Raw genomic sequence first — 81,760 nt, 5'->3', positions numbered from 1 at the left:
GGTTGATAGGCCAGATATGGAAGCGCCGTAAGGTGTGGAGTTGACTGGTACTAATAGGCCGAGGGCTTGTCCTCAGTTGCTCGCGTCCACTGTGTAGGTTCTGAAGTAACGACCGTTGAGTCATGATTCCGGTTGGTTATCTTCATAGTGTTTCGGTGGTCATAGCGTTAGGGAAACGCCCGGTTACATTTCGAACCCGGAAGCTAAGCCTTTCAGCGCCGATGGTACTGCAGGGGGGACCCTGTGGGAGAGTAGGACGCCGCCGAACAATTCTTCAGCTCCGGTCCCTGAACCCTCGTGGTTCAGGGACCGGAGCTTTTTTGTTCTGATTTTCGGGTGGTGGGCGTAACTCGACGTTCACCTCATCTGACCAGGATCCCCGTCATGCGGACAGTGGGAACGCTCAAGTCGGCCGGGGTGCGTGCCGGGGACGAGGTCGTGGTGCCGGCGTACGGCAACGTCGAAGTGGCCCGGGCCGTCGCGGAGTTGGGCGCGGTGCCGGTGTTCGCGGAGGTGGATGCGGACAGCTACTGCCTGGATCCGGCCTCGGTGGCCGACGTGGTGTCCAGCCAGACGGTGGCGGTCGTCGCGGTCCACAAGTTCGGGCGACCGGCGGACGTCGGACGGCTGCGTGAAGTCGGGCAGCGGCACGGGCTGTTGGTCCTGGTGGAGGACGAGGCCGGGGCGGATCCGGCGGGTTCGGAGCAGCGCCGGGCACATGCGGCATATCTGGACGACCGGCTGAACGGGGTCCGGACGCCGGCGCCGGCGTCGGGGCACCTCTACGCGCAGTACGTGGTGCGGGTGCCGGGGAACGGCCGGCCGGACCGGGACGCGTTCGCGCGGACCTTGCGGGCCAAGGGAGTTGGCTGCCGGGTGCCCGTGCAGGCGCCGGTGTACCGGCTGCCGGGGCTGCGGCGGGACGTGTTCCTGCCGGAGACCGAGCGGGCGGTGGACGAGACCCTGGCGCTGCCGGTGCACGCCGGGATGTCGCGGCGGGAGCTGCAGAAGATGGTCAGTGCCTGCAATGCGCTCGGTGGATTGCTGCAGCCGGCGTTTTAGGAGCGGCCGGGCCGGTTCGTGAACGCCGCGGAGTTGGGGTAATATTCTTTCTGTTGCCGGCCCCAATAGCTCAGTCGGCAGAGCGTCTCCATGGTAAGGAGAAGGTCTACGGTTCGATTCCGTATTGGGGCTCAAGGGACAAAGGCCCCCGCCGAATGGCGGGGGCCTTTGGCGTATCTGACGGCGGGTGAGAGGGCCTCAGTTCGTCAGTTCTCCTCAGTTCTGTGCGGCCTCGATATAGGCCAGGCCGTGTGCGCCGGAAATTCCGGTGCGCTCGGGACTGAGGGTGGCCACGGTCTGCAGGGTGTGGAGGTCGATGACGGTGACGGTGCCGCAGGCGTTTCCGGAGACGTAGGCCCGGCGGCCGTCGGGGGAGGAGGTCACGGTGAGGGGGAAGCGACCCACCTCGACCTCGCCGATCGGGGTGAAGGTTTCCGGGGCGTGGACGGTCAGGACGCCGGGCTCGGGGTCCGGGCGCAGGGCGCCGGTGAGGAGCGTGCCGTCGGTGGTGAGGTGGACGGGCATGACGTGGCCCTTGGTGGGCAGGGTGCGGACGGTCTCGTCGGTGGTGGTGTCGATGATGTGCAGGGCCGGTTCGGCTTGGTTGCGGGAGACGGGGTCGGCCTTGGGGGTGGCGACGATGAGTCGGCGGCCGTCGGGGGTGAGGGCCAGGCCCTCGCTGCCGGGGACCGGGATGCGGTCGGTGAAGACGCCGTGGTCGAGGTCGAGGACGGAGACGAACGGGGCCTCCTTGTTGGTGGTGTAGCCGCGCCTGCCGTCGGGGGTGACGACGAGCCAGTGCGGGCCGGGTGCCATGGCGGGGATGCGGCCGAGGCGGGCGTGGGTGCGGCTGTCGAGGACCAGCACACCGCCGGGCTCGGTGTCGGTGGCTTCGACGCTGACGTAGAGGCGGGACCGGCGGCGGTCCAGGGCCAGGCCGTGCGGGCCGTGGTCGGGACGGAGGTCGAGGGTCGTGACGACGGTGTGGGTGTCGACGTCGATGACGGTGAGCTCGTGGGAGCGGCCTTCGTTGGCGTCGTAGTAGCCCGAGCGGTAGGTGCTGGAGCAGTACAACAGCCGGTGGTCCGGGTCGAAGCAGAGTTCGTGGGGCTGTGGGGGCGCGTCGACGACGGCGAGCAGTTCGTGGCCGGTGGCGTCGAGGAAGGTGACGGTGGAGCCGGTCTGGCTGATGACGGCGAGCTGATCGCCGGTGGTGGTGGTCATGGGCCGATCGTGCGCGGGCGTGGAGGTTGACTCCAGTGCAGGGCGGTCAGAGGTGCCTTGCACGGCGCGCAAGGTTGCTGGTGGCCCAGGGCGGGCGACCGTGGGGGTGTGGGGCGGGTCACAGGAGGGTGGCCCGCCCCGGGGTCAGCCGGCCTGGCGCTGGGGCTCCGGAACGCGCATGGCGAGGATGGCCATGTCGTCGGAGGCCGGTTCGGCGGCGAAGCGTTCCACGGCGCGCAGCACACGGGCGGCGACGGCGCCGGCGGTCAGGCCCGTGCAGGTGGTCAGGACGTCGGTGAGGCCGTCGTCGCCGAGCATGCGGGAGCCCTCGCGGCGCTCCGTGACGCCGTCGGTGACGCACAGCAGGACGTCGCCCGGGTCGAGGGTGACGGTCTGCTCGTAGAGTTCGAGGTCGTCCATCACGCCCAGCAGGGGCTGGGGTTCGGCGGCCGGTTCGACCGTGCCGTCCTGGCGCAGCCGGAGCGGCAGGGGGTGGCCGGCGCAGACGACCTTGAGGAGGGCGCTGCCGTCGTCCTGCGGCCAGAGCTCGCCGTAGAGGAGGGTCAGGAAGCGGCTGCGGGCGCCCTCGTCGAGGATGGCGGCGTTGAGGCGTTCCAGGACGGCGGGGCCGCCGAAGCCCTCGCGGGCGAGCAGGCGGAGGGCGTGCCGGGCGAGGCCGGTGACGGCGGCGGCCTCCGGGCCGGTGCCGCAGACGTCGCCGATGGCGAAGCCGTAGGCGCCGTCACGGATCGGGAAGAGGTCGTAGAAGTCGCCGCCGACCTCGTTGCCCTCGCCGGCCGCGCGGTAGATGACCTCGACCTCGACGCCGGCGATGTCGGGCAGCTCCGGCGGCAGCAGGCTGCGCTGGAGGGACTGGCTGATGGCCGTGCGCTCGGAGTAGAGGCGGGCGTTGTCCAGGGCGAGGGCGGCCCGGCGAGAGAGGTCCTCGGCGAGTTCGAGGATCTCCTGGCGGAAGTGCTCCTCGGTGGGCTTGCCGAGGGTGAGCATGCCGATCACGCGGTTACGGGCGACGAGGGGGAGCACGACGGTCTCGCCGCCGACCGCGGCGGCGGTGGCGAGGGTGGCGCCGGGGCCGCTGGAGGGCCGTGCGGCGTGGCCCAGGCCCAGGCTGCGCATGGAGGTGCGCAGCGCGGCGTCATGGGCGGCGTCGCTGGGGGCGGTCCAGACGCGGGCGCCGGGGGTGGGGACCGGCTCGGGCGGGTCGACCTTCATCAGGAGGGTCTTCAGGCCGTCGATGCGGTCCTCGTCCTCGTGCAGGACGTACGACAGCTCCGGTTCGGAGGCCTGGTCGGCGACGGTGTAGACCGCGCACCAGGTGGCGAGGGTGGGGACCGTCATCTGGGCCATCAGGGCCAGCGTCTGGTCGCGATCGAGGGTGCCGGCGAGCAGGTCGGACGCCTCGACGAGGAACGACAGCGAGCCGCGGCGGAGCTTTTCGAGTTCGGTCAGCCGGGCGCGTTCGACGGCGAGGGCGATGCGGTCGGCGGCGAACTGGAGGCGGAGGGCCTCTTCGTTGGTGTAGCGGCCGGGGCTTTCGGCGGCCACGCCGAGGGAGCCGGTCAGCCGTCCTTCGACCTTGAGGGGGACGGTGACGACGGAGCGCATGCCGGTGCCGCTGAGCAGCGGGACGGCGCCGGGGACGGCGGTGAGGTCTTCGTGGACGGCGGGCATCCGGGCGGAGCCGTAGCGTCCGGAGCCGGCCTCGACGGGGACGCGGGCGAAGCGCTGGCGGGCGGAGGGCAGACCGGTGGAGGCACGGACCTCGAGTTCGGTCTCGTCGTCGGTGGCGAGCAGGAGGTAGGCGGCGTCGCCGTCGAGCATGTCGCGGGCGCGTTCGACGGTGCGCTGGAGCAGGCCGTCGAGGTCATCGGGGGCAGGGGAGCCGATGAAGACCTCGAACGGGTCGGAGGGGTGGGCCGTCGACCGGGCGGTCTGGGCGGTCTGCGTCGCGCTGTCGCCGGCGGGGGTGCGCTGGGGGCTCTGGAGGATCGCGCGTTCGTGGTCGCGGACCAGCAGGCAGACCGTGGAGGCCTCGCCGTCGGCGTCGCGGACGCGCAGGTGGGAGGCGTAGACGGGGACGACCCGGCCGTCGGCGCCGCGCATGCCGTAGGAGCCCTCCCAGCGGGAGAGCTGGAGCGCCTCGGCGATGCCGGTGCCGGTGCCGGGGGTGTGCGGCCAGGCGGCGAAGTCGGTGAGGGGTTTGCCGATGACCAGTTCGGGGTCGTAGCCGAAGAGGTCCTGGGCGTCCTCGTTCCAGAAGCTGATGCAGCCGCCGCGGTCGATCTGGATCACCGCGACGCGGACCCGGGCGTCGGTGACCGGGAGGGCGTCGACGGGGAGGGCGGGGCCGGCGGAGCGGGTGCCGGCGGGGCGCTCGGGGAGGTCGAGCTGGAACCAGACGTGTTTCTGGGCGGCGGTGTATTCGACGCCCCAGCGGGCGGCCAGGGCGCCGCAGAGGAGCAGTCCGCGGCCGCCCTCGCGGTCCGGGTGGACGATGACCTGGCCGGCGTTCTGGAGCGGAATTTCCCGTTCGGGGTAACGGTCGGCGACGGAGATCTTGACGCCGACGTCGTTGCGCTGACACAGGACGTCCGCGGCGGTGCCGGCGTGCACGACGGCGTTGGTGACCAGCTCGCTGGTGAGGACGACGGCGTCGTCGACGATGTCGGCGCAACCCCAGCCCTGGAGGGTGTCACGGACGAACGCACGGGCGGTGGCGACCGAGCGCCCGACCGGTTCGAAGGTTGCGGCGGCCCGCGCGGTGATCACTGGTCTCCTCATGCGTGTGTCGGTGATCTGCTCCCCCATGGTCGCGGCGCCCCTCCGGAATTACCTGGTGTGCTCGTGCCACCGCCCGTACGCGAGGTCACGCGGGCCGGGTGGACAGCCGTATGCCAGGTTACTTACCTTCGCCGCGGCCGAGGATGCCGGTCACGTGTGTTTCCGCCCCAATCGTGCCGTGGGACGGTGTGCGATGCTGCCGAACTGTTATGGCCTGGTTGGGCCATGGTGAAACACTGGGCAAGTATCAAGAGAAAGCCCGGGTAGAACGGTCGACCCTGCGGGAGGGACACGGTGGAGTCTGGCGCAGCGGCGCGGGGCGCAAGCACGCGCGCGAAAGGCGGACGATCCCGGAACAACGGGACGACCGAGGTGGATACGGCTGCGCTGAATCGGCTGTTGGTCGCTCTGGTCGCCATGCGGGACGGGAACTTCCGCAAGCGGCTCACGGTTTCCGGCGATGGCGTCATGTCGGAGATCGCGGCGGTCTTCAACGAGGTTGCGGATCGCAATCTGCATCTGACGGGCGAGCTGGCGCGCGTGCGCCGGGTCGTCGGACGTGAGGGAAAACTCACCGAGCGGCTGGAGGTCGGCGCCGCCGAAGGCTCCTGGGCCGCGGCCATCGACGCCTCGAATGCGCTGGTCGACGACCTGGTGCGGCCGGTTTCCGAGGTCGGCCGGGTGCTCTCGGCGGTGTCCGAAGGCGATCTGGAACAGCGCATGGATCTGCGCTCGCGCAGTTCGGACAGCTCTTCGGAGCATCCCCTGCGCGGTGAATTCCTGAAGGTCGGCCGGACGGTCAACGGCCTGGTGGACCAGCTCTCCGCGTTCACCGACGAGGTCACGCGGGTGGCCAGTGAGGTCGGCACGGAGGGCAAGCTCGGCGGCCAGGCGCGGGTGCGCGGTATGTCGGGTTCGTGGAAGGACCTCACGGATTCCGTCAACACCATGGCGTCCCGGCTGACCGCCCAGGTGCGGGACATCGCGCTGGTCACCACGGCCGTCGCCAAGGGTGATCTGTCGCGCAAGGTGACGGTCCATGTCGCCGGCGAGATGCTGGAGCTGAAGAACACCGTCAACACGATGGTGGACCAGCTGTCCTCGTTCGCCTCCGAGGTGACCCGGGTCGCCCGTGAGGTCGGTACGGAGGGCGAGCTCGGCGGTCAGGCCCAGGTCCCCGGTGTGGCCGGGGTGTGGAAGGACCTGACGGATTCGGTCAACCTCATGGCCGGCAACCTCACCGCCCAGGTGCGCGGGATCGCGCAGGTCACCACGGCCGTGGCCAACGGTGACCTGTCGCAGAAGGTGACGGTCAGCGCACGCGGCGAGGTCGCTCAGCTCGCCGACACGATCAACACCATGACCGAAACGCTGCGTACCTTCGCGGACGAAGTGACGCGGGTGGCGAACGAGGTCGGGGCCGAGGGGCAGCTCGGCGGGCAGGCGCAGGTTCCGGGTGCGGCGGGCACGTGGAAGGACCTCACCGATTCGGTGAACAACGCCTTCCGGAACCTGACGGCCCAGGTGCGGGACATCGCACAGGTGACGACGGCGGTCGCCAACGGCGATCTGTCGCAGAAGGTCACCGTCGATGTGGCCGGGGAAATGCTGGAGTTGAAGAACACCGTCAACACGATGGTGGACCAGCTCTCCTCCTTCGGTGCCGAAGTGACGCGGGTGGCACGGGAGATCGGCGTCGAGGGTGAGCTGGGCGGCCAGGCCGCGGTGCCCGGCGCGGCGGGGACGTGGAAGGACCTCACGGACTCCGTCAACACCGCGTTCCGCAACCTCACCGGTCAGGTGCGCAACATCGCGCAGGTGACCACCGCGGTCGCCAACGGCGATCTGTCGCAGAAGGTCACCGTCGACGTCTCCGGCGAGATGCTCCAGCTGAAGAACACCGTGAACACCATGGTGGACCAGCTGTCGTCGTTCGCCGACCAGGTGACGCGGATGGCCAGGGACGTCGGTACGGAGGGCCGGCTGGGCGGTCAGGCCCGGGTGGACGGCGTCAGCGGCACCTGGAAGGAGCTCACCGACTCCGTCAACTTCATGGCGGGCAACCTCACCTCGCAGGTGCGGCAGATCGCCCAGGTGACGACGGCGGTGGCGCGCGGTGACCTGTCGCAGAAGATCGACGTCGATGCGCGCGGCGAGATCCTGGAGCTGAAGAGCACCATCAACACGATGGTCGACCAGCTCTCCGCGTTCGCCGAGCAGGTCACCCGGGTCGCCCGGGAGGTCGGTACGGACGGCCGGCTGGGCGGTCAGGCACAGGTGCCCGGTGTGGCCGGTGTCTGGCGCGATCTGACCGACTCCGTGAACGGCATGGCCGGCAACCTCACGGCCCAGGTGCGCAACATCGCGCAGGTCGCCACGGCCGTCGCGCGCGGTGATCTGTCGCAGAAGATCGACGTGGACGCCCGGGGCGAGATCCTGGAGCTGAAGAACACCCTGAACACCATGGTCGACCAGCTCTCGTCCTTCGCGGAGCAGGTCACCCGGGTCGCCCGCGAGGTGGGCACCGAGGGCATCCTGGGCGGCCAGGCCGAGGTGCAGGGCGTCAGCGGTACGTGGAAGGACCTCACCCAGTCCGTCAACTTCATGGCGAACAACCTGACGTCGCAGGTGCGCAACATCGGTGAGGTGACGACCGCGGTCGCCCGCGGTGACCTGTCGAAGAAGATCACCGTCGACGCCAAGGGCGAGATCCTCGAACTGGTCACGACCGTCAACACGATGGTCGACCAGCTGTCGCTGTTCGCGGAGCAGGTGACCCGGGTCGCCCGTGAGGTCGGTACGGAAGGCCAACTGGGCGGCCAGGCAAGGGTTCCGGGCGTCACCGGCATCTGGAAGGACCTCAGCGACAACGTCAACCTGATGGCCAACAACCTGACCATCCAGGTGCGGAACATCTCGCAGGTCTCCGCGGCGGTCGCCAACGGTGACCTGACGAAGAAGGTCACGGTCGAGGCGCGCGGCGAGGTCGCTCAGCTCGCCGACACGGTCAACACGATGGTCACGACGCTGTCGTCGTTCGCCGACGAGGTCACGCGGGTGGCCCGTGAGGTGGGCACCGACGGCATCCTGGGCGGTCAGGCCCGGGTCCCCGGCGTCGCCGGGACGTGGAAGGACCTCACCGAGTCCGTGAACTCGATGGCCAACAACCTGACCGGCCAGGTCCGCAACATCGCGATGGTCACCACCGCCATCGCCAAGGGCGATCTGACCAAGAAGATCGACATCGATGCGCGCGGCGAGATCCTCGCGCTGAAGACCACCATCAACACCATGGTCGACCAGCTGTCGTCCTTCGCCGAGCAGGTCACCAGGGTGGCCCGCGAAGTGGGTACGGAGGGCCAGCTGGGCGGTCAGGCGCAGGTGCGGGGCGTGGCCGGCACCTGGCGGGACCTGACCGAGTCGGTGAACGAGATGGCCGGCAACCTGACCCGGCAGGTGCGCGCCATCGCCGCGGTCGCCGCGGCGGTCACCCTCGGCGACCACAACGTCCGGATCGACGTGGACGCGGCCGGCGAGATCCTGGAGCTCCAGGACAACGTCAACACCATGATCGCCACGCTCCGCGAGACCACCCTCGCCAACGAGGAGCAGGACTGGCTCAAGGGCAACCTCGCCCGGATCTCCGCTCTGATGCAGGGCCGGCGCGACCTCAAGGACGTCGCCACGCTCATCATGAGCGAGCTGTCGCCCGCGGTCTCCGCCCAGCACGGCGCGTTCTTCCTGGCGGCGCAGCCGGACAGCCAGGAGATCGGCGCGGACGGCGGTGAGTCGGGCGAGTACGAGCTGCGGCTGATGGGCTCGTACGGCTACACCGGGGGCAACATGCCCACCACCTTCAAGCCCGGCGAGACGCTGATCGGCACGGCCGCGGAGGAGAAGCGCACGATCCTGGTGGAGAACGTGCCCTCCGGCTACCTCAAGATCGCCTCGGGGCTGGGCGAGGCGCCGCCGGCGAATGTGATCGTGCTGCCGGTGCTGTTCGAGGACAAGGTGCTCGGCGTGATCGAGCTGGCGTCGTTCCAGCCGTTCACCCAGATCCAGAAGGACTTCCTCAACCAGATCGCGGAGATGATCGCGACCAGCGTCAACACCATCTCCGTCAACACCAAGACCGAGGTGCTGCTCAAGCAGTCGCAGGAGCTGACCGAGCAACTCCGCGAACGTTCGGCGGAGTTGGAGAGCCGGCAGAAGGCGCTGGAGCTGTCCAACACCGAACTGGAGGAGAAGGCCGAGCAGCTGCGGGCGCAGAACCGCGACATCGAGGTGAAGAACACCGAGATCGAGGAGGCCCGGCAGGTCCTGGAGGAGCGCGCCGAGCAGCTCGCGGTCTCGATGCGCTACAAGTCGGAATTCCTGGCCAACATGTCGCACGAGCTGCGCACGCCGCTCAACTCGCTGCTGATCCTGGCCAAGTTGCTGGCCGACAACGCCGAGGGGAACCTCTCCCCGAAGCAGGTCGAGTTCGCCGAGACGATCCACGGCGCGGGCAGCGACCTGCTCCAGCTGATCAACGACATCCTGGACCTGTCGAAGGTCGAGGCCGGCAAGATGGACGTCAGCCCGACGCGGATCGCGCTGGTCCAGCTCGTCGACTACGTCGAGGCCACCTTCCGGCCGCTGACCGCGGAGAAGGGACTCGACTTCTCCGTACGGGTCTCGCCGGAGCTGCCGGCCACGCTGCACACCGACGAGCAGCGGCTGCTGCAGGTGCTGCGCAACCTGCTGTCCAACGCGGTGAAGTTCACCGACACCGGCGCGGTCGAGCTGGTGATCCGGCCGGCCGGCGCGGACGTCCCGGTGGCCATCCGCGAACAGCTGCTGGAGCACGGTTCGTTGCGTGACCCGGACGCCGAGATGATCGCGTTCTCCGTGACCGACACCGGCATCGGCATCGCGTCCAGCAAGATGCGGGTCATCTTCGAGGCGTTCAAGCAGGCGGACGGCACGACCAGCCGCAAGTACGGCGGTACCGGTCTGGGCCTGTCCATCAGCCGGGAGATCGCCCGCCTGCTGGGCGGCGAGATCCACGCCCAGAGCGAGCCCAACCGCGGCTCCACCTTCACGCTCTACCTGCCGCACAACCCGGGCGGGCTGCCGCCGCAGGGCTACCCGCAGCTGGTCGCCGGCGGGCTGGCGATGGACGCGGAGGCGCGCGAGACGGAGGCCGGGAGGCAGGAGGCGGAGGAGCTGCCGCGCCGGGAGGCGACCGGCGGCAGCCTCAACCGGCGCCGCCGGCGGGCGATTTCCGGGTCGCAGCGGCGGTTCGCGCTGCCGGGCCAGCAGCCGTCCGGGCCGCCGCAGCCCCTCACGCAGGCGCCCGCCCAGCCGGAGCGGCCGGCCGCCGAGGAGCCCTGGCTGGGCAACGGCCAGGACCTCGTCGAGCAGGGCTTCGAGGGCGGCTTCCACGGCGAGAAGGTGCTGATCGTCGACGACGACATCCGCAACGTCTTCGCGCTCACCAGCGTCCTGGAACAGCACGGGCTGTCGGTGCTGTACGCGGAGAACGGCCGGGAGGGCATCGAGGTCCTGGAGCAGCACGACGACATCGTGCTGGTGCTGATGGACATCATGATGCCGGAGATGGACGGCTATGCGACCACCGCGGCGATCCGCCGGATGCCGCAGTTCGCCGGGCTGCCCATCATCGCGCTGACCGCGAAGGCCATGAAGGGCGACCGGGAGAAGAGCATCGACTCCGGGGCCTCCGACTATGTGACGAAGCCGGTGGACACCGACCATCTGCTGTTGGTCATGGAGCAATGGATGCGCGCGGAGTGAGCGGGCGTCCAATATGGAGCCGGAATGAGGATCATCGCGTGCTGACGGAGTGTGGCAGCGGACGTGTGGAGGACCCGGATCCGGGGAACCTTCTCGTCTCTGTCTGCGTTTCTGCTACGTGCACAGTGACATCGCGGTGACAGGGTGTGGCGACAGGCGGGGTGCAGCTACCATGACCGGCACAAGGACGGGCGGCATGACGGAGTCGTCCCCTGGGGCGGCGTCCGGTTCACTGCCGGGGCGAGGAGGACGGGCCATGGTGCAGAAGGCCAAGATCCTCCTGGTCGATGACCGGCCGGAGAATCTGCTGGCGCTGGAGGCGATCCTCTCTGCGCTCGATCAGACACTGGTGCGGGCATCGTCCGGGGAGGAAGCGCTCAAAGCACTGCTCACGGACGACTTCGCGGTGATTCTGCTCGATGTGCAGATGCCGGGCATGGACGGTTTCGAGACCGCCGCGCACATCAAGCGGCGTGAGCGCACCCGTGACATCCCGATCATCTTCCTCACGGCCATCAACCACGGCCCGCACCACACCTTCCGCGGCTACGCGGCCGGCGCGGTGGACTACATCTCCAAGCCGTTCGACCCGTGGGTGCTGCGCGCGAAGGTCTCGGTCTTCGTCGAGCTGTACATGAAGAACTGCCAACTGCGGGAGCAGGCCTCCCTGCTGAGGCTGCAGCTGGAGGGCGGCCGGCCCAGCGCCGACGAGGCGAAGGAGTCCGCGGGGCTGCTCGCCGAGCTGTCCGCGCGGCTGGCCGCGGTCGAGGAGCAGGCGGAGGCGCTGTCCAAGCAGCTGGACGAGACCGCGGACGCCGCCGCGGTGGCCACCGCGGCCCATCTGGAGCGCAAACTGACCGGGCTGCGCCGGGCACTGGACGCCCTGGAACCGGGAGCCGGAGCCACCACGGCGTGACCGCGGGGCGGCTGCCGGGCGGCTGACGCCCCTTCATGAGGCGGGCGCGCGACACGGATGGGTGAAGGGCCGTGCGCTCGTGTCATGCCCGCGATCGCCTGTAATCTCGTCGCCATGGCCTCACGTACGTCCGGCAAGGGAACCCAGAGCACGGCGGGCCCCTCGAAGCAGCGCGCCGGACGGTCCGGGGGCGCGGCCAAGAAGACCGCAGCGAAGAAGGCGCCCGCGAAACCGCCCGCCAAGAAGGCCGCGGCGAAGAAGGCCCCGGCCAAGAAGGCGCCCGCAAAGAAGGCCCCGCCCAGACCGGCACCGTCCCCGACCGGCGGGGTGTACCGCCTCGTCCGCGCCTGCTGGCTGGGGATCGCGCACGCCATCGGGGCGGTCTTCCGCGGGATGGGCCGCGGCGCGAAGAACCTCGACCCGGCGCACCGCAAGGACGGTCTGGCCCTCGGCCTGCTCGGTCTGGCGCTGGTGATCGCGGCCGGCACCTGGTCGAACCTCTCCGGCCCGGTCGGTGACCTCGTCGAGCTGCTGGTGACCGGCGCGTTCGGCCGTCTCGACCTGGTCGTCCCGATACTGCTCGGCGGCATCGCGGTGCGGCTCATCCGGCACCCGGAGCAGCCGGAGGCCAACGGACGGATCGTCATCGGGCTGTCGGCGCTGGTCGTCGGCGTCCTCGGGCAGGTCGCGATGGCCTGTGGCTCGCCGGGCCGCGGCGACGGCTTCGCGGCCATACAGGACGCCGGCGGCTACCTCGGATGGGTCGCCTCCAAGCCGCTGATCTTCACCGTCGGCCAGACCCTGGCCGTGGCGCTGCTGGCGCTGCTGACCGTCTTCGGGCTGCTGGTGGTCACCGCGACCCCGGTCAACGCCATCCCGCAGCGGCTGCGGGCGCTCGGTGTGCGGCTGGGCGTGGTGCACCCCGTCGAGGACGGCGCGGACTTCGACGAGGACGAGGAGTACGCCGAGGACTGGCGCGCGCAGCCCGCGCGCAGCCCGCGCCGCCGTACCTCCGCGGCGCCCGCCCCGGCCGACCCGGAGGCCCTGGAGGAAGCCGCGCTGGCCAAGCGGCGCCGGCCGCGCCGGAGCTCGGTGCAGCCCGCCGCGGACCGGCAGATGGACGCGGTGGACGTGGCCGCCGCGGCCGCCGCGGCGCTGGACGGCGCGGTGCTGCACGGCGTCCAGCCCTCCCCGCTGGTGGCCGGGCTCAGCAGCGGCATCTCGACCGAGCACCGCGAGCACGACGGCCCGGACACCGCGGAGGAGAGCGGTACGGTCCCGCCGGCCCGCGGCGCCGAGCCGGAGCCGGAGCGGTCGCCGGCCGCCGAGCCGCCCCTCGCGGCCGTACCGGACTTCACCAAGGCCCCGCCCGAGCCGTCCGGCGAGCTGCCGCCGCGCGCCGAGCAGCTCCAGCTGTCCGGGGACATCACCTATGCGCTGCCGTCGCTGGACCTGCTCGAGCGGGGTGGGCCGGGCAAGACCCGCAGTGCCGCCAACGACGCCATAGTGACCGCGCTGACCACGGTCTTCCAGGAGTTCAAGGTCGACGCCGCGGTCACCGGTTTCACCCGCGGCCCGACGGTCACCCGCTACGAGATCGAGCTGGGCCCCGCCGTCAAGGTCGAGAAGATCACCGCGCTGGCGAAGAACATCGCGTACGCGGTGGCCAGTCCCGACGTCCGGATCATCAGCCCGATCCCGGGCAAGTCCGCGGTCGGCATCGAGATCCCCAACACCGACCGCGAGATGGTCAACCTCGGCGACGTGCTGCGGCTGGCGGAGTCCGCCGAGGACGACGACCCGATGCTGGTGGCCTTCGGCAAGGACGTCGAGGGCGGGTACGTCATGCACTCGCTGGCGAAGATGCCGCACATGCTGGTCGCCGGCGCCACCGGCTCCGGCAAGTCGTCCTGCATCAACTGTCTGATCACCTCGGTGATGATGCGCGCCACCCCGGAGGACGTCCGGATGGTGCTGGTCGACCCCAAGCGGGTCGAGCTGACCGCCTACGAGGGCATCCCGCACCTGATCACGCCGATCATCACCAACCCCAAGCGGGCCGCCGAGGCGCTGCAGTGGGTGGTGCGGGAGATGGACCTGCGCTACGACGACCTGGCGGCCTACGGCTTCCGGCACATCGACGACTTCAACGAGGCGGTGCGGCACGGCCGGATCAGCGCGCCCGAGGGCAGCGAGCGGGAGCTGGCGCCCTACCCGTACCTGCTGGTGATCGTCGACGAGCTGGCGGACCTGATGATGGTCGCGCCGCGGGACGTGGAGGACTCCATCGTCCGCATCACCCAGCTCGCCCGGGCCGCCGGCATCCATCTGGTGCTCGCCACCCAGCGGCCGTCCGTCGACGTCGTGACCGGCCTGATCAAGGCCAATGTGCCCTCCCGGCTGGCGTTCGCCACGTCCTCGCTGGCCGACAGCCGGGTCATCCTGGACCAGCCGGGCGCCGAGAAGCTGATCGGCAAGGGCGACGGACTGTTCCTGCCGATGGGCGCGAACAAGCCGACCCGTATGCAGGGCGCGTTCGTCACCGAGGCCGAGGTCCATGCCGTGGTCAAGCACTGCAAGGACCAGATGGCCCCGGTCTTCCGGGACGACGTCACCGTGGGCAGCAAGCAGAAGAAGGAGATCGACGAGGACATCGGCGATGACCTCGACCTGCTGTGTCAGGCCGCTGAGCTGGTGGTTTCCACTCAGTTCGGGTCGACGTCGATGCTCCAGCGCAAGCTGCGGGTGGGCTTCGCGAAGGCGGGCCGGCTGATGGACCTGATGGAGTCACGCAACGTCGTCGGGCCCAGCGAGGGTTCCAAGGCTCGTGACGTTCTTGTGAAGCCTGATGAACTGGACGGAGTGCTGGCGGTGATCCGGGGGGAGGCTACGGAGTAGCACGCACATCCGGGTCACCCTTACGGGAGACGCAAGCAACCGTTTCTCCTGCCGACACGTCAAGTTGAGGGAGGCGAGGGAACGATGCTTCATCATCAACCCGCATGGCACCCCCGCGGGCGTTCCGATGGCGTACAAACCGCGCTCTCCCGCTTGCCCGACCCTTTCGCCCCACCCCTAGACTGAACTTCCAGCAGGTGGCTACACGCTCGAAAGGCGCCGCCCGTGTCCATCGGCAACTCCCCCGAAGCAGACCGGCCTTCCGTCGGTCGCGCCCTCCAGCAGGCCCGTGTCGCCGCGGGACTGACCGTCGAAGAGGTCAGTACGACGACACGGGTCCGCATCCCCATCGTGCACGCGATCGAACAGGACGATTTCTCGCGCTGCGGCGGTGACGTCTACGCCCGGGGGCACATCAGAGCGCTCGCCCGTGCCGTCTCGCTCGACCCCGGTCCGCTGGTCGCGCATTTCGACGCCGAGCACGGCGGCCGGCCGACGCCGACCGATCTGGCCGCCCCGATCTACGAGGCCGACCGGATCCGCTCCGATCCGCGCCGGCCGAACTGGACGGCGGCGATGGTCGCGGCGATCGTCGCCGTGGTCGGTTTCGCCGGCTTCACGCTCTTCACCGGCGGCGACAAGAGCGACCGGAGTCCGATCGCCTCCGACTCGCACGCCAAGCCCGCGCCGGCGCCCACCCGCCATCCCTCGACGATCAAGCCGCCGCTGCCCGAGCCGTCCGACAGCGCGGTCGCCGGGCTGCCGAAGGACAAGGTGACGATCAAGATCACTGCCAAGGACGGCCAGAGCTGGGTCTCCGCCAAGGACGCCAACGGCAAGCTGCTCGAGGACAGCCTGCTCAAGCAGGGCGAGTCCAAGACGATCACCGACAAGAAGCGGATCGACCTGGTCCTCGGCAACGCGCCGGTCGTACAGCTGTACGTCAACGGCAAAGAGGTCAAGGAGATCGGTGAGAAGGGGCCCGTCGAGCGGCTCAGCTACACGCCGGGGGACCCCCAGGCGGGCTGACCGCCGCGTTCCCGACCGCGTCCGCCGCCCGGCCCGGGGCCTTGGGGCCCGGCGGCGGAGACCTGCGCGCGAAGGGGGTGTCCGGGACGAAGTAGGCTGAGCCCTATGCCCGAACGCCGTACCGTCGCCCTTGTCACCCTTGGCTGCGCCCGTAACGAGGTGGACTCGGAGGAGCTCGCAGGCCGCCTGGCAGCGGACGGCTGGGAGCTGGTCGAGGAAGCCACCGATGCCGATGTCGCCGTCGTCAACACATGCGGGTTCGTCGAGGCCGCCAAGAAGGACTCCGTCGATGCCCTGCTGGAAGCCAATGATCTGAAGGACCACGGCAGAACCCAGGCCGTGGTCGCCGTCGGCTGCATGGCCGAGCGCTACGGCAAGGAGCTCGCCGAGGCGCTGCCCGAGGCCGACGGCGTGCTCGGTTTCGACGACTACGCCGATATCTCCGACCGGCTGCGGACGATCCTGAGCGGGGGAAACGTCGAGGCCCACGCGCCGCGCGACCGCCGCAAGCTGCTGCCGATCAGCCCGGCCGAGCGGCAGCAGGCCGACGGGGTGGCGCTGCCCGGCCACGGGGACGCGCCGGCCTCGGCCCCCGAGGACCTGCCCGAGGGCGTCGCGCCGAAGTCCGGACCGCGGGCGCCGCTGCGCCGCCGTCTGGACTCCAGCCCCGTCGCCTCGGTGAAGCTGGCCTCCGGCTGCGACCGGCGGTGCACGTTCTGCGCCATCCCGTCCTTCCGCGGTTCCTTCATCTCCCGCCGGCCCTCCGACGTGCTCGGGGAGACCCGTTGGCTGGCGGAACAGGGCGTCAAGGAGATCATGCTGGTCTCCGAGAACAACACCTCCTACGGCAAGGACCTGGGCGACATCCGCCTGCTGGAGACGCTGCTGCCCGAGCTGGCGGCCGTCGACGGCATCGAGCGGATCAGGGTCAGCTATCTGCAGCCGGCCGAAATGCGACCGGGTCTGATCGATGTCCTGACCGGGACCGACAAGGTCGCGCCGTATTTCGATCTTTCCTTCCAGCACTCGGCGCCCGGTGTGCTGCGGGCGATGCGGCGCTTCGGCGATACCGACCGCTTCCTGGAGCTGCTCGCGCAGATCCGTACGAAGGCGCCGCAGGCCGGTGTCCGCTCCAACTTCATCGTGGGCTTCCCCGGCGAGAGCGAGGGCGACCTGGCGGAGCTGGAGCGCTTCCTGACCGGGGCCCGGCTCGACGCCATCGGCGTCTTCGGCTACTCCGACGAGGACGGCACCGAGGCCGCGTCGTACGAGAACAAGCTCGACCCCGACGAGGTCGCCGAGCGGCTGGCGCGGGTGTCGCGACTGGCCGAGGAGCTCACCGCGCAGCGCGCCGAGGAGCGGGTCGGCGAGACGGTCCGGGTGCTGGTCGACCGTGACGACGAGGAGGACGGTCTCGTCGGGCGGGCCGCGCACCAGGCGCCGGAGACCGACGGTGTCACCCTGCTCTCGACCGACCAGGAGCTGTCGCCCGGTCGTATGGTCGAAGCGAAGGTGGTGGCGAGCGAGGGCGTGGACCTGGTGGCGGAGGTGCTGTCGGTGGACGGCACGTCGTGTACCGAGGAGGCGGCCAGATGACCGGAGTCCCGGCTTCCGCAGCGGGTGGCCCGCGCACGGCGCCGGCCGCCCGGCCGGCCGGGCTGTGGAACATCGCCAACGTCCTGACGATGCTGCGGCTGGTGCTGGTCCCCGCCTTCGTGGTGCTGCTGATGCACGACAACGGGACCGATCGGGCCTGGCGGGCCTTCGCCTGGGCCGCCTTCGCGATCGCCATGATCACCGACATCTTCGACGGGCATCTGGCGCGCACGTACAACCTGGTCACCGACTTCGGCAAGATCGCCGACCCGATCGCGGACAAGGCGATCATGGGGGCCGCGCTGATCTGCCTGTCGGTGCTGGGCGATCTGCCCTGGTGGGTGACGGGCGTGATCCTCTTCCGCGAGCTCGGCATCACGCTGATGCGCTTCTGGGTGATCAAGCACGGTGTGATTCCGGCCAGTCGCGGCGGCAAGATCAAGACATTGGCGCAGGGCACCGCGGTCGGGATGTACGTCCTGGTGCTGACCGGGCCGCTGGCGACCCTCCGATGGTGGGTGATGGCGGCGGCCGTGGTGCTGACCGTCGCGACCGGACTCGACTACGTCCGGCAGGCCGTGGTGCTGCGCCGGGCCGGGCTGGCGCGGGAACGCGCCGCGGGCGCCGAACAGGACACCGCCCGGTGACCGGGCCGGGTTCTGCCGCGGCCGGGGCGCTGGAGCTGCTCGCCGGCCGGGGGCAGAGCCTGGCCGTGGCGGAGTCGCTGACCGGCGGCCTGGTGGCCGGCACGCTGACCGCGGTCCCCGGGGCCTCGCGGGTGCTGCGCGGCTCGATCACCGCGTACGCCACCGACCTCAAACGGGACATACTGGGCGTCGACGGCGCCCTGCTGGCCGCCCGCGGGGCCGTGGACGGCGAGGTCGCCCGGCAGATGGCGGCCGGGGTGCGGCGGGTGCTGGGTGCCGACTGGGGCATCGCCACCACGGGCGTCGCCGGGCCCGATCCGCAGGACGGGCAGCCGGTGGGCACCGTTTTCGTCGCGGTACAGGGGCCGGACGGCGCCGGCGAGGTGCGCCGGCTGGCGTTCACGGGGGATCGTGACCGGATCCGCCGGGACACCATTGACGCGGTGCTCGCACTGTTGTTGAGCGAACTGACAGAAAATGCGCGGGCACAGGATACGGAACAACACGGGGGGAATGGATGTTTGCAGCCCTGAGTGAACACGAACTTGCGCCCGGCACGGCCGCGGCCCGAGGCGGTACGGTGGGGCGAGAAGGATCCGGATCCGAGGTCCGAGGAGGGAGCCAGCGATGATTCTGCTTCGTCGCCTGCTGGGTGACGTTCTGCGCCGACAGCGTCAGCGCCAGGGCCGAACCCTGCGCGAGGTCTCGTCCTCCGCCCGGGTGTCGCTCGGCTATTTGTCCGAGGTCGAGAGAGGCCAGAAGGAGGCGTCCTCCGAGCTGCTCTCGGCGATCTGTGACGCGCTGGACGTGCGCATGTCCGAGCTGATGCGGGAGGTCAGCGACGAGCTGGCGCTCGCCGAGCTGGCCGCGTCGGCGGCCGCGAGCGATGCGGTGCCGGCACCGGTGCGGCCGAAGCTCAATTCGGTGTCCGTCGCGTCCCTGGCCGGCGTACCGGAGGAGCGCGTGACCATCAAGTCCCCGGCCGACGTCGTGGATGTCGTCGCGGCCTGACAGACCTGTTCACAGGCGTCCGGAGCCCCGGCGGGCAGCAGCCCGCCGGGGCTCCGTGCTGTCCGGGGAGTTCCGGCCGACCGTCCGGGCCGCTCGGAACGGGCGATTCATTTGTACGATGGCTAAATCGGGCAAATGGCCCGAATTGCTCTCGGGATCGCCCACGGGACGCGCTCACCTGCCTCGATCACCCGGATCGGTCGTCCAGACCGGTCACCGGACGGTCATCCGGAGGGCGTGCGGCCCGATCGGGTGTGGTCAGCCTCGATCCCCGTTCGAACAGGAGTATCTGGATGTCTGTCGTCAAGAGCACGCTGTCCGACGAAGCCCGCGGCATCGTGGGGACCGCCCTGCAGGGCGCCCTCGTCGACCTGGTGGACCTCTCCCTCATCGCCAAGCAGGTGCACTGGAACGTCGTCGGCCCGCGGTTCCGCTCCGTCCACCTCCAGCTCGACGAAGTGGTCGCCAGCGCGCGTACGCACATGGACACCGTGGCCGAGCGGGCGGCCGCGATCGGCGTGTCCCCCGACGGCCGGGCCGCCACCGTTGCCAAGACCAGCGGCATCAACGAGGTGCAGGACGGCTGGGTCAAGGACGGCGACGTGGTGCGGGCCATGGTGAACGCCCTGGGCGCGGTGATCGGGCGGATGCGCGAGCGGATCATCGCCACCGACGAGCCGGACCCGGTCACCCAGGACATCCTGATCGGCCTCACCGCCGACCTGGAGAAGCACCACTGGATGTTCCAGGCAGAGGCCCACTGACGGGGCTCGTGGTGGCTCCGCGCGCCGCGAACGCGCCGGTGCGCTCTCCCCGCCGACGGCGGTCCCGTCTAGCGTCGGCGGGAGGAGGCAGCCATGGCGTGGCGTGGAATCGCGGCCCGCGGACCGGCCGGCCGGCTCCCGGAGGGTGAGCCGGCCGGCCGCCGTCCGCGGGCCGTCCCGGGGCGCCGGATATCCGCGGCCTTGGTCGGGGGGCTGTGGTGGTGCGCGGTGCTCCGGCTGGCGTTCTGGCCGCAGGCGGCGGGCGTGGTCGAGGGTGCCGTGGCGCTCGGCGGCTGGGGCCTGAGCCTGCTGCCGGTGCACTGCGTGCCGTGGACGGGACGGAACGAGCGCCGGCGCCGGCGGGCCGTGCTCCGGCGGGCCCGGATGGTGTTCACCACGGCATGGCGACGCCACCGTTCGGGCGGAGGATCTGGCCGGTCGTGAAGGACGAGGCGTCCGACGCGAGGTACAGCACGGCGTGTGCGACGTCCACCGGCTCTCCCACCCGCCCCAGCGGCGACATCCGGATCATCGGCGCCTCCGCCCGCTGCTGTGCCTCCGCGGTGGGGCGGTCGGTCATCGGGGTGCGTATCCAGCCCGGTGCGACGGCGTTGACGCGGATGCCGTGCCGGCCGACCTCGGTGGCCAGCGTCCTGGTCAGCTGGACGACGGCGGCCTTGGCGGCCCCGTAGCAGAGCAGGCCCGGTGCGCCGGTGTCGATCGCACCGGAGGCCATGGTCACGAGGGAGCCGCGGGTGCCGGTGGCGATCATGGCTCGGGCGGCCTCCTGGCAGCCGTACAGCACCCCCTTGAAGTTGGTGCTCCACACCCGGTCCAGATCCGTGTCCGCGGTCTCCAGGACAGGGGCGGAGTGCATGATTCCGGCGATGTTCGCCATCACGTCGAGCCGGCCGGAGGCCGAGCGGGCCGCGTCGACGACGGCGGCGACCTCGGCCCGGCAGGTGACGTCGACGCGGTGGGCGTACGCGGTGCCGCCGGACGCTATGAGCGCCGCGGCGGTCGCCCGCGCGCCCGGTTCGTCGAGGTCCGCGCAGTGCACCGTGGCACCCGCCTCGGCGAGGAGTGCCGCGGTGGCACGGCCGATTCCTTTCGCCGCGCCGGTCACGATCGCGGTGCGGCCCGTGAGGTCGTACGCGGGCAGGGGCATGCCGGGAGGGTAGGCCCGAGCTGACGGATCGTCAATTCCCGGTGGGGCCGGGCTGACAGCGGGGGCACCAGTAGGTGACGCGTTCCTCGGCCGCGGGGTCCTGGTCGGCGGACCGGACCGGCGTACCGCAGCGCAGACAGGGGCGGCCGGCCCGGCCGTAGACCCACAGCCGGCGGTCCGGGCGCGCACTGGGCGTGGTGGTACGCGCCGTCCGCCGCTTGTTCGCCTCCAGTAGCTTCTTGGCGAGCGCGGGCATCCGCTCCGGCGCGGGGAGTTCGCCCACGGGCAGCCAGGGCGAGGCGCGCAGCAGGAAGCACAGCTCCGACTTGAAGACATTGCCGATGCCGGCCAGATTGCGCTGGTCCAGCAGGGCCTCGCCGAGCGGCCGCTGCGGGGCGTCGAGCAGCCGGCGCAGCGCCTCCGCGGCGTCCCAGTCGGGGCCCAGCAGATCGGGCCCCAGGTGGCCGACGACCCGCGACTCCTCGGCCGTCGGCAGCAGATCGAGGACCGGTAGGCGGTAGCCGACCGCGGTGTGCTCCGCCGTGCCGAGGATCGCCCGGATCTGATGGGCCGGCCCGCCGCGCCAGCGCTCGGCGGGACCGTAGATCTGCCAGGCGCCGTCCATCCGCAGATGGGAGTGGAGGGTCAGGCCACCCTCGAAACGGGTCAGCAGATGCTTGCCGCGGGGGACCACCGCCAGCACGCCGCGGCCGGTCAGATCCACCGTCGCGAGCCGGGGCACCCGCAGGTCGCAGCGGGTCAGCGGCCGGCCGGCCAGCGCGTCGTGCAGCCGCTGCGCCAGCCGCCAGACGGTGTCACCTTCGGGCATGCCCCCATCATGCCGGGTCCGCCGGCGCCGTCAGCCGCGCAGCCGCAGCCCCCGGGGCGTCGGGTGGAAGCCGGCGGACTCCAGGACGGCGGCGAGCGGGGAGGTGAGGGCGGCGGTGCCGTTGATCCGCTCGGTGGTGATCGTGCCCAGCGCGCCGGCGCGGGCGGCGTCGGTGAGCGCCTCCACCGCGGTCCGCAGCCGGGGGTCCGTCGCGGCCCCGGCCGGGTCCTGGCCCAGCGGCCATATCAGCAGGGTCTTGCCGCCGCGTTCCATGTAGAGCGTCAGCTCACCGTCGACGAGGACCACCACGGAGCCCGCCTTCCGGCCGGGCTTGTGGGTCGAGCCCTCGGGCGGATCGGGCCAGGACAGGGCGGCGCCGTAGGCGTTGGCCGGATCGGCGGCGGCCAGCACCACGGCCCGCGACGGACCGCCGCGCCGCTGCGGCCCGCCGTCCGGCAGCGCGTCGTCGACCGTGCGCTCCCGCTGGGTGTTCACCGCGCGCAGCCGGTCCACCGCGCCGTCCATCGCGAACTGCGCGGCCCCCAGCCCCTCGACGACATAGCCGCGGCGGGCCTGGCCGGACTCCTCGAACGCGGCCAGCACGCGGTACGCGGCGGAGAAACCGCCCTCGACCCCTTCGGCCGCGACCGCCCCGCGGGTGACGATGCCGTGCCGGTCCAGGAGCGTACGGGCCAGGGCGTGCGCGCGATGGGTGGGGTCCGGCTCGGAAGCGGGCAGCAGCGACCAGCGGCCGCCGACGGTCGGCGGGCCGGACCGGGACGCCGTGGGCCGGCCGCCGTGGCCCGCGGCCATGGCCAGCGAACCGTACCGCCCGCGGGGAACGGCGCGCCGGGCGCGGTGCGCGGTCGAACCGGCCGTACGGCCCGAACCGAGCAGGGCCCGCAGCGGGGCGAGGGTGTCATTGGTCAGCCGGCCCGACCAGGCCAGGTCCCAGAGCGCGTCGGCCAGTTGGGGATCGGTCACCTCGGGGTGGGTGGTCGCCCGGACCTGGTCGGCGAGCTGGCGGAAGAACAGGCCGTACCCGGGGGCGAGCGCGGCCAGCAGCGACTCATGGAGGGCGGTCAGCTCCAGCGGGAGCGGCGGCGGCAGCAACAGCGGAGCCGCGTCGGCGAGATGCAGCGAGAGCCAGCCGTCCTTGCCGGGCAGCGCACCGGCACCGGCCCACAACACCTCGCCGGTGGCGGTGAGTTCGTCCAGCATCGCCGGGGTGTACCCGCCGACGCGGGACGGCAGCACCAGCTTCTCCAGGGCCGAGGCCGGCACCGGCGCGCCTTGCAACTGCTCGATGGCGCGCACCAGTCCGTCGATGCCGCGCAGGCTGTGCGACGCGCCGCCGGACGGCGCCGGCTGGCCGCTCACCGGGGCCGGGCGCGGCGCGGCGACATGCTGCCACTGGGGCAGGAACGCGGCGAGCGCCGCCGGCGGCACCGGCTCCAGCTCCTCGCGCAGCGCGGCCAGCGAACGGCGGCGCAGCCTGCGCAGCACCTGCGCGTCGCACCACTCCTGGCCGATGCCCGCCGGATGGAACTCGCCCTGGACGACCCGGCCGGCGGCGGCGAGGCGGTGCAGCGCGCCGTCCGTGACGGCGGTGCCTAGCCCGAAGCGGGCGGCCGCCTGCTCGGACGTGAACGGGCCGTGCGTACGGGCGAAGCGGGACAGCAGATCGCCGAGCGGGTCCTTGACCGGTTCCGTGAACGACTCCGGGACACCGACCGGAAGGGCCGTGCCCAGGGCGTCCCGCAGCCGGCCGGCATCCTCGACCGCGGCCCAGTGGTCGGCGCCGGCGATCCGCACCGAGATGGCCCGCCGGGCGGCGGCCAGCTCCCGCGGCCACGCCGGATCCGCGCCGCGCTCGACCAGCTCGGCGTCGGTCAGCGGCCCCAGCAGCCGCAGCACGTCGGCCACCCCCTCGGCGTCCTTGACCCGGCGGTCCTCCGAAAGCCACTGCAGCTCACGCTCCAGCTCGGCCAGCACCTCCGCGTCCAGCAGCTCGCGCAGCTCCGCCTGGCCCAGCAGCTCGGCGAGCAGCCGCGAGTCCAGCGACAGTGCGGCGGCCCGCCGCTCGGCGAGCGGGGAGTCGCCCTCGTACAGGAACTGGGCGACGTACCCGAACAGCAGCGAGCGGGCGAACGGGGACGGCTCGGGGGTCGTGACCTCCACCAGGCGGACCCGGCGGGCCTCGATGTCGCCCATCAGCTCCGCCAGACCGGGCACGTCGAAGACGTCCTGGAGACATTCGCGGACGGCCTCCAGCACGATCGGGAAGGACCCGAACTCGCTGGCCACCTGGAGGAGTTGGGCGGCACGCTGCCGCTGCTGCCACAGCGGGGTGCGTTTGCCGGGGTTGCGGCGCGGCAGCAGCAGGGCACGGGCGGCGCACTCGCGGAACCGGGAGGCGAACAGCGCCGAGCCGCCCACCTGGTCCGTGACGAGCTGATCGACGTCGCCCGGATCGAAGGCGACATCGGCGGCCCCCACCGGGGACTGCTCCGGGTCGAACTCCGCCCCGCGCGCCGCCAACCCCGGATCGCCGGGCCCGCCGAACCCGCCGTCCCCGTCGAGGAGGTCGAGACCCATCAGGTCGGCGTCCGGCAGCCGCAGCACGATGCCGTCGTCGGCGTGCATCACCTGGGCGTCCAGGCCGTAGCGCTCCGCCAGCCGGGAGCCGAGGGCCAGCGCCCAGGGGGCGTGCACCTGCGCGCCGAACGGGGAGTGGATGACCACCCGCCAGTCGCCGAGCTCGTCCCGGAACCGCTCGACGACGATCGTGCGGTCATCGGGGACATGGCCGCAGGCCTGCCGCTGCTCGGCGAGATAGCCCAGCACATTGGAGACCGCCCAGTCGTCCAGCCCGGCCGCGGCCAGCCGGTCCCGCGCCTCCTCCGGGCCGGCGGCCCCGATCTCCCTGAGGAACGCGCCCAGCGCCCGCCCCAGCTCCAGGGGGCGGCCCAGCTGGTCGCCCTTCCAGAACGGCAGCCGGCCGGGGACCCCGGGGGCGGGGGTGACCAGCACCCGGTCCCGGGTGATGTCCTCGATCCGCCAGGACGTCGTACCGAGCGTGAAGACGTCGCCGACCCGGGACTCGTAGACCATCTCCTCGTCGAGCTCGCCCACCCGACGACCACCACCGCCCTTGCCGGAGTCGCTGCCGGCCAGGAAGACCCCGAACAGGCCGCGGTCCGGGATCGTGCCGCCGGACGTCACGGCCAGCCGCTGCGCACCGGGCCGGCCCGTGACCGTCTGGGCGACCCGGTCCCACACCAGGCGCGGCCGCAGCTCGGCGAACGCGTCCGAGGGGTAACGGCCCGCGAGCATGTCCAGCACGGACCGGAACGCCGACTCCGGGAGCGCGGCGAACGGCGCGGCCCGCCGCACGACGGTCAGCAGCTCCGCCACGTCCCAGCTGTCCATCGCCGCCATCGCCACGACCTGCTGGGCGAGCACGTCCAGCGGATTGGCCGGCACCCGCAGCGCCTCGATGGCGCCCGACCGCATCCGCTCCGTCACCACGGCCGCCTGCACCAGATCGCCCCGGTACTTCGGGAAGACGATGCCCGTCGAGACCGCCCCGACCTGATGGCCGGCCCGGCCCACCCGCTGCAGACCGGACGCGACCGACGGCGGCGACTCCACCTGCACCACCAGGTCGACCGCGCCCATGTCGATGCCCAGCTCCAGACTGGACGTGGCAACCACGGCCGGCAGCCGGCCCGCCTTCAGGTCCTCCTCCACCTGGGCGCGCTGCTCCTTGGACACCGAGCCGTGGTGCGCCCGCGCCAGCAGCGGCGGCGCGCCCTTCGCGGCACCGGCCTCGGCCATCAGCTCCGCGGGGGAGTGGTGCTCGGGCAGCGCCGTCCCCGTCGTCCGCTCGTACGCGATCTCGTTGAGACGGTTGCACAGGCGCTCCGCCAGGCGGCGCGAGTTGGCGAAGACGATCGTGGAGCGGTGCGCCTGCACCAGATCGGCGATCCGCTCCTCCACCTGCGGCCAGATCGACGGCTTCTCACCGGTCTCGCCCTCCCGGACCGGGGCGCTGCCCAGCTCGCCCATGTCCTCCACCGGGACGACCACCGACAGGTCGAAGCGCTTCCCCGACGGCGGCTGGACGATCTCCACCCGGCGCCGCGGCGACAGATAGCGGGCCACCTCCTCCACCGGGCGCACCGTCGCCGACAGCCCGATCCGGCGCGCCGGACGGTCCAGCAGCTCGTCCAGCCGCTCCAGGGACAGCGCCAGATGCGCCCCGCGCTTCGTGCCGGCGACGGCGTGCACCTCGTCCACGATCACCGTCTCGACGCCCGCCAGCGCCTCCCGCGCCGAGGACGTCAACATCAGGAACAGCGACTCGGGGGTCGTGATGAGGATGTCCGGCGGGCGGTTGGCGATCGCCCGGCGCTCCGCCGGGGGCGTGTCCCCGGAACGGATCGCGACCCTGATGTCCGGCTCCGGGCGGCCCAGGCGGACCGACTCCTGCCGGATGCCCGTCAGCGGGCTGCGCAGATTGCGCTCCACATCGACGGCCAGCGCCTTCAGCGGCGACACATACAGCACCCGGCAGCGCTTCCTCGGCTCCGCGGGCGGCGGCGTGCTCGCCAGCGCGTCCAGCGACGCCAGGAACGCGGCCAGCGTCTTGCCGGAGCCGGTCGGCGCCACCACCAGGACGTCCGAGCCCGCGCCGATCGCCTGCCAGGCGCCCTCCTGCGCGGCGGTGGGCGCGCGGAACGCCCCGGTGAACCATCCGCGGGTCGCCGGCGAGAAGGAGTCGAGCGCTGACTTGGCCATGTTCCCCATCGTGCACCGGACCACTGACAACGCGTCCCGCCCCGGCCGCCGGCGGGCCGCCGCGCCCGCCGTCCACACCTCGGACGCCCAGGTCACGGGCGTCCGGCGGGGACGCAGAATGGAGACATGATCACGGTCAGCGGCGACGGCGCGACCGCGGACGGCGCACCCGGCACGGACGCCACGCCGCGGGCCCGCGGGGAATGGGCCCGGCACTGGCGCTACCCCGGCCTGCCCGGTCTCGACCTGCTGCGTGCCCGCTACGTCCGGCACTCCTTCCCCCGCCACGCCCACGACGGCTACGTCGTCTGCGCGGTCACCTCCGGCATCGAGGAGGTCGGCCTCCGGCAGGGCAGCATCCGGGCCGGCCACGGCGGCATCGTCATGATCAACCCCGAGGTCGCCCACACCGCGCGGGCCGGCGCCCCCGAAGGCTGGACCTACGCCACCCTCTACCCGTCGTCCGGGATCGTCGCCGAGATAGCCGACGAGACCACGGCCCTGCGCGGCACCGCCGGGTTCACCGAAACCGTCGCCCAGGACCCCCGGCTCGCCCGCATGATCACCGACGTCCACCGGGCCGCCGAGGCGGGCAACGCGCTCGCCGCCGACAGCCTGCTGCGCCTCACCGTCGCCCGGCTGCTGCGCCGCTACGGCGGCCCCCTCCCGGCCCGCACCCCGCGCAGCGCGGGCGCCCGCAACGCGGCCCGCGCCCGCGCCGTACTGGAGGAGCGGATGACCGACCCGCCCTCCCTGGAACAGCTGGCACACGACCTCGGCACCAGCCCGTTCGCCCTGCTCCGGGCCTTCAAGGCCGCCTACGGGATGCCCCCGCACGCCTGGCTCACCGACGCCCGGGTCCGCCGGGCCCGCGCCCTCCTGGAGGCCGGCCACGCGCCCGCCGACACCGCCGTCGCGGTCGGCTTCACCGACCAGCCGCACCTGAACCGCCACTTCACCCGGATCGTCGGGGTCCCACCCGGCGCGTACCGCAGGGAACGCGCGGCCTGAGCGGCCGCACCAGGTAAGAGGCGCAAGAACGTACAAGACCACCGGGAGCGGCCCCGCCTAGGGTCCGGGGCGTGGCAGAACAGACAGACATACGCACCGCCGAGGAAGCCGCGCCGCCGGAACCGGCGCGGCCCGCCAAACCCGACTCCGCCGTCATCCGGGACGCCCTCGGCGTCGGCATCGCCGTCGGCCTCTCCGGATTCGCCTTCGGCGTGACCTCGGCCGGCGCCGGCCTCAGCCTGCTCCAGACCTGCGCGCTGAGCCTGCTCGTGTTCACCGGCGCCTCACAGTTCGCCCTGGTCGGCGCGCTCGCCGCGGGCGGCAACCCGCTCACCGCCGCGGCCGGGGCCTTCTTCCTGGGCGTCCGCAACGCCTTCTACGGACTGCGGCTCTCCGCCGTCCTCGGCTACCGGGCGACGGCCCGGCCCTTCGCCGCCCACTGGGTCATCGACGAGACCACCGCCGTCACCCTGGCCCAGCCCGACCGCCGCAGCGCCCGGCTCGGCTTCACCGTCACCGGCCTGAGCCTCTACGCCCTGTGGAACCTCACCACCCTCATCGGCGCCCTGGGGGCCGAGGCACTCGGCGACACCGACGCCTGGGGCCTGGACGCGGCCAGCCCCGCCGTCTTCCTGGCGCTGCTCGCACCGATGCTGCGCAGCACCGTCGAGCGGGTGGCCGCCGGCCTCGCCGTCCTCCTGGTCATGACCACGCTGCCGCTGCTGCCCACCGGGGTGCCGGTGCTGCTCTCGGCGCTCGCCGCCCCCGCCGTCCTCGTCGTACAGGGCCGCCGCCAACGGGCGGAGCGGACCGGGAGCGACACCACACACACGGCGGACGGCGCCTCGGACAGCCGCCCCGCCACCGAGGAGAAGCGGGCATGAACGTCTGGATCGCGATCGCCGCCACCGCCGTCGGCTGCTACCTGGTCAAATACCTCGGTCTGTCGGCGCCCGCCGGCGTCCTGGAGCACCCGCTCGTCAAACGGCTGGCCGCACTGCTCCCGGTGGCCCTGCTGGCCGCGCTCACCGCACAGCAGACCTTCAGCGACGGCCACCACCTGATGCTCGACGCCAAGGCCGCCGGTGTGGCCGCCGCGGCCGTCGCGCTCGTCCTGCGCGCGCCGTTCCTGCTGGTCGTCGGCGTCGCCGTGGCCGTCACGGCCGGCGTACGGGCACTGGGCGGCTGACGCCCCGGACCGGCGGACGAACACCATGGCGGGCGGCCCCCAGGGAGGGGCCGCCCGCATGCTCACCAAGAGGCCGGACCCGGAGGGGACGACGGTCCGGGCCGGCCGTTCAGTCCAGCTGTCGTCCGTATCAGTCCAGCTGCCGTCCGTACGCCCGCAAGGTCCGCAGCGCCTTCAACGTCACCATCGGGCGACTCTCCAACGCCGTCCCCGGCGCCCAGATCCGCCAGTTCACCGGCCAGCCGCCGTCCTCCTCCTGGAGCGCCCTCAGGTGGTCCAGCGCCCGGTCCATCTCCTCGTCGGAGAACCAGCCGCGGGCCAGGGAACCGGGCGACGGCGCATAGTCGTACGCGAAGTGATGCTCCCCGGGGGCGTACCCCGGCGCCACCGGGACATCAGCCGCCCGCCCCGGATCCAGCAGCACCAGGCCCTCCGCCCTGACCAGCCGCCCCAGCCGCTCGGCCGCCGCCGCGGCCCGCGGCCGGTCCGGCGCACCGTCCAGGAACGCCAGCGCCGCCTCCACCTCGTACGGATGGGTCCCCTTCAGCGACTCCACCGCCGCCCAGCAGTAGTCCGTGGCCCGGAAGAGCCAGGCGTGCCACACCTCGTTGCGGTGCAGCGTGCCGACCACCGGGCCGGTCGCCAGAAGGGCGCTCGGCGGATCGTCGACCACCGGGATCCACGGGGCGGCGGGGTAGCCACGCTGCGAGGGGTGCAGCGCGGGCAGCGCCCCCTCGGGAGTCGAGATCTTCGTCAGATAGCGGCAGATCCGCTCCACCTGACGGCCGTCGCACCGCCCGATCAGATCCAGGACCTTCAGCGCGTGCGCGGTGTGCAGCGGCTGGCTCACGGGTCCGCGCAGATCGGGCTCCAGGGCGTGGCCGAAGCCGTCGTCGTCGTTGCGGTACGCGGCGAGCGCGGTCTCCACCGGGTCCGCCCCGCCGCCGAGGAAGTCGTACTCGAAGAGCCGCTGTTCGAGCACCCGGGCGGTCAGCCAGATGAATCGCTCCGCGCGCGCCAGAGGGGTCGAAGGAGGACTTACGTTTTCGGCCATGGCCTGACCGTAGGGGCGAAATCCTCCGGTGGCACCGGCTCGGGCACCCCTGCCAGCCCAGGGCGGGATACTGGAGGCATGCGGTTGACGGTCTTCTGGCAGCGGATGGCGGATCACTTCGGTGCGGCGTACGCCGATTCCTTCGCGCGCGATCACGTGATGTCCGGCCTCGGCGGCCGCACCGTCCAAGAGGCACTGGACGCCGGGTGGAGCGCCAAAGAGGTGTGGCGGGTGGTCTGCGCCGTCATGGACGTGCCGCCCGAGAAGCGCTGAAGCAGCGGAGACCGAACGCGGACGGAGTTGTCGGCGCGGTGCGCGACACTTGGCTTCGTGCCTGTGTCTGAAGAGATCACCAGCAACGACGTCCCCCGCCCCGAGGACCGGCCGGACGCCCGGTCCGACGCCCGGATGCCGCGCTGGCTGCCGCGTGCCATGGTGCTCGCGCTCGCCCTCGTGGCCTGCTTCCAGCTCGCCACCTGGGGCTTCCACCAGCTCATCTCGCTGCTGCTGAACGTGCTGATCGCGTTCTTCCTGGCGCTCGCCGTCGAACCGGCCGTCTCCTGGATGGCGGCCCGCGGCATGCGCCGCGGACTGGCCACCGGCCTGGTGTTCCTCAGCATCCTCGTCGCCGCGGCCGGTTTCTTCGCGCTCCTGGGCTCCATGCTCGCCGGCCAGATAGCCACCATGGTCGAGGAATTCCCGCAGTACCTCGACTCCGTCATCAGCTGGATGAACAGCACCCTGCACTCCCACCTCTCCCGGGTCGAGGTGCAGAACAACCTGCTCCGCTCCGACTGGCTGCAGAAGTACGTCCAGGACAGCGCCAACAATGTGCTCGCCGTCTCCGCGACGGTGCTGGGCAGCCTGTTCAACCTCCTGACCGTCGCCCTCTTCTCGTTCTACTTCGCCGCCGACGGCCCCCGGCTGCGCCGCGCGCTGTGCTCCGTCCTCCCGCCCCGCCGCCAGGAGGAGGTGCTGCGCGCCTGGGAGATCGCCGTCGCCAAGACCGGCGGATACCTCTACTCGCGCGGCCTGATGGCGCTGATCTCCGGTCTCGCGCACTACGTCCTGCTGGAGCTCATGGGCGTGCCGTACGCCCCGGCGCTGGGCATGTGGGTGGGCCTGGTCTCCCAGTTCATCCCGACCATCGGCACGTACCTCGCGGGCGCGCTGCCGATCCTCATCGCCTTCACCGTCGACCCCTGGCACGCCCTGTGGGTCTTCGGCTTCGTCGTGATCTACCAGCAGTTCGAGAACTACCTCCTCCAGCCGAGGATCACCGCCAAGACGGTGGACATCCATCCCGCCGTCGCCTTCGGATCGGTCGTCGCCGGCACGGCCCTCATGGGCGCGGTGGGCGCGCTGATCGCCATCCCGGCCACCGCCACCCTGCAGGCCTTCCTCGGCGCGTACGTCAAGCGCTACGCCGTCCCCGACGACCTCCGGGTCCACGGCAAGACCCGCCGCCGACGCGCCGCCGACCTCCTCTCCCGCGTGCGGCACGCCGCCGAGCGCGAGGAGGCCCGGACCGGCGGGAAGGACGCGGCCGGGCAGGATGCCGCCGTCGAGCAGGACGCCGCCGCCGAGCGGGGCACGCCGGACGCGGGCTGACGTCGCGGACCGCGCGCGGACGGTGCTGACAGGCCCGACAGGCCCGACAGGCGCGAACACGGCATGGTGCAGCGCTTGACACAAAAATCGAACAGCTATTCTCATGGGAGATCCGGCCCATGATTTCGGGGTTTCCGCGAAGTTATCCACAGGCCGGAGCCGGGTCCGGGCGCGTTGTCAGTGGCAGGCGTTAGCGTCATGGACGTGAAGCGATCGACTCAAGCAAATCGGGTGGAACCCATGGCAGGCACTGACCGCGAGAAGGCGCTGGACGCCGCGCTCGCACAGATTGAACGGCAATTCGGCAAGGGCGCAGTGATGCGCATGGGGGAGCGGTCGAAGGAGCCCATCGAGGTCATCCCCACCGGATCCACCGCCCTCGACGTCGCCCTGGGCGTCGGCGGCCTCCCCCGAGGCCGCGTCATCGAGGTCTACGGCCCGGAATCCTCCGGTAAGACGACCCTGACCCTGCACGCGGTCGCGAACGCCCAGCGGGCCGGCGGCTCCGTCGCGTTCATCGACGCCGAGCACGCCCTCGACCCCGAGTACGCCAAGAAGCTCGGTGTGGACACCGACGCCCTGATCCTCTCCCAGCCGGACAACGGCGAGCAGGCCCTGGAGATCGTGGACATGCTGGTCCGCTCCGGTGCGCTCGACCTCATCGTGATCGACTCCGTCGCCGCCCTGGTGCCGCGGGCCGAGATCGAGGGCGAGATGGGCGACTCCCACGTCGGCCTCCAGGCCCGGCTGATGAGCCAGGCCCTGCGCAAGATCACCAGCGCGCTCAACCAGTCGAAGACCACGGCGATCTTCATCAACCAGCTCCGCGAGAAGATCGGCGTGATGTTCGGCTCGCCGGAGACCACGACCGGTGGCCGGGCCCTGAAGTTCTACGCCTCGGTGCGCCTGGACATCCGCCGCATCGAAACCCTCAAGGACGGCACCGAAGCCGTGGGTAACCGCACCCGCGTCAAGGTCGTCAAGAACAAGGTCTCGCCGCCCTTCAAGCAGGCCGAGTTCGACATCCTCTACGGCCAGGGCATCAGCCGCGAGGGCGGCCTGATCGACATGGGCGTGGAGCACGGCTTCATCCGCAAGTCCGGCGCCTGGTACACGTACGAGGGCGACCAGCTCGGCCAGGGCAAGGAGAACGCCCGCAACTTCCTCAAGGACAACCCGGATCTCGCCAACGAGATCGAGAAGAAGATCAAGGAGAAGCTGGGCATCGGCGTCAAGCCGCAGGACCCGGCGGCGGAGCCCAGTGCGGACGCCGCGGGCGGGGCGGCCGACGCGGCGCCGGCGGCCCCGGCCGCGGCGACGAAGAGCGCCAAGGGTTCCAAGGCCGCCGCGGCCAAGAGCTAGTCCGCCATGACACGGCGAACGGAATGGCCGGACAGCGCGGACGGGATGAGCAGCGCTGCCGGTGACGCCGAGACCCGTAGCGGCCGCAGGGGCGGCCGTGGCCGTGGCCGTGAGAACGGCGGTGGTTCAGCTCTCGCCTTCGGCGAGGGCGAACCCGCCTCGTCGAGGGCCGAGGGGGGACCACCGCGTACGCCCGAGGAGCAGGCGCGGGCCATATGCCTGCGCCTGCTCACCGGGAGTCCGCGTACCCGGAAACAGCTGGAGGATGCCTTGCGCCGGCGCGGCATCCCCGACGAGGCCGCGCAGGAGGTGCTGTCCCGGTTCGAGGACGTCGGACTGATCGACGACGCGGCCTTCGCCGACGCCTGGGTGGAGTCCCGCCACCACGGGCGCGGCCTGGCCCGGCGGGCCCTGGCCCGGGAGCTGCGGACGAAGGGTGTGGACTCCGCTCTGATCGAGGAGGCGGTCGGCCGCCTCGACTCTGAGCAGGAGGAGTCCACCGCCCGCGAACTGGTCGACCGCAAGCTGCGCTCGACCAGGGGCCTGGACCGCGAGAAACGCTTGCGCCGCCTGGCGGGAATGCTGGCCCGCAAGGGCTACCCGGAGGGCCTGGCCCTCCGCGTGGTCAGACAGGCCCTGGAGGAAGAGGGCGAGGACCCGGACCTCCTGGAACAGCACCTGCCGGAGCACTGACCCGTCCCGTAACGAGGGGGGGCTACTGCTGCTGCTGACCTGTTGTGTTGGCCTTGAGGGGAGCTGGCCACCTGGGGTCCTGCCTTGAGGGGAGCTGACCTGTTGTCCTGGCCTTGAGGCGAGCTGGGTGGTGGGGGGCTGGCCGGGGCTCGGGATGCGGTCAGCGATATGGGGCGGTGAGGGCTGCGCTGAAGCGGCAGCGGGGGCGGGGGAGGCGGGTGGGTGGGGCGGGGTGGCCCCGGGGGAGGGGAGGAAGCCCCCGCACGCCACGGAGGGCAGCCCCAGGCCGGGCGCCCGCCCACACCCCATGCCGACAGCACCGGCCTCAGCCCGCCCGCATCACCTCGGGTTCCCGCCCGCGACCGGCAAGCCCGCTGTGCGCCAGGCCTGGAAGCCGCCGGTGAGGTCGGTGGCTTGGTGGAGGCCCAGGTGGCGGAGGGAGAGGGCGGCGAGGCTGGAGGCGTAGCCCTCGTTGCAGATCACCACGACGGGCAGGTCGTGGTGGGTCGCTTCCGGCGCGCGGTGCGCGCCGGTGGGGTCCAGGCGCCACTCCAGTTCGTTGCGTTCCACGATCAGGGCGCCGGGGATGGTGCCGTCGCGGTCGCGTAGTTGGGCGTAGCGAATGTCGACGAGCAGGCCGCCCGATTGCTGTACGGCGGCGGCCTCCTCCGGGTCGAGCCGTCGGCCCAGTTGCCGGCGGGCGTCGGCGAGCAGGGCGTCGATGGCGCTCACGTCCACTCCTCCGGGCGCTCGACCTCTTCCAGGCGGAGTACCTGGCCGGTGCGGCTGTAGCGGCGCATCAGCGGCAGCGGCGGGTAGTAGGCGTGCACGGAGACCGCGTGGGTGTCCGGCGAGGTGTTGAGGACCTGGTGGACGTGGTGCGGGCCGAAGGCCCGGCCGCGGCCGTCGCCGAGCGTGCGTTCCCGGTCGACGCCGTCGGCGAGTTCCAGGGTTTTCCAGCCCTCGGTGGGGAGTTGGGCGGCGAGCGACTGTTCCGTCAGCTCGCCCGTCGCCGTGGCGAACGCACCGTGTGAGCCGCCGTGGTCGTGCCAGCCGGTGCCGGTGCCCGGCGGCCAGCCGATCAGCCAGGCCTCGCTGCCGCCCGGCCCGTCCAGCCGGATCCAGGTCCGGCCTTCGGGGTCCAGCGGGAGGGAAGCGATGAGTGCCGGGTCGGCAGCGGTACGGCGGACGAAGTCGAGGAGTGCGGAGGCGTCGGGCTCGCTGCCCTTGCCGGCGGTGTCATCGCCGGGGGCGTGCGGGCGCGCGGGGGTACGTACGTCGGGCACGGAAACCGTCCTGAGTGATCGCGAAGAGGCGCGGCTGCCGGACAGGGGCAGGCGGCCGCGCGGGGAAGGAAAGGCGGATCAGCAGGACGGGCGACACATGCAGCCCGCATAGCGGACCAGGTCCAGATGGACCCTCCGCCAGAATCGCAAGCTGTGGTCAGTCACTCTCGGAGTGAAACATGCTGGTTCCGGACGGGTCAACCGGGCGATCGGGGCGGGACTCTGCGCCGGTGCTCAACCCATGGCCCGTCCGGTGCTCAGCCCGCGGCCCCCTCCAGCGCCCATTTCTGGCCCTCAACCCGTCTCCCTCTACGGTGCTCAGCCCCCGGCCCGCCGCAGCGTCCTCTCCTGCGCTCAGTCCGCGGTGCCCCCGGCGTCCCATCCGGCGTCCGCTCCCGCGCTCGCGCCAGGGTTCGCTCCCGCGCTCGCGCCAGAGTCCACTCCTGCGCTCGCTCCGGCGCCCGGCTCGTCCCCGTTCTCGTCCGCGCCTCCGTACGCCTCCCCGGACTCGGCCTCGGCCCCAGCGCCCGCTCCGCCCCCAGCACCCTCCCCGGCCCCGGGCCCCTCCCCGGCCTCAGCACCCTCCCGAGCCCCAGTACCGTCCCGGGCCTCGTCATCACCCACCGGCCCCAGACCATTCCCCACCCTCGGCGCGCCCACCGATCGCACTGACCCGAACGACTCCACCGACCCCAACGACTCCATCGACCCCACCGCACCCGCGGAATCGGAACCCACAGAACCAGAACCCACGGAACCAGAACCCACGGAACCCGAGTCCAGGCAACCCGCACCCACAGAATCCCCCAGACCCCTCACACTCCCCGAGCCCCGCGCGCCCCCCGGGCGCTCATAAGCGCCCGGGATTGCCGATGTGTCGTCAGATGTGCCGCCCCGGGCCGCCTCCGCGCAGGCGTGGAGTTCCGTCGGGCGGACGCCGGGGGCGAGGGCGGTGACCAGGTGGCCGTCGGGGCGTACGAGGAGGACGGTGTGGGCGGCGGCGCCCGGGTAGGACTCGGTGACCAGGACCTCGGCGGGCATCGGGAGCGCCGCGGCGGCACTGCTCAGCCGGGGCATCAGACCCGCCGACTGCCAGTGCCGGCGGTCCCAGACGGTGGTGCCGGGCGCCACCAGCACCACCAGCAGCCCCTGCCCGAGGCGGGTGCGCAACCGGACCACCGAACCGTCCGGCGCGGTCACCGGTACGTCCGTCACCGGCGCCCCCGGCGGCGTTTCGACCAGCGGTCCGCCGGTGTGCGCGGCGGGCGGGGCCAGCGGCGTACGGGCGTACACCGGTGGGGCGCCCAGCGGGCCGCGGCCCAGGTGGCCGTCGGTCAGCAGCGTGCTGCGGCCGCGCGCGGCGCCGGGCAGGACGGTGCGCCAGCGGGCCGACCGGCCGTCCCGCAGCAGCGGCAGCGCCTGGTCGGCGGCGCGCAGCCGGGCCGCGACCGCGCCCCGCCGCTCGGCCTGGTAGCTGTCGAGCAGTGTCTCGGTGGCGCCGTGGTGCCAGGCCAGCCCCAGCTTCCAGGCGAGGTTCTCGGCGTCCCGCAGCCCCTCGTCCAGGCCCTGGGTGCCGAGCGCGCCCAGCAGGTGCGCGGCGTCCCCGGCGAGGAAGGCGCGGCCCTGCCGCCAGCAGCGGGCCAGCCGGTGGTGGACGGTGTGCACGCCGGTGTCGAGGAGTTCGTACGGGGGGACCAGCCGGCCGGAGCCCCGGGCGCCGTCCCCGTCCGCGCCGGTACCGCCGCCGGCCTCGACCGGGTACTCGGTGGTCCAGCCGGCCAGCGAGTCGCGGATCCGGGCGACCAGGGCGTCCGGAGTGACCAGTTCGCGGCCCGGGGGCAGCAGCCAGTCCAGCCGCCAGACGCCGCCGGCCAGCGGGCGGGCGGAGACCTCGCTGCCCGGTGTGCCGCCCTGCCGGGGCGGTGAGCGGTGCAGCAGCGCCTCGCCGGGCCAGGGGAGTTCGCAGCGCAGTGCGGCCACCGCATGCCGCTCGACGGCCGTACGGCCGGGGAAGCGGATGTCCAGCAGCTTGCGCACGGTCGACCGGGGGCCGTCGCAGCCGATGAGGTAACTCCCGCGCCACCACGTGCCGTTGGGGCCACGGGTGTGGGCGCTGATGCCGTGCTCGTCCTGTTCGAGGTCGGTCAGCCGGCTGCCGGTGACGACCTCGGCGAGCTTCTCCCGCTCCAGCGCGGCGCGCAGTGCGCGGGTGAGGGCGTGCTGGGGGAGGTGCACCGGGGAGGTGGCGGCGGGCCCGGCCGCGGTGTCCGTGGTGTGCGGGGCGAAGGCGACGCGTTCCACCAGGCGCCGGCGGCGCATGATCCGCCAGGCCGTCCAGCGGGTGCCGGCGGACTCCAGGGTGGCGGCGCAGCCGAGCCGGCCGACGAACGCCGCGGTGTCCTCGCGGAGGACCGCGGTGCGGGCGGGCCGGGTGTCCTCCTGGCCGGTGGTCTCGTCGAGGACGATGGAGGGGACGCCGAGCCGGGCGAGGGCGAGCGCGAGGGAGAGGCCGACCGGGCCGCCCCCGGCGACGATCACCGGGTCCACGGCGCTGCTCCCCGGGGCCGCTGGTTCGTACGGGACATGCGGGAACTGGCAGTTGGAGCCCGGTGCGTGATCACACAGCGTATGCAACCCACTGCGGCCGCTCGCGTCAAGTGACGGAGGCGGTGGCGCCGTTGCCACCGCCTCCGGACGGTTCCGTACCGGCGCGCGGCCGGCGTACCGTCAGTCCTTCGTGTCCGCCGGCGCGTCCACCGGGGCCGCGGTTTCCAGGGCGTCGGTGGCCGTCACCGGCTCCCCGGCAGCCGCCACGCCGATCCCGGTCTTCGCCCGCCGCCCGCGCCGCTCGATCCAGTTGGCGAGGGCGGACAGCGCCAGACACATCGCCACGTAGAGGGAACCGGTGACGATGATGAACGGGACGTAGGTGTCCTCGCCGTTGACGAGGATGTTGGTGCTCATCAGACGGGCGGTGTAGAGCAGTTCCTCGAACGTGATGATGTAGCCGAGGGAGGTGTCCTTCAGCGTCACCACGAGCTGGCTGATGATCGTCGGCAGCATCGCGCGGACCGCCTGCGGGATCAGCACGGTCGTCATGACCTGGGTCTTGCTCATGCCCAGGGCGTAGGCGGCCTCACGCTGGCCCTTGGGCACGGAGTCGATACCGGCCCGCAGGACCTCGGCCTGGACGGAGCCGTTGTAGACCGTCAGGCCGATGACCAGGGCCCAGAACTGCGGCTGATCGCCGGAGAGGCCGATCGCGTCGCGGTTGGTGAGGAGCAGGACCCAGATCACGTAGATCGTGATCAGCAGCGGGACGGCGCGGAAGAGTTCGATGAACCCGGTCGCCAGCCAGCGCACGGGCTTGTGGTCCGACAGTCGCGCGACCGCCAGCAGGGTGCCGAGGACCAGGGAGAGCACCGCGGCGACCGCGAAGACCTCGAGGGTCGTCAGCAGCCCGTTGCGGATGTTGGTGCGCACCCCCGCGTTGTTGAAGATGTCCCACCGCTCGGGCTCGAACTGTCCCGTCGCGTTGAGCCGCATCACCACGAACCCGATCAGGGCGAGTACCGCGAGCCCACCGAGGACGGTGTAGAGGCGGTTGCGTACCTTCGCCTTCGGCCCGGGGACGTCGTAGAGAACGCTGGCCCCACTCATGCCGTTACCTCACTTCGTTCCGCCCCGCCTGCGCGTGGCCCCCACGTGCTGTCGTTCGTCCCCGGGCCTTCGGCCGGGGGGACCCCCATGTCGCGTCCGTTCACCGGGCGACCCCCATCCGGCGCTCCAGCAGCCGGAAGGCGCCGCTGATGGTGAAGGTGATGACGAGGTAGGCGAGCGCGACCCACAGGAAGATCCAGGCGATCGCGTACCCCTGGTCGCTGAGCAGCTTGGCGAAGCCGAACAGCTCGGTGACGCTGAACGCACCCGCGATGGCGGAGTTCTTCGTGAGTGCGATGAAGATGCTGCTCAGTGGCGGCAGCACGGTGCGGGTGGCCTGCGGCAGGACGATCAGGCGCAGGGTCTGCGAGAACGTCATCCCGAGGCTGCGCGCGGCCTCCGCCTGTCCGAGCGGCACGGTGTTGATGCCGGAGCGCACCGCTTCGCACACGAACGAGGAGGTGTAGAAGCCCAGCGCCAGCATGGCCAGCACGAAGGGGCTCAATCCCTTGAAGAGCACCTGGGGCACGACGAACATCGCGATCAGGAAGAGCAGCGTCAGCGGGGTGTTGCGCAGCAGCGTGACCCAGGCCGTTCCGAACGCGCGCAGCGGCGGGATCGGAGAGACCCGGAATCCGGCTATGAGGACGCCGAGCACCAGGGCGATCACCGCGCTCGCCGCGGTGATCGCCAGGGTTCCGAGGAACCCGTCACGGAACGCGGGCAGATGATCGAGGAGTACGTTCATGGGGTCTCCGCGGTAGCGGTCATCGGGTCGACGGCGGGCAGGGAAGAGACGGGGTGACGACAGCGCGCCCCGTACACCCGGCCACGGCGGGCGTACGGGGCGGCGCGGTCAGGAGGTGCGGTCCGGCGCCTCAGTACCGCGGCAGCGGCATCTGCGGGGCGACGTAGGACGACCCGGACTTGCCGAGAGTGCCCTCGTAGGCCTTCTTGTAGTCGCCGTTCTTGATGTGGCTCTCCAGCGCGGTGGTGATCGCGTCGCGCAGGGCCTTGTCGTTCTTGTCCATGCCGACGCCGTACGGCTCCTTGGTGAACGGCTTGTTCACCACGCGGAGCTTCGTCGGGCGCTGGGCCGCGTAGCCCTTGAGGATCGCGTCGTCGGTGGTGACCGCGTCGACGTCGCCGTCGATCAGCTTCTTCACGCAGTCCGAGTACTTGCCGAGCTCGATGGTCTTGGCGCCGTACTTCTTCTTCTTGATCTCCTGGAGCGGAGTGGAGCCGGTGATGGAGCAGACCGTCTTGCCGTGGAGCGAGTCCGGGCCGGTGATGGCCTTGTCGTCCTTGCGCACCAGGAGGTCGGCGCCCGCGGTGTAGTACGGGCCCGCGAAGCCGACCTGCTTCTTGCGCTCGTCGTTGATCGTGTAGGTGCCGACGTAGTAGTCGACGTCGTGCCCGGAGATCTTGGTCTCACGGACGTTGGAGTCGACCGTGCTGAACTTGATCTGCTTCTCCGAGAAGCCCAGGTCGGCCGCGACCATCTTCGCGATCTCGATGTCGAAGCCGGAGTACTTGCCCGACGAGGGGTCCTGGTAGCCCAGGAACGGCTGGTCGGCCTTGACGCCGATGACGATCTGGCCCTTCTGCTGGGCCTTCTTCAGCACCGGCGAGTTGACCTTGACGTCCTTGGCGACCTTGTACGTGCCGCTGTAGACCTCGCCGCCGGCCGGCTTGTCGCCGGCCGTGCCGGACTCGCCGCCGCAGGCGGTCGCCGTGGCCGCCAGCGCGAGCACCACCGCACCGGCCGCGGCCGTCTTGAGCATCCTCATGGTGAACATCCTTTGGTTCAGCAGGTGTTGGCAATGATGGTGGCCCAACTGCGGCCTCAGTGGTGAAGGATCTTCGACAGGAAGTCCTTGGCGCGGTCGCTGCGCGGGTTGTTGAAGAACTGGTTCGGCTCGGCCTCTTCGATGATGCGGCCGTCCGCCATGAAGACCACACGGTTCGCCGCGGAGCGCGCGAAGCCCATCTCATGGGTGACCACGACCATCGTCATGCCGTCCCGGGCGAGCTGCTGCATCACGTCCAGCACCTCGTTGATCATCTCCGGGTCGAGCGCGGAGGTCGGCTCGTCGAACAGCATCACCTTCGGGTCCATGGCCAGCGCCCGGGCGATCGCCACCCGCTGCTGCTGCCCGCCGGAGAGCTGTGCGGGGTACTTCTCCGCCTGGGTGCCGACGCCGACCCGGTCCAGCAGGGCGCGGGCCTTCTGCTCGGCCGTCGCCTTGTCCGTTTTGCGGACCTTGGTCTGGCCCAGCATCACGTTCTCCAGCACCGTCTTGTGTGCGAAGAGGTTGAACGACTGGAAGACCATGCCGACGTCCGCGCGGAGCCGGGCCAGGTCGCGGCCCTCCTGCGGCAGCGGCTTGCCGTCGATGGTGATGCTGCCGGAGTCGATGGTCTCCAGGCGGTTGATCGTGCGGCAGAGCGTCGACTTGCCGGAGCCCGAGGGCCCGATCACGACGACGACCTCACCCCGGTTGATCGTCAGGTCGATGTCCTGGAGCACGTGCAGCGCGCCGAAGTGCTTGTTCACGTTGTCCAGCACGACCAGCTGGTCACCCGCCGGCGGGGAACCCTCGGCGTTCTTGGTCACCGATACTTCACTCATCGGCGTACAGCTCCGTCCTCCTCGGTTGGGGAGGACCCTAGTGACGCCCCGCGACCAGCGTCATTACATCTGAGGGGAACTTGAGCATAACGATCCGGTCGCAGCGGGACACTCAGGGTGAAGGGGTTGGGGGGAGCGGGGGAGACGGGCGCGAGGTGGCCGGGCGGCCGGGTTCCGTAGTGGCGGAGTGCCGCCGGCGTACCGGCTGGGTAACGGATGGCGGCCGGGAGGTGGCCTGCTCTTGACGCGCGCACCCGCCATCGCCGTAGATGCCCTGTGGCCTGTCCGTACGCACCCGGGAAGGAGGCCCGATGAGACTGCTGCTGGTCGAGGACGACGATCATGTCGCCGCGGCGCTGGCCGCCGTGCTCGCCAGGCACGGCCTGTCCGTCGTTCACGCGCGCAGTGGCGAGGAGGCGCTCAAGGCCCTGCTGCCCGATGCCGCCGAGCCGTTCGCGGTGGTGCTGCTCGATCTCGGGCTGCCGGACCAGGACGGCTTCGAGGTGTGCGGTCGGATCCGCAAGATCAGCACGACCCCGGTCATCATGGTCACCGCGCGCTCCGATGTGCGCTCGCGGATACACGGCCTCAACCTGGGCGCGGACGACTATGTGGTCAAGCCGTACGACACCGGTGAGCTGCTGGCCCGTATCCACGCGGTGAGCCGGCGGAACGCGGTGCCGCCGGCCGGCGGTGCGGAGCAGCCGGTCGAGGAGGGCGTGCCCGAGGCGCCGCTGCGGCTCGGCGCGGTGACCGTCGAACTCCCCACCCGCCAGGTGTCCGTGGACGGCACCGCGGTGCCGCTGACCCGTAAGGAGTTCGATCTGCTGGCGCTGCTCGCCCAGCGGCCCGGGGTGGTCTTCCGCCGGGAGCAGATCATCAGCGAGGTGTGGCGGACGAGTTGGGAGGGCACCGGCCGGACCCTGGAGGTGCATATCGCCTCACTCCGGGCCAAACTGCGCATGCCCGCCCTGATCGAGACCGTACGGGGCGTCGGCTACCGCTTGGTCGTGCCCGCCTCCCCGCCCTCGCCGGCTCCCTGAAGGCCGCCGCGGGCACGTGCGCACCCGACTCCTTCCGCTCCTCATCGTCCTGATGGCCGGTGTGCTGCTCGCGCTCGGTATCCCGCTCGGCGTCATCACCGCTGGTGTGGAGCAGCAGAAGGTGGTCGTCGACCGGATCGACGACGCCGCCCGGTTCGCCTCGCTCGCGCAGTTCGTCACCGCCCGCCCCGATGCCGACGCCGGGCACAAGACGCCCGAGGAGGACGAGCGGCAGGCCACCCTCCGCTCGGAACTGGCGCGCTACTACGGCCTGTACGGGATCCGGGCCGGCGTCTTCTACCGCGACCGCTCCCCGATGGCCGCCGCCCCGCCGACGATGCCGGTGCCCCGCGACGGGGAGGGCGCCCGGGCCTTCAGCGAGGCGATGGCCGGCCGCCGCAGCCACGACCCGCACCAGATCTGGCCGTGGGACGACGACGGCCGGATCCCGGTCGCCTCACCGGTGATCCGCGACGGCGACGTGATCGCGGTGGTCATGACCGATTCGCCCACCGGGCAGATGCGCGCCCGGATCCTGCACGGCTGGCTGCTGATCGCGGCCGGCGAGTGCGCGGCCATGCTCGTCGCGGTCGCCGCGGCCTTCCGGCTCACCGGCTGGGTGCTGCGGCCCGTACGGGTCCTGGACGCGGCCAGCCACGACATCGCCACCGGCCGGATGAAGTCCCGGGTCGCCGCCACCGCCGGCCCGCCCGAACTGCGCCGGCTGGCCCGCTCCTTCAACGAGATGGCCGACCACGTCGAAGAGGTGCTGGAGCAGCAGCGCGCCTTCGTCGCCGACGCCTCCCACCAACTGCGCAATCCGCTGGCCGCGCTGCTGCTGCGGATCGAGCTGCTGGCCCTCGAACTCCCCGAAGGCAACGAGGAGATCGCCTCGGTGCGCACCGAGGGCAAGCGGCTGGCCCGGGTCCTGGACGATCTGCTCGGCCTCGCGCTCGCCGAGCACACCGCCGCCGACCTCCAGCTCACCGACGTGGCCGCACTGGCCGCCGAGCGCGTCGACTCCTGGCGCCCGATGGCCGACGACAAGGGCGTCCGGCTGTCCTACGAGGGCCAGCCCGCGGTCACCGGCTGGGCCGATCCGGTCGCCCTCTCCAGCGCCCTGGACGCGGTCGTCGACAACGCCCTGAAGTTCACCCCGGCCGGCCGGCCGGTGACCGTACGCGTGGCGCCGGACGGCGAGCAGGTGCGGATCACCGTGACCGACCGGGGGCCCGGGCTCACCGAGGACGAACTGGCCCGCATCGGTGACCGCTTCTGGCGCAGCAGCCGCCACCAGAACGTCTCCGGTTCCGGGCTCGGCCTGTCGATCACCCGCGCCCTGCTCGCCGCGGGTGGCGCCACCATCGCCTACGCCCCGCATCCGCCGCACGGCCTGGAGGTCACCGTGACCCTGCCGCGCTCCGCGCCCTGAACCGGCCGGCGCCGTGTGCTACCGTCGAAGCACGTTGCAGTTGTGGTACCCATGAACGTTGTGTGCGCCCGGAGGCTGGTAGCCCCGGGCGTTCCTGTTTTCCGGAGTTTTCCGGGCCGTTTCCGGTGTGGGGCGATGATCGCGGCGAAGGGGACCGCAAGGTGCGGTTCCCGATTTGCCCCATGAAGGAGAAAAACATGGCTTCCGGCACCGTCAAGTGGTTCAACTCGGAAAAGGGCTTCGGCTTCATCGAGCAGGACGGCGGCGGCCCCGACGTCTTCGCCCACTACTCGAACATCCAGGCCCAGGGCTTCCGTGAGCTGCTGGAGGGCCAGAAGGTCTCGTTCGACGTGACCCAGGGCCCGAAGGGCCCGCAGGCGGAGAACATCATCCCCGCCTGACGCCTCGCGCGTCTGCCCTGGCCTGTGGCGGCACTGCCCGCCGCAGGCCAGGGCGCTTTTTTGGCCGGGTCAGGGGCCGCGGCCGCTCAGGGCTTCACGGACACGTAGTAGCGCCGGGCGCCCTCGTGCAGCTGCAGCGGATCGGTGAACACCGCCGTCCGCAGGTCCACCTTCTGCGCGGCATGCACCTGACGCCCGATCCAGTCCCGGCTGTCGATCACCGTCCGGGTGATGCCCTGGGTCAGCGCCGCGTCCTCCCGGTCCGTCGTGACCAGCAGGTTCGCCACCGCGATCGTCTTCACCGCCTGCCCGTCCTGGGCCCGCGGATAGGCGTCGGCGGGCATCACCGCCGCCCGGTAGTAGCGGGTGCGCTCGCCCTGCCGGTGCAGCCCCTCGGTGAGGTCCCCGAGCTGGACCAGCCGTACGGGGAACCGCTCCGAGAGCCGCTGGACCGCCGTCGTCGGCAGCCCGCCCGACCAGAAGAAGGCGTCCAGCTTCCCCTGCTCCAGCAGCTTCGGCATCCGGTCGATGCCCACCCGCACCGGCTCGATGTCCCGGTCGAAGTCCAGTCCGGCCGCCTCCAGCAGCCGCCGGGTGATCAGCTGCACGCCCGAGCCGTCGGCCCCGACGCCCACCCGTAGCCGCCGCAGATCCTTGGTCGAGCGCACCGCCGACCGCTTGGGCACCACCAGCTGCATGTAGTCGTCGTACAGCCGCGCACAGGCCCGCAGCCGGTCCGCGCCCGGCTCGCCCCGGAACTGGTACGTGGCCACCGCGTCGGCGGTGGCGATGCTGAACTCCGCGCGCCCGGAAACCAGTTGGCGCAGATTGTCGATCGACCCCTCGCTGCCGGTCAGCCGCAGCCGTACGTCCGGCATGTCGTGCGCCAGGTCCTGCCGCAGCAGCTCCCCGTAGCGCGCGTACACCCCCGTCGGCACGCCCGTCGCCATCGTCACCCGCCCACCCGGCGCGGGCGCGCTCCCCATGGACAGCAGCCACCACAGCGCCAGCCCGAGCACGACCAGCGCCGCGACGCCGGTCCGGAAGACCCGGTGACCCGGGCGGGGGAGTGCGGTGACCATGGGCGGGATCCTGCCAGGTGCGGGGGCTCAACGGGAGGGGGGCCCGGGCGCTCCCGTGTGCGCCGGCGGTACGAGCTGCTCGACCACGCTCCGCCCGGCCCGCGATCCTTTCCGGGGGCCGTCGACAGCGGCACGCTCGGCAGGACCAGGCCGTACGGGAAGCGGCCGCGGCGCTACGGGACCGGTCGGACCCGTTGGTGCGCCACTTCGGCGTGGAAGTGCTGCGGCTGATCGACCTCTTAGACGAGAAGGGGGAGGCCCCTGCGTCCTGAGCTCCCGGCCCGCGGGAGAAGGCTTGTCCGGCGGGCCCTTACCCTTGAGGAATGACCAGCAGCACCGACCGCAGCCACGTCGTGGGCGTGCCGAAGACCTATGAGATCCGCACCTACGGGTGCCAGATGAACGTCCACGACTCCGAGCGGCTGTCCGGCCTGCTGGAGGAGGCCGGGTACGTCCGCGCGCCCAAGGGGAGCGAGGAGGCCGACGTCGTCGTCTTCAACACCTGCGCGGTCCGCGAGAACGCCGACAACCGCCTCTACGGCAACCTCGGGCAGCTCGCCCCCAAGAAGGCGGCGCACCCCGGCATGCAGATCGCCGTGGGCGGCTGCCTCGCGCAGAAGGACCGCGACACCATCGTCAAGAAGGCCCCCTGGGTCGACGTGGTCTTCGGGACGCACAACATCGGCAAGCTGCCGGTCCTGCTGGAGCGCGCCCGCATCCAGGAAGAGGCGCAGGTCGAGATCGCGGAGTCGCTGGAGGCGTTCCCCTCCACGCTGCCGACCCGGCGCGAGAGCGCGTACGCGGCCTGGGTGTCGATCTCCGTCGGCTGCAACAACACCTGCACCTTCTGTATCGTCCCGGCGCTGCGCGGCAAGGAGAAGGACCGCCGGCCCGGCGACATCCTCGCCGAGGTCGAGGCGCTGGTCGCCGAGGGCGTCAGCGAGATCACCCTGCTCGGCCAGAACGTCAACGCCTACGGCTCCGACATCGGCGACCGCGAGGCGTTCAGCAAGCTCCTGCGGGCCTGCGGGAAGATCGACGGCCTGGAGCGGGTGCGCTTCACCTCCCCGCACCCGCGCGACTTCACCGACGACGTGATCGCCGCCATGGCCGAGACGCCGAACGTGATGCCGCAGCTGCACATGCCGCTGCAGTCCGGCTCCGACCGCGTCCTGAAGGCCATGCGCCGCTCGTACCGCCAGGAGCGGTTCCTCGGCATCATCGAGAAGGTGCGCGCCGCCATGCCGGACGCCGCGATCTCGACGGACATCATCGTCGGCTTCCCGGGCGAGACCGAGGAGGACTTCGAGCAGACCCTGCACACGGTCCGCGAGTCCCGCTTCGCCCAGGCCTTCACGTTCCAGTACTCCAAGCGCCCCGGCACCCCGGCGGCCGAGATGGACGGCCAGATCCCCAAGGCGGTCGTCCAGGAGCGCTACGAGCGGCTGGTCGCCCTCCAGGAGGAGATCTCCTGGGAGGAGAACAAGAAGCAGGTCGGCCGCACCCTCGACGTCATGGTCGCCGAGGGCGAGGGCCGCAAGGACGACGCGACCCACCGGCTGTCCGGCCGGGCGCCGGACAACCGCCTGGTGCACTTCACCCGGCCCGATGAGCCGGTCCGGCCCGGCGACGTGGTGACCGTCGAGGTGACGTACGCCGCTCCGCACCACCTCCTCGCGGAGGGCCCGGCCAAGGCGGTCCGCCGTACCCGCGCCGGCGACGCCTGGGAGAAGCGCCACGCGGCCCCGGCGGAGAAGCCCAAGGGCGTCCTGCTGGGCCTGCCCACGATCGGTGCCCCGGCGCCGAGCCCGGCACCCACCGCCGGCTGCGGCTGCGACTGACCGCACGGGCGACTGACCGCGAGGACGGCGGGCAGGGGACGTTACGCTGCGTGTCATGCTCGTAGCCGCCGCCATGTGCCCCTGCCCGCCGTTGCTCGTCCCGGAGGTCGCCGCCGGCGCCGCGCCCGAGCTGGACCCGCTGCGCGCCGCCTGCCTCGACGCGATCGGCCTGCTCGCCGCGGCCCGCCCGGACCGGCTGGTCGTCGTCGGCCCCGCCGACGAGGCCACCCGCGGCCCGCACCCCGAGGGTGCCGCCGGCTCGTTCCGCGGCTTCGGGGTGGACCTCGACGTGACGCTGGGCGCCGCCGAGGCCACCGCCGAACGGCCGCTTCCGCCGTCCCTCGCCGTCGGCGCCTGGCTGCTGTCGCGTGCCGACTGGGCCGACGCCCCCATGGAGGGCCTGGGCCTGGACCCGGCGCTGCCCGCCGAGCGGGCCCTGGCGGCCGGCCGGGAGATCGCCACCCGCGCGCCCCGGGTCGCCCTGCTGGTGATGGGCGACGGCAGCGCCTGCCGGACGGTCAAGGCGCCCGGCTACCTCGACGACCGGGCCGAGCCCTTCGACGCCGCCGTGGCCCGCGCGCTGGGCGCCGCCGACATCGCCGCGCTGAGCGCACTGGACGCCCGGCTCGCCGCCGCCCTCCAGGCGTCCGGACGGGCCGGCTGGCAGCTCCTGGCGGGTGCCGCCGAGGGCGCGGCCCTGGCCGGCCGGCTGCTGCGCGAGGAGGCCCCGTACGGGGTGGGGTACTTCGTCGCCACCTGGTCGTAGCCGCCGCTGCGCCGGGACAGTCGGTCACCGGTGGCCCCGTGGCGTGCCGGCCCGCCCTCCGGAGGGGCCGGTCCGGTGACACCCGCTCCGTAGGGGCCCGTCGGGAGCACAGCGAGAGCGACCGCACCGTGGTGGACACGACACGACACGAAACCGTGGTGGACACGACACGATACGAAGGACAAGACACGAACGACACGACGGCCGCGGGGTGGTGACCCACCCGCGGCCGTCGTGCGCTGCCCGTCTTCGCGACGCGCGTGAAATACGCGCGTGAACTACCCGTGCATCACTTCCGCGCGCCCTCGCCGGCCTCGCTGTCCGCCGCGGCGCCGGCCGACTGCTGCCGGGGAATTCCGGCGCTCTCCGCGGTCTGCTCCGCGGCGCCGTGCGGCTCCCCTTCGGCGGCCTGCTCGGCGGCCGGTCCGGAAGCCGTCTCCGCGGGCCGTTCGGCGGCCGCCTCGGTGGTCTCCGCACGCTGTCCGTCATGCGTCTCGTCACCGGACACCTCCGGGGCCGCCGCTTCCGCCGCGTCGTCCGTCACGTCGTCGTCCGTCACGTCGTCGACCGCCACGTCGTCGACCGCCACGTCGTCGGCGTCCGCCGCGTCCGCCGCGGAACCGTCGCCGGCCGTGGCCTCCTCGGCGCCCGCGGACTCCTCGCTCTCCCCGGCCTCCCCGGCCCCCCGGGCTTCCTCGGCGCCCTCGGCCTCCGCCGAAGCGGCCGACTTCGCCGGCTCCTCCGCCTCGGCCGTCACCGACGTTGCGGCGCTCTCCTCCGTCAACGTTTCGGACTTACGGCGGCGAAACCGCGAAAACACGCCCATAACTGCTCCTACGCTCTTCATGTGGGCGAAGTCCCCTGCCGCCCGGAGCGGACCGTTTGCACCGCCCACGGGCGCCGGTGCTGCACCGGCTCTCTCGGGACCTCGCAACAGGCAACGACCTCATCGGTGGCCCGTCACGTCGCTCGTTCGAGATGGGCTCGCGATGTTTGGGAGACTGACGTGGTGAACACCGCCGTCCCCGCTCCGCGGGTCATCGCCGTCGTCGGCCCCACCGCGGCCGGAAAGTCCGATCTGGGCGTTGCCCTTGCCCGACACCTGGGTGGCGAGGTCATCAACGCCGACTCCATGCAGCTCTACCGCGGCATGGACATCGGGACCGCCAAGCTCACCACCGAAGAGCAGCAGGGGGTACCGCACCGCCTCCTGGACGTCTGGGACGTCACCCGCGTCGCCAGCGTCGCCGAGTACCAGCGGCTGGCCCGCGCCGAGATCGACCGGCTGCTCGCGGAGGGCCGCACCCCGGTCCTCGTCGGCGGCTCCGGCCTGTACGTACGCGGCGCCATCGACGCCCTGGAGTTCCCCGGCACCGACCCGGAGGTGCGCGCCCGTCTGGAGGCCGAACTGGCCGAAGAGGGCAGCGGCGCCCTGCACGCCCGGCTGGCCACCGCCGACCCGGAGGCCGCCCGCGCCATCCTGCCCGGTAACGGCCGCCGCATCGTGCGTGCCCTGGAGGTCATCGAGATCACCGGCCGCCCCTTCACCGCCAACCTCCCCGGTCACGAGGCGGTCTACGACACCCTGCAGATCGGGGTCGACGTCGCGCGCCCCGAACTCGACGAGCGGATCGCCCGACGGGTCGACCGCATGTGGGAGGCGGGCCTCGTCGACGAGGTGCGCCGCCTGGAGGCCGAGGGGCTGCGGGACGGCCTCACCGCCTCCCGCGCCCTGGGCTATCAGCAGGTGCTCGCGCAGCTGGCGGGGGAGTGCACGGAACAGCAGGCGCGCGACGAGACGGTGCGCGCCACCAAGCGCTTCGCGCGCCGTCAGGACTCGTGGTTCCGCCGGGACCCGCGCGTCCACTGGCTCAGCGGTGCGGCCGAGGACCGGGCGGAACTTCCTGAGCAGGCGCTGGCCCTGCTCGAACGACCGGTCACAGCCTGATCACGTCATGGCATCGGGACGCTCCGGCCGTCATCAGGGCCCCTGAGGGCGTGTCATCATCGACCTTCGATCGAGGCGTGCATGCGGCAGTGGGGAGGGCGCGTGGCAATGGAGGCCGGCCCTCGCAACCGAGCCCAGCAGCCGGACAACGGCGCTGACACGGACACGGACACAGCACCGCTGACCGCCGACGGCCCGGACACCGTCCGGAACGACCCGCTCGGGAGCGACCCGCTTGGGAGCGACCCGCTTGGGAGCGACCCGCTTGGGAGCGACCCGCTTGGGAGCGACCCGCTTGGGCACGACCCGTCCCGGGAGGACGCGGCTCACGGCGGCCGTTCCTCCGACGGCCCAGCTCACGGCGGCCTGTCCCACGACGGCCCCGCCGACGGCGGCCCGTCCGACACTGACGCCCTCGGCAGCGGCCCCCTCGGCAGCAGCCCCCTCACCTCGTCCGACGCGCTCACCTCGTCCGATCTCCTGGGGACCTCCGACCCCCTTGGCCACTCCGATGACCTGGATGCCACCGGGGCGCTGGACGGCTCCGACGGGGCCGGTGTCGGTGAAGGCGGCGAATCCTTCCGGGAGCTGCGTCCGCCGCGTCGGCTGCGGCTGTGGCAGCTGGCACCGATCGTCGGGCTGGCGGCCGTCGGCTCGCTGATGTTCGCCTTCCCGCTCGCCTTCGAGTTCGGCGGTGACGGCGGCGCGGTGATCGCGATGCTCGGCCTGCTGCTGTGCTGCTGCGCGGCCGGCTGGGGCATGATGGCCGCTCGCCGCGTCGGCCACACCTGGCCCGGCCTGCCCGCCCGCGATTCCGGCCGCCGCGCCAGCTGGCGGGTGGTCCTCCTGTACGCCCTGGTGGTGGCCGTCCCCGCAGCCCTCGCCATCTGGCGCGTGGCCCGACTGCGCTGACGGCACCCGGCCCGAGTTGCGCTGACGTGCTTCCCTCCTGGCTGCGCTGAGCGCGTCCTGCCCGAGTTGTGCCGACGCGTTCCTCTTCTGGCTGCGCCGACGCGCGCTTTCCCGGCTGTGTGGAACGACGAGCTCCTCTTTTTCCCCGCCGCCCACCCCCCTTCGGGGGGTGGGCGGGTCAGGAGAGCACCCCCCGAGCCAGGTGGGCGGGTTCCGGAACAGCACCCCGAGCCAGGACCGCACCCAGCGTCGCCAGCGCACCCAGCGCACCCAGCGCCGCCAGCGCACCCCCGCCGCGTAGGGGCCCACGATCGGCAGCCCCGCGCACCCGTACCCCTCCACCCCGCAGCCCACTCCACCCCAACGCACCCACCCCCACCCCCACCCCACGATCACCCCGCCCCGACCCACCCCCGTCACCCCCGCCCCGTACGATGCAAGGGTGACCAGTACGCAGCGGGTGCCGTTCCTCAAGGGGCACGGCACCGAGAACGACTTCGTGATCGTCCCCGACCCGGACGGTCTGCTCGACCTGCCCGCGGCCGCGGTCGCCCGGATCTGTGACCGGCGGGCCGGCCTCGGTGGTGACGGCGTGCTGCGCGTCGTACGGTCCGCCGCGCACCCGGAGGCGCGCGATCAGGCCGACGAGGCCGAGTGGTTCATGGACTACCGCAACGGCGACGGCTCGATCGCCGAGATGTGCGGCAACGGCGTCCGGGTCTTCGCGCGCTACCTGCTCCACGCCGGCCTGGTCGAGGCCGGCGACCTCGCCATCGCCACCCGCGCCGGGGTGCGGCGCGTCCATCTCGCCAAGACCGGCGACGTCACGGTCTCCATGGGCCGCGCCGAGCTGCCCGAGGAAGGCGTCGTGGTCACGGTCGGCGGCCGCAGCTGGCCGGCCCGCAACGTCAACATGGGCAATCCGCACGCGGTCGCGTTCGTCGAGGACCTGGCCCACGCCGGGGACCTGCTGGCCGTACCGCCGTTCAGCCCCGCGGCGGTTTATCCCGATGGCGTCAACATCGAGTTCGTGGTCGACCGCGGGCCCCGGCACGTCGCGATGCGGGTCCACGAGCGCGGTTCCGGTGAGACCCGGTCCTGCGGTACCGGCGCCTGCGCGGTGGCCGTCGCGACCGCCCGGAGGGACGGTCTGGACCCGGCGACGACCGGAACTCCCGTCACGTACACGGTCGATGTGCTCGGCGGCAGCCTGAGGATCACCGAGCTGACCGACGGCACGGTCGAGATGACCGGGCCGGCCGAGATCGTCGCCGAGGGCACCTTCGACCCCTCCTGGCTGGCCGCCGCGCTCGCCTGACCGGCCCCGGGCGGGGAGGCCGGGCAGAGACCCTCCCCGGCCGCCCTGCAAAAACGATTCCGGCCAAAAGATTCGCTCGAACGGGTGATCCGTATCACTCTGAGCGAGAGGCGGACAGCACTGCGTGATGGGCTCGATAGCATCAAGCACCGGCCCGGGGCGCCGGAACTGACGCGTCCCACCGCCGGTCGACGCTGCCGGAGGTGCCCATGAGCGCAGAGGCCACGAACCCTGGTAACCCTGGAGCAGCGGACCGCGGGCGCGGCCGCCGCCGACTGGAGCTCAGAGGGCTGCGCCGCATCGGCCGCGCCGCACTGCTCGGCCCGGCCCCCCGTGACGGCCTCCCGCACGCCCTGGAACACGTCGCCAAGGTGCACCGCCGCCACCACCCCGACGCCGACCTGGACACCCTCGCCCGGGCCTATCTGCTCGCCGAGTCCTCACACCGCGGTCAGGTGCGCAAGAGCGGCGAGCCGTACATCACCCACCCATTGGCCGTGACCCTGATCCTCGCCGAACTGGGCGCGGAGACAACGACGTTGACCGCATCGCTGCTCCACGACACCGTCGAGGACACCGACCTGACGCTGGATCAGGTGCGGGAACGGTTCGGCGCCGAGGTCTGCTACCTCGTCGACGGCGTCACCAAGCTGGAGAAGGTCGACTACGGCGCCGCCGCCGAGCCGGAGACCTTCCGCAAGATGCTGGTGGCGACCGGCAACGACGTGCGGGTGATGTCCATCAAGCTCGCCGACCGGCTGCACAACATGCGCACCCTCGGCGTGATGCGGCCCGAGAAGCAGGCCCGGATCGCCAAGGTGACCCGCGACGTGCTGATCCCGCTGGCCGAACGCCTCGGCGTCCAGGCGCTCAAGGCCGAGCTGGAGGACCTGGTCTTCGCGATCCTGCACCCCGAGGAGTACGCCACCACACAGGCCCTCGTCCTGGAGTACGCCGGCCGGCCCGACCCGCTCGCCGAGATCGCGGAGCGGGTGCGCACGGTCCTGGCCGAGGCCGGCATCGACGCCGAAGTCCTGGTCCGGCCCCGGCACTTGGTCTCCGTGCACCGCGTACGGCTGGCCCGCCGCGAGCTGACCGGCGCCGACCTGGGACGGCTGCTGGTGCTGGTCGCCGAGGACGCCGACTGCTACGCCGTCCTCGGTGAGCTGCACACCTGCTTCACGCCGGTGGTCTCGGAGTTCAAGGACTTCATCGCGACACCGAAGTTCAACCTCTACCAGTCGCTGCACACCGCCGTCACCGGCCCCTCCGGGGAGATCGCCGAGACACTGATCCGCACCCACCAGATGCACCGGGTCGCCGAGGCCGGCGTGATCGCGCTGGGCAACCCGTACGCCCCCACCGACGGGCCCGACGCCCCCGAGGGTGAGCGCGCCGACCCGACCCGCCCCGGGTGGCTCTCCCGCCTGCTGGAGTGGCAGCGCACCACCCCCGACCCGGACACCTTCTGGACCTCGCTGCGCGACGATCTCGCCCAGGACCGGGAGATCACGGTCTTCTGCGCGGACGCCCCCTCGGACGGGTCGGACGCCACCGACGGGGCGGCCGGCGAGGCCATCGGCCTGCCCGCCGGCGCGAGTTGTGTGGATGCGGCGTACGAGCGGCACGGCGAGCGGGCGCACTGTTGTATCGGCGCGCGCGTCAACGGCCGGCTCGCCACCCTCGCCACCGTCCTGCACGACGGCGACAGCCTGCAGCTCCTCATGGCCCCGGACTCCGCCGCCGGCCCCTCGCCCGAATGGCTCGACCACGCCCGTACGCCCGCCGCCCGGCTCGCCATCGGCCGCTGGCTCTCCGGACCCCAGGAGCCCGCCGTGGGCCCGCAGGGCTCCGCCGAGACCGCTTCCGGGCCCTCGCCCGCCGGCCGGCCCGCCCCGGACACCGGACGCCCCGCGGTGGCCCGCGCCACGCCCGGCTCGGTCCTCGCGGTCGCGGACCTGCCCGGCGCCGCGGTCCGGCTGGCCGGCTGCTGCACACCGGTGCCGCCGGACACCGTCACCGGCTTCGCCGTACGGGGCGGCGCGGTCACCGTGCACCGCGCCCTGTGCCCCGTCGTGGCCCGTATGGCGGCCACCGGACGGCAGCCGGTCGGGGTGCGCTGGCGCGGTGCGGGACAGGGCGTCCACGGCTGCCGGGTCACCCTCATGGCCGAGGCCTTCAGCCGGCCGCACCTCCTCGCCGACCTCACCGAGGCGATCGCCGCCCAGGGCGCCGCCGTGGTGTCCGCCGCCGTCGAACCCCCGCACGAACAGCGCGTGCGCCATACGTACACGCTGCACCTGCCGAACGCGGCCGGGCTGCCGTCCCTGATGCGCGCCATGCGGCAAGTGCCCGGCGTCTTCGACGTGTTGCGGGCCGGGCGGGTCCGGCAGGCCGCCGCGCTGCGCCCCTGAGGCCGGGACCGGCCACGGGGCGGTGACGGCCCGTCGGACGGCTGCGGGCCGTCCGGAGGACACGGCTCCGGGACAGGTGCACGGGGCGCCGCCCGTTCGGGTGCCGTTTGACGGCTCGCCCGCGGCGGAGGCGGCCGCGTTGGTAGCCGTAGTTCATGTCCCTTCCCTCACGCCGACCGTCCCGCGACCCCGACCGCACCGTCCCCGCGCCGCGCCGTGCCCGCTCCGGCCGGCTCCGGAGCTCCGCCCGACGGGCAGTCGCGCTCGGGCTGGCCGCCGTCGCCACCCTCGGCGTGGCCGAGCCGCAGCCCATGGGGGCGCAGGGCCTGGGCGACCGGCTCTTCCCCATGCTCGGCAACACCGGCTACGACGTCACGTCCTACGACGTCTCCCTGGACTACACCGGCCACAACGACCGGCCGATGAACGCCACCACGGAGATCACCGCGCACGCCACCACCGAGCTCGACCGGCTCAACCTCGACTTCGCCCGCGGCACGGTGCGCTCCGTGAAGGTCGACGGCCTGCCCGCGCGCTACGAGCAGCACGGCGAGGACCTGGTGGTCGTCCCGTCGTCCCACGTCTCCCGGGGACAGCAGGTCAAGATCACCGTCCAGCACACCAGCGACCCCCGCGGCAAGACCAACGGCGGCTGGCTGCGGACCACCGACGGGCTGGCGATGGCCAACCAGGCGGACGCCGCCCACCGCGTCTTCCCCTGCAACGACCACCCCTCCGACAAGGCGTTCTTCACCTTCCGCATCACCGCCCCGCAGGAGCTGACCGCGGTCGCCAACGGCCTGCCCCTGGGGGCGGGCGGCACCCGCGCGGCCCGTCGTACCTGGACCTATCGCACCGCCCACCCCATGGCCACCGAACTCGCGCAGGTCTCCATCGGGAAGTCCAGCGTGCTGTTCAAACACGGACCGCACGACCTGCCGATCCGCGACGTGGTCCCGACCGCGCACCGCGCGGTCCTCGCCAAATGGCTGGCCAAGACGCCGCAGCAGGTCGCCTGGATGGAGCGCAAGGTCGGCCCCTACCCCTTCGAGGCGTACGGGGTGCTGATCGCCAACGCCCACACCGGCTTCGAGCTGGAGACCCAGACCCTCTCGCTCTTCGAGAAGGACCTGTTCACGGCCGAGCACCTGCCCGCCTGGTACGTGGAGTCCGTGATGGTGCACGAACTGTCACACCAGTGGTTCGGCGACAGCGTCAGCCCGCGCCGCTGGTCCGACGTCTGGCTCAACGAGGCCCACGCCACCTGGTACGAGGCGCTCTACGCCGAGGAGAAGGGCGACGCACGGGCCGACCTGGGGATCCGGATGCACCGGGCGTACGAGCAGTCCGACGGGTGGCGGGCCGAGGGCGGGCCGCCCGCCGCGCCCAAGGCCCCCAGCCCCGGCCAGAAGATCAGCATCTTCCGCCCGATCGTCTACGACGGCGGCGCCCTGGTGCTCTACGCCCTGCGGCAGAAGATCGGCCCGGCGGCCTTCGACCGGCTGGAACGCGAGTGGGTGGCCCACCACAAGGACGGCGTGGCCGACACCGCCGATTTCACCGCGCTGGCCTCCAAGATCTCCGGGCAGGACCTCACCGGCTTCTTCCAGCAGTGGCTCTACGGCACCCACACCCCGCCGATGCCCGGCCACCCGGAGTGGCGGCCCGGCGATCTCGGCACGCCGGCGAAGCCGGGGCAGCCCGCGAAGGGCGGCCAGCCCGGCAAAACCGGACAGCCGGTAAAGCTCGCCGGAAAACCCACCCCGCCCGGAAAACCCACGTGACGGCCCTTCCCGGCCGTGCGACCATCATCGGGTCGGCGCCGGCAGCCCGGGAATCTCCGCGGCGTGTCGTACGTTGACACCTACGACAGTCCCCGGTGGGGCCACCCGGGTCCCCGTGAGGGCTTCCCAACGACGCAAAGGATCAAATGACCTCCTCTTCTTCCCTTCCGCAGGACCGGCAGCGCCTCCCGGAGAGCCTTCGGGCCGACGCCCTGATGGAAGAGGACGTCGCCTGGAGCCACGAGATCGACGGGGAGCGCGACGGCGACCAGTACGACCGCTCGGACCGTGCGGCACTGCGCCGTGTGGCGGGCCTCTCCACCGAGCTCGAGGACATCACCGAGGTCGAGTACCGCCAGCTCCGTCTGGAGCGCGTGGTGCTCGTCGGTGTCTGGACCTCCGGGACGGTGCAGGACACGGAGAACTCCCTCGCCGAGCTCGCCGCGCTGGCCGAGACCGCCGGCGCGCTGGTGCTCGACGGCGTCATCCAGCGCCGCGACAAGCCCGACCCGGCCACGTACATCGGCTCGGGCAAGGCCTTGGAGCTGCGCGACATCGTGCTCGAATCCGGGGCCGACACCGTGGTGTGTGACGGTGAGCTCTCCCCGGGCCAGCTGATCCATCTCGAGGACATCGTCAAGGTCAAGGTGGTCGACCGGACCGCCCTGATCCTCGACATCTTCGCCCAGCACGCCAAGTCCCGGGAGGGCAAGGCGCAGGTCTCGCTGGCGCAGATGCAGTACATGCTCCCCAGGCTGCGCGGCTGGGGCCAGTCGCTGTCCCGGCAGATGGGTGGCGGTGGCTCCGGTTCGGCGGGCGGCGGTATGGCCACCCGTGGTCCCGGTGAGACCAAGATCGAGACGGACCGGCGGCGGATCCGCGAGCGGATGGCGAAGCTGCGCCGGGAGATCGCGGAGATGAAGACCAGCCGGGACCTCAAGCGCCAGGAACGCCGGCGCCACAAGGTCCCCTCGGTCGCCATCGCCGGCTACACCAACGCCGGCAAGTCCTCGCTGCTCAACCGCCTCACCGGCGCCGGTGTGCTGGTGGAGAACTCCCTGTTCGCCACCCTGGACCCGACCGTCCGGCGGGCCGAGACGCCCAGCGGACGGCTCTACACCCTCGCCGACACCGTCGGCTTCGTCCGGCACCTGCCGCACCACCTCGTCGAGGCGTTCCGCTCCACGATGGAGGAGGTCGGCGACTCCGACCTGATCCTGCACGTGGTCGACGGCTCCCACCCGGTGCCGGAGGAGCAGCTGGCCGCCGTCCGCGAGGTGTTCCGGGACGTCGGCGCCACCGACGTGCCCGAGATCGTGGTCGTCAACAAGGCCGACGCGGCCGACCCGCTGGTCCTCCAGCGGCTGCTGCGCCGGGAGAAGCACGCGATCGCGGTCTCCGCCCGTACGGGCCAGGGCCTCGCGGAGCTGCTGACCCTGCTCGACGAGGAGCTGCCCCGGCCGCAGGTCGAGATCGAGGTGCTGGTGCCCTACACCCAGGGCGCCCTGGTCTCGCGGGCGCACGCCGAGGGCGAGGTCCTCTCCGAGGAGCACACCGCCGAGGGCACGGTCCTCAAGGCGCGGGTGCACGAGGAACTCGCCGCCGAGTTCCGCCCGTTCGTGCCGGCGGCGTAATCGCCGCACCTACGGCGCGCAGGTACGCGTAAGGCCCGCTCCGGGAGACCGGAGCGGGCCTTCGCCGTAGTGGCGGCCCGGTGGGGCGGTGCCGGGCACCGCCCCACCTCAGCGCATTACTGCTTGCTCGCCCACTTCTTGCTCATGTTGTCGAACATGGCCTTGGCCTCGGGGCCCAGGTGCGGGCCGGCCGACCAGCGGGCCGGGCGCGGACCCATCGACATGTTGGACACCAGCACCGGCTTGCCGTCCGCACCCTTGATGAACCAGGGGCCACCGGAGGAGCCACCGGTCATCGTGCAGCCGATCCGGTACATGGTCGGCTTGTTGGCGTCCATCGACAGCCGGGTCGGCTTGTCGGTGCAGCTCTGCTGCGCGGCGCCGTCGAACGGCGGCTCGGCCGGGTAGCCCTGCGCGGTCAGGCTGGGGATCTTCGCCATCGCCGGGGCGTTGAAGTCCACCTGGTAGGCGCCGCCGGCCATCTCCTCCAGCGACTTGCCGCCGGTGCTCTCCTCCGGCTTCACATGCATCAGCGCGAAGTCGTACGGGGCCATCGGCACACCCGGAACGGCGCCGCCGTCCTTGATCCACTCGCTGGACGTCGCCATGTCGTCGGCCCACCACTTGCCCGACGGGACGCGCTCCTCGAAGGGCTTGCTCTTCAACTGGCCGGCGGTGCCACCGGTCTTGTTGAAGTTCGGCACGAACATCATGTTGCGGTACCAGCCGCCGTTCTTGCCGGCGTGCACACAGTGCGCCGCGGTCCACACCAGGTTGGACTTACCCGGGTGCGCCGGGTCCTTGACGACCGTGGCGGAACAGCGCGACTCGCCATGGGGGGTGCTGAACAGCAGCAGACCCACACCGGGAGCGGTGGTGGTGTACGGGGTCTTGACGGCCTGAGCGGGGACGGCGGCCGGCTCAGGATCCGTCTTGCCCTGGTCCTCGGAGATGTCCTCGGGCTTGCTGGGGTCCTTCGGAGGCTTGACCTTCTCGATCTTGTCCGGGTTCCAGAAGTTCTTGATGATCGGGTTGATGAACTCCCCGGCCTCCCGGAGCCACTTGTCCTTGTCCCAGTTCTTCCACTCGCCGTTCTTCCACTTGTCCAGGTCGATGCCGTGTTCCTTGAGCTTGTCCTGGATGTCCTGAGGAATCTTGATCTCACCCGGGGCATGCGCCACGGACTGGCTGGGCTTGGCGTCAGCGTTGTCGCTGTCCGGCCCGCAGCCGGTGGCGGTGAGCGCCACTACGGCGGTGAGGGCGGCGGCGGCCAGGACGGGCCGTCGTATGGGTCGCATGGGTGTGATCCCCCTGATGAATCGAAAGGTGTGCCTTGAGCGGAGTCGCGCCCGGTTCCGGAAGTTGTCATGAACCTCAAGATCCGAGCGCAAGTCCCCACTATGCCGGTGACGATGGGGACGGCGGTACTCGGGTCCCCGGTTCCAGCCTGTCAAGGATCTTGGTCCGGGCCGTGATCCGGCGTCGCCGCCGTCGTTGGTACGTACGGGGGACGGCCGGGCTGCCCGCCGGCCCGCTCGGTATGCAGCAGCTCACCAAGCAGGAGGTCACAACTGCCGTGGCGTTGACCGAAACCGTGCCGGCGGCCGCGCCGCCGGCCCACGAGGGGATCCTGCGCCGGCAGTCCCTGCGTGAGTCCGCAGCCCGTACGTACGCGCGCTCGCTGCCCATCGTCCCGGTGCGCGCCCGCGGCCTGACCATCGAGGGCGCCGACGGCCGGCGTTACCTCGACTGCCTCTCCGGCGCCGGCACCCTTGCCCTCGGCCACAACCACCCGGTCGTGCTGGAAGCGATCCGCACGGTCCTCGACTCCGGCGCTCCGCTGCACGTCCTCGACCTGGCCACCCCCGTCAAGGACGACTTCACCACCGAGCTGTTCGCCACGCTGCCCAGGGAATTGGCCGAAAGGGGCCGGATCCAGTTCTGCGGCCCGGCCGGTACGGACGCCGTCGAGGCGGCCTTCAAACTCGTCCGCACCGCCACCGGCCGGGACGGCCTGATGGCCTTCTCCGGCGCCTACCACGGCATGACCGCCGAGGCGCTCGCCGCCTCCGGGGGCGCCCAGCACACCAGCGTGGCCCGGCTGCCCTACCCCTACGACTACCGCTGTCCGTTCGGCACCGGCGGTGAGCGCGGCGCCGAACTCGCTGCCCGCTGGACCCAGAACCTCCTCGACGACCACAAGAGCGGGGTGCCCCGGCCGGCCGGGATGATCCTGGAACCCGTCCAGGGTGAGGGCGGGGTGATCCCCGCGCCGGACGGCTGGCTGCGGCGGATGCGCGAGCTCACCGCCGCCCGGCAGATCCCGCTGATCGTGGACGAGGTCCAGACCGGCGTCGGCCGCACCGGCACCTTCTGGGCGATCGAACACAGCGGGATCGTCCCCGACGTGCTGGTGCTGTCGAAGGCGATCGGCGGCAGCCTGCCGCTGGCCGTGATCGTCTACCGCGAGGAACTCGACGCCTGGCAGCCCGGCGCGCACGCCGGCACCTTCCGCGGCAACCAGCTCGCCATGGCCGCGGGCCGCGCCACCCTCGCGTACGTCCGCGCCAACGGCCTCGCCGCACGCGCCGGGGAACTCGGCGCACGGATGCTCGGCCAGCTCCGCGCCTGGGCCGGCTCCCACGACTGCATCGGTGACGTCCGCGGCCGCGGTCTGATGCTCGGCCTCGAACTCGTCGACCCCGGCGCCGCCCCGGACCCCGGCGGCGCCCGCCCCGCCGCCCCGCAGCTCGCCGCCGCCGTCCAGCAGGCCTGCCTGGACCGCGGTCTGATCGTCGAACTGGGCGGCCGGCACTCCGCCGTCGTCCGGCTGCTGCCACCCCTGACCATCACCGACGAACAGGCGGACGCGATCCTCGACCGCCTCGCCGACGCCATCACGGCGGCGGTCCGCACCGACCCCGGGCCGACGGGCTCGTCCCCCACGACACTGCGAGGCACCACCCCATGAACGAACGCCCCGGCCCCGACGGCACCCCGCCCGCCGAGCGCCTCCCCGACCGGCACCACGGCGCCGGCACCATCGAGTCCGTCCCCCGCCAGCAGCGCCGCGCCCCGGAGGACGCCTGCCACCAGCCGACCCACGAGGGACCCGACACGGCGGCCGGCCCGCTCACCGCGCCCGCTCCCTACGACCGCGTCCCCGGCGAACAGGACCCGCTCGACCACCCGGCCCCGGCGGTCGCCGCGGACGCCGCGGGCGTCGAGCACCTGCTGCGCTGCTGGCTGCGGGAGAACGGCAGCCCGCGGCCGGCCGGCGGCCGGCTCCGCCTCCCGCTGCCCGCCAGCGCCACCGCACTGCACATCCCCGTCCGCTACTGGTCGCCCACCGGCTGGCACCGCCTGGGCGCGCCCGTCCTCGAAGGCGCCCCGGCCGGCGCCGCCCCGCTGGACGCCGTCACGCTCGCCGCGCTGCTGCGCCGCGAGGCCGCGCACGGCGGCGACCGGCGGGCCTCGGACGGCGGCGAGCACCGTGTCGCCGACGGCGGCGAGCGGACCGCCCCGGAGAGCGCGCCGACACCGGACGGCGACGGTGCCGAACTCCTCGGCAGGGTCGCCAACTCCGTCCGGAACGTGGCCACCTTCCTCGCCGACCGGCGCGCCCGGCCCGCCGACGCCCACGACGCGCTCTTCCTCGAAGCCGAACAGTCCCTGCTCCTCGGCCATCCGCTGCACCCCACGCCCAAGAGCCGGGAAGGGCTCAGCGACGCCGAGACCCGGGCCTATTCGCCCGAACTGCGCGGCGCCTTCCCGCTGCACTGGATCGCCGTGCACCGCTCCGCCGTCGCCACCGACTCCGCCTGGACCGAACGCGGCAAGCCCGTCCCGGCCGAACGGCTCACCGCCCGCCTAGCCGGCGAGGGCCTGCAACTCCCCGATGACACCGTGCCGTTGCCGCTGCACCCCTGGCAGGCCCGGGAGCTCGCCGGGCGCCCCGACCTCACCGCCCTCCGCGACGCCGGACTGCTGCACGACCTGGGCCCGCACGGCCCGCTCTGGCACCCCACCTCCTCCGTCCGCACCGTCCACCACCCCGATGCGGAGGCCATGCTCAAGCTCTCCCTCGGGCTGCGCATCACCAACTCCCGCCGGGAGAACCTCCGCAAGGAACTCGTCCGCGGGGTCGAGGTGCACCGGCTGCTGCGCACCGGACTCGGCGAGGAGTGGCAGACCGCCCACCCGTGCTTCGACATCGTCCGCGATCCGGCCTACCTCGCCGTCGACGGCCCCGACGGCGAACCCGTCCAGGGCCTGGACGTCGTCATCCGCCACAACCCCTTCACCCGCACCGACGACGCCGTCTGCATCGCCGGCCTCACCTCGCCCCGCCCCTGGCCCGGCCACGCGGGCGTCCGCTCCCGCCTCGAAGACCTCGTCGGCACCCTCGCCGCCCGCACCGGACGCCCGCACGGCGCGGTGGCCGCGGAGTGGTTCCTGCGCTATCTCGAAGCGGTCGTCCGGCCCCTGCTGTGGCTCGACGGCACGGCCGGCGTCGTCCTGGAGGCCCACCAGCAGAACACCCTCGTGCTGCTGGACCCCGACGGCTGGCCGACCGGTGGCCGCTACCGCGACAACCAGGGCTACTACTTCCGCACCTCCCGCCGCGCCGACCTCGAACGGCGGCTGCCCGGCATCGGCGCCGTGAGCGACACCTTCGTCGCCGACGACGTCATCGACGAACGCTTCGCCTACTACCTCGGCATCAACAACGTCCTCGGCCTCATCGGGGCCTTCGGCGCCCAGCGCCTGGTCCGCGAGGAGATCCTGCTCGCCGCCTTCCGGAGGTTCCTCGCCGACGCCGCCGCGGCTCCGGAAGAGCACCGCTCCCCGCTCCCCGAGCAACTGCTGGCCGCCCGCACCCTGCGCTGCAAGGCCAATCTCGCCACCCGGCTGCACGGCCTGGACGAACTCGTCGGTCCCGTCGAAACCCAGTCCGTCTACGTCACCCTGCCCAACCCCCTCGTCCCCTAGGACGCCGATCCGTCCGACCGCAGCCCCCCGCCCACCGTCCCCGGCGCCGACGCCCCGCGACCCACAAGGCCACGCGGCATCCGGCCACGAGAGGAGAGCGTCGCCGTGCCATCCACCGATTCCGGCATCGACTCCCGCGCCGACCAGGCCGTCCCCCACCCGCTCACGGCAGACAACGGCGCCCGGGGCACCGGCGGCCCCGGCCGACCGCCGTCCCCCACCGGCCCGCTCCTCGACGACCTGGCGGACTGGGGCCCGGCCCGCACACCCGCCGGGCCGTTCCGGCTCGTCCCCGTCCGGCCCGACCGCGACCTGGAACGGATCACCGCCTGGATGAACGACCCGGCCGTCTCGGCCTTCTGGGAGCTGGCCGGCCCTCCCGAGACCACCGCCGCCCACCTGCGCGGCCAACTCGACGGGGACGGCCGGAGCGTGCCCTGCCTGGGCGTGCTCGACGGCGTCCCGATGAGCTACTGGGAGATCTACCGCGCCGACCTCGACCCGCTCGCCCGCCACTACCCGGCGCGTCCCCACGACACCGGGATCCACCTCCTCCTCGGTCGCGCCCACGACCGCGGCCGCGGCCTGGGCAGCGCCCTGCTGCGCGCCACCGCCGACCTCGTGCTCGACCGCCGCCCGGACTGCGCGCGGGTCCTCGCCGAGCCCGACCTGCGCAACACCGCGTCCGTCGCGGCCTTCCTGACCGCCGGCTTCCGCTACGCCGACGAGATCGAACTCCCGGAGAAACGCGCGGCGTTGATGGTCCGCGACCGCGCCCACCGCCATCTGCTCTGACCCCGGGGCCGTCCGTCGACGGCCCCGCACCGGTCCGCCGTCCACCCCGCCGCTCCGGTTGTCCCCCGTACGAGCCGGGGCGGTCCCGCTTCGAGGAGTCCCGCCTTGCCTCCTGAACCCCAGCCTTCGCAGCACGCCTGGCAGCACGCCGCCCGTCGGCTCTTCGCCAAGATCCTGGCGGAATTCGCCTACGAGGAAGTCCTCGCCCCCGAGCCCGACGGCACCGGCCCGGACGGCGTCCCCCGCTACCGCCTGCCGGTCTCCGACGCGCTGACCTACCGCTTCCGCGCCCGCCGCGGCGCCTACGGCCACTGGCGCGTCGACCCCGACTCGATCACCCCCGACGCCGACCCCTTCCACTTCCTCACGCACGCCCACGACACCGTCCTGGGCCTGTCCGGCGACACCACCGGCCACCTCATCCGGGAACTGACCGCCACCCTGGCCGCCGACACCCGCCTCGACGCCACCGCCCTCAGCGCCGCCGACCTCGCCGACCTGGACTACGCCGCCCTCGAAGGCCACCAGACCGGCCACCCCTGGCTCGTCGCCAACAAAGGCCGGCTCGGCTTCTCGGCCACCGACGCGGCGACCTGGGCCCCCGAAGCGCGCACCGCCCGGCGCCTGCCCTGGCTCGCCGCGCACCACGGCATCGCCCACTACCGCGGTATCCCCACGCTGGCCACCCCCGATCGTCTCTACGGCGAGGAACTCACCCCCGCCACCCGTCACGCCTTCGCCCGCGCCATCACCGACGAGGGGCGCGACCCCGCCGACTACCTCTTCCTCCCCGTGCACCCCTGGCAATGGGACGAGACCATCGCCCCGCTCTTCGCCCCGCAACTCGCGGACAGATCCATCATCGCGCTGCCCACTGACAACGACCTCCGACTGCCGCAGCAGTCGATCCGCACCTTCCTCAACATCAGCCGGCCCGAGGCCCGTACGGTCAAACTGCCGCTGTCCATCCTCAACACCCTGGTCTGGCGCGGACTGCCCACCGAGCGCACCCTCGCCGCGCCCGCGGTCACCCGCTGGGTCCACGGCCTGCGCGACGCCGACCCCTACCTCCGCGACGAGACCCGGGTGATCCTCCTCGGCGAGATCGCCTCGGTCACCGTCGAGCACCCCCTCTACGACCGGCTGCCGGGCGTCCCGTACCAGTTCAAGGAGCTGCTCGGGTGCATCTGGCGGGAGCCGCTGCACAGCTGCCTCGACCCCGGCGAACGGGGCCGCACCCTGGCCGCCCTGCTGCAGACCGACCCCGAGGGCCGCGCGCTGACCGCCGAGCTGGTGCACCGCTCCGGCCTGGCCCCCCGTGACTGGCTGGCCCGCCTCTTCGCCGCGCTGCTCCCCCCGCTGCTGCACTTCCTGTACCAGTACGGCACCGTCTTCTCCCCGCACGGCGAGAACGCCATCGTGGTCTTCGACGAGGACGACGTCCCGACCCGCCTCGCGGTCAAGGACTTCGTCGACGACGTCAACACCAGCGCCCAGCCGCTGCCGGAGCACGACTCCATGCCGGAGGACGTACGCACGGTCCTGCTCACCGAACCGCCCGCGTTCCTCACCCAGTTCATCCACTCCGGCCTGTTCGTCGGCGTCTTCCGCTACCTCGCCCCGTTGTGCGCGGACCAACTCGGCGTCCCCGAGCAGGAGTTCTGGTCACTCGTACGGGCGGAGATCCTCCGCCACCACGAGCGCTTCCCCGGCCTGAAGGAGCGGTACGAGACGTTCGACCTGCTCACCCCGCGGATCGAGCGGCTGTGTTTGAACCGCAACCGTCTGCATGTGGACGGCTACCGGGACCGCCAGGAGCGCCCGCACGCCGCCGTGCACGGCACCGTCCGCAACCCCCTCCACCATCCGTGACCCGGCACGGTGTCAGTGGTCCCGCGTAGGCTTGCAGCGCTATGACGAAGCCCTCCCTCCCCGATCTGCTCCACGCCGCCGTCACCGCCGTCGGCGGCACCGAGCGCCCCGGCCAGGTGGCGATGGCCGAGGCCGTCGCCGAGGCCGTGGACGACAGCTCCCACCTGCTGGTCCAGGCCGGCACCGGCACCGGAAAGTCCCTCGGCTATCTGGTGCCGGCGCTCGCGCACGGCGAGCGGGTGGTCGTCGCCACGGCCACCCTCGCACTCCAGCGCCAGCTGGTGGAGCGCGATCTTCCGCGGACGGTCGACGCACTGCACCCGCAGCTGCGCCGCCGCCCCGAGTTCGCCATGCTCAAGGGCCGCTCGAACTACCTGTGCCTGCACCGCCTCCACGAGGGCGCCCCGCAGGAAGAGGAGGACGGCCTCTTCGACGTCTTCGAGCAGGCCACGCCCACCAGCAAGCTCGGCAAGGACCTGCTGCGGCTGCGGGACTGGGCGGACGAGACCGAGACCGGCGACCGCGACGCCCTGACCCCCGGAGTCTCGGACCGCGCCTGGGCCCAGGTCTCGGTCTCCTCCCGGGAGTGCCTGGGCGCCTCGAAGTGCGCGTACGGCGCGGAGTGCTTCGCCGAGGCCGCCCGGGAGCGCGCCAAACTGGCCGACGTGGTCGTCACCAACCACGCGCTGCTGGCCATCGACGCGATCGAGGGCGCCCCGGTCCTTCCGCAGCACGAGGTCCTGATCATCGACGAGGCCCATGAGCTGGTCTCCCGGGTCACCGGCGTCGCCACCGGCGAGCTCACCCCCGGCCAGGTCAACCGCGCCGTGCGCCGGGCGGCCAAGCTCGTCAACGAAAAGGCCGCCGACCAGCTCCAGACCGCCGCCGAGACCTTCGAGCGCCTGATGGAACTGGCCCTCCCGGGCCGCCTGGAGGAGATCCCCGAGGACCTGGGCTACTGCCTCATGGCGCTGCGCGACGCGGCCCGGGAGGTCATCTCGGCGCTCGGCTCGACCCGCGACAAATCGGTGCAGGACGAGGACGCCGTCCGCAAGCAGGCGCTCGCCTCGGTGGAGAACGTCCATGCCGTCGCCGAGCGGATCGCCAACGGCTCCGAGTACGACGTGGTCTGGTACGAACGCCACGACCGCTTCGGCGCGTCCCTGCGGGTCGCGCCGCTGTCCGTCTCGGGGCTGCTGCGCGAGAAGCTCTTCGAGGACCGTTCCGTGGTCCTCACCTCCGCCACGCTCAAACTGGGCGGTGACTTCAACGGCGTCGCGGCTTCCCTGGGGCTCTCCCCGGAGGGCGCCCAGCGCGAGGACGCACCCCCGTGGAAGGGCCTCGACGTCGGCTCGCCCTTCGACTACGCGAAGCAGGGCATCCTCTACGTCGCCAAGCACCTCGCCCAGCCGGGCCGGGAGGGCAGCCGCGGCGACATGCTCGACGAGCTCGCCGAGCTGATCGAGGCCGCCGGCGGTCGCACCCTGGGCCTGTTCTCGTCCATGCGGGCCGCCCAGGCCGCCGCGGAGGAGCTGCGCGGCCGGCTGGACGTACCGATCCTGCTCCAGGGCGAGGAGACCCTCGGCGAGCTGATCCGGGCCTTCGCCGCCGACGCCCGAACCTGCCTGTTCGGCACGCTCTCCCTCTGGCAGGGCGTCGACGTACCGGGGCCGAACTGCCAGCTGGTGGTGATGGACCGGGTGCCGTTCCCGCGCCCGGACGATCCGTTGATGAGCGCTCGGCAGAAGGCGGTCGAGGAGGCCGGCGGCAATGGCTTCATGGCCGTGGCGGCCACTCATGCCGCCCTGCTGATGGCCCAGGGCGCCGGCCGGCTGGTCCGTGCCACGGGCGACCGCGGAGTGGTGGCCGTATTGGACCCGCGGGTCGAGCGGGCCCGCTACGGCTCGTTCCTGCGCGCCTCGATGCCCGACTTCTGGTACACCACCGACCGCAACCAGGTCCGCCGCTCCCTGGCGGCCATCGACGCGGCCGCCAAGGCGGCGGAGGAGAAGCCCGCGCAGTAGCGGGCGCATGCGCCAGGGGGCGCGGAGCCCTGCTGTGGATACCGGCGCTTCCGGGCCGATACGCACAGCAGGGCTCCGGGACCGGCGCAGAGGTCCCGGAGCCCGGTCGTGAGGGGTGGGTCAGACCCGCCGCAGTACGGCCACCACCTTGCCGAGGATGGTCGCCTCGTCACCGGGGATGGGCTGGTACGCGGAGTTGTGCGGCAGCAGCCACACATGGCCGTCCTCGCGCTTGAAGCGCTTGACGGTGGCCTCGCCGTCCAGCATCGCGGCGACGATGTCACCGTTCTCGGCGACCGGCTGACGGCGGACCGTGACCCAGTCGCCGTCGCAGATCGCGGCTTCGATCATGGAGTCACCGACGACCTTCAGGACGAACAGCTCACCGTCGCCGACGAGCTGGCGGGGGAGCGGGAAGACGTCCTCGACCGACTCCTCGGCGAGGATCGGGCCACCGGCGGCGATCCGGCCGACCAGCGGGACGTAGGAGGCGGCCGGCTTGCCGGCGGTCTCCGTCGCGGCGCTGGTGGCGCTCTGGTCGGAGCCGCGGACCTCGTACGCCCGCGGGCGGTGCGGGTCGCGTCGCAGGAAGCCCTTGCGCTCCAGGGCCATGAGCTGATGGGCGACGGAGGAGGTGCTGGACAGCCCGACGGCCTGGCCGATCTCCCGCATGGACGGTGGATAGCCGCGCCGCTGCACCGAATCCCGGATCACCTCGATCACCCTGCGCTGGCGGTCGGTGAGCCCCGAACTGTCCGCGCGGATTCCTGGTGGCCGACCGGGAAGCGATCGGGCTGGCTTCTGCTCTTCGGAGTCCAACGTGGCGTCTTCCATCGGCGGCCGCGATGCCTTTTGCGGATGTTCGAACCGGCTCTGGGAGTGGCTTTGTGCGGTGATGGTCGCGCTGTCTGCGGTGGTGGTCACGTCGGCCCCTCTCGAAATGTTCTCCCTAGTTAGCCAACGGTAGTTGCTTTCGAAAGGTTGCGCCAAACACACGTTCGAGTGAAATATTCGCTGATTGGCTGACCCGATCAAGTGGCTGGGTGTATGGCCGAGTGACGAATTTCCGCGCGCAACGGAGTGGCCGTGCGATCGGCCCGATTGTGTCATCCCCGCCCCGCCGCACTCCCGCGCGGGTCGCGTCCCGTACCCTCGTGGGCGGCCGTCCGGCCCGCCCCCCTCGCGACACGCGGTAGGCGGATGTAAGCGGGCCGACACCACATCTAGTGGTTAGATGCGTTCGGCCGCCCACAAGTTGTGGTCCCTGGTCCTTCGGGGCGCGGGGATCGCCTATGCTTGGGGCTGCTTCGGAGGCCCCATGGGGGCGGCCGGAGGTTATTCGTCGTGCGCCGGGATCGTTGGCGTACGTACGTCCGTATAGCGAGGGTGAGGAGGGTCGAGCCATGCACTGCCCCTTCTGCAGGCACCCCGACAGCCGGGTGGTCGACAGCCGGACCACGGACGACGGGACGGCGATCCGCCGGCGCCGTCAGTGCCCCGACTGCTCCCGCCGTTTCACGACCGTCGAGACGGCGTCCCTGATGGTGATCAAGCGGAGCGGGGTCACCGAGCCCTTCAGCCGCAACAAGGTCATCGCCGGGGTGCGGAAGGCGTGCCAGGGTCGCCCGGTCACCGAGGACGCGCTCGCCAAGCTCGGCCAGCGGGTCGAGGAAGCGGTGCGCGCGACCGGCAGCGCCGAGCTGTCCACCCACGACGTCGGGCTCGCCATACTGGGCCCGCTGCAGGAACTCGACCTCGTCGCGTACCTGCGCTTCGCGTCCGTTTACCGGGCCTTCGATTCGCTCGAGGACTTCGAGGCGGCCATCGCCGAGCTGCGGGAGCAGCGCGAGCAGGGCCCGCCCGGCCCGGACTGCGGGACCGACGGGGAGGCCGACGCGGCCGTTCCCGTGCCCGCCACCGCCGCCGACTGAGCTCGGCGCGCATCCAGACCTGTATCGGGGCGAGAGCAGGGCGCCCCGGTATCAGAAAGACAAACACCGTGCCACGGAATGCGTGCGCACATATGGGCGTTTGCCCGTATACAGGGAGGCGGAATGACAGAGACGACGAGCGGCCCGGCACGAGGCTCCCGCGCCAAGGGCAGCAAGGTGAGCAAGGGTCTGCGTATCGAGCGCATTCACACCACCCCCGGAGTGCATCCGTACGACGAGGTGGAATGGGCCAGCCGTGACGTCGTCATGACCAATTGGCGCGACGGCTCGGTCAATTTCGAGCAGCGTGGCGTCGAGTTCCCCGAGTTCTGGTCGGTGAACGCGGTCAACATCGTTACGAGCAAGTACTTCCGTGGCGCGGTGGGCTCCCCGAGCCGTGAGGCGAGCCTCAAGCAGCTGATCGACCGCGTGGTCAAGACGTACCGCAAGAGCGGCGAGGAGAACGGTTACTTCGCCTCCCCGGCGGACGCCGAGATCTTCGAGCACGAGCTGGCGTACGCCTTGCTGCACCAGATCTTCAGCTTCAACTCGCCGGTGTGGTTCAACGTCGGCACCCAGCAGCCGCAGCAGGTCAGCGCCTGCTTCATCCTGTCCGTGGACGACTCGATGGAGTCGATCCTGGACTGGTACAAGGAAGAGGGGATGATCTTCAAGGGCGGCTCCGGTGCCGGTCTGAACCTCTCCCGCATCCGCTCCTCCAAGGAACTGCTCTCCTCCGGTGGCAACGCCTCCGGCCCGGTCTCCTTCATGCGGGGCGCCGACGCCTCCGCCGGAACGATCAAGTCCGGCGGCGCCACCCGCCGCGCGGCCAAGATGGTCGTGCTCGACGTCGACCACCCGGACGTCGAGGCCTTCATCGAGACCAAGGTGAAGGAGGAGGAGAAGATCCGCGCGCTGCGCGACGCGGGCTTCGACATGGACCTGGGCGGCGACGACATCACGTCCGTCCAGTACCAGAACGCCAACAACTCGGTCCGCGTGAACGACGAGTTCATGAAGGCCGTCGAGTCCGGCTCGAAGTTCGGCCTGCGCGGCCGCCTGACCGGTGAGGTCATCGAGGAGGTCGACGCCAAGGGCCTGTTCCGCAAGATGGCGGAGGCAGCCTGGGCGTGCGCCGACCCCGGCATCCAGTACGACGACACCATCAACCACTGGCACACCTCGCCGGAGACGGGCCGGATCACCGCCTCCAACCCGTGCAGCGAGTACATGCACCTGGACAACTCCTCGTGCAACCTCGCCTCGCTCAACCTCCTGAAGTTCCTGCGCGACGACGACCTGGGCAACCAGTCCTTCGACGCCGAGCGCTTCGCCAAGGTCGTCGAGCTGGTCATCACCGCGATGGACATCTCCATCTGCTTCGCCGACTTCCCCACCCAGAAGATCGGTGAGACCACCCGCGCCTACCGCCAGCTGGGCATCGGCTACGCCAACCTGGGCGCCCTGCTGATGGCCACCGGCCACGCCTACGACTCCGACGGCGGCCGTGCGCTGGCCGGTGCCATCACCTCCCTGATGACCGGCACCTCCTACCGCCGTTCCGCCGAACTGGCCGCGGTCGTCGGCCCGTACGACGGCTACGCCCGGAACGCCGACGCCCACAAGCGCGTCATGAAGCAGCACTCGGACGCCAACGGCGCCGCGGTGCGCATGGACGACCTGGACACCCCGGTCTGGGCCGCGGCCACCGAGGCCTGGCAGGACGTCCTGCGCCTCGGCGAGAAGAACGGCTTCCGCAACGCCCAGGCGTCCGTGCTGGCCCCGACCGGCACGATCGGCCTGATGATGGACTGCGACACCACGGGCGTCGAGCCGGACCTGGCGCTGGTCAAGTTCAAGAAGCTGGTCGGCGGCGGCTCCATGCAGATCGTGAACAACACGGTCCCCAAGGCGCTCAAGCGGCTCGGCTACCAGCCCGAGCAGGTCGAGGCGATCGTGGCGCACATCGCCGACCACGGCAATGTCGTCAACGCCCCGGGCCTCAAGCCGGAGCACTACGAGGTCTTCGACTGCGCCATGGGCGAGCGCTCCATCTCGCCGATGGGCCACGTCCGCATGATGGCCGCCGCCCAGCCGTTCCTGTCCGGTGCCATCTCCAAGACGGTCAACGTCCCGGAGTCGGCCACCGTCGAGGAGATCGAGGACGTCTACTTCCAGGGCTGGAAGCTCGGCCTGAAGGCGCTGGCGATCTACCGCGACAACTGCAAGGTCGGCCAGCCGCTCTCCGCCAAGAAGAAGGAGGAGAAGAAGGCCGCGGTCGAGCCGGTCACCGAGAAGGTCGTCGAGTACCGCCCGGTCCGCAGGCGCCTCCCCAAGGGCCGTCCGGGGATCACCACTTCCTTCACGGTCGGCGGTGCCGAGGGCTACATGACCGCCAACTCCTACCCGGACGACGGTCTTGGTGAGGTCTTCCTGAAGATGTCCAAGCAGGGCTCGACCCTCGCGGGCATGATGGACGCCTTCTCCATCGCGGTGTCGGTCGGCCTCCAGTACGGCGTCCCGTTGGAGACCTACGTTTCGAAGTTCACCAACATGCGCTTCGAGCCGGCCGGTATGACCGACGACCCGGACGTGCGGATGGCGCAGTCGATCGTCGACTACATCTTCCGCCGCCTGGCGCTGGACTTCCTGCCGTTCGAGACCCGCTCGGCCCTGGGCATCCACTCCGTCGAGGAGCGCCAGCGCCACCTGGAGACCGGTTCCTACGAGCCGGCCGACGACGAGGTCGACGTCGAGGGCCTGGCCCAGTCGGCGCCGCGCCAGATCGACCCGCCGAAGGAGTCCACCCCGGCGGTGAAGATCGTCGAGGAGACCGCCGCCCCGGCTCCCAAGCAGGCGCACACCAACGCCGAACTGGTCGAGATGCAGCTGGGCATCAATGCCGACGCCCCGCTGTGCTTCTCCTGCGGCACGAAGATGCAGCGCGCCGGCAGCTGCTACCTGTGCGAGGGCTGCGGCTCGACCAGCGGCTGCAGCTGAGCCTGTGACGGGCCGCGCCGGAGGTCTTCGGTGCGGCCCGTAGGGCCCGCGTGGCGGGTCGAGAGGGCTCAAGGACGTACGGAGGGGACCGGTCGGGCGCCGGTCCCCTCCGGCGTGTGCGCGGGGCCGTTGCGGCCGCTCGTCCGCGGGCGGAGCAGCGCGTGCAGGGCCGCAGCGGCCAGCTGGACACCGGCGATGCCCGCCAGGAGGAGAGCCGGCGGGAGGGCGGCCGCCGCACCGACGAGCGTCGCGCCCACGGATGCCGCGGTGAACTTCAGCCCCGCCCCCAGGGTGAAGACCTGCGCCCGGGCCCGCGGCGGTGCGTGCGTGGCCCGGATGCGGAGGGTGGCGGTCAGCAACGGGCCGTCGCACACGCCCGCGAGGGCGAAGAGGGCCAGGCCGGCCCCCGGCGACGGGACCAGCGCGGCGGCGGCCAGCGCCAGGCCGGTCCCGCACAGCGAGACGGTGGCGAGGTGGTGATCCGGGAGGGGCGGTTGCCTGCGGGCCGCCACCAGTGAGCCGATGAGCGCCCCGAGGGCGAACGCCGTCATCAGGGCGCCACCCGCCCCCGGGTGTCCCCGGTGGGCGGCGAGCAGCACCGTAGTGGTGGTGAGCCCGCCGAGGGCGCCGAACGCCAGACAGGTCGCCGCCGTGATGGCGCGCAGCTCACGGGTGCGCCATACGGCCGCGAGCCCGGCCATGAGGTCCGCGCGCAGAGTGGTGACGGGTAGCGCGCCGGGCACCGGCTGGTCCGTGTGCCGGTACGGCAGTCCGCCGGCCAGGGACGCCCCGAGGGCCGCCGCGGCCCCGATGAGCAGCGTGGCGGCGCCCGGGGAGGCCAGTGCGGCCACCGCGCTGACCACGGCGGGCCCGGCCACCGAGGCGGCGTTGTAGACCGCCGCATCCAGGGCGTAGGCCCGGTCGCGCCGTCCGCCTGCCGGCAGGAGAACGGCGATCAGGCTGGACAGGCCCCCGGAGACGACCGGGCCGCACGCGCCGCCGGCGAGGGCGACGGCCAACGTCACCGGTAGCGGGGCCCGCCCGAGGAGCTGCGACAGTACGGCGATGGCCGCGGCGAAACCGCTCAGCGCCCCGAGGTAGCCCAGCCGCAGGCGGCGCACCCGGGGAGCGAGGGCGCCCACCAGGGGAGCCGCGACCACATGCGGTGCCATCCAGGCGGTGAGGACGAAGGCGCCCTGGGCCGCGCTCCCGGTCCGCTGCACCGCCAGCAGGACGACCGCCACGGCCATTCCTTCATCGGCGAGCCGGGCGAAGAAGGCGGTGGCCAGATAGAGCGGTAATCCTGCGCGTGCTCCCGGGGTGGCGGACTGCCGCGGCATACGCATCTCCAGGTTTCCGGTGAGCCGACGCTGGCGACCAAGGATGGGGTGTAACGGCTTGTACGCGCAAGTCGTTACGCTGGAACGGCGTGAACGGACCATGGGTATGCGCCAGGAGTGCGGAGAGTGGGGAGACCGTGACGGGTGAGGCGGCGGTGCGGCATGGGTTCCGGCCCGCGGACCGGCTGATCGATCTGGTGAATGCGGTACGCACGGAACCGGGTATCCCCCGAGAGGCGCTGGCTGCGCTGCTCGCGCGCCATGGGGAACGCCCGGAGGACCTCACCGAGCAGGCGTTCACGGGCGAGGACGCCGAGGGGCTGCGGGCGGCCGCGGACCGGCTCGGCGGTCTCCTCGCCGAGCCCGATGTCGACCGGGCCGCCCACGCCATCAATGCGCTGCTGGCCGAATGCGGTGCCCGGCCGCACCTCTCGCGGCACGACGGGCACACCTGGCATCTGCACATCGACCGGGGGGACGAGGCGACCTGGGCCGAGTGGTTCATGGCCTCAAGTGCCCTGGTCCTGGCGCAGATCCTCACCGAGTACGGCCGGATTCCCTGGGGGGAATGCGCCGCTCCGGGGTGCGCCACGCTCTATCTGGGCACCGGCCCCGGGAGCGGGCGCCGCTACTGCTCGACCACCTGCGCGTCACGGGCGCGGGTCGCGGCGCACCGCCGCCGCAAGAGGGAGGGCGGATAGCGACGCGCGCCATGGGGGCGGTCATGCGGCGCGGTTCCGCTCTCGTGGGTTCCGTAGGGGCGCCCTGGTCAGCGTCCCATCAGCCGGGAGAAGTCGGCCGGTTCGGCGTCGAAGCCCCGGAGTGCCGCATGGAAGTGCCAGTTGCCCGCCTCGTCCCGGGTGAACTCGGCGACCGTCGCGGCGGTCGACTGCGCGACCTCCGCGAAGTCGTGCGAGGTCAGGTCGGTGTATCCCTGACGGATGCGTACGGCCGCGTTGGCGATCTCGCCGAAGGCGATGCGGTCGTCGCCCTGTTGGATGGCCACCCCGACGAGCACCCGTACGTAGGTCTCGGACAGCCGGTCCAGTTCCAGCGTCATGATCTCGTCCCAGCCGAACCCTTGGCCGGTGCGACTGTCGCGGTTGAGGTTGATGGTTCCGTCGGGCGACCGGCTGTCGAAGTGCACCAGGTAGGCCGGGTCGCCGTGCGGTGCGTCGGCCGTGTAGGTCGCCGCGACGATGTCGAGGTCGTGGTCCGGCGTGCCCATCGGGCTCGGATCCCATTTGAGCGCTACTTCGACCTTCTCGATCCCTTTGCTGAGCGTGCTCACCGGGCTTTCCTTCCCTCGTCTCCCGGGGTGCGGCACCGCCGATGTGGTCGCGCGGACGGGGTCCCCCGGGACTTCCCGTTGGTGACCATCGTGCCACGCCCCGTGTCCTGGAGCGCCGGGGAACTTCCCCTGGTCAGAGGTGACTTGATGCCGTTCCCCTTGGCCGGAAAGTGCCCCTGGGGCATCGGCGAGCGGTGTTCCGTCCTGCCTCAGGATGCCTCCTGGCTCCAGAGATCGTGTAGATGCGCGTCAAGAACGTCCAGGGCGGCGGCGGGGGAGAGATGGCCGATCAGGACGTGGGTGGTGAGGCCGTCGGCGAGGGCGAGGAGCGTGCGTGCCGCCCGCTCCGGGTCGGAGGTGTCGGAAGCCTCGGCGACCAGCCGCGTGAACACCGTCTGCAGACCCGCGTAGTTGGTGCGCAGGATTTCGGCCAGTGAGGGGCTGACGGCGGCCTGCGCCACGAAGGCGAGCCAGACCCGGGCCTCGGCCCGGTTCTCGTCGCGGAGAAGTGAGACCTCGGTAGTGGCGTGACCCAACGCCGTGCGTGCCGACTGGGCGGGTGAGGCGGTGAGCCGTGCCGCCACCCGGGCGCCGACCCGCTCGCCGATGTGGCCGAGTACGAAGACCAGCATCTCCTCCTTGGTGTGGAAGCAGCGCTGGACGGCCCCCATGGACACCTCGGCGCGCGCCGCGACATCGCGCAGCGTCACCCCCTCCAGCCCGCTCTCGTCAGCGAGTTGGCACACCGCCTCGGCGATCTGCCGACGTCGGCCCTCATGGTCCACCTGCTTGGGCATCCCGTGCGCTCCGGTTTATTCGATGCGGTCGTATCGCTGGCAAGGTTACGATGTCGAAGCGATGCAAGCGCATCGGAAAAGGGGCTGGTCCGGTACTCGCGTCGGAACGTGTGACGTCGGGCCCCGGACCGCGAAAGGGGAGAAATGCCCAGCGCGTTGTGGAAGTTGACGGCCGCTGCCCAGGCGGCGGCGGTGCGCGACGGAGACGTGTCGGCGGTGGAGCTGGTCGATGCGCACCTGGCGCGGATCGCCGAGGTCAACCCGGCCGTCAACGCCGTCACTCAGCTGCTCTCCGACCGGGCCCGGACCGAAGCGGCGGCGGTCGACCGCCAGCGCGCCGAGGGGGCGGAGCTGGGGCCGCTGGCCGGGGTGCCGTTCACGGTGAAGGAGAGCACCGCCATCGAGGGCGTACCGACGACCTACGGCGCGGAGCGCTTCCGTGACCTCGTCGCACGCGCCGACGCGCCCCCGGTGGCAAAGCTGCGCGCGGCGGGCGGCATCCCCATCGGGCACAGCAATATGCCGACGCTCATCCTGGCCGGTGTCCACACCCGTAGCGAGCTGTTCGGGGACACCGCGAATCCCTGGAGCGGGGCGGTCACCCCGGGCGGCACCAGTGGGGGTGACGGTGCGGCCGTGGCCAGCGGTATGGCGGCGCTCGGCCTCGGCAACGACTCCGGAGGATCGGTGCGTATCCCGGCGTCCTTCTGTGGTGTGGCCGGACTCAAGCCCACCTACGGGCGGTTCGCTGCCGATCACCGCATCGGACCCGACGATCCCTCCCTCGCCGCCCAGTTCCTCGTGGTCGACGGGCCGTTGGCCCGTAGGGTCGGCGATCTCCGGCTCGCCTACGAGGTGCTCGCCGGGGCCGATCCCCGCGACCCTAGGGCGGTGCCGGTGCCCCTGTACGGCGAGTCGCCGGGGCGGCCCGTCAAGGTGGCGATGGTGACCGACCCGGGTGGGCACGGTGTGCATCCTTCGGTGCGCAAGGCGGTGGAGAGCGCCGCGGACGCGCTCCGGGACGCCGGGTACGAGGTGAGCGAGGTGGCCGATGTGCCGCGGCTGGACGAGGCCTTGGGCGCCTACGCCCGTATGACGCGCACCGAGTTCGCCACCACCTGGCCGGTGGTCAAGCCGCTGCTCGGGGAGGGCGGCCACCGTTACATCGAGCGGGGCATGGCCGAGGTCGCCCCCGTGGGGCTGACCGAGTACCTGCGGCTGACCGGCGTGCGGATGGGCATCCAACGGGACTGGGCGCAGTTCCTGGACGAATATCCGCTGGTCCTGGGCCCGGTGTTCACCGAGCCGCCGTTCGCGCCGGGGGAGGAGGTGCGGGACGACGAGGGGTATCGGCGGGTGCAGAACGCCATGCGGCTGTGTACGGCCACCAGCTTCGTGGGGGTGCCCGCGGTCGCCGTGCCCACCGGTGTGGTGGAGGGGCTCCCGTATGGCGTGCAGCTGATCGGCCGCTCCTACCGGGAGGACCTGTGTCTGGCGGCGGCCGAGGAGGTGGAGCGGCGGCTGGGTGTACTGACGCCCATTGATCCCCGTCCGTAAGGAAGTTCGGGGTGGTACGCACAGTGATCCGGATCGGCCCCCGGGCCGTACGATGGCGCGGTGCTGGTCAAGTGGATTCGCCTCACCGTAGTGGACCGTCGAGGGTTCGAGCGGGGGCAGCGGAAATGGGCGGGGCTGCTGGGTGAACCGGGGTTTCGTGGACAGGGCGGCGGATGGAGCCGGGGCCGGCCGGACGTGGCGCATCTGGTCGCCTTCTGGGAGAGCCGGGCGTTCTACGACTCCTTCATGGCCCGCTCGCACGACCGGCTCGCGGCCGCCCAGACCGGCACCTACAAGGACGCCCAGGTCCGGCTCTTCGAGCACGAATTTGATGTGAAGGTGGGCTTCCGGCCGGCGTTCGGTGACGTCGACGTGCTGCGGCTGGCGCACTGCCAGGTGCGCCAGGACCGCGTGGACCACTTCATGCTGATGCAGGAGAAGGTCTGGAACCCGGCGATGGCGGGCTCACCGGGGATGCTCCGGGGGATGCTGGGGCGGGCTCCCGGGGAGGAGTTCCTGGTCCTCTCGATGTGGCAGTCGGCGGCGGAGCGCGGGAAGTACCGGCCCGAACGGGTGGAACGACTGGCACTGCGCGCCCAGATAGCCGCGGACGTCCGGGCGATCGCCGGGGACGTGGTGCAGCTCGAACCGTCCTGGACGGTGTGACCGGCCCTGCGCTCCGTCCGTGGGGGCAGGGCGGGACCGGCCGGGTCTGCCCCGTCCGTAGGGAGCAGGGTATGACCGGCCGGGTCTGCCCCGTGCGCGGGAGTCAGGAGGCCGGGTCCGCAGTGGCGCCCACGGTGGTGCCACCGGCGAACACCCCCGCGCGTGCTGCGGCCAGCGTTGCCGCCACGGCCTGATCGGCGAGGGGGAGGTCGATCGGCTCCCGGGTGATGAACAGGCGGAAGAAGAGCGGCGCCGAGACGGACCGGACGAGCGCGCCGGCGTCCAGCGGTGCGGTCAACTCCCCCCGCGCGACCGCCCGTTCCACGAGGGCCTCGCAGCGCGTGAACCGTTCGGCGTAGTAGGCGCGCAGCGCCTCCGCGGCCCGTTCCGACTGGAAGGCGGCGGCGATCATCGCGGAGCCCGACGCGGCCACCGAGGAGTCGGTGAAGGAGGCGACGACCTCGTGGGCGAGCGCGCGCAGATCGCCTTCCAGCGACCCGGTGTCCGGCGGGGTCCAGCTGTCCTCGCCCGCCAGGTCCAGGGCGTCCGCGACCAGCCCCTCGACGTCCTTCCAGCGGCGGTACAGCGTGGTCTTGTGCACGCCGGAGTGCTCGGCGACATATTCGACCGTCAGCCCGGGGTAGCCGTGCTCGGTGAGGCCGGCCAGCACGGCGTCGCGGACCGCCGCGCGGGTGCGGGCGGTCCGGCCGCCGGGGCGGCGGGTGCCGGGGGCGGAGGGTTCGGTGCTGCCGGCCTCTTCGCGCGCGGGTTCTCCTTCTCGCGCGGCTTCTCCAGTCAACTGCAACTCCAGTTGCGTTAGCGGGGGTCCTGTGTCATCATCAGCGTAACGCAACGAGGGTTGCGTTTATCGGGGGAGGTCGTATGCCCACTCAGATCTCATTGCACGACATCACCAAGTCCCATGGCGAGCGCCTGCTGCTCGACGCCGTCTCGCTGTCGGTACGGCCCGGCGAACGCGTCGGGATAGTGGGGGAGAACGGCGCCGGCAAGTCGACGCTGCTGCGCCTGATCGCGGGCGTCGAGCAGCCGGACGAGGGCCATGTCGTGCTGACCGCCGACGGCGGCATCGGCTATCTCGGACAGACCCCCGACCTCCCGCCGGACCGCACCGTCCAGGACGCGATCGACGCGGCCCTGACCGACCTCAGGGACATGGAGCGCCGGCTGCGAACTCTGGAAAGCGGACTCGCCGACGCCACGGCCGCCCGGCTCGACGAGTACGGCGATCTGCTCACCCTCTTCGAGCTCCGGGGCGGTTATGAGGCCGACGCCCGGGTCGAGGCGGCCCTGCACGCCCTCGGGCTGGAAGGGCTGGGCCACGACCGGCTGCTGGGCAGCCTCTCCGGTGGCGAACAGGCCCGTCTGGGGCTGGCCTGCCTGATCGCCGCGGCTCCCGAGGTGATGCTCCTCGACGAACCGACCAACCACCTCGACGCCGCCGCGCTCGACTGGCTGGAGGGCGCCCTGCTCGCCCACCGGGGCACCGTCCTCGCCGTCTCGCACGACCGGCTCTTCCTCCAGCGGATCGCCACCACGATCGTCGAGGTCGACGCCGACCGCCGGTCACTCGTCCGCTACGGCGACGGCTACGGCACCTTCGTGGCGGCCAAGGCCACCGCCCGCCGCCGCTGGGAGCAGGAGTACGCCGTGTGGTGCGAAGAGATCGCCCACCTCACCGACTTCGCCGCCGGAACGGCGCACGGCGTTGCCCCGGGCCGGGCCATCAAGGACGGCAACAAGATGGCGTACGACCGGGCCAAGGGCCGGGTCCAGGCATCGGTGTCCAGCAGGGTGCGCAACGCCCAGGAGCGGCTGCGCAGACTCAGGGAACACCCGGTCCCCAAGCCGCCGGAACCACTCCGCTTCCGGGCGGCCCCGGGCCTCGGCGGGACCGAAGGGACCCTCGTCGAGCTCGACGGGGTCCGGGTCGGGGACCGGCTCGCCGTGGACTCCCTCAGCATCACGGCGGGGGAGCGGCTGCTCATCCACGGACCCAACGGCGCGGGCAAGACCACCCTGCTCAGGATCCTGGCCGGGCTCACCGCACCGGACAGCGGCACGGTGCTGCGCCGGGGACGCATCGGCTACCTCGCCCAGGAGATACCGGTCTCCCGACCCGCCGAGTCGCTGCTGGACACCTTCCGCCGCGGCCTCGCCGGGCATCCGGAAGAGCTGGCCGCGCTGCTGCTGTCGTTCGGACTGTTCCGCGAACGCGACCTCCAGGTGCCGGTCGGGGCGCTCTCGGCCGGTCAACGGCGCCGCCTCGCACTGGCCCGACTGCTGGCCCGCCCGGCCGATCTGCTGCTGCTCGACGAGCCCACCAACCACCTGGCCCTCGGCCTGGTCGAGGAGCTCGAAGCGGCCCTGGCGGCCTGGCCCGGCGCCCTGGTCATGGTCACCCACGACCGCTTGCTGCGCCGCCGCTTCGGCGGCCGCCCCTATGAGATACGCAACGGCCGCCCGGCCCTGGTCGCCGCCTGAGCCAGGCTGCCTGCCGCGGTCACCGCCGCGGTTCGCCCGCCACGATCGGTGCCGCGATCGGTGCCGCGATTGGTGCGGAGCCGAGCCGAAAGGCGGCCTGCCCGTGTCCGGCCCGCCCGGTCCGGCCCGCCCGTGTCCTCGACCCCGTGTCTCCGCCACCACCGTGTCCCTGCCCCACGGTGTCCTCGGCTTCCCCGAACGCCGGCCGTCCGGGCACGGCCGCGAACGGGGCCACGTGCGGCATGTACAGGGCAGGCGTTCTAGGCTGGCGGCATGGCTCGCCCCCGACGCATCGTGCTCCTCCGCCATGGAGAGTCGGAGGGCAACATCGACGACAGCATCTACGAGCGGGAGCCGGACCACGCCCTCTCCCTCACCAAGGCCGGGCGGCGGCAGGCCGAGGAGGCCGGTGGCCCGCTCCGTGAGATGTTCGGTGACGAGCGGATCTCCGCCTATGTCTCGCCCTACCGCCGCACCCACCAGACCTTCCGCGAGCTCGCTCTGGACCCGGGGAAGGTACGGGTGCGCGAGGAGCCCCGGCTGCGCGAGCAGGACTGGGGGAACTGGCAGGACCGCGATGACGTACGGCTGCAGAAGGCCTACCGGGACGCGTACGGCCACTTCTTCTACCGCTTCGCCCAGGGCGAGTCCGGCGCGGACGTCTACGACCGGGTGGGGGCATTCCTGGAGAGCCTGTGGCGCAGCTTCGAGGACCCGAACCACCCGCCGAACGTCCTGATCGTCACGCACGGTCTCACCATGCGGCTGTTCTGCATGCGCTGGTTCCACTGGACCGTCGCCGAATTCGAGTCGCTGTCCAACCCGGGCAACGCCGAATGGCGCACCCTGCTGCTCGGTCCGGACGGCCGCTACACCCTCGACCGGCCGTTCGAGCGCTGGTGTGAACCCGAGCCTTATGGCGTCACCGGTTAAAGTGCACACCGATGACCCCCGACCACCGTGACGCAGACCGCTGTGCGCGGGCTCTGGCGAGCCTGCGCGGACTGTCCGTGGGCGATGCCCTCGGCTCCCAGTTCTTCGTCCCCGCCCACTACCCCGCCCTCAAGCGCCGCCAGCTGCCGCCCACCCCGTGGCAGTGGACCGACGACACGGAGATGGCCTGCTCGGTCCTGGCCGTGCTCGTCGCGCACGGCCGGATCGACCAGGACGCCCTCGCCGCCTCCTTCGCCGACCACCACGACTTCGACCGTGGCTACGGCCCCGCCGTCAACCGCCTGCTCCGGCTGATCCGCGAGGGCGGCGACTGGCGCGAGCTGTCCTCGGCGCTCTTCAACGGCCAGGGTTCCTGGGGCAACGGCGCCGCCATGCGCATCGCCCCCCTGGGCGCGTGGTACGCCGACGACCCCGAGCA

The 81,760-nt window shown here is 72.0% G+C and carries 63 protein-coding genes, 1 tRNA gene, 1 rRNA gene and 1 pseudogene (1 of these 66 running past the window's edge); 44 read left to right on the top strand and 22 right to left on the bottom strand.

Annotated features, from left to right (window positions below; all coding sequences use genetic code 11):
• The first annotated feature begins 151 nt into the window (after positions 1-151).
• From rrf to ACFV1J_RS11490, 3 genes are all read left to right on the top strand, one after another.
• Positions 152-268: ribosomal RNA gene (gene rrf / locus ACFV1J_RS11500) — 5S ribosomal RNA — on the top strand.
• 116 nt (positions 269-384) lie between these two features.
• On the top strand, positions 385-1,062 hold the full coding sequence (locus ACFV1J_RS11495) for a DegT/DnrJ/EryC1/StrS family aminotransferase (RefSeq protein WP_385857087.1): 678 nt from the start codon (positions 385-387) through the stop codon (positions 1,060-1,062).
• A gap of 59 nt (positions 1,063-1,121) precedes the next feature.
• Positions 1,122-1,194 (top strand) — tRNA-Thr (locus tag ACFV1J_RS11490).
• Positions 1,195-1,278: 84 nt separating this feature from the next.
• Here the strand turns inward: ACFV1J_RS11490 and ACFV1J_RS11485 are convergent.
• Both ACFV1J_RS11485 and ACFV1J_RS11480 read right to left on the bottom strand, forming a co-directional pair.
• Positions 1,279-2,286 (bottom strand): YncE family protein, encoded by a 1,008-nt coding sequence (locus ACFV1J_RS11485; protein ID WP_385857086.1) that lies wholly within the window; start codon positions 2,284-2,286, stop codon positions 1,279-1,281.
• Positions 2,287-2,430: 144 nt separating this feature from the next.
• On the bottom strand, positions 2,431-5,076 hold the full coding sequence (locus tag ACFV1J_RS11480) for a SpoIIE family protein phosphatase (protein WP_385857102.1): 2,646 nt from the start codon (positions 5,074-5,076) through the stop codon (positions 2,431-2,433).
• Positions 5,077-5,382: 306 nt separating this feature from the next.
• Here ACFV1J_RS11480 and ACFV1J_RS11475 point away from each other — a divergent pair, with 306 nt between their 5' ends.
• From ACFV1J_RS11475 to ACFV1J_RS11430, 10 genes are all read left to right on the top strand, one after another.
• Entirely contained in the window at positions 5,383-10,887 is a 5,505-nt protein-coding gene (locus ACFV1J_RS11475) for a HAMP domain-containing protein (protein ID WP_385857085.1), read from the top strand.
• 256 nt (positions 10,888-11,143) lie between these two features.
• Entirely contained in the window at positions 11,144-11,803 is a 660-nt protein-coding gene (locus ACFV1J_RS11470; RefSeq protein WP_385857084.1) for a two-component system response regulator, read from the top strand.
• A gap of 114 nt (positions 11,804-11,917) precedes the next feature.
• Positions 11,918-14,701 (top strand): DNA translocase FtsK, encoded by a 2,784-nt coding sequence (locus ACFV1J_RS11465; RefSeq protein ID WP_385857083.1) that lies wholly within the window; start codon positions 11,918-11,920, stop codon positions 14,699-14,701.
• A 225-nt stretch (positions 14,702-14,926) separates the two neighbouring features.
• Positions 14,927-15,730, top strand: a complete 804-nt coding sequence (locus tag ACFV1J_RS11460) for a helix-turn-helix domain-containing protein (protein WP_385857082.1) — start codon at positions 14,927-14,929, stop codon at positions 15,728-15,730.
• 105 nt (positions 15,731-15,835) lie between these two features.
• Positions 15,836-17,326 (top strand): 30S ribosomal protein S12 methylthiotransferase RimO, encoded by a 1,491-nt coding sequence (gene rimO / locus ACFV1J_RS11455; RefSeq protein ID WP_385857081.1) that lies wholly within the window; start codon positions 15,836-15,838, stop codon positions 17,324-17,326.
• A complete protein-coding gene (pgsA, locus tag ACFV1J_RS11450; protein WP_385857080.1) occupies positions 17,323-17,973 on the top strand; it encodes a CDP-diacylglycerol--glycerol-3-phosphate 3-phosphatidyltransferase in 651 nt (216 codons plus the stop codon). Before rimO ends, pgsA begins: the two co-directional genes overlap by 4 nt.
• On the top strand, positions 17,970-18,506 hold the full coding sequence (locus ACFV1J_RS11445) for a CinA family protein (protein ID WP_385857079.1): 537 nt from the start codon (positions 17,970-17,972) through the stop codon (positions 18,504-18,506). The genes pgsA and ACFV1J_RS11445 overlap by 4 nt, the downstream gene beginning before the upstream one ends.
• Positions 18,507-18,600: 94 nt before the next feature.
• Positions 18,601-18,984, top strand: coding sequence for a helix-turn-helix domain-containing protein (locus tag ACFV1J_RS11440; protein WP_030415589.1), 384 nt, complete (start codon positions 18,601-18,603; stop codon positions 18,982-18,984).
• A gap of 293 nt (positions 18,985-19,277) precedes the next feature.
• Positions 19,278-19,748 carry a Dps family protein gene (locus ACFV1J_RS11435; RefSeq protein ID WP_385857078.1) on the top strand — a complete coding sequence of 157 codons (471 nt, stop codon included), beginning with the start codon at positions 19,278-19,280 and terminating at the stop codon, positions 19,746-19,748.
• A gap of 93 nt (positions 19,749-19,841) precedes the next feature.
• Complete coding sequence (locus tag ACFV1J_RS11430) at positions 19,842-20,192, top strand: hypothetical protein (RefSeq protein WP_385857077.1); 351 nt, start codon at positions 19,842-19,844, stop codon at positions 20,190-20,192.
• On the opposite strand, the gene ACFV1J_RS11425 is transcribed toward ACFV1J_RS11430, so the two are convergent.
• From ACFV1J_RS11425 to ACFV1J_RS11415, 3 genes are read right to left on the bottom strand one after another with little or no spacing between them, the layout of a single operon-like run.
• Positions 20,140-20,916: an SDR family NAD(P)-dependent oxidoreductase gene (locus ACFV1J_RS11425; protein ID WP_385857076.1), complete on the bottom strand. Its 777-nt coding sequence runs from the start codon at positions 20,914-20,916 to the stop codon at positions 20,140-20,142. The two genes, ACFV1J_RS11430 and ACFV1J_RS11425, sit on opposite strands and share 53 nt — an antisense overlap.
• A gap of 31 nt (positions 20,917-20,947) precedes the next feature.
• Complete coding sequence (locus tag ACFV1J_RS11420; RefSeq protein WP_385857075.1) at positions 20,948-21,745, bottom strand: Fpg/Nei family DNA glycosylase; 798 nt, start codon at positions 21,743-21,745, stop codon at positions 20,948-20,950.
• A 30-nt stretch (positions 21,746-21,775) separates the two neighbouring features.
• Complete coding sequence (locus ACFV1J_RS11415; protein ID WP_385857074.1) at positions 21,776-26,548, bottom strand: DEAD/DEAH box helicase; 4,773 nt, start codon at positions 26,546-26,548, stop codon at positions 21,776-21,778.
• Between the two features lie 126 nt (positions 26,549-26,674).
• Between ACFV1J_RS11415 and ACFV1J_RS11410 the strand changes: the two genes are divergently transcribed.
• The 3 genes from ACFV1J_RS11410 to ACFV1J_RS11400 all read left to right on the top strand — a co-directional run bounded on the left by ACFV1J_RS11410 (position 26,675) and on the right by ACFV1J_RS11400 (position 28,748).
• Positions 26,675-27,559: an AraC family transcriptional regulator gene (locus tag ACFV1J_RS11410; protein ID WP_385857073.1), complete on the top strand. Its 885-nt coding sequence runs from the start codon at positions 26,675-26,677 to the stop codon at positions 27,557-27,559.
• Positions 27,560-27,630: 71 nt separating this feature from the next.
• Positions 27,631-28,443 carry an AzlC family ABC transporter permease gene (locus ACFV1J_RS11405; protein ID WP_385857072.1) on the top strand — a complete coding sequence of 271 codons (813 nt, stop codon included), beginning with the start codon at positions 27,631-27,633 and terminating at the stop codon, positions 28,441-28,443.
• Complete coding sequence (locus tag ACFV1J_RS11400) at positions 28,440-28,748, top strand: AzlD domain-containing protein (RefSeq protein ID WP_360950825.1); 309 nt, start codon at positions 28,440-28,442, stop codon at positions 28,746-28,748. Before ACFV1J_RS11405 ends, ACFV1J_RS11400 begins: the two co-directional genes overlap by 4 nt.
• Positions 28,749-28,878: 130 nt before the next feature.
• On the opposite strand, the gene ACFV1J_RS11395 is transcribed toward ACFV1J_RS11400, so the two are convergent.
• On the bottom strand, positions 28,879-29,802 hold the full coding sequence (locus ACFV1J_RS11395; RefSeq protein ID WP_385857071.1) for a hypothetical protein: 924 nt from the start codon (positions 29,800-29,802) through the stop codon (positions 28,879-28,881).
• 78 nt (positions 29,803-29,880) lie between these two features.
• Here ACFV1J_RS11395 and ACFV1J_RS11390 point away from each other — a divergent pair, with 78 nt between their 5' ends.
• The 4 genes from ACFV1J_RS11390 to recX all read left to right on the top strand — a co-directional run bounded on the left by ACFV1J_RS11390 (position 29,881) and on the right by recX (position 33,468).
• Positions 29,881-30,075, top strand: coding sequence for a DUF3046 domain-containing protein (locus ACFV1J_RS11390; RefSeq protein ID WP_385857070.1), 195 nt, complete (start codon positions 29,881-29,883; stop codon positions 30,073-30,075).
• Between the two features lie 135 nt (positions 30,076-30,210).
• Positions 30,211-31,413, top strand: a complete 1,203-nt coding sequence (locus tag ACFV1J_RS11385) for an AI-2E family transporter (RefSeq protein ID WP_385857101.1) — start codon at positions 30,211-30,213, stop codon at positions 31,411-31,413.
• Between the two features lie 240 nt (positions 31,414-31,653).
• Positions 31,654-32,775: a recombinase RecA gene (gene recA, locus ACFV1J_RS11380; protein ID WP_385857069.1), complete on the top strand. Its 1,122-nt coding sequence runs from the start codon at positions 31,654-31,656 to the stop codon at positions 32,773-32,775.
• 6 nt (positions 32,776-32,781) lie between these two features.
• Positions 32,782-33,468: a recombination regulator RecX gene (gene recX, locus ACFV1J_RS11375; RefSeq protein WP_385857068.1), complete on the top strand. Its 687-nt coding sequence runs from the start codon at positions 32,782-32,784 to the stop codon at positions 33,466-33,468.
• Between the two features lie 339 nt (positions 33,469-33,807).
• Here recX and ACFV1J_RS11370 read toward each other — a convergent pair whose 3' ends face one another.
• The 8 genes and pseudogenes from ACFV1J_RS11370 to ACFV1J_RS11335 all read right to left on the bottom strand — a co-directional run bounded on the left by ACFV1J_RS11370 (position 33,808) and on the right by ACFV1J_RS11335 (position 41,046).
• The gene (locus tag ACFV1J_RS11370) at positions 33,808-34,200 is read right to left on the bottom strand and encodes a rhodanese-like domain-containing protein (protein ID WP_385857067.1); all 393 of its coding nucleotides are present in this window, start codon (positions 34,198-34,200) and stop codon (positions 33,808-33,810) included.
• Positions 34,197-34,754, bottom strand: a complete 558-nt coding sequence (locus tag ACFV1J_RS11365; RefSeq protein ID WP_385857066.1) for a cysteine dioxygenase — start codon at positions 34,752-34,754, stop codon at positions 34,197-34,199. The genes ACFV1J_RS11370 and ACFV1J_RS11365 overlap by 4 nt, the downstream gene beginning before the upstream one ends.
• A 78-nt stretch (positions 34,755-34,832) precedes the next feature.
• Entirely contained in the window at positions 34,833-34,919 is an 87-nt protein-coding gene (locus ACFV1J_RS11360) for a putative leader peptide (protein ID WP_385857100.1), read from the bottom strand.
• A gap of 717 nt (positions 34,920-35,636) precedes the next feature.
• Positions 35,637-37,301, bottom strand: a pseudogene (locus tag ACFV1J_RS11355) (FAD-dependent monooxygenase); the annotation flags it as partial.
• A gap of 180 nt (positions 37,302-37,481) precedes the next feature.
• Positions 37,482-38,414 carry an amino acid ABC transporter permease gene (locus ACFV1J_RS11350; RefSeq protein ID WP_385857065.1) on the bottom strand — a complete coding sequence of 311 codons (933 nt, stop codon included), beginning with the start codon at positions 38,412-38,414 and terminating at the stop codon, positions 37,482-37,484.
• A gap of 100 nt (positions 38,415-38,514) precedes the next feature.
• Entirely contained in the window at positions 38,515-39,162 is a 648-nt protein-coding gene (locus ACFV1J_RS11345) for an amino acid ABC transporter permease (RefSeq protein ID WP_385857064.1), read from the bottom strand.
• Positions 39,163-39,292: 130 nt separating this feature from the next.
• Positions 39,293-40,204, bottom strand: coding sequence for a glutamate ABC transporter substrate-binding protein (locus tag ACFV1J_RS11340; protein ID WP_385857063.1), 912 nt, complete (start codon positions 40,202-40,204; stop codon positions 39,293-39,295).
• Between the two features lie 56 nt (positions 40,205-40,260).
• Positions 40,261-41,046, bottom strand: coding sequence for an amino acid ABC transporter ATP-binding protein (locus tag ACFV1J_RS11335; protein WP_385857062.1), 786 nt, complete (start codon positions 41,044-41,046; stop codon positions 40,261-40,263).
• A 311-nt stretch (positions 41,047-41,357) separates the two neighbouring features.
• On the opposite strand from ACFV1J_RS11335, the gene ACFV1J_RS11330 reads away from it, so the two are divergent.
• The 3 genes from ACFV1J_RS11330 (at position 41,358) to ACFV1J_RS11320 (ending at position 43,922) form a co-directional block, all read left to right on the top strand.
• Entirely contained in the window at positions 41,358-42,089 is a 732-nt protein-coding gene (locus ACFV1J_RS11330; protein WP_385857061.1) for a response regulator transcription factor, read from the top strand.
• 16 nt (positions 42,090-42,105) lie between these two features.
• Positions 42,106-43,521, top strand: coding sequence for a sensor histidine kinase (locus ACFV1J_RS11325; protein WP_385857060.1), 1,416 nt, complete (start codon positions 42,106-42,108; stop codon positions 43,519-43,521).
• A 197-nt stretch (positions 43,522-43,718) separates the two neighbouring features.
• Positions 43,719-43,922 (top strand): cold-shock protein, encoded by a 204-nt coding sequence (locus ACFV1J_RS11320; RefSeq protein WP_030288153.1) that lies wholly within the window; start codon positions 43,719-43,721, stop codon positions 43,920-43,922.
• A gap of 86 nt (positions 43,923-44,008) precedes the next feature.
• On the opposite strand, the gene ACFV1J_RS11315 is transcribed toward ACFV1J_RS11320, so the two are convergent.
• On the bottom strand, positions 44,009-45,004 hold the full coding sequence (locus ACFV1J_RS11315; RefSeq protein WP_385857059.1) for a TAXI family TRAP transporter solute-binding subunit: 996 nt from the start codon (positions 45,002-45,004) through the stop codon (positions 44,009-44,011).
• Positions 45,005-45,327: 323 nt separating this feature from the next.
• Here ACFV1J_RS11315 and miaB point away from each other — a divergent pair, with 323 nt between their 5' ends.
• Both miaB and ACFV1J_RS11305 read left to right on the top strand, forming a co-directional pair.
• Positions 45,328-46,845 carry a tRNA (N6-isopentenyl adenosine(37)-C2)-methylthiotransferase MiaB gene (gene miaB / locus ACFV1J_RS11310; protein ID WP_385857058.1) on the top strand — a complete coding sequence of 506 codons (1,518 nt, stop codon included), beginning with the start codon at positions 45,328-45,330 and terminating at the stop codon, positions 46,843-46,845.
• Between the two features lie 55 nt (positions 46,846-46,900).
• Positions 46,901-47,611, top strand: coding sequence for a class III extradiol dioxygenase subunit B-like domain-containing protein (locus tag ACFV1J_RS11305; protein WP_385857057.1), 711 nt, complete (start codon positions 46,901-46,903; stop codon positions 47,609-47,611).
• 289 nt (positions 47,612-47,900) lie between these two features.
• Here the strand turns inward: ACFV1J_RS11305 and ACFV1J_RS11300 are convergent, their stop codons facing one another.
• Entirely contained in the window at positions 47,901-48,431 is a 531-nt protein-coding gene (locus ACFV1J_RS11300) for a hypothetical protein (protein ID WP_385857056.1), read from the bottom strand.
• 189 nt (positions 48,432-48,620) lie between these two features.
• Between ACFV1J_RS11300 and miaA the strand changes: the two genes are divergently transcribed.
• The 6 genes from miaA to hflX all read left to right on the top strand — a co-directional run bounded on the left by miaA (position 48,621) and on the right by hflX (position 57,621).
• Positions 48,621-49,559 (top strand): tRNA (adenosine(37)-N6)-dimethylallyltransferase MiaA, encoded by a 939-nt coding sequence (miaA, locus tag ACFV1J_RS11295; RefSeq protein ID WP_385857055.1) that lies wholly within the window; start codon positions 48,621-48,623, stop codon positions 49,557-49,559.
• A 516-nt stretch (positions 49,560-50,075) separates the two neighbouring features.
• The gene (locus ACFV1J_RS11290) at positions 50,076-50,471 is read left to right on the top strand and encodes a hypothetical protein (protein ID WP_385857099.1); all 396 of its coding nucleotides are present in this window, start codon (positions 50,076-50,078) and stop codon (positions 50,469-50,471) included.
• Positions 50,472-50,913: 442 nt separating this feature from the next.
• Positions 50,914-51,789, top strand: coding sequence for a diaminopimelate epimerase (gene dapF / locus ACFV1J_RS11285; protein WP_385857054.1), 876 nt, complete (start codon positions 50,914-50,916; stop codon positions 51,787-51,789).
• A gap of 209 nt (positions 51,790-51,998) precedes the next feature.
• Positions 51,999-54,203, top strand: a complete 2,205-nt coding sequence (locus tag ACFV1J_RS11280; protein WP_385857053.1) for a RelA/SpoT family protein — start codon at positions 51,999-52,001, stop codon at positions 54,201-54,203.
• A 155-nt stretch (positions 54,204-54,358) separates the two neighbouring features.
• On the top strand, positions 54,359-55,987 hold the full coding sequence (locus ACFV1J_RS11275) for a M1 family metallopeptidase (RefSeq protein ID WP_385857052.1): 1,629 nt from the start codon (positions 54,359-54,361) through the stop codon (positions 55,985-55,987).
• A 146-nt stretch (positions 55,988-56,133) separates the two neighbouring features.
• Complete coding sequence (hflX, locus tag ACFV1J_RS11270; RefSeq protein ID WP_385857051.1) at positions 56,134-57,621, top strand: GTPase HflX; 1,488 nt, start codon at positions 56,134-56,136, stop codon at positions 57,619-57,621.
• Positions 57,622-57,737: 116 nt separating this feature from the next.
• Here the strand turns inward: hflX and ACFV1J_RS11265 are convergent, their stop codons facing one another.
• On the bottom strand, positions 57,738-58,919 hold the full coding sequence (locus ACFV1J_RS11265) for a trypsin-like serine peptidase (RefSeq protein WP_385857050.1): 1,182 nt from the start codon (positions 58,917-58,919) through the stop codon (positions 57,738-57,740).
• A 278-nt stretch (positions 58,920-59,197) separates the two neighbouring features.
• On the opposite strand from ACFV1J_RS11265, the gene ACFV1J_RS11260 reads away from it, so the two are divergent.
• From ACFV1J_RS11260 to ACFV1J_RS11240, 5 genes are all read left to right on the top strand, one after another.
• Positions 59,198-60,592 (top strand): diaminobutyrate--2-oxoglutarate transaminase family protein, encoded by a 1,395-nt coding sequence (locus tag ACFV1J_RS11260; RefSeq protein ID WP_385857098.1) that lies wholly within the window; start codon positions 59,198-59,200, stop codon positions 60,590-60,592.
• Complete coding sequence (locus ACFV1J_RS11255; protein WP_385857049.1) at positions 60,589-62,613, top strand: IucA/IucC family protein; 2,025 nt, start codon at positions 60,589-60,591, stop codon at positions 62,611-62,613. Before ACFV1J_RS11260 ends, ACFV1J_RS11255 begins: the two co-directional genes overlap by 4 nt.
• Positions 62,614-62,718: 105 nt before the next feature.
• Positions 62,719-63,408 carry a GNAT family N-acetyltransferase gene (locus ACFV1J_RS11250; protein WP_385857048.1) on the top strand — a complete coding sequence of 230 codons (690 nt, stop codon included), beginning with the start codon at positions 62,719-62,721 and terminating at the stop codon, positions 63,406-63,408.
• A gap of 105 nt (positions 63,409-63,513) precedes the next feature.
• A complete protein-coding gene (locus ACFV1J_RS11245; RefSeq protein WP_385857047.1) occupies positions 63,514-65,280 on the top strand; it encodes an IucA/IucC family protein in 1,767 nt (588 codons plus the stop codon).
• A 41-nt stretch (positions 65,281-65,321) separates the two neighbouring features.
• Entirely contained in the window at positions 65,322-67,304 is a 1,983-nt protein-coding gene (locus ACFV1J_RS11240) for an ATP-dependent DNA helicase (RefSeq protein ID WP_385857046.1), read from the top strand.
• 120 nt (positions 67,305-67,424) lie between these two features.
• Here the strand turns inward: ACFV1J_RS11240 and lexA are convergent, their stop codons facing one another.
• On the bottom strand, positions 67,425-68,228 hold the full coding sequence (gene lexA, locus ACFV1J_RS11235) for a transcriptional repressor LexA (RefSeq protein WP_385857045.1): 804 nt from the start codon (positions 68,226-68,228) through the stop codon (positions 67,425-67,427).
• 479 nt (positions 68,229-68,707) lie between these two features.
• Here lexA and nrdR point away from each other — a divergent pair, with 479 nt between their 5' ends.
• Both nrdR and ACFV1J_RS11225 read left to right on the top strand, forming a co-directional pair.
• The gene (gene nrdR, locus ACFV1J_RS11230) at positions 68,708-69,235 is read left to right on the top strand and encodes a transcriptional regulator NrdR (protein WP_385857044.1); all 528 of its coding nucleotides are present in this window, start codon (positions 68,708-68,710) and stop codon (positions 69,233-69,235) included.
• 123 nt (positions 69,236-69,358) lie between these two features.
• Positions 69,359-72,235 carry a vitamin B12-dependent ribonucleotide reductase gene (locus tag ACFV1J_RS11225; protein WP_385857043.1) on the top strand — a complete coding sequence of 959 codons (2,877 nt, stop codon included), beginning with the start codon at positions 69,359-69,361 and terminating at the stop codon, positions 72,233-72,235.
• A 68-nt stretch (positions 72,236-72,303) separates the two neighbouring features.
• On the opposite strand, the gene ACFV1J_RS11220 is transcribed toward ACFV1J_RS11225, so the two are convergent.
• A complete protein-coding gene (locus ACFV1J_RS11220) occupies positions 72,304-73,575 on the bottom strand; it encodes an MFS transporter (RefSeq protein ID WP_385857042.1) in 1,272 nt (423 codons plus the stop codon).
• 137 nt (positions 73,576-73,712) lie between these two features.
• On the opposite strand from ACFV1J_RS11220, the gene ACFV1J_RS11215 reads away from it, so the two are divergent.
• On the top strand, positions 73,713-74,276 hold the full coding sequence (locus ACFV1J_RS11215; protein WP_385857041.1) for a CGNR zinc finger domain-containing protein: 564 nt from the start codon (positions 73,713-73,715) through the stop codon (positions 74,274-74,276).
• 68 nt (positions 74,277-74,344) lie between these two features.
• Here ACFV1J_RS11215 and ACFV1J_RS11210 read toward each other — a convergent pair whose 3' ends face one another.
• The gene (locus ACFV1J_RS11210; RefSeq protein WP_385857040.1) at positions 74,345-74,902 is read right to left on the bottom strand and encodes a TerD family protein; all 558 of its coding nucleotides are present in this window, start codon (positions 74,900-74,902) and stop codon (positions 74,345-74,347) included.
• Between the two features lie 173 nt (positions 74,903-75,075).
• The gene (locus tag ACFV1J_RS11205; RefSeq protein ID WP_385857039.1) at positions 75,076-75,663 is read right to left on the bottom strand and encodes a TetR/AcrR family transcriptional regulator; all 588 of its coding nucleotides are present in this window, start codon (positions 75,661-75,663) and stop codon (positions 75,076-75,078) included.
• A 144-nt stretch (positions 75,664-75,807) separates the two neighbouring features.
• On the opposite strand from ACFV1J_RS11205, the gene ACFV1J_RS11200 reads away from it, so the two are divergent.
• Both ACFV1J_RS11200 and ACFV1J_RS11195 read left to right on the top strand, forming a co-directional pair.
• Positions 75,808-77,220 (top strand): amidase, encoded by a 1,413-nt coding sequence (locus ACFV1J_RS11200; RefSeq protein ID WP_385857038.1) that lies wholly within the window; start codon positions 75,808-75,810, stop codon positions 77,218-77,220.
• 60 nt (positions 77,221-77,280) lie between these two features.
• On the top strand, positions 77,281-77,886 hold the full coding sequence (locus ACFV1J_RS11195; protein ID WP_385857037.1) for a YdbC family protein: 606 nt from the start codon (positions 77,281-77,283) through the stop codon (positions 77,884-77,886).
• 103 nt (positions 77,887-77,989) lie between these two features.
• Here the strand turns inward: ACFV1J_RS11195 and ACFV1J_RS11190 are convergent, their stop codons facing one another.
• Entirely contained in the window at positions 77,990-78,685 is a 696-nt protein-coding gene (locus ACFV1J_RS11190; protein WP_385857036.1) for a TetR/AcrR family transcriptional regulator C-terminal ligand-binding domain-containing protein, read from the bottom strand.
• Positions 78,686-78,768: 83 nt separating this feature from the next.
• On the opposite strand from ACFV1J_RS11190, the gene ACFV1J_RS11185 reads away from it, so the two are divergent.
• The 3 genes from ACFV1J_RS11185 to ACFV1J_RS11175 form a co-directional block, all read left to right on the top strand.
• The gene (locus ACFV1J_RS11185; RefSeq protein WP_385857035.1) at positions 78,769-80,388 is read left to right on the top strand and encodes an ABC-F family ATP-binding cassette domain-containing protein; all 1,620 of its coding nucleotides are present in this window, start codon (positions 78,769-78,771) and stop codon (positions 80,386-80,388) included.
• A gap of 273 nt (positions 80,389-80,661) precedes the next feature.
• Positions 80,662-81,321, top strand: coding sequence for a histidine phosphatase family protein (locus tag ACFV1J_RS11180; protein WP_385857034.1), 660 nt, complete (start codon positions 80,662-80,664; stop codon positions 81,319-81,321).
• Between the two features lie 11 nt (positions 81,322-81,332).
• Positions 81,333-81,760: the beginning of an ADP-ribosylglycohydrolase family protein gene (locus tag ACFV1J_RS11175; RefSeq protein ID WP_385857033.1), read on the top strand. 481 nt of this gene lie beyond the right edge of the window; the window shows 428 of its 909 coding nt (coding positions 1-428); the start codon lies at positions 81,333-81,335; its stop codon lies off the right edge, out of view.

This window comes from Streptomyces sp. NPDC059649, assembly GCF_042734445.1.
Lineage (GTDB): Bacteria > Actinomycetota > Actinomycetes > Streptomycetales > Streptomycetaceae > Streptomyces.
Note: the sequence above shows the minus strand (reverse complement) of the source record. Positions and strands in the feature narration are given on the sequence as shown.

Excerpts from the sequence above, each read along its gene's own strand:
- ACFV1J_RS11400 (WP_360950825.1), top strand. The coding sequence starts at position 28,440 with ATGAACGTCTGGATCGCGATCGCCGCCACCGCCGTCGGCTGCTACCTG.
- ACFV1J_RS11350 (WP_385857065.1), bottom strand. The coding sequence starts at position 38,414 with ATGAGTGGGGCCAGCGTTCTCTACGACGTCCCCGGGCCGAAGGCGAAG.
- ACFV1J_RS11335 (WP_385857062.1), bottom strand. The coding sequence starts at position 41,046 with ATGAGTGAAGTATCGGTGACCAAGAACGCCGAGGGTTCCCCGCCGGCG.
- ACFV1J_RS11485 (WP_385857086.1), bottom strand. The coding sequence starts at position 2,286 with ATGACCACCACCACCGGCGATCAGCTCGCCGTCATCAGCCAGACCGGC.
- ACFV1J_RS11315 (WP_385857059.1), bottom strand. The coding sequence starts at position 45,004 with ATGGTCACCGCACTCCCCCGCCCGGGTCACCGGGTCTTCCGGACCGGC.
- nrdR (WP_385857044.1), top strand. The coding sequence starts at position 68,708 with ATGCACTGCCCCTTCTGCAGGCACCCCGACAGCCGGGTGGTCGACAGC.
- ACFV1J_RS11470 (WP_385857084.1), top strand. The coding sequence starts at position 11,144 with ATGGTGCAGAAGGCCAAGATCCTCCTGGTCGATGACCGGCCGGAGAAT.
- ACFV1J_RS11265 (WP_385857050.1), bottom strand. The coding sequence starts at position 58,919 with ATGCGACCCATACGACGGCCCGTCCTGGCCGCCGCCGCCCTCACCGCC.
- ACFV1J_RS11240 (WP_385857046.1), top strand. The coding sequence starts at position 65,322 with ATGACGAAGCCCTCCCTCCCCGATCTGCTCCACGCCGCCGTCACCGCC.
- pgsA (WP_385857080.1), top strand. The coding sequence starts at position 17,323 with ATGACCGGAGTCCCGGCTTCCGCAGCGGGTGGCCCGCGCACGGCGCCG.
- ACFV1J_RS11305 (WP_385857057.1), top strand. The coding sequence starts at position 46,901 with ATGCTCGTAGCCGCCGCCATGTGCCCCTGCCCGCCGTTGCTCGTCCCG.
- rimO (WP_385857081.1), top strand. The coding sequence starts at position 15,836 with ATGCCCGAACGCCGTACCGTCGCCCTTGTCACCCTTGGCTGCGCCCGT.
- ACFV1J_RS11495 (WP_385857087.1), top strand. The coding sequence starts at position 385 with ATGCGGACAGTGGGAACGCTCAAGTCGGCCGGGGTGCGTGCCGGGGAC.
- ACFV1J_RS11180 (WP_385857034.1), top strand. The coding sequence starts at position 80,662 with ATGGCTCGCCCCCGACGCATCGTGCTCCTCCGCCATGGAGAGTCGGAG.
- ACFV1J_RS11200 (WP_385857038.1), top strand. The coding sequence starts at position 75,808 with ATGCCCAGCGCGTTGTGGAAGTTGACGGCCGCTGCCCAGGCGGCGGCG.
- ACFV1J_RS11465 (WP_385857083.1), top strand. The coding sequence starts at position 11,918 with ATGGCCTCACGTACGTCCGGCAAGGGAACCCAGAGCACGGCGGGCCCC.
- recX (WP_385857068.1), top strand. The coding sequence starts at position 32,782 with ATGACACGGCGAACGGAATGGCCGGACAGCGCGGACGGGATGAGCAGC.
- ACFV1J_RS11430 (WP_385857077.1), top strand. The coding sequence starts at position 19,842 with ATGGCGTGGCGTGGAATCGCGGCCCGCGGACCGGCCGGCCGGCTCCCG.
- ACFV1J_RS11440 (WP_030415589.1), top strand. The coding sequence starts at position 18,601 with ATGATTCTGCTTCGTCGCCTGCTGGGTGACGTTCTGCGCCGACAGCGT.
- ACFV1J_RS11220 (WP_385857042.1), bottom strand. The coding sequence starts at position 73,575 with ATGCCGCGGCAGTCCGCCACCCCGGGAGCACGCGCAGGATTACCGCTC.
- ACFV1J_RS11420 (WP_385857075.1), bottom strand. The coding sequence starts at position 21,745 with ATGCCCGAAGGTGACACCGTCTGGCGGCTGGCGCAGCGGCTGCACGAC.
- ACFV1J_RS11395 (WP_385857071.1), bottom strand. The coding sequence starts at position 29,802 with ATGGCCGAAAACGTAAGTCCTCCTTCGACCCCTCTGGCGCGCGCGGAG.
- ACFV1J_RS11320 (WP_030288153.1), top strand. The coding sequence starts at position 43,719 with ATGGCTTCCGGCACCGTCAAGTGGTTCAACTCGGAAAAGGGCTTCGGC.
- ACFV1J_RS11340 (WP_385857063.1), bottom strand. The coding sequence starts at position 40,204 with ATGAGGATGCTCAAGACGGCCGCGGCCGGTGCGGTGGTGCTCGCGCTG.
- ACFV1J_RS11425 (WP_385857076.1), bottom strand. The coding sequence starts at position 20,916 with ATGCCCCTGCCCGCGTACGACCTCACGGGCCGCACCGCGATCGTGACC.
- ACFV1J_RS11205 (WP_385857039.1), bottom strand. The coding sequence starts at position 75,663 with ATGCCCAAGCAGGTGGACCATGAGGGCCGACGTCGGCAGATCGCCGAG.
- recA (WP_385857069.1), top strand. The coding sequence starts at position 31,654 with ATGGCAGGCACTGACCGCGAGAAGGCGCTGGACGCCGCGCTCGCACAG.
- ACFV1J_RS11275 (WP_385857052.1), top strand. The coding sequence starts at position 54,359 with ATGTCCCTTCCCTCACGCCGACCGTCCCGCGACCCCGACCGCACCGTC.
- ACFV1J_RS11255 (WP_385857049.1), top strand. The coding sequence starts at position 60,589 with ATGAACGAACGCCCCGGCCCCGACGGCACCCCGCCCGCCGAGCGCCTC.
- ACFV1J_RS11345 (WP_385857064.1), bottom strand. The coding sequence starts at position 39,162 with ATGAACGTACTCCTCGATCATCTGCCCGCGTTCCGTGACGGGTTCCTC.
- ACFV1J_RS11435 (WP_385857078.1), top strand. The coding sequence starts at position 19,278 with ATGTCTGTCGTCAAGAGCACGCTGTCCGACGAAGCCCGCGGCATCGTG.
- hflX (WP_385857051.1), top strand. The coding sequence starts at position 56,134 with ATGACCTCCTCTTCTTCCCTTCCGCAGGACCGGCAGCGCCTCCCGGAG.
- ACFV1J_RS11385 (WP_385857101.1), top strand. The coding sequence starts at position 30,211 with ATGCCGCGCTGGCTGCCGCGTGCCATGGTGCTCGCGCTCGCCCTCGTG.
- ACFV1J_RS11225 (WP_385857043.1), top strand. The coding sequence starts at position 69,359 with ATGACAGAGACGACGAGCGGCCCGGCACGAGGCTCCCGCGCCAAGGGC.
- ACFV1J_RS11280 (WP_385857053.1), top strand. The coding sequence starts at position 51,999 with ATGAGCGCAGAGGCCACGAACCCTGGTAACCCTGGAGCAGCGGACCGC.
- miaB (WP_385857058.1), top strand. The coding sequence starts at position 45,328 with ATGACCAGCAGCACCGACCGCAGCCACGTCGTGGGCGTGCCGAAGACC.
- ACFV1J_RS11410 (WP_385857073.1), top strand. The coding sequence starts at position 26,675 with ATGATCACGGTCAGCGGCGACGGCGCGACCGCGGACGGCGCACCCGGC.
- ACFV1J_RS11390 (WP_385857070.1), top strand. The coding sequence starts at position 29,881 with ATGCGGTTGACGGTCTTCTGGCAGCGGATGGCGGATCACTTCGGTGCG.
- ACFV1J_RS11330 (WP_385857061.1), top strand. The coding sequence starts at position 41,358 with ATGAGACTGCTGCTGGTCGAGGACGACGATCATGTCGCCGCGGCGCTG.
- ACFV1J_RS11415 (WP_385857074.1), bottom strand. The coding sequence starts at position 26,548 with ATGGCCAAGTCAGCGCTCGACTCCTTCTCGCCGGCGACCCGCGGATGG.
- ACFV1J_RS11185 (WP_385857035.1), top strand. The coding sequence starts at position 78,769 with ATGCCCACTCAGATCTCATTGCACGACATCACCAAGTCCCATGGCGAG.